General features: G+C 74.8%; 103 protein-coding genes (1 of these 103 running past the window's edge). 55 read left to right on the top strand and 48 right to left on the bottom strand.

Translation table 11 applies throughout. The annotated features are described in order from the left end of the window. Positions 1-91: 91 nt before the first annotated feature. Positions 92-4,087 carry an ATP-dependent RNA helicase HrpA gene (hrpA, locus tag ACZ6PY_RS25385; RefSeq protein WP_466075892.1) on the bottom strand — a complete coding sequence of 1,332 codons (3,996 nt, stop codon included), beginning with the start codon at positions 4,085-4,087 and terminating at the stop codon, positions 92-94. Between the two features lie 144 nt (positions 4,088-4,231). Here hrpA and ACZ6PY_RS25380 point away from each other — a divergent pair, with 144 nt between their 5' ends. Together ACZ6PY_RS25380 and ACZ6PY_RS25375 are read left to right on the top strand one after the other, a co-directional pair. After that, positions 4,232-4,702, top strand: coding sequence for a cytidine deaminase family protein (locus tag ACZ6PY_RS25380; RefSeq protein ID WP_244167727.1), 471 nt, complete (start codon positions 4,232-4,234; stop codon positions 4,700-4,702). 87 nt (positions 4,703-4,789) lie between these two features. After that, entirely contained in the window at positions 4,790-5,620 is an 831-nt protein-coding gene (locus ACZ6PY_RS25375; RefSeq protein ID WP_466075889.1) for a phytanoyl-CoA dioxygenase family protein, read from the top strand. Positions 5,621-5,638: 18 nt separating this feature from the next. Here ACZ6PY_RS25375 and ACZ6PY_RS25370 read toward each other — a convergent pair whose 3' ends face one another. Then, positions 5,639-5,998 (bottom strand): YciI family protein, encoded by a 360-nt coding sequence (locus ACZ6PY_RS25370; protein WP_262283686.1) that lies wholly within the window; start codon positions 5,996-5,998, stop codon positions 5,639-5,641. A 4-nt stretch (positions 5,999-6,002) separates the two neighbouring features. Next, complete coding sequence (locus tag ACZ6PY_RS25365) at positions 6,003-6,935, bottom strand: MerR family transcriptional regulator (RefSeq protein WP_466075886.1); 933 nt, start codon at positions 6,933-6,935, stop codon at positions 6,003-6,005. A gap of 123 nt (positions 6,936-7,058) precedes the next feature. On the opposite strand from ACZ6PY_RS25365, the gene ACZ6PY_RS25360 reads away from it, so the two are divergent. The 4 genes from ACZ6PY_RS25360 to ACZ6PY_RS25345 are packed head-to-tail and all read left to right on the top strand — an operon-like array spanning position 7,059 to position 11,024. Then, the gene (locus ACZ6PY_RS25360) at positions 7,059-8,105 is read left to right on the top strand and encodes a FecCD family ABC transporter permease (RefSeq protein WP_466075884.1); all 1,047 of its coding nucleotides are present in this window, start codon (positions 7,059-7,061) and stop codon (positions 8,103-8,105) included. Beyond that, complete coding sequence (locus ACZ6PY_RS25355) at positions 8,102-9,202, top strand: FecCD family ABC transporter permease (RefSeq protein WP_466075880.1); 1,101 nt, start codon at positions 8,102-8,104, stop codon at positions 9,200-9,202. Before ACZ6PY_RS25360 ends, ACZ6PY_RS25355 begins: the two co-directional genes overlap by 4 nt. After that, positions 9,199-10,041: an ABC transporter ATP-binding protein gene (locus ACZ6PY_RS25350; protein WP_466075877.1), complete on the top strand. Its 843-nt coding sequence runs from the start codon at positions 9,199-9,201 to the stop codon at positions 10,039-10,041. The genes ACZ6PY_RS25355 and ACZ6PY_RS25350 overlap by 4 nt, the downstream gene beginning before the upstream one ends. A 38-nt stretch (positions 10,042-10,079) precedes the next feature. Further along, positions 10,080-11,024, top strand: a complete 945-nt coding sequence (locus ACZ6PY_RS25345) for an ABC transporter substrate-binding protein (protein ID WP_466075874.1) — start codon at positions 10,080-10,082, stop codon at positions 11,022-11,024. 56 nt (positions 11,025-11,080) lie between these two features. On the opposite strand, the gene ACZ6PY_RS25340 is transcribed toward ACZ6PY_RS25345, so the two are convergent. Continuing rightward, positions 11,081-11,638, bottom strand: coding sequence for a GNAT family N-acetyltransferase (locus ACZ6PY_RS25340; RefSeq protein ID WP_466075871.1), 558 nt, complete (start codon positions 11,636-11,638; stop codon positions 11,081-11,083). Further along, on the bottom strand, positions 11,635-13,689 hold the full coding sequence (locus ACZ6PY_RS25335) for a penicillin acylase family protein (protein WP_466075865.1): 2,055 nt from the start codon (positions 13,687-13,689) through the stop codon (positions 11,635-11,637). The genes ACZ6PY_RS25340 and ACZ6PY_RS25335 overlap by 4 nt, the downstream gene beginning before the upstream one ends. 99 nt (positions 13,690-13,788) lie before the next feature. On the opposite strand from ACZ6PY_RS25335, the gene ACZ6PY_RS25330 reads away from it, so the two are divergent. From ACZ6PY_RS25330 to ACZ6PY_RS25300, 7 genes are all read left to right on the top strand, one after another. Then, positions 13,789-14,499 carry a siderophore-interacting protein gene (locus ACZ6PY_RS25330; RefSeq protein WP_466075860.1) on the top strand — a complete coding sequence of 237 codons (711 nt, stop codon included), beginning with the start codon at positions 13,789-13,791 and terminating at the stop codon, positions 14,497-14,499. Continuing rightward, the gene (locus ACZ6PY_RS25325; protein ID WP_466075853.1) at positions 14,496-15,755 is read left to right on the top strand and encodes an MFS transporter; all 1,260 of its coding nucleotides are present in this window, start codon (positions 14,496-14,498) and stop codon (positions 15,753-15,755) included. The genes ACZ6PY_RS25330 and ACZ6PY_RS25325 overlap by 4 nt, the downstream gene beginning before the upstream one ends. Before the next feature lie 102 nt (positions 15,756-15,857). Beyond that, complete coding sequence (locus ACZ6PY_RS25320; protein WP_466075850.1) at positions 15,858-17,393, top strand: pyridoxal phosphate-dependent decarboxylase family protein; 1,536 nt, start codon at positions 15,858-15,860, stop codon at positions 17,391-17,393. Positions 17,394-17,415: 22 nt separating this feature from the next. Next, positions 17,416-18,708, top strand: a complete 1,293-nt coding sequence (locus ACZ6PY_RS25315) for a lysine N(6)-hydroxylase/L-ornithine N(5)-oxygenase family protein (RefSeq protein ID WP_466075847.1) — start codon at positions 17,416-17,418, stop codon at positions 18,706-18,708. Between the two features lie 29 nt (positions 18,709-18,737). Next, positions 18,738-19,298 carry a GNAT family N-acetyltransferase gene (locus tag ACZ6PY_RS25310; protein ID WP_466075844.1) on the top strand — a complete coding sequence of 187 codons (561 nt, stop codon included), beginning with the start codon at positions 18,738-18,740 and terminating at the stop codon, positions 19,296-19,298. Between the two features lie 11 nt (positions 19,299-19,309). Continuing rightward, the gene (locus ACZ6PY_RS25305; protein WP_466075841.1) at positions 19,310-21,088 is read left to right on the top strand and encodes an IucA/IucC family protein; all 1,779 of its coding nucleotides are present in this window, start codon (positions 19,310-19,312) and stop codon (positions 21,086-21,088) included. Beyond that, positions 21,085-22,575 carry an MFS transporter gene (locus ACZ6PY_RS25300; protein ID WP_466075838.1) on the top strand — a complete coding sequence of 497 codons (1,491 nt, stop codon included), beginning with the start codon at positions 21,085-21,087 and terminating at the stop codon, positions 22,573-22,575. Before ACZ6PY_RS25305 ends, ACZ6PY_RS25300 begins: the two co-directional genes overlap by 4 nt. Positions 22,576-22,594: 19 nt before the next feature. Here ACZ6PY_RS25300 and ACZ6PY_RS25295 read toward each other — a convergent pair whose 3' ends face one another. The 6 genes from ACZ6PY_RS25295 to trmB all read right to left on the bottom strand — a co-directional run bounded on the left by ACZ6PY_RS25295 (position 22,595) and on the right by trmB (position 29,310). Further along, positions 22,595-23,854 carry an Nramp family divalent metal transporter gene (locus tag ACZ6PY_RS25295; RefSeq protein WP_466075835.1) on the bottom strand — a complete coding sequence of 420 codons (1,260 nt, stop codon included), beginning with the start codon at positions 23,852-23,854 and terminating at the stop codon, positions 22,595-22,597. Positions 23,855-23,880: 26 nt separating this feature from the next. Then, a complete protein-coding gene (locus ACZ6PY_RS25290; RefSeq protein ID WP_466075832.1) occupies positions 23,881-24,075 on the bottom strand; it encodes a hypothetical protein in 195 nt (64 codons plus the stop codon). 60 nt (positions 24,076-24,135) lie between these two features. Then, positions 24,136-25,005: a manganese catalase gene (locus ACZ6PY_RS25285; protein ID WP_466075829.1), complete on the bottom strand. Its 870-nt coding sequence runs from the start codon at positions 25,003-25,005 to the stop codon at positions 24,136-24,138. Between the two features lie 281 nt (positions 25,006-25,286). Beyond that, positions 25,287-25,934 (bottom strand): hypothetical protein, encoded by a 648-nt coding sequence (locus ACZ6PY_RS25280; protein ID WP_091263986.1) that lies wholly within the window; start codon positions 25,932-25,934, stop codon positions 25,287-25,289. Between the two features lie 119 nt (positions 25,935-26,053). Then, entirely contained in the window at positions 26,054-28,558 is a 2,505-nt protein-coding gene (locus ACZ6PY_RS25275) for a DEAD/DEAH box helicase (RefSeq protein WP_466075825.1), read from the bottom strand. Between the two features lie 47 nt (positions 28,559-28,605). Continuing rightward, on the bottom strand, positions 28,606-29,310 hold the full coding sequence (gene trmB / locus ACZ6PY_RS25270) for a tRNA (guanosine(46)-N7)-methyltransferase TrmB (protein WP_466075822.1): 705 nt from the start codon (positions 29,308-29,310) through the stop codon (positions 28,606-28,608). A gap of 123 nt (positions 29,311-29,433) precedes the next feature. Here trmB and ACZ6PY_RS25265 point away from each other — a divergent pair, with 123 nt between their 5' ends. Together ACZ6PY_RS25265 and ACZ6PY_RS25260 are read left to right on the top strand one after the other, a co-directional pair. Further along, positions 29,434-30,036 (top strand): hypothetical protein, encoded by a 603-nt coding sequence (locus ACZ6PY_RS25265; protein ID WP_466075819.1) that lies wholly within the window; start codon positions 29,434-29,436, stop codon positions 30,034-30,036. An 8-nt stretch (positions 30,037-30,044) separates the two neighbouring features. Beyond that, positions 30,045-30,710, top strand: coding sequence for a class F sortase (locus ACZ6PY_RS25260; RefSeq protein ID WP_466075816.1), 666 nt, complete (start codon positions 30,045-30,047; stop codon positions 30,708-30,710). A gap of 379 nt (positions 30,711-31,089) precedes the next feature. On the opposite strand, the gene ACZ6PY_RS25255 is transcribed toward ACZ6PY_RS25260, so the two are convergent. The 3 genes from ACZ6PY_RS25255 to ACZ6PY_RS25245 form a co-directional block, all read right to left on the bottom strand. Then, the gene (locus ACZ6PY_RS25255; RefSeq protein ID WP_466075813.1) at positions 31,090-31,410 is read right to left on the bottom strand and encodes an antibiotic biosynthesis monooxygenase family protein; all 321 of its coding nucleotides are present in this window, start codon (positions 31,408-31,410) and stop codon (positions 31,090-31,092) included. Between the two features lie 22 nt (positions 31,411-31,432). Beyond that, the gene (locus tag ACZ6PY_RS25250; protein ID WP_466075811.1) at positions 31,433-32,230 is read right to left on the bottom strand and encodes an exodeoxyribonuclease III; all 798 of its coding nucleotides are present in this window, start codon (positions 32,228-32,230) and stop codon (positions 31,433-31,435) included. A gap of 96 nt (positions 32,231-32,326) precedes the next feature. After that, entirely contained in the window at positions 32,327-33,247 is a 921-nt protein-coding gene (locus ACZ6PY_RS25245; protein WP_466075804.1) for a proteasome assembly chaperone family protein, read from the bottom strand. Between the two features lie 390 nt (positions 33,248-33,637). On the opposite strand from ACZ6PY_RS25245, the gene ACZ6PY_RS25240 reads away from it, so the two are divergent. The 3 genes from ACZ6PY_RS25240 (at position 33,638) to ACZ6PY_RS25230 (ending at position 35,528) form a co-directional block, all read left to right on the top strand. Then, complete coding sequence (locus ACZ6PY_RS25240) at positions 33,638-34,510, top strand: peptidase M23 (protein ID WP_466075797.1); 873 nt, start codon at positions 33,638-33,640, stop codon at positions 34,508-34,510. A gap of 93 nt (positions 34,511-34,603) precedes the next feature. After that, entirely contained in the window at positions 34,604-34,750 is a 147-nt protein-coding gene (locus ACZ6PY_RS25235; protein ID WP_262283711.1) for a hypothetical protein, read from the top strand. Positions 34,751-34,790: 40 nt separating this feature from the next. Further along, on the top strand, positions 34,791-35,528 hold the full coding sequence (locus ACZ6PY_RS25230) for a hypothetical protein (RefSeq protein ID WP_466075792.1): 738 nt from the start codon (positions 34,791-34,793) through the stop codon (positions 35,526-35,528). A 51-nt stretch (positions 35,529-35,579) separates the two neighbouring features. Here ACZ6PY_RS25230 and ACZ6PY_RS25225 read toward each other — a convergent pair whose 3' ends face one another. Then, the gene (locus tag ACZ6PY_RS25225) at positions 35,580-36,422 is read right to left on the bottom strand and encodes a GDSL-type esterase/lipase family protein (protein WP_466075786.1); all 843 of its coding nucleotides are present in this window, start codon (positions 36,420-36,422) and stop codon (positions 35,580-35,582) included. 164 nt (positions 36,423-36,586) lie between these two features. On the opposite strand from ACZ6PY_RS25225, the gene ACZ6PY_RS25220 reads away from it, so the two are divergent. Genes ACZ6PY_RS25220 through ACZ6PY_RS25200 form a run of 5 tightly spaced genes read left to right on the top strand, consistent with a single transcriptional unit; the run spans position 36,587 to position 41,154 of the window. Further along, a complete protein-coding gene (locus ACZ6PY_RS25220) occupies positions 36,587-36,850 on the top strand; it encodes a DUF6343 family protein (RefSeq protein ID WP_313721945.1) in 264 nt (87 codons plus the stop codon). Positions 36,851-36,862: 12 nt separating this feature from the next. Then, positions 36,863-38,275, top strand: coding sequence for an NADP-dependent succinic semialdehyde dehydrogenase (locus tag ACZ6PY_RS25215; protein WP_466075783.1), 1,413 nt, complete (start codon positions 36,863-36,865; stop codon positions 38,273-38,275). Positions 38,276-38,316: 41 nt separating this feature from the next. Then, a complete protein-coding gene (locus tag ACZ6PY_RS25210; protein WP_466075780.1) occupies positions 38,317-39,282 on the top strand; it encodes a TIGR03885 family FMN-dependent LLM class oxidoreductase in 966 nt (321 codons plus the stop codon). Positions 39,283-39,319: 37 nt separating this feature from the next. Beyond that, on the top strand, positions 39,320-40,900 hold the full coding sequence (locus ACZ6PY_RS25205) for a Na+/H+ antiporter (protein ID WP_466075777.1): 1,581 nt from the start codon (positions 39,320-39,322) through the stop codon (positions 40,898-40,900). Next, complete coding sequence (locus ACZ6PY_RS25200) at positions 40,897-41,154, top strand: UBP-type zinc finger domain-containing protein (protein WP_466075774.1); 258 nt, start codon at positions 40,897-40,899, stop codon at positions 41,152-41,154. Before ACZ6PY_RS25205 ends, ACZ6PY_RS25200 begins: the two co-directional genes overlap by 4 nt. Positions 41,155-41,158: 4 nt before the next feature. Here ACZ6PY_RS25200 and ACZ6PY_RS25195 read toward each other — a convergent pair whose 3' ends face one another. The 3 genes from ACZ6PY_RS25195 to ACZ6PY_RS25185 all read right to left on the bottom strand — a co-directional run bounded on the left by ACZ6PY_RS25195 (position 41,159) and on the right by ACZ6PY_RS25185 (position 44,753). Next, entirely contained in the window at positions 41,159-41,692 is a 534-nt protein-coding gene (locus ACZ6PY_RS25195) for a GNAT family N-acetyltransferase (RefSeq protein ID WP_466075771.1), read from the bottom strand. A gap of 67 nt (positions 41,693-41,759) precedes the next feature. Continuing rightward, entirely contained in the window at positions 41,760-42,080 is a 321-nt protein-coding gene (locus ACZ6PY_RS25190) for a DMT family transporter (RefSeq protein ID WP_466075768.1), read from the bottom strand. Between the two features lie 63 nt (positions 42,081-42,143). Then, positions 42,144-44,753: a glycoside hydrolase family 9 protein gene (locus tag ACZ6PY_RS25185; RefSeq protein ID WP_466075765.1), complete on the bottom strand. Its 2,610-nt coding sequence runs from the start codon at positions 44,751-44,753 to the stop codon at positions 42,144-42,146. A gap of 206 nt (positions 44,754-44,959) precedes the next feature. Between ACZ6PY_RS25185 and ACZ6PY_RS25180 the strand changes: the two genes are divergently transcribed. Beyond that, positions 44,960-45,685 carry a PP2C family protein-serine/threonine phosphatase gene (locus tag ACZ6PY_RS25180; RefSeq protein WP_466075762.1) on the top strand — a complete coding sequence of 242 codons (726 nt, stop codon included), beginning with the start codon at positions 44,960-44,962 and terminating at the stop codon, positions 45,683-45,685. A gap of 5 nt (positions 45,686-45,690) precedes the next feature. Here ACZ6PY_RS25180 and hrpB read toward each other — a convergent pair whose 3' ends face one another. After that, positions 45,691-48,285, bottom strand: a complete 2,595-nt coding sequence (hrpB, locus tag ACZ6PY_RS25175; RefSeq protein ID WP_466075759.1) for an ATP-dependent helicase HrpB — start codon at positions 48,283-48,285, stop codon at positions 45,691-45,693. Positions 48,286-48,375: 90 nt separating this feature from the next. Here hrpB and ACZ6PY_RS25170 point away from each other — a divergent pair, with 90 nt between their 5' ends. Then, a complete protein-coding gene (locus tag ACZ6PY_RS25170; protein WP_466075756.1) occupies positions 48,376-48,507 on the top strand; it encodes a hypothetical protein in 132 nt (43 codons plus the stop codon). Here ACZ6PY_RS25170 and ACZ6PY_RS25165 read toward each other — a convergent pair. Further along, positions 48,504-49,328 carry a SigB/SigF/SigG family RNA polymerase sigma factor gene (locus tag ACZ6PY_RS25165; RefSeq protein ID WP_262283728.1) on the bottom strand — a complete coding sequence of 275 codons (825 nt, stop codon included), beginning with the start codon at positions 49,326-49,328 and terminating at the stop codon, positions 48,504-48,506. The two genes, ACZ6PY_RS25170 and ACZ6PY_RS25165, sit on opposite strands and share 4 nt — an antisense overlap. A gap of 354 nt (positions 49,329-49,682) precedes the next feature. Here ACZ6PY_RS25165 and ACZ6PY_RS25160 point away from each other — a divergent pair, with 354 nt between their 5' ends. Then, complete coding sequence (locus tag ACZ6PY_RS25160) at positions 49,683-50,438, top strand: hypothetical protein (RefSeq protein ID WP_466075753.1); 756 nt, start codon at positions 49,683-49,685, stop codon at positions 50,436-50,438. Here the strand turns inward: ACZ6PY_RS25160 and ACZ6PY_RS25155 are convergent. Next, positions 50,387-51,976 (bottom strand): phospholipase D family protein, encoded by a 1,590-nt coding sequence (locus tag ACZ6PY_RS25155; RefSeq protein ID WP_466075926.1) that lies wholly within the window; start codon positions 51,974-51,976, stop codon positions 50,387-50,389. The genes ACZ6PY_RS25160 and ACZ6PY_RS25155 overlap by 52 nt on opposite strands. A 139-nt stretch (positions 51,977-52,115) precedes the next feature. On the opposite strand from ACZ6PY_RS25155, the gene ACZ6PY_RS25150 reads away from it, so the two are divergent. Next, positions 52,116-52,244, top strand: coding sequence for a hypothetical protein (locus tag ACZ6PY_RS25150; RefSeq protein WP_466075750.1), 129 nt, complete (start codon positions 52,116-52,118; stop codon positions 52,242-52,244). A gap of 51 nt (positions 52,245-52,295) precedes the next feature. Here the strand turns inward: ACZ6PY_RS25150 and ACZ6PY_RS25145 are convergent, their stop codons facing one another. Both ACZ6PY_RS25145 and ACZ6PY_RS25140 read right to left on the bottom strand, forming a co-directional pair. Continuing rightward, a complete protein-coding gene (locus ACZ6PY_RS25145) occupies positions 52,296-53,282 on the bottom strand; it encodes a pirin family protein (protein WP_262283730.1) in 987 nt (328 codons plus the stop codon). 11 nt (positions 53,283-53,293) lie between these two features. Then, positions 53,294-53,776: a MarR family winged helix-turn-helix transcriptional regulator gene (locus ACZ6PY_RS25140; RefSeq protein ID WP_466075746.1), complete on the bottom strand. Its 483-nt coding sequence runs from the start codon at positions 53,774-53,776 to the stop codon at positions 53,294-53,296. Positions 53,777-53,902: 126 nt separating this feature from the next. Between ACZ6PY_RS25140 and ACZ6PY_RS25135 the strand changes: the two genes are divergently transcribed. Beyond that, positions 53,903-54,487 carry a DUF1684 domain-containing protein gene (locus tag ACZ6PY_RS25135; protein WP_466075743.1) on the top strand — a complete coding sequence of 195 codons (585 nt, stop codon included), beginning with the start codon at positions 53,903-53,905 and terminating at the stop codon, positions 54,485-54,487. Positions 54,488-54,538: 51 nt separating this feature from the next. Here the strand turns inward: ACZ6PY_RS25135 and ACZ6PY_RS25130 are convergent, their stop codons facing one another. Next, positions 54,539-55,126 carry a general stress protein gene (locus ACZ6PY_RS25130; protein WP_262283733.1) on the bottom strand — a complete coding sequence of 196 codons (588 nt, stop codon included), beginning with the start codon at positions 55,124-55,126 and terminating at the stop codon, positions 54,539-54,541. 109 nt (positions 55,127-55,235) lie between these two features. On the opposite strand from ACZ6PY_RS25130, the gene ACZ6PY_RS25125 reads away from it, so the two are divergent. Both ACZ6PY_RS25125 and ACZ6PY_RS25120 read left to right on the top strand, forming a co-directional pair. Beyond that, the gene (locus ACZ6PY_RS25125) at positions 55,236-57,062 is read left to right on the top strand and encodes a glycoside hydrolase family 15 protein (RefSeq protein ID WP_466075740.1); all 1,827 of its coding nucleotides are present in this window, start codon (positions 55,236-55,238) and stop codon (positions 57,060-57,062) included. A gap of 67 nt (positions 57,063-57,129) precedes the next feature. Next, positions 57,130-57,630, top strand: coding sequence for a metallophosphoesterase family protein (locus ACZ6PY_RS25120; protein WP_466075737.1), 501 nt, complete (start codon positions 57,130-57,132; stop codon positions 57,628-57,630). Between the two features lies 1 nt (position 57,631). Here the strand turns inward: ACZ6PY_RS25120 and ACZ6PY_RS25115 are convergent, their stop codons facing one another. Further along, positions 57,632-57,856 (bottom strand): DUF3072 domain-containing protein, encoded by a 225-nt coding sequence (locus ACZ6PY_RS25115; protein ID WP_466075735.1) that lies wholly within the window; start codon positions 57,854-57,856, stop codon positions 57,632-57,634. A gap of 102 nt (positions 57,857-57,958) precedes the next feature. On the opposite strand from ACZ6PY_RS25115, the gene ACZ6PY_RS25110 reads away from it, so the two are divergent. Together ACZ6PY_RS25110 and ACZ6PY_RS25105 are read left to right on the top strand one after the other, a co-directional pair. Next, the gene (locus ACZ6PY_RS25110; protein WP_466075920.1) at positions 57,959-58,906 is read left to right on the top strand and encodes an NAD(P)/FAD-dependent oxidoreductase; all 948 of its coding nucleotides are present in this window, start codon (positions 57,959-57,961) and stop codon (positions 58,904-58,906) included. Positions 58,907-58,972: 66 nt separating this feature from the next. Then, the gene (locus tag ACZ6PY_RS25105; protein WP_466075733.1) at positions 58,973-60,028 is read left to right on the top strand and encodes an anti-sigma factor RsbA family regulatory protein; all 1,056 of its coding nucleotides are present in this window, start codon (positions 58,973-58,975) and stop codon (positions 60,026-60,028) included. Here ACZ6PY_RS25105 and ACZ6PY_RS25100 read toward each other — a convergent pair. The 3 genes from ACZ6PY_RS25100 to ACZ6PY_RS25090 form a co-directional block, all read right to left on the bottom strand. Continuing rightward, positions 59,978-61,273 (bottom strand): cation:proton antiporter, encoded by a 1,296-nt coding sequence (locus ACZ6PY_RS25100; RefSeq protein ID WP_466075730.1) that lies wholly within the window; start codon positions 61,271-61,273, stop codon positions 59,978-59,980. The genes ACZ6PY_RS25105 and ACZ6PY_RS25100 overlap by 51 nt on opposite strands. A gap of 64 nt (positions 61,274-61,337) precedes the next feature. Next, the gene (locus ACZ6PY_RS25095; RefSeq protein WP_466075727.1) at positions 61,338-62,099 is read right to left on the bottom strand and encodes an HAD family hydrolase; all 762 of its coding nucleotides are present in this window, start codon (positions 62,097-62,099) and stop codon (positions 61,338-61,340) included. Between the two features lie 41 nt (positions 62,100-62,140). Further along, on the bottom strand, positions 62,141-64,279 hold the full coding sequence (locus ACZ6PY_RS25090; protein WP_466075724.1) for an ATP-binding SpoIIE family protein phosphatase: 2,139 nt from the start codon (positions 64,277-64,279) through the stop codon (positions 62,141-62,143). Positions 64,280-64,479: 200 nt separating this feature from the next. On the opposite strand from ACZ6PY_RS25090, the gene ACZ6PY_RS25085 reads away from it, so the two are divergent. Beyond that, positions 64,480-65,316 (top strand): membrane protein, encoded by an 837-nt coding sequence (locus tag ACZ6PY_RS25085; protein ID WP_466075721.1) that lies wholly within the window; start codon positions 64,480-64,482, stop codon positions 65,314-65,316. A 57-nt stretch (positions 65,317-65,373) separates the two neighbouring features. Here the strand turns inward: ACZ6PY_RS25085 and ACZ6PY_RS25080 are convergent, their stop codons facing one another. Then, positions 65,374-65,736, bottom strand: a complete 363-nt coding sequence (locus ACZ6PY_RS25080) for a DUF6401 family natural product biosynthesis protein (RefSeq protein WP_466075718.1) — start codon at positions 65,734-65,736, stop codon at positions 65,374-65,376. A 164-nt stretch (positions 65,737-65,900) separates the two neighbouring features. Here ACZ6PY_RS25080 and ACZ6PY_RS25075 point away from each other — a divergent pair, with 164 nt between their 5' ends. Next, complete coding sequence (locus ACZ6PY_RS25075; RefSeq protein ID WP_466075715.1) at positions 65,901-66,347, top strand: hypothetical protein; 447 nt, start codon at positions 65,901-65,903, stop codon at positions 66,345-66,347. On the opposite strand, the gene ACZ6PY_RS25070 is transcribed toward ACZ6PY_RS25075, so the two are convergent. Further along, positions 66,348-66,557 carry a hypothetical protein gene (locus tag ACZ6PY_RS25070; protein WP_262283745.1) on the bottom strand — a complete coding sequence of 70 codons (210 nt, stop codon included), beginning with the start codon at positions 66,555-66,557 and terminating at the stop codon, positions 66,348-66,350. 177 nt (positions 66,558-66,734) lie between these two features. On the opposite strand from ACZ6PY_RS25070, the gene ACZ6PY_RS25065 reads away from it, so the two are divergent. After that, positions 66,735-67,979, top strand: a complete 1,245-nt coding sequence (locus tag ACZ6PY_RS25065; RefSeq protein ID WP_466075712.1) for an MFS transporter — start codon at positions 66,735-66,737, stop codon at positions 67,977-67,979. A gap of 37 nt (positions 67,980-68,016) precedes the next feature. Here the strand turns inward: ACZ6PY_RS25065 and ACZ6PY_RS25060 are convergent, their stop codons facing one another. The 4 genes from ACZ6PY_RS25060 to ACZ6PY_RS25045 all read right to left on the bottom strand — a co-directional run bounded on the left by ACZ6PY_RS25060 (position 68,017) and on the right by ACZ6PY_RS25045 (position 70,385). After that, positions 68,017-68,280, bottom strand: a complete 264-nt coding sequence (locus ACZ6PY_RS25060) for a hypothetical protein (protein WP_091263540.1) — start codon at positions 68,278-68,280, stop codon at positions 68,017-68,019. A gap of 107 nt (positions 68,281-68,387) precedes the next feature. Next, entirely contained in the window at positions 68,388-68,849 is a 462-nt protein-coding gene (locus tag ACZ6PY_RS25055; protein WP_466075708.1) for an SRPBCC family protein, read from the bottom strand. A 55-nt stretch (positions 68,850-68,904) separates the two neighbouring features. Beyond that, a complete protein-coding gene (locus tag ACZ6PY_RS25050; RefSeq protein ID WP_313721910.1) occupies positions 68,905-69,321 on the bottom strand; it encodes a DUF2795 domain-containing protein in 417 nt (138 codons plus the stop codon). Between the two features lie 86 nt (positions 69,322-69,407). Continuing rightward, positions 69,408-70,385, bottom strand: coding sequence for a YihY/virulence factor BrkB family protein (locus ACZ6PY_RS25045; RefSeq protein WP_466075705.1), 978 nt, complete (start codon positions 70,383-70,385; stop codon positions 69,408-69,410). Positions 70,386-70,529: 144 nt separating this feature from the next. On the opposite strand from ACZ6PY_RS25045, the gene ACZ6PY_RS25040 reads away from it, so the two are divergent. Next, positions 70,530-70,934, top strand: a complete 405-nt coding sequence (locus ACZ6PY_RS25040; protein ID WP_262283751.1) for a ChaB family protein — start codon at positions 70,530-70,532, stop codon at positions 70,932-70,934. A gap of 60 nt (positions 70,935-70,994) precedes the next feature. Here the strand turns inward: ACZ6PY_RS25040 and ACZ6PY_RS25035 are convergent, their stop codons facing one another. Continuing rightward, positions 70,995-72,428: an aldehyde dehydrogenase family protein gene (locus tag ACZ6PY_RS25035; protein WP_466075702.1), complete on the bottom strand. Its 1,434-nt coding sequence runs from the start codon at positions 72,426-72,428 to the stop codon at positions 70,995-70,997. A 72-nt stretch (positions 72,429-72,500) separates the two neighbouring features. Between ACZ6PY_RS25035 and ACZ6PY_RS25030 the strand changes: the two genes are divergently transcribed. Then, positions 72,501-74,093 (top strand): phytoene desaturase family protein, encoded by a 1,593-nt coding sequence (locus ACZ6PY_RS25030; protein WP_466075699.1) that lies wholly within the window; start codon positions 72,501-72,503, stop codon positions 74,091-74,093. A gap of 124 nt (positions 74,094-74,217) precedes the next feature. On the opposite strand, the gene ACZ6PY_RS25025 is transcribed toward ACZ6PY_RS25030, so the two are convergent. From ACZ6PY_RS25025 to ACZ6PY_RS25015, 3 genes are all read right to left on the bottom strand, one after another. Further along, positions 74,218-74,985: a polyprenol monophosphomannose synthase gene (locus ACZ6PY_RS25025; RefSeq protein WP_262283754.1), complete on the bottom strand. Its 768-nt coding sequence runs from the start codon at positions 74,983-74,985 to the stop codon at positions 74,218-74,220. A 114-nt stretch (positions 74,986-75,099) separates the two neighbouring features. Next, positions 75,100-76,101, bottom strand: coding sequence for an SDR family oxidoreductase (locus tag ACZ6PY_RS25020; protein ID WP_466075696.1), 1,002 nt, complete (start codon positions 76,099-76,101; stop codon positions 75,100-75,102). Then, complete coding sequence (locus tag ACZ6PY_RS25015) at positions 76,098-76,535, bottom strand: SRPBCC family protein (protein ID WP_466075693.1); 438 nt, start codon at positions 76,533-76,535, stop codon at positions 76,098-76,100. The genes ACZ6PY_RS25020 and ACZ6PY_RS25015 overlap by 4 nt, the downstream gene beginning before the upstream one ends. Positions 76,536-76,688: 153 nt before the next feature. Between ACZ6PY_RS25015 and ACZ6PY_RS25010 the strand changes: the two genes are divergently transcribed. The 8 genes from ACZ6PY_RS25010 to ACZ6PY_RS24975 are packed head-to-tail and all read left to right on the top strand — an operon-like array spanning position 76,689 to position 85,395. After that, entirely contained in the window at positions 76,689-78,401 is a 1,713-nt protein-coding gene (locus ACZ6PY_RS25010) for an HAD-IIIA family hydrolase (protein WP_466075691.1), read from the top strand. After that, positions 78,398-79,372: a glycosyltransferase gene (locus ACZ6PY_RS25005; RefSeq protein WP_466075688.1), complete on the top strand. Its 975-nt coding sequence runs from the start codon at positions 78,398-78,400 to the stop codon at positions 79,370-79,372. The genes ACZ6PY_RS25010 and ACZ6PY_RS25005 overlap by 4 nt, the downstream gene beginning before the upstream one ends. Beyond that, positions 79,357-80,574, top strand: coding sequence for a glycosyltransferase (locus ACZ6PY_RS25000; protein ID WP_466075685.1), 1,218 nt, complete (start codon positions 79,357-79,359; stop codon positions 80,572-80,574). The genes ACZ6PY_RS25005 and ACZ6PY_RS25000 overlap by 16 nt, the downstream gene beginning before the upstream one ends. Further along, the gene (locus tag ACZ6PY_RS24995; protein ID WP_466075682.1) at positions 80,574-81,266 is read left to right on the top strand and encodes a D-sedoheptulose-7-phosphate isomerase; all 693 of its coding nucleotides are present in this window, start codon (positions 80,574-80,576) and stop codon (positions 81,264-81,266) included. Before ACZ6PY_RS25000 ends, ACZ6PY_RS24995 begins: the two co-directional genes overlap by 1 nt. Before the next feature lie 11 nt (positions 81,267-81,277). Continuing rightward, a complete protein-coding gene (locus ACZ6PY_RS24990) occupies positions 81,278-82,756 on the top strand; it encodes a PfkB family carbohydrate kinase (RefSeq protein WP_466075679.1) in 1,479 nt (492 codons plus the stop codon). Further along, complete coding sequence (locus ACZ6PY_RS24985; RefSeq protein WP_466075676.1) at positions 82,753-83,454, top strand: SDR family oxidoreductase; 702 nt, start codon at positions 82,753-82,755, stop codon at positions 83,452-83,454. Before ACZ6PY_RS24990 ends, ACZ6PY_RS24985 begins: the two co-directional genes overlap by 4 nt. Further along, a complete protein-coding gene (locus tag ACZ6PY_RS24980; RefSeq protein ID WP_466075673.1) occupies positions 83,451-84,422 on the top strand; it encodes a glycosyltransferase family 9 protein in 972 nt (323 codons plus the stop codon). The genes ACZ6PY_RS24985 and ACZ6PY_RS24980 overlap by 4 nt, the downstream gene beginning before the upstream one ends. After that, complete coding sequence (locus ACZ6PY_RS24975; protein WP_466075668.1) at positions 84,406-85,395, top strand: DNA topoisomerase IB; 990 nt, start codon at positions 84,406-84,408, stop codon at positions 85,393-85,395. Before ACZ6PY_RS24980 ends, ACZ6PY_RS24975 begins: the two co-directional genes overlap by 17 nt. 187 nt (positions 85,396-85,582) lie before the next feature. Here ACZ6PY_RS24975 and ACZ6PY_RS24970 read toward each other — a convergent pair whose 3' ends face one another. From ACZ6PY_RS24970 to ACZ6PY_RS24950, 5 genes are all read right to left on the bottom strand, one after another. After that, entirely contained in the window at positions 85,583-86,623 is a 1,041-nt protein-coding gene (locus ACZ6PY_RS24970) for a helix-turn-helix domain-containing protein (RefSeq protein WP_466075663.1), read from the bottom strand. Between the two features lie 124 nt (positions 86,624-86,747). Then, positions 86,748-87,251, bottom strand: coding sequence for a hypothetical protein (locus tag ACZ6PY_RS24965; protein ID WP_313721894.1), 504 nt, complete (start codon positions 87,249-87,251; stop codon positions 86,748-86,750). A gap of 66 nt (positions 87,252-87,317) precedes the next feature. Next, positions 87,318-88,949 carry a RecQ family ATP-dependent DNA helicase gene (locus ACZ6PY_RS24960; protein ID WP_466075658.1) on the bottom strand — a complete coding sequence of 544 codons (1,632 nt, stop codon included), beginning with the start codon at positions 88,947-88,949 and terminating at the stop codon, positions 87,318-87,320. 126 nt (positions 88,950-89,075) lie between these two features. After that, complete coding sequence (locus ACZ6PY_RS24955; RefSeq protein ID WP_466075655.1) at positions 89,076-90,026, bottom strand: TIGR03557 family F420-dependent LLM class oxidoreductase; 951 nt, start codon at positions 90,024-90,026, stop codon at positions 89,076-89,078. 88 nt (positions 90,027-90,114) lie between these two features. Then, positions 90,115-90,237 carry a hypothetical protein gene (locus tag ACZ6PY_RS24950; RefSeq protein WP_466075652.1) on the bottom strand — a complete coding sequence of 41 codons (123 nt, stop codon included), beginning with the start codon at positions 90,235-90,237 and terminating at the stop codon, positions 90,115-90,117. 135 nt (positions 90,238-90,372) lie between these two features. On the opposite strand from ACZ6PY_RS24950, the gene ACZ6PY_RS24945 reads away from it, so the two are divergent. Continuing rightward, on the top strand, positions 90,373-91,872 hold the full coding sequence (locus ACZ6PY_RS24945) for a glycoside hydrolase family 3 protein (RefSeq protein ID WP_466075649.1): 1,500 nt from the start codon (positions 90,373-90,375) through the stop codon (positions 91,870-91,872). 24 nt (positions 91,873-91,896) lie between these two features. On the opposite strand, the gene ACZ6PY_RS24940 is transcribed toward ACZ6PY_RS24945, so the two are convergent. Continuing rightward, positions 91,897-92,184 (bottom strand): GNAT family N-acetyltransferase, encoded by a 288-nt coding sequence (locus ACZ6PY_RS24940; RefSeq protein WP_466075646.1) that lies wholly within the window; start codon positions 92,182-92,184, stop codon positions 91,897-91,899. Continuing rightward, positions 92,181-93,407 carry a cysteine desulfurase-like protein gene (locus ACZ6PY_RS24935; RefSeq protein WP_466075642.1) on the bottom strand — a complete coding sequence of 409 codons (1,227 nt, stop codon included), beginning with the start codon at positions 93,405-93,407 and terminating at the stop codon, positions 92,181-92,183. Before ACZ6PY_RS24935 ends, ACZ6PY_RS24940 begins: the two co-directional genes overlap by 4 nt. A gap of 74 nt (positions 93,408-93,481) precedes the next feature. On the opposite strand from ACZ6PY_RS24935, the gene ACZ6PY_RS24930 reads away from it, so the two are divergent. From ACZ6PY_RS24930 to ACZ6PY_RS24900, 7 genes are all read left to right on the top strand, one after another. Then, on the top strand, positions 93,482-93,847 hold the full coding sequence (locus ACZ6PY_RS24930; protein WP_466075639.1) for a hypothetical protein: 366 nt from the start codon (positions 93,482-93,484) through the stop codon (positions 93,845-93,847). A gap of 63 nt (positions 93,848-93,910) precedes the next feature. After that, positions 93,911-94,732 (top strand): DUF1206 domain-containing protein, encoded by an 822-nt coding sequence (locus tag ACZ6PY_RS24925; protein ID WP_466075635.1) that lies wholly within the window; start codon positions 93,911-93,913, stop codon positions 94,730-94,732. Positions 94,733-94,810: 78 nt separating this feature from the next. Beyond that, the gene (locus ACZ6PY_RS24920) at positions 94,811-96,007 is read left to right on the top strand and encodes a mechanosensitive ion channel family protein (RefSeq protein WP_466075632.1); all 1,197 of its coding nucleotides are present in this window, start codon (positions 94,811-94,813) and stop codon (positions 96,005-96,007) included. Between the two features lie 310 nt (positions 96,008-96,317). Further along, the gene (locus ACZ6PY_RS24915; protein WP_466075629.1) at positions 96,318-96,752 is read left to right on the top strand and encodes a phage holin family protein; all 435 of its coding nucleotides are present in this window, start codon (positions 96,318-96,320) and stop codon (positions 96,750-96,752) included. After that, entirely contained in the window at positions 96,749-97,090 is a 342-nt protein-coding gene (locus ACZ6PY_RS24910) for a DUF3618 domain-containing protein (RefSeq protein ID WP_466075625.1), read from the top strand. The genes ACZ6PY_RS24915 and ACZ6PY_RS24910 overlap by 4 nt, the downstream gene beginning before the upstream one ends. Continuing rightward, positions 97,087-97,359, top strand: a complete 273-nt coding sequence (locus tag ACZ6PY_RS24905) for a DUF4235 domain-containing protein (protein ID WP_466075622.1) — start codon at positions 97,087-97,089, stop codon at positions 97,357-97,359. Before ACZ6PY_RS24910 ends, ACZ6PY_RS24905 begins: the two co-directional genes overlap by 4 nt. Positions 97,360-97,647: 288 nt before the next feature. Next, on the top strand, positions 97,648-97,851 hold the full coding sequence (locus ACZ6PY_RS24900) for a cold-shock protein (protein WP_007075740.1): 204 nt from the start codon (positions 97,648-97,650) through the stop codon (positions 97,849-97,851). A 93-nt stretch (positions 97,852-97,944) separates the two neighbouring features. On the opposite strand, the gene ACZ6PY_RS24895 is transcribed toward ACZ6PY_RS24900, so the two are convergent. Both ACZ6PY_RS24895 and ACZ6PY_RS24890 read right to left on the bottom strand, forming a co-directional pair. Next, positions 97,945-98,142 carry a hypothetical protein gene (locus ACZ6PY_RS24895; protein ID WP_466075619.1) on the bottom strand — a complete coding sequence of 66 codons (198 nt, stop codon included), beginning with the start codon at positions 98,140-98,142 and terminating at the stop codon, positions 97,945-97,947. Between the two features lie 91 nt (positions 98,143-98,233). Further along, positions 98,234-99,217 (bottom strand): aldo/keto reductase, encoded by a 984-nt coding sequence (locus tag ACZ6PY_RS24890; protein ID WP_466075616.1) that lies wholly within the window; start codon positions 99,215-99,217, stop codon positions 98,234-98,236. An 84-nt stretch (positions 99,218-99,301) separates the two neighbouring features. On the opposite strand from ACZ6PY_RS24890, the gene ACZ6PY_RS24885 reads away from it, so the two are divergent. Then, a complete protein-coding gene (locus ACZ6PY_RS24885; RefSeq protein WP_466075613.1) occupies positions 99,302-100,093 on the top strand; it encodes a trans-aconitate 2-methyltransferase in 792 nt (263 codons plus the stop codon). Next, positions 100,090-101,115: an adenosine deaminase gene (locus ACZ6PY_RS24880; RefSeq protein ID WP_313721877.1), complete on the top strand. Its 1,026-nt coding sequence runs from the start codon at positions 100,090-100,092 to the stop codon at positions 101,113-101,115. The genes ACZ6PY_RS24885 and ACZ6PY_RS24880 overlap by 4 nt, the downstream gene beginning before the upstream one ends. Here ACZ6PY_RS24880 and ACZ6PY_RS24875 read toward each other — a convergent pair. Beyond that, positions 101,072-101,134, bottom strand: the 3' portion of a protein-coding gene (locus ACZ6PY_RS24875; RefSeq protein ID WP_466075610.1) for a hypothetical protein. It continues 213 nt past the right edge of the window; only the last 63 of its 276 coding nucleotides appear in the window; its start codon lies beyond the right edge, outside the window; the stop codon is at positions 101,072-101,074. The two genes, ACZ6PY_RS24880 and ACZ6PY_RS24875, sit on opposite strands and share 44 nt — an antisense overlap.

Below are 101,134 nucleotides of genomic sequence, written 5' to 3'. Positions count from 1 at the left end.
GCGGCACCGACGACGAGTTCATCTACGGCATCTGAGCACGAGCACACCCACGGCGGGGTCCGGACACCACCGGGCCCCGCCGTCGCAGCGGTCAGCGGCCCTCGGCGTCGTCCATGGCGCGGTAGATGCGCTGCTCGGAGACCGGGTACGGGGTGCCGAGCGCCTGGGCGAAGACGTTCACCCGCAGCTCCTCGATCATCCAGCGGATCTGCCGGACCGCGGCGGACTGCCGCTTCGACGGGGGCAGCGCGGCGAGCAGGTCCTGGAACTCCTTCTGCACCACGGCGATCCGGTCCTGCTGCTGTTTGTCCCGCTGCGGGTTGCCGGGCAGCCGGTCCAGCCGCCGCTCGATTGCCGTCAGGTAGCGCAGCAGGTCGGGCAGGCGGGCGTACCCGGCCTCGGTGATGAAGCCCTTGTGCACCAGGCCGCCGAGCTGGGCGCGGATGTCGGCCAGCGCGGCCACGACGGCCAGGTTCCGGGTGGCGCCCAGGCGCTGCTCCACCGCGTACGCGGCGGCCAGCACCTGCCGGACCCGGCCCATCACCTCCACCACCGTGTCGACCAGGTCGGCGCGGACCCGCTCCCGCAGGGCGGCGAAGCCTTCGGCGTCCCAGGCCGGGCCGCCCGCGTCCGCCATCAGCTTGTCGATGGCCGCGCCGGCCGCGTCCTCGATCAGCGCCGGCACCCCGCCGTGCGGGTTGCGGGACAGCGCCAGCTTGGCCTCGTTGCTGAGCCGCCCCTGGAGGAACTTCGCCGGGGAGGGCACGGTCAGCCGGAGCAGCCGCCGGGTGCCGGCCCAGTGCGCGGCCTCCTGCTCGGCGGGGGAGTCGAACACCTTCACCCCGACGGTCGTGCCCTCGTCGACCAGGGCCGGGTACGCGGTCACCGCGTAGCCCGCGCGGACCTGCTCGATGGTGCGCGGCAGGGTGCCGACGGACCACTCCGTCAGGCCGGTGCGGGCCACGTCCGGCGCGGCGGCGGCGACGACCTGGCGTACCTCCTGGCGCAGCTCGCGTTGCAGGGCCGGCAGGTCCTTGCCCTCGGCGACCGGCTTGTCGTCCTCGCCGAGCACCCGGAAGGTGACCCGCAGGTGCGGCGGCAGCCGGCCCGGGTCCCAGGCGTCCGCCGGGACGGTCACCCCGGTCATCCGGCGCAGCTGCCGGGTGAGCGCGGCGAGCAGCGGCTCCTCGCCGGGCGTGATCGCCGCGAGGGCCGCGCGGGCGTAGTCGGGCACCGGGACGAAGTTGCGCCGGATCGCCTTGGGCAGCGACCGGATCAGCGCGATCACCAGTTCCTCGCGCAGGCCGGGCACCTGCCAGTCGAAGCTCTCCGCCGGCACCTGGTTGAGCAGCGGCAGCGGGATGTCCACGGTGACGCCGTCGGTGGGGGTGCCCGGGTCGAAGGTGTAGGTCAGCGGCAGGGCGACGCCGTCGGCCCGCCACTCGTCCGGGTAGTCGGTCTCGTCCACCCCGCCCCGCCCGGAGTTGACCAGCAGCTCGCGGGTGAACGTGAGCAGGTCCGGCTGCTCCCGGCGGGCCTTCTTCCACCAGGCGTCGAAGTGCCGGCCGGACACCACGTCGGCGGGGATCCGCTGGTCGTAGAAGTGGTAGATGGTCTCGTCGTCGACCAGGATGTCCCGCCGGCGGGCCCGGTTCTCCAGCTCCTCCACCTCGGCCAGCAGCCGCTGGTTGTCCGCCCAGAACTGGTGGTGGGTCTGCCAGTCGCCCTCCACGAGGGCGTGCCGGAGGAACAGCTCCCGGCTCAGCACCGGGTCGATCCGGCCGAAATTGACCTTGCGGGAGGTGACCAGCGGGATGCCGTAGAGGGTGACCTTCTCGTAGGCCATCACGGCGGCCTGCTTCTTCTCCCAGTGCGGCTCGCTGTAGCTGCGCTTCACGAGGTGCTGGGCGAGCGGCTCGACCCACTCCGGCTCGACCCGGCCGGCCACCCGGCCCCAGAGCCGGGAGGTCTCGACCAGCTCGGCGGCCATCACCCAGCGCGGCGGCTTCCGGAACAGCGCCGAGCCGGGGAAGATCGCGAACTTCGCCCCGCGCGCCCCGAGGTACTCGTGCTTCTGCGCGTCCTTGAGCCCGAGGTGGGAGAGCAGGCCGGGCAGCAGGGACTGGTGCACCTTCGGGGTGTCGATCTCCTCGGGCAGGTCCGCGCCGGCCCCGCGCCGGCCGTCACCCTTGTCCGAGGTACGCAGCACCTGGCGCAGCTGGCTGACGATGTCCTGCCATTCGCGCACCCGCAGGTAGTTCAGGTATTCCGCCTTGCACATCCGCCGGAACGCGCTGGAGGACAGGGCCCGCTGCTGCTCGCGCAGGTAGCGCCACAGGTTCAGGTACGCGACGAAGTCCGACTCCTTGTCGGCGAACCGGGCGTGCGCCTGGTCGGCCTGGGCCTGCTTGTCGGCGGGCCGCTCGCGCGGGTCCTGGATGGACAGCGCCGCCGCGATCACGACGACCTCGGTGGCGCAGCCGTTGCGTTCGCCCTCGAGGACCATCCGGGCCAGCCGCGGGTCGACCGGGAGTTGGGCCAGCCGCCGGCCCAGCGGGGTGAGCCGCTTCGCCGGGTCCGTCTCGGCCGGGTCCAGCGCGCCCAGCTCGTGCAGCAGGTTCACGCCGTCGGTGACGTTGCGCCGGTCCGGCGGGTCGATGAACGGGAAGGCGGCGATGTCGCCCAGCCCGATCGAGGTCATCTGGAGGATGACCGAGGCCAGGTTGGTGCGCAGGATCTCCGGGTCGGTGAACTCGGGCCGGGAGGCGAAGTCCGACTCGTCGTAGAGGCGGATGCAGATGCCGTCCGAGGTGCGCCCGCAGCGCCCCTTGCGCTGGTTGGCCGAGGCCTGGGACACCGGCTCGATGGGCAGCCGCTGCACCTTGAGCCGGCTGGAGTAGCGGGAGATCCGGGCCGTACCGGGGTCCACCACGTACTTGATGCCGGGAACGGTCAGCGAGGTCTCCGCGACGTTGGTGGCGAGCACCACCCGGCGCCCGGCGTGCGGGGCGAAGACCCGGTGCTGCTCGGCCGTGGAGAGCCGGGCGTAGAGGGGGAGGATCTCGGTGCCGAGCAGCGAGCGCTTCTTCTGCACCAGCTTGCCGAGCGCGTCGGCGGTGTCCCGGATCTCCCGCTCGCCGCTGAGGAAGACCAGGATGTCGCCGGGCCCCTCGGCGGCCAGTTCCTCGACCGCGTCGCCGATGGCCTGGATCTGGTCCCGGACGTTCTCCTCGTCCCCGTCGTCCTCCTCCTCGCCCTCGACGACCTCGACCAGCGGGCGGTAGCGCACCTCCACCGGATAGGTCCGGCCGGACACCTCGACGACCGGCGCGGGGTTGCCCTCGGCGTCGGCGAAGTGCTTCGCGAACCGGTCGGTCTCGATGGTCGCCGAGGTGATGACCACCTTGAGGTCGGGGCGGCGGGGCAGCAGCTGCCGGAGGTAGCCGAGGATGAAGTCGATGTTGAGGCTGCGCTCGTGCGCCTCGTCGATGATCAACGTGTCGTACTGGCGCAGCATCCGGTCGGTCTGCAGCTCGGCCAGCAGGATGCCGTCGGTCATCAGCTTGACCAGGCTGTTGTCGCCGACCTGGTCGGTGAAGCGCACCTTGTAGCCGACCACGTCGCCCAGCTCGGTGCCGAGCTCCTCGGCGATCCGGTCCGCCACCGTCCGCGCGGCGAGCCGGCGGGGCTGGGTGTGGCCGATCAGCCCGGTGACGCCGCGGCCCAGCTCCAGGCAGATCTTGGGCAGCTGGGTGGTCTTGCCGGAGCCCGTCTCGCCGGCCACGATCACCACCTGGTGGTCGCGGATGGCGGCGGCGATGTCGTCCTTGCGCTCGCTGACCGGCAGCTGCGCCGGATAGGTGATCGTGGGCACGGCGGCCCGCCGGGCGGCCAGCTGGGCCTCGGCCCGGGCCACGTCGGCCGCGATCTCGGCCAGCGCCGACTCCCGCCGCTGCGGGTCCCGCAGCTTCCGTACCCCGTCGAGCCGCCGCTGGAGCCGGCGCTGGTCGCGGAACATCAGGGCGGGGAGGCGGCGGTGCAGGTCGCGGGCGGTCTCGGGTACGGCGGGTGCGGCTGGATTCTGCATGACGTCGCCAAGGATAGGCAGGCGTGCGGCGGAGCGCCCCCGGGTTACCGGCGACCGCGGCCGTCCGCGCGCCCTCCCAGGTGGGAGCGGGTGGCCGGGCTAGAGTTTCCGCCGAGGCGAGGTCGACGACGGGACGGGATGATCATGCGGGACACCGACCGGGCGCTGGTGCAGGCCGCGATGGCCGTCGCCAAGCTGCGCTGCCGCAGCGACAACCACACCGTCGCCGCCGCCGCGCGGACCACCGACGGCCGGGTCTTCAGCGGCGTCAACGTCTACCACTTCACCGGCGGCCCGTGCGCCGAGGTGGTGGCCATCGGGGCCGCCGCCACGCAGGGCGCGGGGGACCTGGAGACCATCGTCGCGGTAGGGGACCGGGGCCGGGGCGTCATCCCGCCGTGCGGCCGGTGCCGGCAGGTGCTTCTCGACTACTTCCCGTCGATCCGGGTGATCGTCGGCCCGCCGGACGCGCTGCGGGCGGTCCCGGTGACCGACCTGCTGCCCGAGACGTACGTCTGGTCGGACCACCAGGTGGAGGTGCCGGTCGGGCCGCCGCGCACCGGGGTGTGGCCGATGCCGGTGGTGCCGGGCAGCCGCCAGGCCGCCGAGGACTGAGCCCGCTCGCACGAGCGCCGTCGCCCGGTCTTGCGAGGGTTCTACAACGTTGTAATACTCGGGTCGTCCCCGTCACGAGGAGGCCCGATGACATCGCAGCTGATCGAGGACGAGACCCCTGTCGAGGCCCTCGGTGACCTCTACCGCGACGGCATCACCGCCTGCCGTGGCGCCTTCGGCGTCGACTGGGTCGCGCGGGTCGACGAGGACATCGACGCCGCGTTCCGGGAGGCCCGGGCCCGCCCCGACGGCGCGGTCGGCCGGGGCCCGGAGCGCTGGTACGTCGAGATCCACCCGGAGCAGCTGCGCGGCTTCGTCGACCTGGTCACCCACCCGTGGGTGGTGTCGGTGTGCCGCGCGGTGCTCGGCCCCGACTACGAGATCGTCGAGCTGGGGTTCGACATCCCGTTCCCCGGCGCGAAGACGCAGCCGTGGCACCGGGACTTCCCGATGCCCGAGGAGACCCGCCTGCGACGCCGGCTCACCTCGCTGGCCTTCAACCTGACCACCGTGGACACCGTGGAGGAGATGGGGCCGTTCGAGATCGCCCCGGGCACCCAGTGGGACGACGGCCGCGACTTCGACCACGAGATGTTCCCGCCGAAGGACCGGTACCCCCGCTACGAGGCCCGCGCGGTCCGCAAGTACCCGAGGCGCGGCGACATCTCGGCGCGCTCCGCGCTGACCATCCATCGGGGCACCCCGAACGTCAGCCGGCTGGCCCGGCCCGTGCTGGTGCTCGGCGTCGACGCGCCGGGCGCCGGCAACGCCGCGCACCACGACATGGCGGTCACCCGGGACTACTGGGCGGGCCTGCCGGAAGCGGTCCGGGCGCACCTGCGCTGCCCCGTGGTCGACACCCTCGTGCCGATCCGCCAGAAGCACACCATCGAGGGGCTGGTGATGGGCGCCGAGTGAGGGCGCGGCGGCGGGCGGTCAGTCGCCGGCCGCCGCCTCCAGCATCGAGCGGGGCACCGGCACCTGCTCGAAGCGGACGTTGCCCTCCGGCACCATCCAGCTCAGCACCTGCGCCTCCAGCCGCCCGGCGCGGACGGCCGGGTCGTTGGCGTAGAGGTCGCGGGCCATCTGCGGGTCGACCGAGAGCACGGCGATCCCGCGGATCCGCTCGTCGTCACCACCGAGGAAGGGGCCGGCCGCGAGCACGGCCCCCTGCTCCACGAGCCCGGCCTGGTGTGCCAGGTGCGCGTCCTGGAGCCGGTCGAGCGCGTCCTGGGGCAGGTCGGGCGCGTCGTCCGGCCGGACCAGGAGCACCACGGTGTGCTGGTCGAATCGCATGCCCTCAGGGTAGGGGCTGCCGGGCCCGCAGCGCCCGGATCGACCAGTCGAGCACCGGGGTCAGGCTCTCCACCGGCGGCCACCCGTTGACCAGCGAGAGCAGGCGCAGGTACCGCTCCCGGCGCGGGTCGGCGGCCGCCTCCAGCCGGTCCAGCAGCCGCCGCCGCAGGTCGGCGTCGTCCGGTCGGCCGCACAGCCGCGCGTACCGGCTCGCGGCCGCGGCGACGACCGGGTCGGCTCCGGGCGAGACCGGGTCGACGCCGGCGGCCAGCGCCGGGGTGACCTGCTCCCGGACCACGGCCACCGCGTCCCGGCGGACCCCCGGCGCGCCGGCCCGGTCGGCCGCGTGCTGCTCCGCCAGCCGCCGCAGGCCGGCCCGGAAGCCCGGGTCCAGGGCCAGCTCGGCCAGTTCCACCCACGCCTCGACCTGCTCGTCGGTGGGGTCGTCGGGCAGTTCGGGGGTGAGCGAGCGGCGGATCCCCGCGAACCCCGGTTCGTCCAGGCCGGCGAAGGCGGCGTCGAGGAACTCGTCGATCAGCCGCCGCCGTTCCGCCGCGGCCAGCCCGGCCAGCCGGTGCAGGAGTTCCGCCCGGGCGGCGGTGGACCCGCGCCGGGCGACCACGGTGAGCACCGCGCGGCGCAGCCGCAGCACCCGGATCTGGGTGGCCAGGGCGTCGGCGTGCGCCGCGGCGACCTCGGCCAGCCCGACCTCCCGCTCCACCACCCGGCGCACCGTCGGCAGGTCCACGCCCAGCTCACGCAGGGTCCGGACCAGTTCCAGGCGGGCCAGGGCGTCCCCGCCGTAGCGGCGGTGACCGGTCGGGCCACGGTCGGTCGGCGGCACGATCCCGCGGTCGGACCAGAAGCGGATGGTCTTCACCGGCAACCCGGTCCGCCGGGCCAGGTCGCCGATCGAATAGCGCGTCACACCGTCCATGCCGCCCACCCTGCCGCCTCCCCCCGGTGGAGGCGCAACCGCGCATCGACGACAGCGAGTTAGGCCTGCCTAACCAGCTCGGTTAAGGTAAGGCGTACCTAATCCGAGAGGCGAGCACCCCCTGTGACCACCGTCGCCGTCCGGTCCGCCCGGGCCGACGCCCCCACCCGCCGCGGCACGCCCCGCCGCCTCGCGGTCACCGTGGCGGCGGCCCTCCTGCTCGTCGCCGCGCTGCTGGCCAGCCTGGCGCTCGGCAGCCGCCACCTCCCCGTCGACCAGGTGTGGCACGCCCTGGTCGCCCCGGACGGCGGCGACGCCACCACCGTGGTCCGCGAGCTGCGGCTGCCGCGGACCGCCCTGGGGCTGGTCGTCGGGGTCGCCCTGGCCCTGGCCGGGGTGCTCTTCCAGGCCGTCACCCGCAACCCCCTGGCCGAGCCGCGCATCCTCGGCGTCAGCGCGGGTGCGTCGTTCGGGGTGGTGCTGGCCATCGCCGTGTTCGGTGTGAGCACGCTCACCGGGTACGTCTGGTTCGGCATCGCCGGCGCGCTGCTCGCCGGGCTGCTGGTCTTCGCCGTGGCCAACCGCACCCGTGAGGGCGCCAGCCCGGTCACCCTCGCGCTGGTCGGCGCGGCGCTCGACGCCGGTCTCGGCGCCGTCGTGTACGCGCTGCTCAGCATCGACGCCCGCACCTTCGAGGAGTACCGGTTCTGGGTGGTCGGCGGCCTCACCGGCCGGGACGTCGGCGTCGCCGGGCAGGTGCTCCCGTTCGTCCTGGCCGGCACGGTCCTCGCGGCGCTGGCCGCCCGCGGGCTGGACGCGCTGGCCCTCGGCGACGACGTCGCCCGCGGCCTCGGCCACCGGATCGCCCTGGTCCGCCTCGCCGCCGGTGGCGGCGGGGTGCTGCTCACCGGCGCCGCGGTGGCCGCCGCCGGGCCGATCGCCTTCGTCGGGCTGGCCGTGCCGCACCTGGCCCGGGCCCTGGTCGGCGCCGACCACCGGTGGACCCTGCTGGTCGCCGCGCTGCTCGGGCCGACCCTGGTGCTGGGGGCCGACGTGGTCGGCCGGCTGGTCGCCCCGCCCGGCGAGGTCCCGGCCGGGATCATCACGGCGCTGGTCGGCGCGCCGCTGCTCGCCTTCCTGGTCCGCCGCGCCAAGGTCGTGACGGCGTGAGCGCGCGGAGTGCGCCGGGTCTGCGCGCCCCGCAGTCGCCACCGACAGAAGCGCTGCGTACGTCCGGCGCCCTGGCGGGGCGGTCGCTGCTGCGGGTCGGTCCGGTGGCCGTCCCGGTGCGCCGCCGGCCGGTGCTGGTCGCCGGCACGCTCGTCCTGCTGCTCGCCGCCGCCGTGGTGCTCAGCCTCTCGCTCGGCACCCCGTACGTGGCCCCGGCCGACGTGCTGCGCGCGCTCTCCGGCGCCGGCACCCCGTACGACCTCGTGGTGCTCGACCTGCGGCTGCCCCGCGCGGTGCTCGCGGCGCTGGCCGGGGCCGCGTTCGGCGTGGCCGGCACCCTGATCCAGAGCGTGGCCCGCAACCCCCTGGCCAGCCCCGACGTCATCGGGGTGACCCAGGGTGCCGGCCTGGCCGCCACGGCGGCCCTGACCGGTGGCGCCGCGGCCGTCCTGGTGGCGCCGGCCGCGCTGGTCGGCGGCCTGGTGGCGGCCGTCCTGGTGTTCGCCCTCGGCGCGCGGCACGGTCTGGCCGCGCAGCGCTTCGTGCTGGCCGGCGTGGCGGTGGCGTTCGCGCTCCGCGCGCTGACCGAGGTGGTGATGCTCTCGGCCGACCCGATCGACGGGCTGCGCGCCCAGCTCTGGCTGATCGGCACGCTGGCCGGCAAGGGCTGGACCGAGGCGGCCTGGATCGCCGGCACGCTCGCCGCGCTGCTGCCCGTCCTGCTCTGGGCGGGGTGGGCCCTGCGCAGCACCGCGCTGGACGACGACACCGCCCGGGGGATCGGGCTGCGCCCGGTGGCCCGCCGGATCGGGCTGGCCGCCACCGGCGTGCTGGCCGCCGCCACCGTCACGGCCCAGGTGGGCGCGGTGGACTTCGTGGCGCTTGTCGCCCCGCAGGTGGCCCGGCGGCTGGTGCGGGCGGAGCGACCGCCGCTGCTCTGCTCCGCCCTGCTCGGCGCGCTGCTGCTGGTGCTGGCCGACCTGGCGGGCCGTCGGCTGTTCGCTCCGACCCAGCTTCCGGCCGGCGTGCTCACCGCGGCGATCGGCGGCCCGTACCTGATCTTCCTGCTGCTGCGGACCCGAGGGAGGCGGTCGTGACCGCGCTGCTGTCCACCCGCGACCTGGTCGTCGGCTACGAGTCCCGGACCGTGCTCGACGGGCTGGACCTCGACCTGCCCGCCGACGCCTTCACGGTGATCGTCGGGCCGAACGCCTGCGGCAAGTCCACCCTGCTGCGCACCATGGCCCGGCTGCTCACCCCGCGCCGCGGCGCGGTGCTGCTCGACGGCACGGCGATCCGCGACGTGCCCACCCGCGAGGTGGCCCGGCGGCTCGGCGTGCTGCCGCAGAGCCCGCTGGTGCCCGAGGGGATCACCGTCGCCGACCTGGTCGGCCGCGGCCGGCAGCCCTACCAGCGGTGGTGGCGGCAGTGGTCCGCGGAGGACGGCCGGGCCGTCGACGAGGCCATGGCCATGGCCGATGTCGCCGAGCTGGCCGACCGGCCGGTGGACACCCTCTCCGGGGGCCAGCGGCAGCGGGTCTGGATCGCCATGACCCTGGCCCAGGACACCGACGCGCTGCTGCTGGACGAACCGACCACCTTCCTCGACCTGGCCCACCAGGTGGAGGTGCTGGACCTGCTGCACCGGCTGCGCGCCGAGCGGGGCCGGACCGTGGTCGCCGTGCTGCACGACCTCAACCAGGCCGCCCGCTACGCCGACCACCTGGTCGCCATGCGGGCCGGCGCGGTCGTCGCCGCCGGGCCGCCGCGCGAGATCCTCACGGCCGACCTGGTCCGCGACGTCTTCGGGCTCGACTGCGTGGTCGTGCCCTGCCCGGTCACCGGCGCCCCGCTCGTGGTGCCGGCCCTGACGCACACCTCGGCCGCTCCGGCCGCCACGCCGGCCCCGGCCGGCGCCTCCGCCGGCGACGCGTGACCGCGCGCCGGCCCGTACCCGTCATGAAAGGACCTTTGATGCGTCGTCTCGCCGTCGCTCTCACCGCGGCCCTCGCCCTCGGCGTGGGCCTCACCGCCTGCGGGGAGAGCGATCCCGTCTCCGGCACCAGCGCCGGGGAGACCCGGGAGATCACCCACGCCATGGGCACCACCAAGGTGCCCGCCGAGCCGAAGCGCGTCGTGGTGCTCGACACCGACAAGATCGACACCGCGCTCTCGCTGGGCGTCACCCCGGTCGGCGCGGCCACCGCCGGCGAGGCGAAGAGCTGGCCCACCTACTTCGGCGCGGACAAGCTGGCCGGCATCAAGGAGGTCGGGGTGCTCACCGAGCCCGACCTGGAGGCGATCAACGCGCTCAAGCCGGACCTGATCCTCGGCAGCAAGTTCCGCCAGGAGAAGTTCTACGACGAGCTGTCCGCCATCGCCCCGACGGTGTTCACCGAGAAGGTGGGCATCACCTGGAAGGAGAACTTCCTCCTCGACGGCAAGGCCCTCGGCAGGGAGCAGCAGGCCAAGGACCAGCTCGCCGCGTACGAGAAGCGGGCCAGGGAGTTCGGCGCGAAGCTCGGCGACGCCCCGTCGCGGAAGGTCTCCATCGTGCGCTTCATCCCGGGCAACATCCGGGTCTACGGCCCGGACTCGTTCTCCGGCATCGTGGTCGGCGACACCGGCCTGGGCCGCCCCGCGCGGCAGCTGCTGGAGGGCAAGGAGGACAAGCGCTTCGACCTGGTCAGCCCCGAGCGGGTCAACGAGGTCGACGGCGACGTGGTCTTCGTGACCGCGTACGGCGAGAAGGCCGCCGCCGAGCAGACGAAGGTCACGGCCGGCAGCCTCTGGCAGGGCCTGTCCGCGGTGAAGGCGGGCAAGGCGCACGTGGTCTCCGACGAGGTCTGGATGACCGGCATCGGTGTCGGCGCCGCCAACAAGATCCTGGACGACCTGGAGAAGTACCTGGCCGCCTGAGCCACCGGCGACCGTCCGCGCCCGCCCGGCACCGTGCCGGGCGGGCGCTGTCGTCCTCAGGCCGGGAGCGGGTGGTCGGCCTCGAACCGGTCCCGGGTGAGGAAGGCGAGCTGGGCCCGCTTGTCCGGCATGTCGATCTCGGCGTCGAAGGTGAAGCCCTCCCGCTCCAGCCGGCGCAGCGCGCGCTCGTTGCGCACGTCCGGTTCGACGACGATGCGCTTCCGCGTCGGGTCGGTGAAGAGGAAGCGAGCCAGGGCCGGCCCGACCGCCGAGGTGAGGCCGGGGAGCTGCCGGCCGGGCACGAGCAGCAGGTGCATCCCGATGTCGCCGGCGCGGACCGGGTAGCGCTCACCGACCGGGTCGGCCTCGGGCTGGTAGGTCTGGAAGAGGCCGACCGGCGTCCCGTCCAGGGCGATCAGGTACGCGTGGTGCGTGGTCAGCCCGTCGAGGAACGTGTAGACCTCCCGCACCTCCCCCTCGGTGTGCTCGCCCATGCCCCAGAACCGGGCCCAGGGCTGGGTCACCCAGCCGTGCAGCAGCGCCGCGTCGGTCGCCGGCTCGACCGGGACGAGCCGCAGCTCGCCGAGGCCGGGCAGCTTCTCCTGGTACGTCATGACGGGTCTCCTTCTCGCGTGAGGTCCGCGTCGGGCACCGGGATCAGCTCGCCGGCCGCCCAGCGCGGCAGTTGGTCGTCGAAGTGCGGGTCGCCGGCGCGGCCGGAGGCGCCGAACGGCACCACCCAGCGGCTGCGCGAACGGTCGGTGAGGTCCCAGACGTAGCGGGCCACCGGGCCGCGCCAGCACGCGTCGGAGACCCCGGGGACGCTGGAGGTGGCGAGCACGCAGTCGGTGTCGCCGCCGAGGGTCACCCGCTCGCGCATCGCCGCCACGGCGGCGTCGACCTCGGGGGCCGCGCCGAGGTGCACGGGGTGCAGGCGGTGCCGCGCGCCCCACGCCGGGGCCGGGTTGGCGGCCGCCACCTCGGCCAGCGCCGCCGCGGCGATCCCGCCGACGTCCACCCCGAGCCGGTCCGCCCCGGCGACCAGGCCGTCGAGGGCGTGCCCGAGCCGGGCGAGGGGGTCGGTCCACGGCGCGAACAGCGCGTCGTACCGGGCCGGCGTGCGCAGCGGGCGCAGCCGCGGATGGTCGTGCAGCCGGCGGACCAGCGCGGTCCGCCAGGCCGCCCAGGCGCCGGCGTCGGTGCTGTCGGCGGCCATCCGGCCGTCCCAGGCGCGCAGCCGGTCCCGCAGCGTCCGCGCGGCCGGGTCGAGGGCCGCCGGGTCGAGCCGGTCGAGCGCCGCCCGCAGCGGGCCGGCGGCCAGCCGGGTGTCGACGTGCACGGCGTCGGAGGGCACGTCCGCGGCGAGCAGGTCCCGGATCCGCGCGGCGCGGTGCGGGGGCGCGAAGTCGACCCCGAGGTCGGCCACGTCGTCGCGCCGGTCGTTGGCGCAGACCGCCACGCCGGCCACCTCGACCGGCTTGGCCTCGGCGTACCGGCCGGACCACCGGTAGCGGGGTTCCCAGCCGGGCACCGGCACCCACCGGCAGCGGTCGTCGCGCAGCGGCACCAGCCCGGCGACGAGCTGCCGGACACCGCCGTGCCGGTCGGCCACCAGCACGCTGTTGACCGGCTCGACCCAGCCGCGCAGCGCCTCGGTCACGTCGTCCACGGTCCGCGCCCGCAGCAGCGGCAGCAGCGCGTCGAAGCCGAGGTCCGCCTCGACCCGGGCGGGGGTCCGCAGGCTGAGCGCCTCGCCGGTGTGCCGGTCGTGGTCGACCACCGGGCCGCGCGGGGTCTCGATCACCTCGACCCGCTCGGGGGCGCCGCCGCGGACGCGGATGCGCTCGACGTGGTGGCGGGCCGGCAGCCAGCCCTCGGCGTCCCGGACCAGCACCCGCCCGCCGTCGCGGCGCAACCGCTCGCGGTAGACGTCCTGGTAGTCGGCCATCGCGTTGGTGACCGCCCAGGCCACCTCGCCGGCGTGGCCGAAGTGCGGCAGCCCCGGCACGCCGGGGAAGGCGAACCCGAGCACGTCGAACTCGGGGCAGGCCAGCCGGACCTGCTGGTAGATCCCGGGCAGTTCCAGCACCCGGTGCGGGTCGCCGGCCAGCACCGGCCCCCGGCCGGCGGCCGGGTCGCCGGGCACCACCCAGGCGTTGCTGCCCGACCCGCCCGGTCCCTCGACCGCGAACAGGCCGGTCGCCGCCGGGCCGAGGGTGGCCTCCACGTGGGCCCGCCAGAGCTTGTTGGGGAAGGTGCCGAAGAGGATGTGCTGGACCAGGAAGACGCCGAGCGGGGACCACGGCCGCCACCGGCCGGGGGCGCAGCCGGTCGCCGCGAACTCGGGGGCGCCGGTCGCGCCCTCGGCGAGTCCGGCGTTCACCCCGTCGACGTACGCGGTGACCCAGCGGCGGGTTGCGGGGGAGAGCCGCCGGAAGCAGCGGGCGGCGGTGTCGGCGAGGCGGGCCCGCCGGGCGAACCGGTCCCAGCCCAGTTCGGCGGGGCCGAGGTGTTCGGCCAGCCGCCCCTCGGCACGCCACCGCTCGACCTCGATCTGCCAGGCCCGGTCGAGCGCGGCCGCGCGGCCCTGGAGCCGGGCCAGCTCCTCGACGGTGTCCCCCCACAGCTGCGGCACGCCCCAGGCGTCACGCCGGATGCCGGTCACCGGCCGGCCGTCGCGGACACGTCACCGGCCGGCCACATCATGAACATCAACTTAGGTTACCCTCCCCTAACTAAGCCAGACCTTACCTGGAGGGGTCCCGTGAAGCGGAACTGGGAAGCGCTCGTGCTGCGCGCCATGGGCGGGCGGAACTTCCGGCTCACCGTGCTCGACACCGAGCCGGTCGGCGACCGGTACCGGCGGCTGCTGATGGACGGCGGCGACCTGCTGGACGCCTGCGGCGTGCACCCCACCATGTGGATCCGCCTGTGGTTCGACAACGACGGCAAGCCGCACCAGCGGGCGTACACCCTGGTCGACCCCGACCCGGCCACCGGCCGGTTCCACCTGGAGTTCGCCCTCCACGACGGGTGCGCCGCCCGCTGGGCGGAGACCGCGGCCGCCGGTGACACCGTCGAGGCCACCGTCCAGGGCAGCGCCTTCGCCCTGCCCGAGCCGGCCCCGCGCCACCTCTACCTGGTCGGCGACGCCGCCTCGCTGCCGGCGGTGAACAGCCTGCTCGACGCCGCCGCCGACGTGCCGGCCACGGTCTGGCTGGAGTACGCCCACGACGGCGAGCGGGCGCTGGCCCCGCGCGCCCGCGAGCACCACGACGTCACCTGGATCCCGCGCGGCGCCGACGGCGAGGGCCTCGTGAAGACCGTCCGGGACGCGCTGCCGGCCGCCGGCGACGCGCACTACTGGGTGGCCGCCGAGGCGGCCAGCACCCGGGACATCACCCGGCATCTGCGCCGCACCCTCGGCGTCGGGAAGCACCAGGTGACCTCGCTCGGCTACTGGAGCGCCCGGTGACCGGCCGCCTGGGCACCCTGACCACGCTCTACGTCACCCAGTACCTCGGGGTGGGCTTCATCACCGTCGGGCTCACCGCGATCCTGCGCGACGGCGGCACCTCCCTGGAGACCCTCGCGCTGCTCCAGATCGTCGGTCTCGTGTGGCCGGTCAAGTTCCTCTGGGCCCCGATCCTCGACCGGTACGGCTCGCGCCACCGCGGGCACTACCGCTCCTGGCTGCTGGTGCTCCAGACCGGGCTGGTGCTGGCGCTGGCCGCGCTGCTGCCCTTCGACCGCCCCGCCGACCAGCTCGGCCCGGTCGTCGCGGTCTGCCTCGCGTACGTGCTGCTCTCCGCCACCCAGGACATCGCCGTGGACGCCGTGGCCGTGCGGCTGCTCCCGGCCGGCGCCCGCGGCACCGGCAACGGCATCCAGGTCGCCGCGAGCTACCTGGGCAACCTGCTCGGCGGCGGCGCCTGCGTGGTGGTCTACGACCGGTACGGCTGGCGACCGGCGATCCTGCTGCTGGCCGGCCTGACCGCGGTCGGCCTGCTGGTGGTGTGGCGGTTCCGCGAGCCGCCCAGGACCGACCGGGTGCCCTCCACGGCGCACGCCTACCGGGCGCTGCTGTCCGTGTTCGCCCAGCCGGGCTGCCGGTGGTGGACCTTCGGCGTGGTGCCCCTGCTCTACGTCGGGGCCGGCGCGGCCTACGCGCTGGTCAGCCCGGCGCTGGTCGACGCCGGCTGGTCGCTCGCGCGGATCGGCGTGGTCACCGGCGTGGTGACCAGCGTGCCGGCGATCGCGGCCGGCCTGCTGGCCGGGCTCGGCATCGGCCGGTACGGCCGCGCCCGCGTGCTGGTGGTGGCCGGCGCCGCCCTGGTGGGGTCCACGCTGCTGCTGCTGCCGCTGCTCACCGGGCGCGCGCCGCTGGCCGGGACGGTGGTCGCGCTCGGCCTGTTCCTGGCGGCGTACACGGTGGCCAACGTGGTGCTCTACACGGTCAACATGGACTACTCCCGGCCGGGGACCGGCGGCACCGACTTCACGGTGCTCTCCTCGTTCGGGCTGATCTGCTCGTTCGTGGCCGCCTCGGCCGGCCTGGCGGCGGCCGACCGGCTGGGGTACCCGGCGGTCGCCCTCGGCTGCGTCGTGCTGGTCGGCCTCGCCGTCGTGGCCGGCGTGGTCCACCAGCGACGCTTCCCGGCCGGGCCGGGGCCGGCCGACGCGACCCGCGCCGGCGTGTCGGCACCCGACCTCTTGACCCCCGCGAGTTAGGTTAGGGTAACCTAACTTCGCGATCATCCCGGACCGCGCGGGATCGCGAGGCGCCGTCGCGCCGTCGCCGTCGTGTCCGCTTCCGACCACTGAGGACTGCCCATGAGCCTGCCCGGAGCAACCGTTCCGGCCCCCTCGGCCGGCGCCGGCCCGGCCGCCGCCCGGGACCACCTGTTCACCGCCCGCTCGCTGGACCGCTACCGCGACGTGCTGGCCGAGGGGATCGAGCGGGTGGCCCGCCGGGTGGCGAGCGCCGACCGGCCGTTCACCGGGGTCGGCCCGGACGACCTGGCTCCCCGCGTCGCGGCCGTCGACCTCGACCGGCCGCTCGGCGACACCGGCGCGGCCCTCGACGAACTGCACGACGTCTACCTGCGCGACGCCGTGTTCTTCCACCACCCCCGGTACCTGGCGCACCTGAACTGCCCGGTGGTGATCCCGGCGCTGCTCGGCGAGGCGGTGCTCAGCGCGGTCAACTCCTCGCTGGACACCTGGGACCAGAGCGCCGGCGGCACCCTCATCGAGCGCCGCCTCGTCGACTGGACGGCCGAGCGGATCGGCCTCGGGCCCGCCGCCGACGGGGTGTTCACCAGCGGCGGCACCCACTCCAACCTCCAGGCGCTGCTGCTGGCCCGTGAGGAGACGCGGGCGCGGGCCGGGCTGCGGCCCGGACCGGAGGCGCTGTCCCGGCTGCGGGTGCTCACCTCCGCCGCCGGCCACTTCAGCGTGCAGAAGGCGGCCCGGCTGCTCGGCCTCGGCCCGGACGCGGTCCGCACCGTGGACACCGACGCGCAGCGGCGGATGCGCCCCGACGCGCTGGCCCGGGAGATCGCCCGCTGCCGGGCCGACGGGCTGCTGGTCATGGCCGTCGTGGCCACCGCCGGCACCACCGACTTCGGCAGCATCGACCCGCTGCCGCAGGTCGCCGACATCTGCGCGGCGGCCGGCGTGTGGCTGCACGTCGACGCCGCGTACGGCTGCGGGCTGCTGGTGTCGCCGACCCGCCGGCACCTGCTCGACGGCATCGAGCGGGCCGACTCGGTGACCGTCGACTACCACAAGTCCTTCTTCCAGCCGGTCAGCTCCAGCGCCGTGCTGGTGCGCGACCGCCGGACGCTGCGGCACGCCACCTGGCACGCCGACTACCTCAACCCGGCGCGCGCCGTCGAGCAGCGCATCCCCAACCAGGTCGACAAGAGCCTCCAGACCACCCGCCGCTTCGACGCGCTCAAGCTCTGGCTCACCCTGCGGATCATGGGCGCCGACGCGGTCGGCGCGCTCTTCGACGAGGTGGTGGACCGGGCCGACGAGGCGTGGCGCCTGCTCGACGCCGACCCGCGCTTCGAGGTGGTGACCCGGCCGACGCTGAGCACCCTGGTGTTCCGCTGGCGGCCCGCCGGACTGGCCGCCGACCTCGTCGACGACGCCAACCTGTACGCCCGCGAGGCGCTCGCCGCCTCCGGCGCCGCGCTCGTCGCGGGCACCCGCGTCGACGGCGCCCACCACCTCAAGTTCACAGTGCTCAACCCCGAGACCACCGGGGAGGACGTCGCCGCGGTGCTCGACCTGATCGCCGAACACGCCGGCTGGTACGCCCGCACCCGCACCGCCGACGAGCTGTCCTGCCCGGTCGGCTGACCGGCCCCGCCCTGGAGAACCCATGTCGACCCACGACTTCATCGCCGTCGGGCTGGGCCCGTACAACCTCGGCCTGGCCTGCCTGACCGCCCCGATCGCCGACCTCGACGGCCTCTTCCTGGAGGCCCGCGACGACGTCGATTGGCATCCCGGCATGCTGCTGGAGAGCGCCCACCTGCAGACCCCGTTCCTCGCCGACCTCGTCACGCTCGCCGACCCGACCTCGCCGTTCTCCTTCCTCAGCTATCTGAAGGAGACCGGCCGGCTCTACCCGTTCTACATCCGGGAGAACTTCTTCCCACTGCGCAGCGAGTTCGACGCGTACTGCCGGTGGGCCGCCGCGAAGCTGCCCGGCGTCCGGTTCGGCCACGAGGTCACCGCCATCGAGTACGACCCGACCGACGACCGGTACGTGGTGCACGCCCGGGTGGACGGCCGCGAGGTCAGTCACCGGGCGCGGCGGCTGGTGCTCGGCACCGGCACCCCGCCGCACGTGCCGCCCGCGTGCGCGCGGCTGGGCGGCGACGTGATCCACAACTCGCGGTACCGGGAGCACCGGACGGCGCTGCGCGGCAAGCGGAGCATCACCGTGGTCGGCAGCGGGCAGAGCGCCGCCGAGATCTACCACGACCTGCTCGCCGACATCGACACCCACGGCTACCAGCTGAACTGGGTCACCCGCTCACCGCGCTTCTTCCCGCTCGAATACACCAAGCTCACCCTGGAGATGACCTCTCCGGACTACGTGGACTACTTCCACGCCCTGCCCGAGCCGACCCGCTACCGGCTGGAGACCGAACAGAAGAGCCTGTTCAAGGGCATCGACGCCGAGCTCATCAACGCGATCTTCGACCTGCTCTACGTGAAGAGCGTCGGCGGCCCGGTGCCCACCCGGCTGCTCACCAACACCGAGCTGACCGACGCCGCCCACGACCCGCAGCGCGGGACGTACACGCTGGGACTGCACCACGTCGAGCAGGGGCGCGACTTCACCCTGGAGACCGAGGGGCTGGTCCTCGCCACCGGCTACCGCTACCGGGTGCCCGCCTTCCTCGACCCGATCCGGGACCGGATCCGCTGGGACGGCCACGGCCGCTTCGACGTGGCGCGCAACTACAGCATCGACCACACCGGACGGGGCATCTTCCTGCAGAACGCCGGCACCCACACGCACAGCGTCACCTCACCCGACCTGGGTATGGGCCCCTACCGCAACTCCTGGATCATCCGGGAGCTGACCGGCCGCGAGCACTACCCGATCGAGAAGAGCATCGCGTTCCAGGAGTTCGGCGCACCGGCCGGGGTGGCCCCGTGACCCCGCTGTCGCGACCGGACGATGGCCCCGTGACCGCGCCCGCCCACCGCCGGCACGATCCGCGCCTCGGCGAGTTCAGCCTCCGCCCGCTCGACCCGGACGCCGACGCCGTGCTGCTGCACGGCTGGGTCACCCACCCCAAGGCGGTGTTCTGGATGATGCAGGACGCCGACGTCGCCCGGGTGGCCGAGGAGTACCGGCGAATCGCCGCGCACCCGCACCACGACGCGTACCTCGGGTTCTGGCGGGGCCGGCCGGCGTTCCTCGCCGAGCGCTACGACCCCGCCGAGGTCGAGCTGGTCGGCCTCTACGACCCGGTCGAGGGCGACGTGGGGATGCACTTCCTCTGCGCGCCCGCCGAGGCGCCGGTGCACGGCTTCACCCTCGCCGTGCTCACCACGGTGCTGGACTGGCTCTTCGCCGACCCGGCCACCCGCCGGGTGGTGGTCGAACCCGACGTGCGCAACACCGCCGTGCACGCGTTGAACGCGGCCGTCGGCTTCACCGTCGTCGGCCCGATCGCCAAGCCCGAGAAGACCGCCCTGCTGAGCGTCTGCACCCGCGCCCAGTTCCTGGCCGCCACCCGTTGAGAGGTACCCGCGTGACCACCCCCTCCGCCGCCGTCGACCACCTCACCCCCGAACTGTGGGCCGCCGCCAACCGCCACCTGGTCCGCAAGGCCCTGGCCGAGTTCGCCCACGAACGGCTCGTCACCCCCGAGCCCCAGGGCGGCGGCCACTACCGGGTACGCAGCGACGACGGCAGCGCCGAGTACCGCTTCGCGGCCCGGCGGCTCGCCCTGAACCACTGGTGGATCGACCCCGCCGGCCTGACCCGGCACGTCGACGGGCGGGAGGCCCCGCTCGACGCGGTCGACCTCTGCCTGGAACTGCGCGGCGCGCTCGGCCTCACCGACGCCGTCCTGCCCGTCTACCTCGAGGAGATCACCTCCACCCTGGCCGGGCTCGCCTACAAGCTGGCCCGGCCCGAGCTGACGGCGGCCGAGCTGGTCGGAACGGACTTCCAGCGGATCGAGACCGCGATGACCGAGGGACACCCGTGCTTCGTGGCCAACAGCGGCCGGATCGGCTGGGGCGTGCACGACCACCACCGGTACGCCCCGGAGGCCGGCCGGCCGGTCCGCCTGCTCTGGCTCGCCGCCCACCGCGACCACACCACCTTCACCTGCGCCGCCGACCTGGACTACGACACCCACGTCCGGGCCGAACTCGGCGAGGAGACCCTCGCGGGCTTCGCCCGTACCCTCACCGGGCTCGGCCTCGACCCGGCCGACTACCTGCTGCTGCCGGTGCACCCGTGGCAGTGGTGGAACAAGCTGGCCGTCACCTTCGCCGGCGAGGTGGCCCGGCGCCACCTGGTGCCGCTGGGTGAGGGGCCGGACGAGCACCTGGCGCAGCAGTCGGTGCGCACCTTCTTCAACGTCACCGACCCGAACCGGCACTACGTGAAGACCGCGCTCTCGGTGCTCAACATGGGCTTCATGCGCGGGCTGTCCGCCGCCTACATGGAGCACACCCCGGCCATCAACGACTGGCTGGCCGGCCTGATCGCCGCCGACCCGGTGTTCGCGCGGACCGGGCTGTCGATCATCCGGGAGCGGGCCGCGATCGGCTACCGGCACCGGCAGTTCGAGGCGGCCACCGACCGGTACTCGCCGTACCGGAAGATGCTCGCCGCGCTCTGGCGGGAGAGCCCGGTGCCCGGGCTGGAGCCCGGCCGGCGCCTGGCCACCATGGCGTCGCTGCTGCACGTCGACCGGGCCGGCCGCTCGTTCGCCGGTGCGCTGATCGCCGGCTCCGGGCTGGCGCCCGCGGACTGGCTGCGCCGCTACCTGGACGCCTACCTCGTGCCGGTGCTGCACGCGCTGCACGCGTACGACCTGGCGTTCATGCCACACGGCGAGAACGTCATCCTGGTGCTCCACGACGACGTGGTCGAGCGGGTGGTCTTCAAGGACATCGCCGAGGAGATCGTGGTGATGGACCCGGCGGCCGACCTGCCCGAGGCGGTGAGCCGGATCCGGGCCGCGGTGCCCGAGGACGAGAAGGTGCTCTGCGTCTTCACCGACGTGTTCGACTCGTTCCTGCGCCACCTCAACGCCATCCTGGCCACCGAGGGGATCCTCGACGAGGAGGGCTTCTGGCGGACCGTGGCCGAGTGCGTCCGGGCGTACACGGAGTCCGTGCCGCACCTGGCCGACCGGCACGACCTGTTCGCCCCGGAGTTCGCGCTGTCCTGTCTGAACCGGCTGCAACTGCGCAACAACCAGCAGATGGTCGACCTGGCGGACCCCTCGGCGGCGCTCCAGTTCGTCGGGACGCTGGCCAACCCCCTCGCCCCGTACGCCCCGCGGCCGTGAGTGCCCTCGCGGCGCCGGCCGCCCCGGTCGGGCCGGCGGTGCTCCGGCACCGCTGGTGGATCCTGGCCGTGCTCTGCCTGGCCCAGGTGACGGTGGTGCTGGACAACACCGTGCTCACCGTGGCGGTGCCGGTGCTCACCACCGAGCTGGGCGCCAGCACCAGCGACATCCAGTGGATCATCAACGCGTACGCCCTGGTCCTGTCCGGCCTGCTGATCAGCGCGGGCAGCGCGGCCGACCGGTACGGCCGGCGGCGGATGCTGCTGGCCGGGCTGGTGCTGTTCGGGGCCGGGTCGCTGGCCGCCGGGCTGGCCACCACGACCGGCCAGCTCATCGCGGCCCGGGCCGGGATGGGCGTCGGCGGCGCGCTGCTGGTCACCGCGACCCTCGCGGTGGCCGTGCAAGTCTTCGAGGGACCCGCGCGGCAGCGGGCCATCGGGGTCTGGGCGGCGACCAGCGCGCTGGGCTTCGCCGTCGGGCCGCCGGTCGGCGGGACGATCCTCGCCCACCTGCCCTGGCAGGCCATCTTCCTGGTGAACGTGCCGGTGGTGCTGGTCTGCCTGGTGGCCGTCCGGCTGCTCGTGCCGGAGTCCCGCAAGGCCGTCGCCGGCCGCCTCGACGTGCTGGGCGTGCTGCTCTCCACGGCCGGGCTCACCGGCGTGGTCTGGGCCATCACCGCCGGGCCGGAGAAGGGCTGGGCCGCTCCGGCGGTGCTCGCCGCGGCCGTGGCCGGCCTGCTGCTGCTCGGCCTCTTCGTCGCCTGGGAACACCGGGTCGTCGACCCGATGCTGGACATGGGGCTGTTCCGCGATCCCCGCTTCACCGGCGCGGTCTCCGGGGTCGTGCTGATCACCTTCGGCGCGACCGGCGCGCTGTTCCTGCTCACCCAGCACCTGCAGTTCGTCCGCGGCTACCCGGCGTGGGAGGCCGGGCTGCGGATGGCGCCGTTCGCGCTCTCCATCGTGGTGCTCAACCTCACCGGGGTGGCCGCCGCGCTGATCCGCCGGATGGGGCGGCCGGCCGCGGTCGCCGTCGGGATGGCGCTGCTCGCCGTCGGTCTGCTGGCCGTCACGTACACCCCGGGCGACGGCTATCCGGTGCTGCTCGGCGGCCTGCTGCTGATGGGCGCCGGCTGCGCGCTGGCCAACCCGGCGATCGTCGAGGCGGTGGTGAGTGCGCTGCCACCGGAGCGGGCCGGCGCCGGGGCGGGTGTCGACGGCACCATGACCGAGGTGGGCGGCAGCCTGGGCGTGGCCGTGCTCGGCGCGGTGCTCAACGCGCGGTTCGCCGCCCTGCTGCCCGCCGCGCTGGCCGGGGCCGGCTCGTTCCCGGCCGCGCTGGCCGCGGCCGGCACCGACGGCGAGCGCGTCCTGGTCCGGGACGCGTTCCGGGTGGCGCTGGAGACCGGGCAGACGGCCGGCGCGGCGGCCGTGCTGGCCGGTGGCCTGGTCACCGCGTACCTGCTGCACCGCGCCCGGCACCGGTGACGGCGCCGGACCCGGCCGGTCAGGCGACCAACTGCCAGAGCAGGAACAGGTTGAGCGCCACCACGAGGGCGGTGATCACCGACGCGACGGCGGTGGTGGCCGGGCGGTTGACCAGGCTGCCCATGAGGTCCCGGCGGCGGGTGAAGGCCACCACCGGGATCAACGCGAACGGGATGCCGAAGCTCAGCACCACCTGCGACAGCACGAGGGCCCGGGTCGGGTCGACGCCGACGGCGAGCACCAGCAGTGCGGGCACCAGGGTCACCAGCCGGCGCACCGCGAGGGGTACGCGGCGGCGCAGGAAGCCCTGCATGATGACCTCGCCGGCGTAGGTGCCGACGCTTGTCGAGGCCAGCCCGGACAGCAGCAGTGCCACCGCGAAGCCGAGCGCCGCCACCGCGCCGAGGCTGCCGGCCAGACCGGCGTGGACGCCCTCCAGGGTGTCGGTGCCGGGGATCCCGCTGCCGTGGAAGGTGGACGCCGCGACGAGCAGCATGGCCAGGTTGACCGCGCCGGCGGCGCTCAGGGCGAGCAGCACGTCGGTGCGCAGGCCCTTCGCCACGATCCGCCGCTCGGTCTCGTCGGCGGCGGGGATGCGGTTCGGGGTCAGCGCGGAGTGCACGTAGATGACGTGCGGCATCACCGTCGCGCCGAGGATGCCGGCGGCCAGCATCATGCTGTCGGTGCCCTGCATCCGGGGCAGCAGACCGCCGGCCGCGGCGGGCACGTCGGGCCGCGCGGTGAGCAGGTTCACGGCGAAGGCCAGGACGATCACGCCGAGCAGCACGGCGATGGCGATCTCGAACGCCCGGAAACCTCGCGCCCGCAACGCGAGGACAGCGAACGCGGCCGCGCCGACGATCAGTCCGCCGGCCAGCAGCGGGATGCCGAAGAGCAGGTAGAGGGCGACGGCGCCGCCGATGACCTCGGCCAGGTCGGTGGCCATGGCCACCAGTTCGGCCTGGACCCACATGACCCGGTTGACCGGCCGGGGCAGGTGCTCACGGCACAGCTCGGGCAGGCTGCGGCCGGTCGCCAGGCCGAGCTTGGCGGTGAGCGTCTGCACTAGCATGGCGGCCAGGTTCGCCGCCACGACGACCCAGACCAGCAGGTAGCCGTAGCGCGCGCCGGCGGTGGAGTTCGTGGCGAAGTTGCCCGGGTCGACGTAGGCGACCGCGGCGACGAAGGCCGGCCCGAGCAGGATGAGGCGGCCGCGGACCCGGCCCCGGGCACGGGCGGTCTGCAGCGGTGACGCGATGGTGATGTCGTTCGTGACCACTGTGTGCTCCTCGGCGGGCGGACGGATCAGACGGGTTCGCGCTCGGGCGCCGGCTGGCGGGCCGGCCGCGCCGCGGGCTTCCGGTCGAGCGCGTCGGCGACCGGGATGAGGGCCGTGACGGCAGCGAGGGCGAGGACCGCCGGCGGGGCCGTGCCGGCGCTCGCCGCGCCGACCGTGAGCAGGGCGAAGACGGCCAGCTTGGTGCGGTTGGCGGTGGACATGTCACCTCCCGGATCAGGCGGTGCCGGGCCGGCCGCCCGACCGGCCCGGCGCCGGAGGCGTCAGGTGAGCTTGCTCTTGACCTTGGTGGCGACCTTGCCGGCCATGCCCGGGTTGGTGCCGTACAGGCGGGGGTCGCCCGGCGGCAGGACCGGCTCGGGGGCGTGCGCCCGCGGGCTGTGGTCGTAGCGGAACTCGCCCTTGCCGTCGGGGGAGGGGCCGGAGGCCCACCGGCCCTCGGCGGCGTCCTGTCCCGGTGAGAAGTCCAGGTACGTGTAGCTGAACTCCTTGGTGAACTCCTTCGAGTCTTCGAAGGCGTCCGGCACCGGCATCTCCTCCAGGCCGTCCTCCTTGAGCTGCTCGATGGCCGCCATCCACATGTTCTGGTGCATGGTGTCGCGGGCCAGCAGGAAGCGGAGCATCTGCTTGACGCCGGGGTCGTCGGTCATGTTGAACAGGCGGGAGACCTGGAGCCGGCCCTGGGCCTCGGCGGTGACGTTGAGCTGGAAGTCGGCCATCAGGTTGCCGCTGGCGGTGATGAAGTTGCCGTTCCAGGGCACGCCGTTGCTGTCGGTGGGCAGCGCGCCACCGCCGCCGTGGATGAAGTGCGCCGGGTTCGAGCCGCCGTAGATGGCGCCGACCATCGGGTTGTCCTCGGCGGCCTCCGAGAGCGACAGCGGCGCTTTCTCCAGCAGCCGGGTGATCATCGTGGCGATCATCTCGACGTGGCCCATCTCCTCGGTGCCGACGTCGAGCAGCAGGTCCTTGTACTTTCCGGGTAGCCGGCAGTTCCAGCCCTGGTACAGGTACTGGTTGGCCACGGTCATCTCGCCCCACTTGCCGCCCAGGATTTCCTGCAGCCGGCGGGCGAACGCGGCGTCCGGCCCGTCCGGCTTCGCCTCGAACTGCAGGTCCTTCATGTGCGTGAACATCAGATCTCCTCGGATTCACGGGTGCCGTTGCCGGCGGATTGCCGGCCCGGCGTCTCGCCGGACCGTCAGCGGGCCATGCCGGCACGCGGCGGGCGCACGCTGAGGAACTCTCATGAGTTCAGCTTCCCGACAACTGCTCACATATGCCCCTCATCTTCCCGAAAGAGGGAGAAACTGCTTGGAGACGGGATCATCCGGGCTGACCATTTTGGTCGACCACCCGCGGACACGAACGAGCGGCCGCCCGGGGAGGGGCGGCCGCTCGTCGGGGCGGGCCGGGGTCAGGCGGCGGTGGACCAGATGGCGCGGAAGGCCGCGGCCTCACCCGCCAGCCACTGCTCGACCTGCTCCGGCTTGACGTCGGCCGGCATCCGGTGGGACTCGCCGCGCCGGACGTCGACCAGCACCGGCTCGGCGTGCGGCAGGACCGCGTCCATGTGCCGGGCCATCAGGTGCAGGGTCGCCAGGGTGGTCTCCTCGCTCGGCGGGGCCTCGTCGAAGTGCAGCCGGATCGCCTCGGCGCGACCGTCGGCGTAGCGCACCCCGAACTGCGGGTTGATCTTCACGGGTAGGTCGCCCAGCATCGCGAGGGCGTCGCGGGTCTGGGCCAGGTCGACGCCGGCCGGCTCGCCGAGCGAGTGCAGCCAGGTGGTCGCCCCGGGCACCAGCGCCTCGTAGAGCGGGCGCCAGCGCGGCTTGACCAGGTCGGCCACCTGGGCCAGGTGGGTGCCACCGGTGTGGAAGGCGACGTCGGCCTTGAGCGCCTTGACGAACTGGCCGTGCGGGTTGAAGCCGTGCCGGCTCGCCCGCTGCTTGCGCAGGCCGCCCACGAAGGTGGCCTTGGTGGGCCCGGTGCGGTCCACGTAGCGGGTGAACCCGAGGAGGGTGGCGTAGGGGGTGACGGGGGCGGCGGAGGTGGGCGCGGTCACGAGCATCCTCCCAGGTCAAAAGCTCGATTAGTACATACATTCTAATCGACGACCCTGACATCGCCCAGGGTGCGAAAAGGGCCGCCCGGACATCCCGGGCGGCCCTTTTTCGCGTAGTCCTACAGCTGTCCGACGTCGGTGATCCGGACGACCGCGGCGCCCGCCTCGTCGGAGGCCGCGAGGTCGATCTCGGCGCTGATGCCCCAGTCGTGGTCGCCCTCCGGGTCGTCCAGGATCTGGCGGACGGTCCACCGCTCCCGGCCCTGCTCGATCATCAGCAGCGCCGGCCCGCGCGCGTCCGGCCCCACCCCGATCGAGTCGTACGCCTCGAAGTACGGCTCCAGCGCGTCCGCCCACGCGTCCGCGTGCCAGCCGTGCTCGGCGTCCAGCTCGCCCAGCAGGTCCCAGCGGCGCAACGCGGCCAGCTCGACCCGGCGGAACAGCGCGTTGCGCACCAGCACCCGGAACGCCCGGGCGTTGCGGGTGACCGCCGGCGGCCGGTCGTCCAGCGAGGCGGCCACCTCCGCCACGTCGGCCGGGTTGCGCAGCCGCTCCCACTCGTCGATGAGGCTGGAGTCGACCTGGCGGACCAGTTCGCCCAGCCACTCGATGAGGTCGACCAGCTCCTCGGTCTTGGCGTCCTCGGGGACGGTCTGCCGCAGGGTCTTGTACGCGTCCGCGAGGTAGCGCAGCACCAGGCCCTCGGAGCGGGACAGGCCGTAGAACTGGACGTACTCGGTGAAGGTCATGGCCCGCTCGTACATGTCCCGGACCACCGACTTGGGGGAGAGCTGGTGGTCGGCGACCCACGGGTGGCCCTGCCGGTACATCTCGTACGCCGACTCCAGCAGCTCGGCGAGGGGCTTCGGCCAGGTCACCTCGTCGAGGAGTTCCAGCCGGGCCTCGTACTCGATGCCCTCGGCCTTCATGGCGGCGACCGCCTCGCCGCGGGCCTTGAACTGCTGCGCGGAGAGCACCTGGCGCGGGTCGTCCAGGATCGACTCGATCACGCTGAGCACGTCCAGCGCGTACGACGGGGACTCCCGGTCGAGCAGCTCGACGGTGGCCAGGGCGAGCGGGGACAGCGGCTGGTTGAGCGCGAAGTCGAGCTGGAGGTCGACGGTCAGGCGCACCCGGCGGCCCTGCTCGTCCGGCTCGGGCAGCTCCTCGACCACGCCGCCGGCCCGCAGCGCCCGGTAGATGGCGATGGCCCGGCGGATGTGCCGGCGCTGGGCGGCCGGGTCCTCGTGGTTGTCGGTGAGCAGGTGCCGCATCGAGGTGAACGCGTCGCCGGGGCGGCCGATGACGTTGAGCAGCATCGAGTGGCTGACCTGGAAGCTGGAGGTCAGCGGCTCCGGCTCGGCCTCGACCAGGCGCTGGAAGGTCGGCTCGCCCCAGCCGATGGAGCCCTCCGGCGGCTTCTTCTTGACCACCTTGCGGCGCTTCTTCGGGTCGTCGCCCGCCTTGGCGAGGGCCTTCTCGTTCTCGATGACGTGCTCGGGGGCCTGCACCACGACCCGGCCCAGGGTGTCGAAGCCGGCCCGCCCGGCCCGGCCGGCGATCTGGTGGAACTCGCGGGCCTTCAGCAGCCGGGTCCGGGTGCCGTCGTACTTCGACAGGCCGGTGAAGAGCACGGTGCGGATCGGCACGTTGATGCCGACGCCGAGGGTGTCGGTGCCGCAGATGACCTTGAGCAGCCCGGCCTGGGCCAGGGTCTCCACGAGGCGGCGGTACTTGGGCAGCATGCCGGCGTGGTGCACGCCGATGCCGTGCCGGACCAGCCGGGACAGTGTCCTGCCGAAGCCCGAGGTGAACCGGAAGTTCCCGATCGCCTGGGCGATCATGTCCTTCTCGGCCCGGGTGCAGACGTTCACGCTCATCAGCGCCTGGGCGCGCTCCAGCGCGGCGGCCTGGGTGAAGTGCACGACGTAGACCGGGGCCTGCTTGGTGGCCAGCAGTTCCTCCAGGGTCTCGTGCAGCGGCGTCGTCGCGTACGAGAAGAGGAGCGGGACCGGCCGCTCGGCCGAGCGGACGACGGCGGTCGGCCGCCCGGTGCGCCGGGTGAGGTCGTCCACGAAGCGGGTGGTGTCGCCGAGCGTCGCGGACATCAGGACGAACTGGGCCTGCGGCAGCTCGATGATCGGCACCTGCCACGCCCAGCCCCGGTCCGGCTCGGCGTAGAAGTGGAACTCGTCCATGACCACCTGGCCGACGTCGGCCCGGGCGCCCTCGCGCAGCGCCAGGTTCGCCAGGATCTCCGCGGTGCAGCAGATGATCGGGGCGTCGGCGTTGACGCTGGCGTCGCCGGTGAGCATGCCGACGTTCTCCGCGCCGAAGACCTCGCAGAGGGCGAAGAACTTCTCCGAGACCAGCGCCTTGATCGGCGCGGTGTAGAAGGTGGTCCGGTCGTCGGCCAGCGCGGCGAAGTGCGCCGCGATCGCCACCAGGCTCTTGCCCGAGCCGGTCGGCGTATTCATGATCACGTTCGCGCCGGAGACGATCTCGATGACCGCCTCCTCCTGGTGGGGGTAGAGGTCGAGGCCGCGCTCGGACGCCCAGCCGGCGAACGCGTCGTAGAGGGTGTCGGGGTCGGCGCTCTTCGGCAGCGCGGCGGTGAGAGTCATGGCGGCTCCCATCGTGCCTGGATCATGGGCCGTCGCGCCAACCGGGTTCAGCGCCGCCGGTGGACCAGGTCGAAGATTTCCCGCCCGGCGGTCAGCGCCCGGCGCTCGAACTTGGTCACCGGCCGGTGTGCCGGGCGGGGCGCGAAGCCGCCGTGCACGTCGACCAGCTCCGGGTCGGCGGTCAGCGTCTCCCGCATCGACCCGGCGTACTCGGCCCAGTCTGTCGCGCAGTGCAGCGTCCCGCCGGGGGCCAGCCGGGAGCGCAGCAGCGCCACGTGCCCCGGCTGGATGATCCGCCGCTTGTGGTGCCGGGCCTTCGGCCACGGGTCGGGGAAGAAGACGTGCACCGCGTCCAGGCAGCCCTCCGGCATGGCCCGCACCAGGTCCAGCGCGTCGCCCTTGGCCACCCGCACGTTGTCCAGGCCGTGCCGTTCGACCAGGTCGAGCAGGTTGGCGATTCCGGGCGTGTGCACCTCAACCGCCAGATAGTGTCGTTCCGAATCGGCGGCCGCCATCGCCGCGGTGGCGTCGCCCATGCCGGAACCGATCTCCAGCACCAGCGGCGCCCGCCGTCCGAACAGCGCCGCCGGATCGCACGGCCCGTCCAGGTCGTCGATCTCCAGGCCGTACGCGGGCCAGAGCCGGGCCAGCGCGTCGCGCTGCCGGTCGCTCATCCGCCCGCGACGCGGGTGGAAGGTGCGGATGCGGGCGGCGTGGGCCGGCGGCGCGGCGCTGAAGTCGGTGGAGGTCACAGCGACCCGAGCGTACGCGACCGCCGGAGCGGATCGGATGTGATGGGCGGCCCGGGGTGAGAGGATTCATCCCGTACGGCAGGACGGGTGGCCCGCCGCCCGAGCCCGACGCCGGGAGGGGGCATGGTGTCAGTCACGGGACGTGCGGCGCTGCTGGTCGCGGCCGCCGCGTGCACCGCCCCGCTGGTCGGCGCGCTGCCCGCCCAGGCCGCCCCGCGGCCCGCCGCGGCGACGGTGCGAGCGGCCGCCCCCGCCGCCGAGCCCGTGCCCGGCCAGCCCGGCACGCAGCCACCCGCCGACCTCATCTTCGTCGAGGTCACGCCGAGCACCGTCGAGGCCGGCTTCCTGGTCGGCATCCGGGCGAGCTGCCGGGACAACTCGGTGCCGGCCACCGTGGTGTCCGACGCGTTCGGCCGGGTCCAGGTGCAGCCGCAGCGCGGCCTGCTCACCGCCTCGCCGATGGTTCGCGACCGCACCCGCCCCGGCAACTACCGGGTGAAGCTGGAGTGCCCCAGCGGGCAGACGGCGTCCACCATGCTCCAGGTCGTCAAGCGGGTGCAGCCCAGCCGCGGACCGGCGACCGGCTTCGGCGGCACGGCCGGCGGCGGGTTCGGCGGTGGGCTGCTGGTGCCGGTCGGGCTGGCGCTGACCGTGGCCGGCGCGGTGGTCGGCGTGGCCGCGTCCCGCCGGCAGCCCCGTACCCTCCGTGGCGCCGCCCGGCGCTGAGCCCCGCCATGGCCGCGAACCCCAGCCCCCAGCCCCGCCCCCGGGCCACCGGCCGGAGCCCCTGGTCGGTGCCGCTCGCCGTGCTGCTCGTGCTGGTCGGGGTCTTCGCCACCGGCGCCGGGCTGGGCCGGACCGCCGGGCCGTTCGACTGGGCCGACGCGGCGACCGGGTCGAGCCACCGCACCGCCGAGCCGACCCGGGCGCGGGAGCCGACCAGCCTCCCGGTCCGCCTCGCCGTGCCGGCCATCAAGATCAGCGCTCCGGTCACCCCGGTCGGTCAGGCCCGGGACGGCTCGATCGCGGTCCCGCCACTGACCCAGCACCACCAGACCGGCTGGTACGACCGCGGGGCGGTGCCCGGCGACCCGGGCCGGGCGATCATCGTCGGGCACGTGGACACCAAGAGCGGGCCGGCGGTCTTCTACCGGCTGCACGACCTGAAGCCGGGGGACCGGATCGAGGTGACCCGGGCGGACCGCAGCGTGGTCACCTTCAAGGTCGACACCGTCGAGTACTTCGACAAGGCGAACCTCCCCGCCGACCGGGTGTACGGCGACGCCGGGCCGGCCGAGCTGCGGCTGATCACCTGCGGCGGCGAGTGGGTGGGCGGCCACACCGGCTACCAGGACAACGTAATCGCCTTCGCCTCGCTCCTCGACACCCGCAACCCCTGACGCCGTGGGCCTCGCGCGCCGGCCGCCCGCGACCGGCGTCGCCTGGACGGGTCGGCGATGGTCCACGAGCCGCTACGAACTTGATGACGTCAGCGAGTCACTCTTGGCGGCACACACCGGCCCCGCGACCCGCGGCGCCTCGGGTCGGCGGTGGTCCAGGAGCCGCTACGAACGTGATGACGTAGACGAGTCACTCTTGGCGGCATCGGTGCCGCACTGAACCACGGTGCCGGGCTGATTCACGTGCCGGGCTGGTTCACGTGCCGGGCTGGTTCACGTGCCGGGCTGATTCACCTGCGACATCAAGTTCCTAGGCGCTGGCGAGGGAGCGGCGAGCGGCGCGGTGCATCCGCGGCCGCCTCTGGAGCAGTCAGAGGGTTCAGCTCTTGGCGGGGACCTGCTGGACGACCTCGAACTCCAGCAGCGTGGCGCCGGTGGACACCGGCTTGCGCGCCTCGCCGCCCTGGCCGCCGGCGTGCGCGGCCCGGGACGGCCCCTGCGCCCACGCCTGGTAGGCCTCCTCGGTCTCCCAGCGGGTGTAGACGAAGTAGCGACTCTCCCCGCCGACCGGGCGGAGCAGCTCGAAGCCGAGGAAGCCGGGGGAGTTCTGCACCGCACCGGCCCGGGCCGCGAACCGCTTCTCCAGCTCCTCGCCGGCGCCCGGCGGGACGTCGATCGCGTTGATCTTCACGACTGCCATGCCCTCCACCCTACGAGCCCGGTCAGAACGTCTCGACGGCCGGCACCAGGTCGGCGTCGACGACGATCGGGGCGTGGTCGGAGGGGCCCTTGCCCTTGCGGGCCTCCCGGTCCACGTACGCGGAGGTGACCGCGCGGGCGAACGGCGCCGTGGCGTAGACCAGGTCGATCCGCATGCCCTTGTTCTGGTGGAACATGCCGGCCCGGTAGTCCCAGTAGGTGTAGGGGTGCGGCCCCTTCATGGGCGTCGGCACCACGTCGCTGAGGCCGAGGTCGCGCAGCGCGGCCAGGGCGGCCCGCTCGGCCGGGGTGACGTGGGTCGAGGTGACGAAGAGCTTCGGGTCCCAGACGTCGGCGTCGGTCGGTGCGACGTTGAAGTCCCCGCAGACGGCGACGGGCAGCCCGCCGGCCACCTCCGGCTCCAGGGCGTCGCGCAGCGCGGCGAACCAGGCCAGTTTGTACGCGTAGTGCGGGTCGTCGGGGGAGCGGCCGTTCGGCACGTACACCGACCAGACCCGCAGGCCGGCGCAGGTGGCCGAGATGGCCCGGGCCTCCGGCAGGGGGAAGCCCGGCTCGCCGGGGAAGCCGACCGCCACGTCGGCCAGCCCCACGCGGGACAGGATGGCCACCCCGTTCCACCGGCCGTCGCTGTGGCTGGCCGCCTCGTAGCCCAGCTCGCCCACCTCGGCGACCGGGAAGGCCCCGTCGGGGCACTTGGTCTCCTGCAGGCAGACGACGTCGGGCTTCGTGGTGGCCAGCCAGTCGAGCAGGCGGGGGAGGCGGGCCTTCACCGAGTTGACGTTCCAGGTCGCCAGGCGCATGTCTCCAGCCTGCCGCATCGGCGGTCACCCCGCCGGGTCAGCCCGCGGGGTGTCGCGCCGTCGTCTCCCGGGGTGCCGCCCCGCCCCGGCCGCCGGTCAGCGTTCCGGGGTGTCCCCGGGCCGGGTCTGCTCGGCGAGGAAGCGCTCCAGCTCGGCGCCCAGCTCGTCGGCGGTGGGCAGCGGACCGGTCTCCGGGGCGAGCAGGCTCTTCTCGCCGCGCCCGCGGGCGAACGCGTCGTACTGCTCCTCCAGGGCCTGGACCAGGGTGGCCGCCTCCTCGGTCTGGGCCACCTGGCGGTCGATCTCCACCCGCACCACCTCGGCGGCGGCGCGCAGGCCGTCGCGGGGCAGCAGCAGCCCGGTGCTGCGGGACACCGCGGCGAGCAGCGCCTCGGCGGCGGCCGGGTACTCGGTCTGGGCGACGTAGTGCGGCACGTGCGCGGCGAAGCCGAGGGCGTCGCGACCCCGCTCGCCCAGGCGGTACTCCAGCAGGTGACCCACGCCGGCGGGCACCTGGACCTTCTGGAGCCAGGGCTCGTACCCGGAGATCAGCTCGCGCCGGGTGGCGTGCGCGGTGACGCCGGTGGGCCGGGTGTGCGGGACGGCCATGGGGATCGAGTTGAGCCCGACGGTGAGCCGGACCTCGAGCCGCGCGGACAGCGCGGCCACCGCGGCCACGAAACGTTCCCACTGGACGTCCGGCTCGGGGCCGGTGAGCAGCAGGAACGGGGTCTCGTCGTCGTCGTGCAGCAGGTGCAGCTCCAGCGCGGGGGCCTCGTAGTCGGCCCAGTGGTCCTCGACGAAGGTCATCACCGGCCGGCGGGAGCGGTAGTCGAAGAGCTGATCGACGTCGAAACGGGCGATGGGCCGCGCCTCCAGGGAGGTGAGCAGCTGCTCCCGGGCCAGCCGGGTGGCGCTGCCGGCGTCGACGAAACCGGTGAGGGCCTGGATCAGCACCGGTTGGCCGAGATCGGGCAGATCGTCGGTGAGTTCGTAGAGCTCGTGTGGGTCGAGCACCGGTTCGGACCTTCCTGTCGACGCGTACGGGGTGGGCCGCGCGTACGGGGCACCCCGTTCGGCCAACGTACCGGCCGCCGTGGTCCATTCCGTTACGGGCCGACCGATGATCACAATTCGGCGACGGCACGGGATCGCTCCTCCTCCCGGTCCGGGTGCGGGTCCACCGAAAGGACGAGTTAGTCGATCACTGGGCGGGCCCGGGGAGGCTGCGAGGTTCCTGCCCGGGGCGGTGCGACCCGCGCCACACCGGAGGTTTTCCCGGGTCGCGAGGTCCGTCACGGGCCGGCCCGGGGCGGCGGCGGCTGTCCGGTTTCGCGGGCGCAGAGTGTGGCGAGGGCCACCCGATGGGCCTGGGTGATCCCGGTTTGCCCTGTCTAGCCTCGTCGAATGCGTGACGACGGCACCCTCGACGACCAGTACGGCCTCGACGGCTCGGCTGACCGTTCGGACGATACCCCCTCGACCGATCAGTTGACCGCTTGCGCGGAGGCATCCACTGCCCGCGGTTCCCTGCGTACCCGCTTCACCGCCCTGATGAACCCCCTCGCCGCCCGGCCCGGCCGGACGAAGATGGCCATGGCCACCGGCGCGGTCTGCTGCCTCGGCCTGGTCGGCGGCTTCAGCCAGATCGGCGCCCGCCCGGCCGGTGACACCCCGAACCCCGCAGCCTCGGCCGAGGTCGCCCAGCGCGCGGCCGTCGACGCCGCCTCCCGCGGCCTGACCCGGGAGAGCACCGCCCCGGCCACCCCCGGCGCCGCCCCCTCGGCCAGCCCGTCGGCGACCACGAAGCCGAAGCCCAAGGCGAAGCCCAAGCCGCGCCGGATCGTCCCGGTCGCCGGCCTGGACCAGACCCAGATGAACAACGCCAAGAAGATCGTGCAGGCCGGCCGGGAGATGGGTGTGCCGCGCCGGGGCCTGGTCATCGCGGTGGCCACCGCCATGCAGGAGAGCACCCTGCTCAACTACGCCAGCGCCGTGCTGCCCGAGTCGCAGAACTACCCGCACCAGGCCATCGGCTGGGACCACGACTCGGTCGGGCTGTTCCAGCAGCGGCCGAGCAGCGGCTGGGGCACCGTCGAGGAGCTGATGGACCCGGAGTACGCCACCAAGGCGTTCCTCTCCGCCCTGGAGGAGATCCCCGGCTGGCAGGACCTGCCGCTCACCGTCGCGGCCCAGGCCGTCCAGGTCTCCGCGTTCCCCGACGCGTACGCCCAGCACGAGTGGCGCGCCAACACGGTGGTCAAGGAGATCCTGGGCTGACGCTCCGCCGGGGTTGCCGCAGGGCCGGCCCGGGTACCAGGGACTTGCCGGTCCCGGGTACAACATGAGGGGGGCCGCGGACAGGAGGATGTCATGGCGCTGGTGCAACGACTCACCGCCTTCCTGCGATCGCCCCGCGGTCAGCAGCTGGTCGACCGCGGCCGGCGCGAGCTGGCCAAGCCGGAGAACCAGGCGAAACTCAAGCAGCTCGCCACCCGGTTGTCGTCCCGCCGACGCTGACCGCTCCGCCCCCGCAGCAACGACCCCCGGGAGCCCCCTCGTGACCGACTCCGCCCCCGTCGACGGCGAACCCACCCTCCCCCCGAAGCCGGTCGCGCCGGTGGAGGCGCCCGAGGCGCCTCCGGCCCGGCTCTGGGACCGGATGCGGGACGACCCGCAGTACGCGCCGGAGCACCTGGCCCTGGAGGCGGTGCGCCGGCTCGGGCCGGAGGCGGCGCAGTGGGCCGAGCGGGAGCGGGCGCAGCATCCGGACGTCCCCGCCGACGAGCTGGCCGACCAGGCGGTGCGCAAGTTCGTCAACCACGCCCGGCTCTCCGGCGCGGTCTCCGGCGCGGCCGGGCTGCCCGGCGCGGTGATCGACGTGGGCGTGCTGGCGTGGACCCAGGCCCGGCTCGTGCTGCACGTGGCCGCCGCGTACGGGGTCGATCCGGTCCACCCCGACCGGGCCACCGACCTGCTCGTGCTCCAGCGGGTGCACAAGGTCGCCGAGAGCGCCCGCCTCGCCCTCGGGGTGGCCGCCGGCCGGGAACGGGCCGGCGCGCTGTTCGGCATGGGCGGGCAGCGCCCGCTCGGCCGGGTGATGCTCCAGCTCGGCGTCCGGCTGGCCCGGATGGCCGGGGTGCGCGCCGCCAAGCGGATGTTCGCCAAGGTGATCCCCGGCGCCGCAATCATCCTCGGCACCTGGGCCAACTCGTCCGCCACCCGGGACCTCGCCGACCGGGCCCGTGCCCTCTACCGGGGCGGCCCGCGCCAGCTCCCCGGCCCGCGCCGGCCCTGACCGCCGGGCGCCGGCACCGGCCCGCGGCGGTCGGCGCGGTCCGCCGGCCGGTCAGTCCGCCCAGCCGGCGGCGTCCCACGTGACGTCGGCGAGCCGGTCCTGGCCGGCGGCGTTCGGGTGGAACCAGTCCAGCGCGTTCACCTCGTCCAGGCCGAACCTGGTCCGGTGCACCGCGCCGCCGTCCCAGCGGCAGCGCGACCCGTAGGCGCGGCAGGCGGCGCGCAGCTGCGCGTCGTAGGCGTCGATCCGCTCCCGGAACCGGACCCGGCGGGCGGCCGCGGCCGGCGCGGTCGACGCGGCGTCGGCCAGCAGGGCCGGGCAGACGCCGCGTGACCAGGCCCGCACCGCGCGGGGCTCGGTGTGCCCGAGCTCCCACAGCCGGTGCAGGTCGGGCAGGCTCGCCACCAGCACCCGGGCCTTCGGCCGGCCCCGGCGCAGCACCGCCAGCGCCGCCTCGACCTGCCCCCGGAAGGTGGCCGGTGCGGTCATGTCGTCGATGTCGTTCCGGCAGGCGTCGTTCGCCCCGATCAGCACCGTGACCAGATCGGCCCGGTCGCGTACCGCCGCCCGGGCCTGGTCGGTGAGGCCGGACGCGCGGGCGCCCGGCACCGCCCGGTTGTGGGCCCGCAGCGCCGGGTTGTCCTCGTGCAGCCGCCGGTAGAGGCTGCGCACCCGCAGGCCGTCCCCGCTGGACCAGGAGTTGCGTTCGCAGCTCACCAGCACCAGGCAGGAGCCGAAGCCGCTGGTGATCGAGTCGCCGAGCGCGGTCAGCACCGTCGCCGTGCCCGCGGGCGCGGAGCCCGACGGGCGGGGCGACGCCGAGCCCGAGCCGTCGCAGGCCAGCGCGACCAGCGCCGCGAGGCAGGCCAGCGTCGCGATCCAACGTCGAGGCATACCCTCCCCCGTCCGGCGGCAGAAGCGGCGTGTCGACCCTATGCGCCTCGGCCGTCCGGACGGGGGCACTGTCGCCTTTCCGGCATCGACGATCGTCGTTCACATCGGCGTGTTACGACCGGGGGACCTGGTTAGGCCGGGCCGTGCCGGGGTAGCCCGGGGGAATGACGCGATCACAGCCCCGCCGTGCCCGCGGCACGGTCGGCCACGCGTACAGCGCGCTGAACCTGCGGCTCGCCCTCGCCCTCTTCGGCCTCGTCGTCATGACCGTCTTCGCGGTGCTCGCGTTCGCCGCCGGCGTGACCTGGCTGGGCGTCGTCTGCGCGATCCTCGCCGTGGTGGCCGTGGTCGACCTGGTCGTCATCCAGCGCCGCCGCGCCGCGCGCCGCCGCGAGGAGCCGGGCGTGCGGCACTCGCTGTTCGAGTGACAGGAGTACGACATGCCCATCGCCACCACCAATCCCGCCACCGGACAGGTGCTCAAGACGTACGACCCCATGTCGGACGAGCAGATCGACGCGGCGATCGAGCGCGCCGACCTGGCCTTCCACCAGCTGCACGGCACGACGATCGCCGAGCGCGGCCGGTGGATGATCGCCGCCGCCGACCTGCTGGAGGCCGAGCGGGACGAGACCGCCCGGCTGATGACCACCGAGATGGGCAAGACCTACGCCGCGGCGAAGGCCGAGGTGACCAAGTGCGCCACGGCCTGCCGCTTCTACGCCGACAACGCCCCGAAGATGCTCGCCGACGAGCCCGCCGACGCCGCCGCGGTCAAGGCCAGGCGGGCGTACGTCCGCTACCAGCCGCTCGGCCCGGTGCTGGCCGTCATGCCGTGGAACTTCCCGCTCTGGCAGGTGATGCGGTTCGCCGCGCCGGCCCTCATGGCCGGCAACACCGGGCTGCTCAAGCACGCCTCCAACGTCCCGCAGACCGCTCTCTACCTGGAGGAGCTGTTCCGCCGGGCCGGCTTCCCGGAGGGCGCCTTCACCACCCTGCTCGTCGGCTCCGAGAAGGTGGACCGGATCCTCAGCGACCCCCGGGTCCGGGCCGCCACGCTCACCGGCAGCGAGGGCGCCGGCCGCTCGATCGCCCAGATCGCCGGCCGGGAGCTCAAGAAGACCGTGCTGGAGCTGGGCGGCAGCGACCCGTTCGTGGTGATGCCCTCGGCCGACCTGGACAAGGCGGCGGAGGTGGCCACCACGGCCCGCTGCCAGAACAACGGCCAGTCCTGCATCGCCGCCAAGCGGTTCATCGTGCACACCGACGTCTTCGACGCCTTCGCCGAGAAGTTCGCCGCCCGGATGTCGGCGCTGCGGGTCGGCGACCCGATGGACGAGAACACCGACGTCGGCCCACTGGCCAGCGAGGGCGGCCGGGACGAGATCCACGCCCAGGTGCAGGACGCGGTCGACAACGGCGCCACCGTGCTGTGCGGCGGCGAGAAGCCGTCCGGCGACGGCTGGTACTACCCGCCGACCGTGGTCACCGACCTGCGGCCGGGGATGCGCATGTGGTCCGAGGAGGTGTTCGGGCCGGTCGCCGGCCTCTACCGGGCCGACTCCTACGAGGAGGCAATCGAGATCGCCAACGGCACCAACTTCGGCCTCGGCTCCAACGCGTGGACCGACGACCCGGCCGAGCAGGAGCGCTTCGCCGTGGACCTGGACGCCGGCAACGTCTTCATCAACGGCATGACCACGTCCTACCCGGAGCTGCCCTTCGGCGGGGTGCGGAACTCCGGGTACGGGCGCGAGCTGTCCGCCGTGGGCATGCGGGAGTTCTGCAACACCAAGACCGTCTGGGTCGGCGAGGGGGAGGCCGGCGCCGGGGCCGGGGCGCACTCGGAGTAGTCGCGATTGACCGGACGCCGTCATGGGTAGGAGGTGCGCCCATGACGGTGTTCGGCTTCCACGCGTCCCACGAGCAGATCCACCCGGCAGAGCTGCTGACGGCGGTGATCCACGCCGAGCGGGCCGGCTTCGACGCCGCCATGTCCTCGGACCACTTCTCGCCGTGGAGCGCCCGGCAGGGCCACTCCGGCTTCGCCTGGTCCTGGCTCGGCGCCGCGCTCCAGGCCACCCACCTGCCGTTCGGCGTGGTCAACGCGCCCGGCCAGCGCTACCACCCGGCCGTGATCGCGCAGGCCATCGGCACCCTGGCCGCCATGTACCCGGGCCGGTTCTGGGCCGCGCTCGGCACCGGCGAGGCGAGCAACGAGCACATCACCGGCACCGGCTGGCCGCGCAAGGACGTCCGCGCCGCCCGGCTGCGCGAGTGCGTGGACGTGATCCGGGCGCTCCTCGCCGGCGAGGAGGTCAGCCACGACGGCCTGGTCACCGTGGACCGGGCGAGGCTGTGGACCCGGCCCGAGCAGCCGCCCGCGCTCATCGGCGCGGCGGTCAGCGTCGAGACCGCCCGCTGGTGCGCCGAGTGGGCCGACGGGCTGATCACCGTCAACGCGCCGGTGGCGCACCTGCGGCGCATGATCGACGCCTACCGGGACGCCGGTGGGCGCGGGCCGCTGCACCTCCAGGTGCACGTGAGCTGGGCGCCCGAGCAGGCCGAGGCCGAGGCGATCGCGTACGACCAGTGGCGCAGCAACGTCTTCGCCCCGCCGGTCTGCTGGGACCTGGAACTGGCCGACCACTTCGACGCGGTCAGCGCGGACGTGCCGATGGAGCGGGTCACCTCGGTGGTCAACGTCTCCGCCGACCCGGGCCGGCACGTCGGCTGGCTGGAGGAGTACCTCGCCCTGGGCTTCGACCAGATCGCCCTGCACCACGTCGGGCAGGAGCAGCGCGCCTTCATCGACACGTTCGGGGCCGAGGTGCTGCCGAAGCTCCGTACTGCCTCGTGATCACGTCGGGGCCGCCGGCCGCCTAGGCTCGTACCCCATGGAAGCTCTGATCGAGGTCGTGGCGTTTCTGGCGATCGCGACCTTCGGCGCGGCGCTGGCCCGGCGACTCGGCCTGCTGGCGCCGATCCTGCTGGTCGTGCTCGGCCTCGTGCTGTCCTTCGTGCCGGGCTTCCCGCAGGTCCGCCTCGACCCGGAACTGGTGCTGGTGGGCATCCTGCCGCCGCTGCTCTACGTGGCGGCGCTGAAGACGTCGGTGCCGGCGTTCCGGCTCAACCTCCGGCCGATCCTGCTGCTCGCCGTCGGGCTGGTGCTCTTCACCGCGTTCGTGGTGGGCACCGTCGTCCATCTGATCCTGCCCGGCGTCCCGTACGCGATCTGCCTGGCGCTCGGCGCGGTCGTGGCGCCGCCCGACGCGGTCGCCGCCACGGCGGTGGCCCGGCGGGTGGGCCTGCCCCGGCGGATCGTGACGATCCTCGAGGGGGAGAGCCTGGTCAACGACGCCACGGCGCTGGTGCTGCTGCGGGTGGCGGTGGCCGCGGCCACCGCGGCCGGCGGTCACGTCGGGGTCGGCGCGGTGGCCTGGGAGGTGCTGGTCTCCGCCGGCGGCGGCGTCCTCGTCGGGCTGCTCGGCGTGGTGCTCTTCGGCTCCCTGCACAAGCGCATCACCGACCCGGTGCTGGACAACGCGCTGTCGCTGATCGTGCCGTTCGCGGTGGTCTTCGCCGCCGAGGAGATCCACGCCTCCGGGGTGGTCGCTGTGGTGGTCACCGGGCTGGGCATCGGGCACAAGCAGCCGCTGCTGATGTCCGCCGCCTCCCGGCTCCAGGTGGGGGCGTTCTGGCGGCTGATCCAGTTCCTGCTGGAAGGGCTGGTCTTCCTGCTGGTCGGCCTGCAACTGCCCGAGGTGCTCCGGGACCTGGACGAGCCGGTCGGCCGGCTGGTCGGGGTCACCGCCGCGGTGCTGGCCGCCGTCGTGCTGGCCCGCTTCGTCTGGCTGGTCCCGGCCACCTACCTGGCCCGGCTGGTGCCCCAGGCCCGCCGCCGGGACGCGCCGACCCCGGTGCAGGTGCCCTTCGTCATCGGCTGGGCCGGGATGCGCGGCGTGGTCACCCTCGCCGCCGCGCTCGCGCTGCCGCTCACCCTGGCCGACGACCGGGCGTACCCGCGGCAGCTGTTCATCTGGCTCGCGTTCGCGGTGATCGTGGTGACCCTGGTCGGGCAGGGCGCCACCCTGCCGGCCGTGGCGCGGGCGGCGAAACTGCCGCCGGACGACCCGGTGCAGGACGCCCTCTCCGCCGCCGCCGTGCAGCAGCAGGCCAGCCGGGCCGCCCGGGACCGGCTGGAGGAACTGGCCGGCGGGGCGCCGGACGCCGTGGTCGAGCGGCTGCGCGGGCTGGTGCAGAGCCGCACCAACCTGGCGTGGGAACGGCTCGGGGGCGACACGCGGGAGACCCCCTCGCGGGCGTACGGTCGACTGCGGCAGGAGATGATCGACGCGGAGCGGGAGGTGTTCCGGGCCGCCCGCGACTCCGGGAGGATCCCGGAGGAGGTGCTGGTCCGCGCCTACCGCGACCTGGACCTGGAGGAGTCGTTGCTGCGACAGGAGGCCGACGAGTGAGCTGCCAGCACCTGACCGAGGCGGGCGACGCCGAGCCGACGACCACGACCGAGTGCCCCGACTGCGTGGCCATCGGCAACGACGACTGGGTGCACCTGCGGGCCTGCCTGACCTGCGGGCACGTGGGCTGTTGCGACTCCTCGCCCTACCAGCACGCCACGAAGCACTTCGAGTCGAGCGGGCACCCGGTGATGCGCTCGATCCAGCCCGGTGAGACCTGGCGGTGGTGCTTCGTCGACGAGGAGATCGGCTGACCGCTCAGCCGAGGCGGCGTTCCAGCACCTGCCCGGGCCACGGCGGCCGGCCCGGGCGCTCGACGGTGAACCGGTCGGTGGCGGTGAAGCCGCAGCCCTCGTAGAACCGGACCAGCGCCCGGTCGTCCCCGCCGTAGCAGTCCACCCGGAGCAGCCCCAGGCCACGCTCCCGGGCCAGCTCCGCCGCGTACGCGAGCAGCCGCGCCCCGATCCCGTGGCCCGCGTACGCCCGGTCGGTGACCAGCAGGTTGACGAACAGCTCCGGTTCGGTGGCCGGCGGCACGTACGCGGTGGCCGACCCCACCACCAGCGCGCCCACCGCGACGTCGCCGAGCAGGGCCAGGTACAGCCCGCCGCCGCCCGTCCACGCGTCGGCCTGCGCGATCCGGCGCGGGTCGGTCGAGGCCGGCTCGGCGCCCCACTGGCCGGTCCGGCCGCGCGCCGCCAGCCAGGCGGTGGCACTGTCCAGCAGGCGCAGCACGGTGGCGGCGTCGGCCGGTCCGCCCGGGCGGATCGCGATGGTCTGCTGGTCCGTCATGCCGCCATGCTGCTACACGGGCGCGGCCGCGCCGGTCAAGGGGGCGTACGTTCCGCCGGATCCGGTGTCAGTGGGCGCCGCCGAGGTTGAGCACGACCACCCCGGCGATGACCAGGCCGGCGCCGACCACCTTGGCCAGGCTGAGCGGCTCGCCCAGGAAGGCCGCGCCGATCGCCATGATCGCCGCGGTGCCGAGCCCGGACCAGACCGCGTACGCGACACCGACCGGGATGTCCCGGACCGTCAGGGAGAGCAGCCCGAACGACGACAGGTACGCGACCGCGACGCCGAGCGTGGGCCAGAGCCGGGTGAAGCCGTCGGTCGCCTTGAGCAGGCTGGTGCCGATCACCTCGGCGGTGATCGCGCCGAGCAGGAAGAGGTAGGCCATGCCCCCATGATCACGCCTGCCCGGCGGTGGTGGCCCCCCGTCGCCGGGAGGCCACCGCGCCGGTCAGGAGACGGTGCAGGCGGCGCCGTTCAGGGTGATCAGGTTCGGGTTGGGGTTCGGGCCGCCGGACGTGGAGCCCTTCAACCCGAAGGTGACCGTGCCGCCGGGGGCGATCCTCGCGTTCCACGACTCGTTCCTCGCGGTGACCGTGGCGCCGGACTGGCTGACCTTCGCCGACCAGTAGCCGCTCACCTTCTGGTCGCCGGTGAAGGCCCACCGCACGCTCCACCCGTTCACCGCCGAGCCGCCGGTGTTCTTCACCGTGACCTGGGTGGTGAAGCCGTCCGGCCAGCTGCCGTGGGTGGTGTACGCGACCGCGCAGGCCGGCGCCGGCACGGCCGCCGCGTCGCCCTGGTCGGCGAGGAACGACGCCAGCCAGGCCAGCGCCGAGTTCCAGTTGATCGCCACCTCGTTCGTCGCGTACGAGTTGATGTCGTCGACGTAGCAGAACATCGGCGCGCAGCCGGCGAGCAGGTTTGCCGCGTACGGGTCCTGGAGGGCGGCGTTCGGGCCCCCGGCCAGCGAACCGGCCGGCGGGTTCGGCAGGTCCGGGTCGAGCTGGTGGGCGAAGATCCGGCTGTGCTGGTTGCGCGCGTGCTGCTCGCCCCAGCCGGTCACGTAGGACATGTTCAGCGCGTTGCGGCCGAGGAGATAGTCGGCGCTCTGCACGGCCCCGTCCCGGTACTTCGCGTCCCGGCTCAGGTCGAACGCGGTGGCCAGCACGACCGCGTTGTTGACGACGTTGCTGTTGCTGCCCCAGACGTACGCGTCGGCGGCGCCGGGCAGCGGCAGCCCGTACGCCTGGTCCCGCAGGGTGGCCAGGTAGCGGTCGGCCGCCGCGGTGACCGAGGCGCGGATCCGGGTCCGCTCGGCGGCCGGCAGGCCGTTGGGCACGGTGGCCAGGTCGAGCCGGCCCAGCGCGGCCACGCTCTGCCAGCCGAACGCCCCGCCGGCGGCGAAGACGTCGGCCGTGTGCAGCGGCGAGGCCGTGAGGTCGGTCAGGTACGCCGACGCGCCGGTGGTCAGCCACAGCTCGACGGCCGCCCAGTAGAACTCGTCGGTCACGTTCGTGTCGTCGTAGGCGCCGCCGCCGGTGCCGTCGGCGGCCGAGGCGTAGACCGCCGGGTGGGCCTTGGCCGCGGCGTACGCGGTCTTCGCGGCGGCGCCGCAGCGGGCCGCGAACGCGGCGTCGTACGGCGCGTAGAGGCGGGCGCACTGGGCGGCCACCGCGGCCAGGTTGAGCGTGGCGGCGGTGGACGGCGGGTGCAGCTCGCGGGGCTGCGGGTCGTCCTGCGGGGCGAGCGGCAGCCCGGTCCAGTTCCGGTCGTGGATCTTGTGGTGGACCATTCCGGCCAGCGGCTGGCCGGCCGGCACCTGCATGCGCAGCAGGAACTCCAGTTCCCAGCGGGCCTCGTCGAGGATGTCCGGGACGTGGTTGCCCCGCTCGGGCACCCGCAGGGTGGCGTCGCCCAGCGCGGTCCCGCCGCCGGCGCTCTCGGCGGTCCTGGTGCGTTCGAAGGCGTTGAGCAGCTGGTAGGTGGCGATGCCGCCGTTGACCACGTACTTGCCGTGGTCGCCGGCGTCGTACCAGCCGCCGCGCACGTCGAGGGAGTAGTCGCAGACGCCCGGCTGGCAGGGCACGTCGGTGTCGCCCTGGTTGGGCGCCACGCCGAGGTGGCCGGCCGGGCGGGCGTAGGCGGCGCCGATCAGGTCGCCGTCGATCGGGGCGCCGCTGCGCTGGGCGTAGAAGAACTGGAGCGAGTCGGCGCGCAGCCGGTCGTAGAGGGTGCCGGAGATGTCGAACGGGTGGCTGGTCTCGCCGTCGACGACCAGGGTGTAGCCGGTGCCCGGGGTGCGGTACGCCGAGAAGTCGACGGTCTGCACCCGCTGCCCCGACGCCGGGTCGACGCCGCGCGGGGTGGCGGTCCCGTCCGCCACCACGGTCCCGGCGGCTGAGCGGAGCTGCCAGGGCAGCGCCTCGGCGGCCTCGGTGACCACCGTCGCGTTCTTCGGCCCGCCGGGCAGGTAGCCCACCTGGTTGACCCGTACCCGCGGCCCGGTGTCCGGCTCGTACGGCGGTGCGGCCTCGCCGCCGCGCAGCGAGACGTCGTCCAGGCAGAACGTCTGCGCCTCGGCGCTCCCGCCGACCTGGAAGATCAGTTGGGCGCCGGCGTTGTCGGCCGGGGCGGTGAACGTCGTGGTGACGTGCCGGGCGGCGGCGGTCGCGGTGGCATCGACGCTCGCGTACGTGGTGTAGGGGGCGCTGCCGAGCTGGAGCACCGCCCGCAGGGCGGCCCCGGGGGTGGCGGAGACGTCGAAGGAGAGCTCGTACTCGGCGCCGGCGATCAGCGGCACGGCGTCCTGCCCGATGCCGGCGTCCCAGGGGTTCGCCAGGCCGCCGGCGACGGTGGTGCAGAGCCGGCCGTCGGTCACACCGAGGTCGCCGGTGCCGTAGGAGAACCAGGGGGACGTGCCGGCGCTGAAGTCGCCGTTGCGCAGCTGTTCGGGGGCGTCCGGCGGCACCTCGGCGCGGGCCGTGCCGGCGGTGCCGCCGGTGAGCGCCAGGGTGGTGGCCGCGGCGAGGGCGGCGAGCCGTCGTCGGGGTGGGGTCACGGAGGTTCCTTCCGTGCGCAGGGGGACGGGTCGGAGCTGGGAGCGCTCCCAATACCAGCCAGATGTTTCCAGCGCGTTCCCCCGCTGTCAATCGATCCGACCCGATGGCCGGCGCGCCGCCGCGGACAGTGAGATTCACCGCGCCACGTAGCATGGTCCTGATCTCCTAGAGACAACCGAGCCCTACAACTGGCAGGCTGCGTCCCATGACCCTGAAGCTTCGTTCCGTCGGGGCGAGCGACCGTGGGCTGATCCGCAGTGGCAACCAGGACGCCCAGCACGCCGGCAACTGGCTGGTCGCCGTGGCCGACGGCATGGGCGGCATGGCCGCCGGTGACCTGGCCAGCCGCATCGCGATGGACGCGTTCGCGCCGCTGGACGTGGAGACCCCGGAGGACGCTCTGGTCGCCGCCCTCCAGGGCGGCATCGAGCTGGCCACCGCGCGGATCCGGCAGGCGGTCGAGGAGGACCCGGAACGCCAGGGCATGGGCACGACCCTCACGGCGCTGCTGTTCGCCCGCACCGGCAGCTGCCTGGCGCTGGCCCACGTCGGCGACTCCCGGGCCTACCTGTTCCGGGAGGGCGTGCTGAAGCAGGTCACCCGGGACGACACCTTCGTGCAGATGCTCGTCGACCAGGGCGTGATCACCGCCGAGCAGGCGAGCAGCCACCCCCGCCGTGCCGTGGTCACCCAGGCGTTGCAGGGCGACGAGGTCTCCCCGACCTACGCGACGATGGTGCCCTGGGCCGGCGACCGCTGGTTGCTGTGCAGCGACGGGCTCTCCAACGTGGTCCGCCCCGACACCCTCGCCGAGGTGCTCGGCGGCTACCCGGAGCGGGAGGCGTGCGCGGCCAAGCTGATCGACCTGGCGCTGCGGGCTGGCGGCCCGGACAACGTCACCGTGGTGATCGCCGACGTGGTCGAGGAGTAGCCGGGTCAGCGCCGGCGCGGGCTGGCGCGGCGGGTCGGCTCGGCGCTGGTCGGGTCGTCCGGCCACGGGTGGCGGGGATAGCGCCCGCGCAGCTCCGCCCGCACCTGCGGATAGCCGGTCCGCCAGAACGAGGCCAGGTCCGCGGTGACCGCCACCGGCCGGCCGGCGGGGGAGAGCAGGTGCAGCAGCACCGGCACCCGGCCGTCGGCGATCCGGGGTGCGGCCGCCCAGCCGAACGTCTCCTGGAGCTTCACCGCCAGCACCGGGGCGGCCGGGTCGGCGTAGTCCAGCCGGATCCGCGATCCGCTCGGCACCGGGAGCCGCTCGGGCGCCACCTCGTCCAGCCGGGCCGCCTGCCGCCAGTCCAGCAGCCGGCGCAGCGCCGCCGCCACGTCGATCCGGGCCAGGTCGGCCCGGCGGCGCGCGCGGGACAGCTCCGGGCCCAGCCAGGCCGGTGCGGCGGCGAGCAGCGCGGTGTCGGAGACGTCCGGCCACTCCTCGCCGAGCGCCTGCCGGCAGAAGGCCAGCCGCCGGCGCAGGGCCGTGGCCTCGGGCGTCCAGGTGAGCAGGGTCAGGCCCTCCTGGCGCAGCCCGGCGAGCACCGCCTCGGTGAGCCGCGCCGGCTCGGGCGCGGCGAGGGGCCGGTCGACCAGCTCGATGGCGCCGAGCCGGACCACCTCCCGGGCCACCACGTCCCCGCCGGACCAGCCGACCTCGCGGTCGGCACGCAGCAGCGGCCCGCCGGCCTCCCGGGCGGTCGCCTCGTCGACCGGGGTGGCCAGCCGTACCCGGGCGGTCGGCGCGCCGGGGGAGCGGTCGGCCACGGCGATCGCCAGCCACGCCGACCCCGCCAGGCCCGAGCCGGCGGCCAGCTCCGCGGCGGTCCCGCCGGCCATCAGGTACGCGGACCCCCCGGCCCGCCGCGCCCGCGCCAACCGCTCCGGGTACGCCAGCCCCACCAGCAGCCCCGCCGCCAGGTCGTCGGGCAGGCGGTCCCGTCCGGAGCGCCCCGGCGGCCGGTCGGCGGGCAGGTCGGGTCCGGCGCGCCCGGGGGTCCGGTCACGGGGCAGGCGGTCCCGCCCGGAGGCCGCGCCGCCGGGCAGGGCGGTGCGCAGGCGGCGTACCTCGGCCCGCCAGCGGGCGGTGGCGGCCGGGTCGGCGCCGGTGCGCAGCCGGCGCCAGAGCGCCGTGAGGTCGTCCCCGGCGCCGCCGAGCGTCTCCTCGGCGAGCAGCGCGACCACCTCGGCCGCCCGGTCGGCGCCGACCCGCTCCGCGCCGTCGAGCAGCGCGCGGGCCAGCCGGGGATGCGCTCCGGCGGCCGCGATGGCCCGCCCGCGCGCGGTGATCCGGCCGTCGGCGTCGACCGCGCCGAGCGTGGTCAGCGTGTCCCGGGCGACGGCCAGGGCGGCGGGCGGCGGGGGATCGGGCAGGGCCAGGCCGGTGCCGTCCGGGGTGCCCCAGGCGGCCAGCTCCAGGGCGAACCCGGTCAGGTCGGCGGAGGCGATCTCCGGCTCGGGCTGCGGCGCGAGCCGGGCGTGGGTCGCCTCCGACCAGCACCGGTAGACCGCGCCCGGCGCCTCCCGCCCGGCCCGGCCGGCCCGCTGGGTGGCGGCCGCCCGGGACACCGGCACGGTGACCAGGGCGCCCAGCCCGCGGGCCAGGTCGGTGCGGGCCACCCGGCTCAGCCCGGCGTCCACCACGACGCGGACCCCGGGCACGGTCAGGCTGCTCTCCGCCACGGCGGTGGCCAGCACCACCCGGCGCCGGCCGGGCAGCGGCGCGAGCGCGGCGTCCTGCGCGGCGCCCGGGAGCCGGCCGTGCAGGGGCAGCACGGCGACCGCGTCCCGCAGGTCGGCCAGGCGGCCCGCGACGGCGGCGATCTCGCCGGCGCCGGGCAGGAACACCAGCACGTCCCCGGCCCGCTCGCGCAGCGCGCGGCGCACCGTCGCCGCGACGTGGTCCAGCAGCGCCGGGTCGACCCGCCCCGCGCCGGGGGCGGCGACCGGGCGCGACGGTGGCGTCCAGATCCGGTCCACCGGGTGCAGGGCGGCCTCGGCCCGGATCACCGGCGCGGGAGCGGCCCCGCCGAGCAGCGCGGCGAACCGGTCCGCCCGCGGAGTGGCCGACATGGCCAGCAGCCGCAGGTCCGGCCGGAGCGTGCCGCGGGCCTCCACGGTGAACGCCAGCGCCAGGTCGGCGTCGAGCTGCCGCTCGTGGCACTCGTCGAGCAGCACGGCGTCGACCCCGGGCAGCTCCGGGTCGTGGTGCAGCCGGCGGACCAGCAGGCCGGTGGTGACCACCTCGACCCGGGTCCGCGGACCGACCCGGCGCTCGCCGCGCACCGCGTACCCGATCCGGTCGCCGACCCGCTCGCCGAGCACGGCGGCCATCCGGTGCGCGGCGGCCCGGGCGGCCACCCGGCGGGGCTGGGCGATCACCACCCGGCCGGGAACCTCGTCGGCCACCGCGAGCGGCGCCAGGGTCGTCTTGCCGGTCCCGGGAGGCGCCACCAGGACCGCCGCGCCGGCCGCGTCCAGCGCCTCGACCAGCGCCGGCAGGACCGGCCGGACCGGCAGGTCCAGGGAGACGTCGGAGAGCACGGACCCACTCTCGCACCCCCGGCCGGGCGGCCGCCGCGGGGCCCTGTTCGACTTCTGCGCGCGGCGGCGCGGCGGACCCCGCGCGCCCCGGTGGTCGACGCGCTGGACCTGCTGGTGCTGCGCTGGACACGGAACGGCCCGGCCGGCGCACCGCCGGCCGGGCCCGAGTGGTCGTCAACGGTGACCGGGCCCGCCGACCCGGTCACCGCCGCCACCCCCTAGTAGGTTCCGTCGAGCTGCCCGCGCAGCTTCGTGAGCGCCCGGGCCAGCAGCCGGGACACGTGCATCTGCGAGACGCCGATCTGCTCGGCGATCTGCGACTGGGTCAGGTTGCCGTAGAAGCGCAGGGTGAGGATCTTCTGCTCGCGCTCGTCGAGCGTGGCCAGCGCCGGCCCGAGGGCGACCCGCAGCTCGGCCAGCTCGAACTCGCCGTCCTCGCCGCCGAGCATGTCGCCCAGCTCGGTGGCGCGGTCGCCGTCGCCGGTCGGGGTGGACAGCGACACCGCGTTGTAGGCGCGGGCGCCCTCCAGGCCCTCCAGGACCTCTTCCTCGGTGAGGTTGAGGTGGGTGGCGATGTCGGCGACCGTCGGGGAGCGGCCGAGGGTCTGGAGCAGCGTGCTGTTGGCGTCGGAGATGGCCAGCCGCAGCTCCTGGAGGCGGCGCGGCACCCGGATGTCCCAGGTCCGGTCGCGGAAGTGGCGCTTCAGTTCGCCGATGATGGTCGGGATGGCGTAGCCGGCGAAGTCGACGCCGCGGGACGGGTCGAACTTGTCGATCGCCTTGATGAGGCCGACCGCGGCGGTCTGGGCCAGGTCGTCGGTGGGCTCGCCCCGGCCGCTGTAGCGGTGGGCGAGGTGGTTGGCGAGAGGCAGCCAGGCCTCGATCGCCCGGTCGCGCAGCGCGGCGCGCGACGGGTGGTGGGCGGGGAGCGCCGCCATCGCGTTGAGCAGGTCCGCGGCGCTGTCGGTGAGCGCCCTCGGGTCGAGCTTCTCGGAGGTGGACGGCGTTCTCGTCGCCGGCTCGCTGATCGTGTGCGCGGTCATGGGTGGTCCTCCCTGCACCTCGTCCGCGAAACAAAAAGACGTGACGCTTCGGTTTAGCTTCAGTTAGGCCGTTCGGAAGTCACCTTAGCCTGATCGGCCGGAGGAAATCTAGCCGAAAGTACGATGTACTTATGCCGTGTCCCGGCATGAAGGGTCTGAACCGGGGCAGAAACCCTCGGATGGCCGGCGCTGCGGTGGTGCGAGGCGGCCGGATCCGACTGACCGGACGGCCGATGTCCGGTGCCGACCGGTCAACGTGAAACCCGACAGTTGGCTCACACTGTCGTCTTTCCGTCGTTGTCCCGCAGACGGGACCGCCCGTAGCGTCCAGGTGTACACGTCTACGGAGGCACCGTGCTGGATCCCGCCGCTCCGCAACTCGTCGTCAACGCCCGGACCCTGCTGTTCAGCTGGGTCCCGGCGGACCCCGACGCGGTCGCGGCGCTCGTCCCGGCCGGCCTCCGCCCGCGTCCCGACCGCCAGGTGTTCCTCTGCCAGTACGTGGTGGACGACGAGACCCAGACCTCCGGGTTCGGCGCGTACTCGTGCACCTTCCTCGGTGTCTCACTCGCGGACATGGCTCCGCCCGACGGCGAGACGCCCGGCGGCTGGTGGACCCACTACCTCGCCTCCAGCCCGCGGGTCCGGCAGTACGCCTCCGCCCGCGGCGCCCCGGCCACGTCCGGGGAGACCCTGGTCGACGTGCGGGGCGGGCGGCTCGCCGCCGAGACGTGGGCCGACGGGCGGCCGCTCATCCAGGTGACCGCCGGCGTCGGGCACACCGGCACCGAGGCGCACAGCGGCCACCACCGCTACCTGACGGCCCGCGACGGCGAGCTGATCGTCGCGGACTACCCGTACGTGGCCGAGCCGGTGTCGCCGTTCGAGGTCGAGTCGGTGGAGTTCCTGGCCCCGGAGCACCCGGTCTACGCGCTCCGGCCGGCCAACCCGCTACAGGTGTGCTGGGGCTTCTACTCGCCCCGGGTGTCGTTCGCGTACCCGGCCCGGCCGAACGCGCTCGACGGGCCGCTGCCCAGCGGCGACCCGGTCGCGGCGGCTCACCAGGTGCCGGCGCGCCGGGCCCGCAGCGGCCTGCCGTCCGGGTCGTAGACCAGCCGGTACGCCGGCAGCGCCCACAGCCGGGTGTGCCAGGGCAGCCGCTCCGGCCGGTGCGGCCGCAACCGTCCCGGCGGGCGGGGTCCGGTGCGCCCGGACTCGTGCCACCGCTCCAGCTCCGCCGCCGCCGAGATGATCGCCGCGACCGCGTCCGCCGGGTCGAGCAGGTCGTGGTCGTCCCCGCCGTCCGGGTCCCGGTCCAGGTGCTCGCGCCACAGCCGCAGGCGCAGGTCGCGGGCGAACACCCGCGCGCCGTCGCCCAGCCCCGCCGGGTCGGTCGGGGTCCGCTCGTCCCGGGTGTCGTCCAGCACGGCGCAGGACAGCTCGCTGTCGTGGGTCCACGAGCGGCGGTTGAAGTTGTCGCTGCCCACGCTGGCCCAGACGTCGTCGACCACGCAGACCTTCGCGTGCACGTAGACCGGGGTGCCCTCGTGGTTCTCCACGTCGAAGACGTGCACCCGGTCCGGGGCGGCCCGGTGGCAGAGTTCGAGGGCCTGCGCGCGGCCGACCATGTTCGGCGGCAGCGCCAACCGGCCGTCGACGTCCGGGTGCCGGGGCACCACGGCCACCAGGTGCAGCTCCGGCTGCTCGCGCAGCGCCCGGGCGAACAGGTCGGCCACCTCGGTCGACCAGAGGTACTGGTCCTCCAGGTAGATCAGCCGGCGGGCCCGGCGGACCGCCTTGGTGTAGCCCCGGGCCACGGTCCGCTCACCGTCCGGCGCGAACGAGTAGCGCGGGCGTACCGCCGGGTAGGTGCGCAGCACCTGGACGTGGTGCGGCCCGCGGGGCGGCGGGTCGGCGGGCTGGTCGGGCAGCGGGTCCGGGGTCAGGTCCGAGCCGCGCAGCCGGTCCCGCAGGTAGGCCAGCGGGTTCTCCGAGTCCAGCGGCATGGGGTCGGTCCACCGCTCCCGGAAGGTGGTGTCCAGCGCGCCCACCACCGGCCCGCGGAGCGCGAGCTGCACGTCGTGCCAGGGCGGGTGCGGGCCGTACCGCGGGGACATGGCGACCGGCTGCGGGTCGCCGCCGTGCGCCGCGTCGTCCCGCCGGCTGTGGCAGAGGTCGATCCCGCCGGCGAAGGCGATGTCCCGTTCCGGGTCGCCGGGGCGGCGCAGCACGACCAGCTTCTGGTGGTGCGAGCCGCCGCGGCGGACCCGCTGGTCGAGCAGGACCTCCCCGCCGGCGGCGCAGATCACCTCGCTGAGGTCGCGGTTCTCCTCCTCGCTGTAGGAGAGCGCGTCGAGGTGGGACCGCCAGATCAGCCCCTTGACGATCACCCCGCGCTGGGCGGCCCGGGCGAACAGCTGCACCACGGTCGGCCCGTCCGGCCGCATCCGCTCGTCCGGGTCGCCGCGCCAGTCGGTGAAGAAGAGGTGGTCACCGGCCCGGAGGTGTTCCACCTCACTGACCAGCCGGTCGAAGTACGCGCTGCCGTGAATCAACGGCTCGACGAGGTTTCCGCTCGTCCAGACGGGTAACTCTGACCGTGGGTTGGCGCGTTCCTGTGCGGAGAGGAACCAGTCCCGCATCGCCACGTTCCAGCCTCCCGAGGTCGACATCGTCCTCACGGTAGGACCCCCGGCACGGCCCCGCACGCCGACCGTCCCCGGTCGGCCGGGTGCTCGCGTGGGGGTGCGCCGGACCCCTGGATCGCGAAACCGAGGAGGCCACAGCATGCCCGCCGAGACGCCGAACACCGTGACCGAGCACCGCGAGCAGGCGGTGGAGGGTGAACGGGGTGCGCTGGTGGCGGTCTTGTTGATGGTGATCCTCGGGGTGGCCGGGATCTTCGCCGTCTCCTGAGACCGGCGACGGGCGCCCCGGTGGACCGGGACGCCCGTCGGACGGAGCGGGTCAGGGGCGGTCGCCCTCGCCGCCGCTGTGCGGCAGCCGCTCGGCCGGGATCACTCCGAGCCGGCCGGCCTGGTAGTCCTCGACCGCCTGGACCAGCTCGGCGCGGGTGTTCATGACGAACGGGCCGTAGTGCGCCACCGGCTCCCGGATCGGCTGGCCGCCCATGATGTAGAGCTCCAGCGCCGGGGTGTTGGCGTCCTGCCGCGCGTCGGCGGTGACCCGCAGCGCGTCGCCCGGCCCGTGCACGGCGAGCTGGCCCAGGTGGACCGGCCGCCGGTCCGTGCCCACGGTGCCCCGGCCGGCCAGCACGTAGACCAGCGCGTTGAAGTCCGGCCGCCAGGGCAGGTTCAGCTCGGCCCCGGGCTGGAGCGTCACGTGCGCGATGGTGATCGGGGTGTGGGTCGAGCCGGGGCCCTGGTGCCCGGCGATCTCGCCGGCGATCACCCGGATCAGCGCGCCGCCGTCGGGCGTGGTGAGCAGCGCCGACTCCTTGCCGCGGATGTCCTGGTAGCGCGGCGGGTTCATCTTCGCCACCCGGGGCAGGTTGACCCAGAGCTGGAGACCGTGGAAGAGGCCGCCGCTCATCACCAGGTGCTCCGGCGGCGCCTCGATGTGCAGCAGGCCGCGACCCGCCGTCATCCACTGGGTGTCGCCGTCGGTGATCGTGCCGCCGCCGCCCTGCGAGTCCTGGTGGTCCATGATCCCGTCGATCATGTAGGTCACCGTCTCGAACCCGCGGTGCGGGTGCCACGGGGTGCCCTTCGGCTCGCCCGGCGCGTAGTCGACCTCGCCCATCTGGTCGAGGTGGATGAACGGGTCCAGCTCGGTCATCGGGACCCCGGCGAAGGCCCGGCGGACCGGGAAGCCCTCGCCCTCGTAGCCGCTGGGCGCGGTGGTCAGCCGGCGGACCGGCCGGTAGGTGGTGGACTCGGCGAGCTCCGGCAGGCGGGGCAGGACGAGGACGTCGTCGACGGTGATCGCGGGCATCGCGGGTCTCCTTACTTGTCGGCCGGGGTGGACGACGCGTCGCGGTCGGCGCGGAGGCGCCGGCCGAGCCGCTCGAAGACCCGGGTGAGGCAGGCGACCTCGGCGTCGTCGAGGTCGTCGATCAGGTGGGTGCGCGCGGAGCGCCGGTGGTGCGGCGCGGCCTCGCGCAGGGTCAGCAGCCCGGCGGCGGTGAGCACCGCCTCGCTGCCGCGCCGGTCGTCCGGGCACGACTCCCGGGCCACCAGGCCGCGCTTCTGCATGGAGGAGATCTGGTACGTCAGCCGGCTGGGCGAGAAGACCAGGCGGCTGGCCAGCTCACCCATCCGCAGCCGCTGCCCGGGCGCCTCGGAGAGCAGCACCAGCACGTGGTAGTCGGCGAAGCTCAGCTCGCTGTCGGCGCGCAGGTCCTCCTCGAGCTGCGTGAACAGCCGCTGGCTCGCCTCGATGTAGGCGCGCCAGCAGGCCAGCCGCTCGGGGTCCAGGCTCTCCGTCATGGCCCTGACAGTAGCACTATTTAAAATTTAAACAAGCCCTCCGCTGCCGTAGTGACCCGCGCGACAGTGATCTCGTACGGCGGTGATTTTCGAATCTGAACCACAGCGCCGGGCTAGGGTCGGAGAGTGGATGATCTCGACGTGCAGGACTGGCGTGAACGGGTGGCGCGGCTCTACCTCTCCGACCTCGACCTGGCCGGCTTCCGGGCCGCCCGCGACGAACTGTTCCGCAGCCACCCCAGCAGCCCCCTGCCACCGGCCGACCGGCCCGGCTTCACCGGCCTGCGCTGGTTCCCGCCCGACCCGTCCGCCGTGGTCGAGGCGCCCCTGCGCCCCGCCTCGGGCACCGAGAGCATCGACACCGGCGGGTCCGACGGGGTGGTGCGGTACCGGCGGGTGGCGGTCGCCGAGACGCCCTGGGGACCGCTCACCCTCTGGTGGATCGAGGCGTACGGCGGCGGGCTGTTCCTCCCGGTGCGCGACGCCACCTGCGGCGCCGGGGCATACGGCGGCGGGCGCTACCTCACCGACACGGTGAAGGGGACCTTCGGGCGCGGCCTGACCGTGCTGCCCGGCAACCGGGTCCGGCTCGACGCCAACTACCTCTACAACCCGAGCTGCGCCTACGACGACCGGTGGGCCTGCCCCCTCGCGCCGCCGGAGAACCGGGTCGACGTCCCGATCCGGGCCGGCGAACGGTCGTACCACTGACGGCGCGACGCCCCGGCGCGACGGTGCGCCGGGGCGTCGGGAACCGACCGGTCAGCGGGCGGTGGCGCCGGTCGGGGTCAGGTGCATCCGGCCGAGCAGCTGCCGGGCCTGGTCGGCCAGCTCCGCGTCCACGGTGACCGCGTACTGGCTGGCCCGCAGCGAGCTGGCCGAGGTGAAGTCGCGCTGGCCCCCGGTCATGGCGTGGGCCACCGCGCCGAACACGGCGCCCCAGATCGCGCCGATCACCAGGCCCACCACGATCACCGCGAGCCAGTTCCCCGCGGTGAAGATGCCGAAGAGCAACCCGATGAACAGGCCGAACCAGGCGCCGGTGCCCGCGCCGACCAGGGCGGCGCGGCCCGTGGTCAACCGGCCCATCACGGTCTCGACCAGGGTGAGGTTCGTCCCCACGATCGCCGTGCGTTCCACCGGGAACCGGTTGTCGGCCAGGTAGTCCACCACCCGCTGGGCGGACGGATAGTCCGGGTACGACCCGATCGTGACGGTCGGCGGGCCGGCCTGCGGCCCGTGCCCATCCCCGCTGGGCGGCGACGGGCGGCCGCTCGGACCGGACGGGAGGTTGTCGCTGCCCGGCATACCGGGCCGCCAGGCCGCGGTCGGACTCGAGGAACTGGTCATGAGCATCCTCCTTCGTCAACCCGCCGCGTTCCCGTCCCCGTCGGGGGGTAACGCGGCCGTCCGGCCCGATGCCGGCGCATGGCGGCCGCCGCCCCGGGTAGCCAACCCCGTGCGGACCGGACGGATCAGCGAGCACGGTTTCCTCGCCGACGGGCACAGCGCCGCCCTGGTCGACCGGGCCGGCGCGGTCAACTGGTGGTGCCCGCGCCGCTTCGACGCCCCGTCGGTGTTCGGCCGGCTGCTCGGCGACGCGGCCGGCCACTGGAGCATCCGGCCCGTGGACGGGTTCACGAGCACCCGGTCCTACCTGGACGACACGCTGGTCCTGCGTACGGTCTTCACCACCGCGACCGGGACGGCGGCCGTCACCGACGCCCTGGCGCTGGAGCCCGGGGCGTGCGGGCACCGGATCGGGCTGCGGTCACCGCGGGTGCTCGCCCGGGTGGTCGAGGGGCTCACCGGCGAGGTCCCGATGCTCGTCGACTACGCGCCGCGCTTCGAGTACGGCCGGGTGACCGCCTACCTCACCGACACCGGCGGGGTGATCGCGGCGACCGGCGGCGCGGACCGGCTGGAGCTGCGCGCCAACGTGCCGTTGACCCTGGGCGAGGGTGCCGCGTCTGGGCGGTTCACCGCCCGCGCCGGCAGCACCCACCACTTCACCCTCGGGTACGCCCCGACCTACCAGGGTGGCGCGCCGGCGCTGCCCGACGCCGACCAGGTGCTGGCCGACACCGCCGCCGGCTGGCGGTCGTGGGCCGCCCTGCACGACTACCAGGGCGACTACCGCGACCTGGTCCGCCGCAGCGCCATGGTGGTGCAGGGGATGACCTACGGGCCCAGCGGGGCGGTGGTCGCGGCGGCCACCACCTCGATCCCGGAGGAGCTGGGCGGCGACCGCAACTACGACTACCGGTTCGTCTGGCTCCGCGACTGCAGCCTCACCCTCCAGGCGCTCTGGCTGGCCGCCTGCCCGGACGAGGCGGACCGGCAGTTCAGCTGGGTGGCCCGGGCCGTGGGCCGGAGCGGCGGCGAGCCGGTGCCGATCATGTACGGCGTCGAGGGCGAGCGGGACCTCACCGAGCACCGCCTCGACCACCTCGCCGGATACGCCGGCAGCCGGCCGGTCCTGGTCGGCAACGACGCCTGGCGGCAGCGGCAGTCCGACGTGCTGGGCGAGGTCCTCGACGCGGCGTGGCTGATGCGGTACTACCTCGACCCGATGTCCCCGGAGGTCCGGCAGCTGCTGCACGACCTGGCCGACCAGGCGGTGGGGGAGTGGCGCCGGCCCGACGCCGGGATGTGGGAGGCGCGCGACGCCGAGCGGCACTACCTGTCGTCCAAGGTGCAGTGCTGGACCGCGCTGGACCGGGCCGTCCGGTTCGGAGCCCGCATCGGTGAACCCGCCGACGTGGCGCGCTGGGCGGCCGCCCGCGACGAGGTACGCGCCGTGGTGCTCCACCGGGGCTGGAACGACCGGGTCGGGGCGTACACCGGCGCCTTCGACTCCGACGAGCTGGACGCCTCGGTGCTGATCATGCCGCTGGTCGGCTTCCTGCCCGCCCGGGATCCGCGGATGCGCGCCACGATCGACCTGCTGGAGCACCGGCTGTCCCGCAACGGCCTGCTGCGCCGCTGGGACGAAGACCCGGCGGGCTTTCTGATCTGCTCGTTCTGGCTGGCGGCCTGTCTGGCCGAGGCCGGCGAGCTGGACCGTGCGCGGCAGCTGTTCGTGCGGCTCGCCGCGCAGGTCAACGACCTCGGCCTCCTTGCCGAGCAGATCGACGAGACCACCGGTGAGCAGCTGGGCAACTTCCCGCAGGCGTTCTCGCACATCGGCCTGATCAACGCCGCGGGCCGGATCACCGCGGCCGCCGGGCGGCACGGCGGCCAGCCGGCCGCGCCGACCGCCCTCACGGAGGACCAGGGGGCCTGAGCCGGAGCGCCGGGTCCGGTGCGGGCGCCACCGCGACAGCGGGACCGGCGACGGGCAGGATCGGGGCATGGAGCTGGTCATCATGGCCGACACGCACGTGCCGAAGCGGGCGCGGGACCTGCCCGCGCCGCTCTGGGCGGCGGTCGAGGCCGCCGACGTGGTGCTGCACGCCGGCGACTGGGTGGACGTGTCGCTGCTGGACGCCCTGGAGGCCCGTTCCCGCCGGCTGGTCGGCGTGTACGGCAACAACGACGGGCCGCCCCTGCGCGCACGGCTGCCCGAGGTGGCCCGGGTCGAGCTGGACGGGCTGCGGGTCGCCGTGGTGCACGAGACCGGGCCGAAGACCCGCCGGGAGGAGCGCTGCGCCGCCGCCTTCGGTGACTGCGACCTGCTGGTGTTCGGGCACTCCCACATCCCGTGGGACAGCGTGGCCCCGGGTGGCCTGCGGCTGCTCAACCCCGGCTCACCCACCGACCGGCGGGCCCAGCCGCACGCCACCTACCTGACGGCGCGGGTGGCGGCGGGGCGGCTCGACGGGGTCGAGCTGCACCGCCTGCCCCCGCGCTGAGTCACCGGCCGCGGCCGGTCTCCGCCTGGAGCTCGTCGATCCGGCGGGACGCCTCGGCCTTGGTCAGCCCGTCCGGCACCTCCTCGCCCGCCTCCCGGGCCAGGGTGTGCAGGTACGACTCCTGCGCCGCGGTCGGCGGCTCGTCGCCGGTGACCCAGTCGTCCGGGTCCTTCACGGCGGCGTCCGGGTTGACGTTGTCCTTGTTGCCGTTGCTGCGGTCGGCCATGGTGATCACCTCTCCTCGAACAGGTGTTCCACTACCCTTGTCGCGCGGTCTTCATGCCGGCCGCCCCCTACGATCATGTGCGTGACTGCGGACCGGGCGGGTGTGGTGGTGGTCGGCGCGGGCATCGCCGGAGTGGCCTGCGCGGCCGAGTTGTCCCGCGCCGGCATCGCCGTGCGGGTGTGCGAACGGGCCCGGGTGACCGGCGGGCGGATGGCCAGCAAGCGCTTCGAGGGCCGCCCCGCCGATTTGGGCGCCGCCTACTTCACCGTCGACGACCCCGACTTCGCCGCCGTGGTCGGCCGGTGGCGGGCCGCCGGCCTGGCCCGGGAGTGGACCGACACGCTCGTCGCGTACGGGCCGCGGGGGCGCGAGGCGGTGACCGGCCCGGTGCGCTGGGCCGCTCCGCGGGGCCTCCGCTCGCTCGTGGAGCACCTGGCCGGGGATGTGCCGGTGGCGCACAACCGGCTGGTCATGACCGTCGAGCCGGGTCCCCGCGTGGACGGGCGGGCCGCCGAGGCGGTCGTGCTGGCCATGCCGGGCCCCCAGGCCGCCCTGCTGCTCGACCCCGCGCTGGCGGCGGCCACCCGGGCGGTGGCGGCCCAGCGCTGGTCGCCCGCGCTGGCCGGGGTGCTGCGCTTCCCGGCCCGCCGCTGGCCGGACTTCCGGGGCGCGTTCGTCAACGAGCACCCGGTGCTGAGTTCGGTCTGCGACGACGGGGACCGGCGCGGCGACGGCGCCCCGGTGCTGGTCGCGCACACCACCGCGGAGTTCGCCTCCGGGCACCTGCTCCAGCCCACCGCCGCCGGCCCGGCGATCGAGCAGGCCGTCCGCGACCTGTTCGGGCTGCCCGAGCCGGCCGAGCTGACCCACGTGCACCGCTGGACGTACGCGAAACCGGCCGCCCGCGTGGACGGCCCCTACCACCTGGACGACGACGGAATCGGTCTCGCCGGTGACGCCTTCGGGCGGCCGCGGGTGCAGGGCGCCTGGCGCTCCGGCCGGGACCTGGGTCGTGCCCTGGCCGCCCGGCTGCTCGCGGACCGTGGCTGACCGGTGCCACTGCGCGCAGGCGGCCCGTCACCCACGGGTATCCTTCGGCGGGGAGGTGCAGGGGCAGTGAGCGGTGCCGGCGGTCGGCCGCGGGACGGCAGGACCGGCGTCGACCGGTCGCCGTTCCCGGAGGGCGGGCTGCGCCACGACGCCCTGTTCTACACCGACGACCGGGACTACCGCACCGCGGTGAGCAGGTTCGTCGAGGCCGGACGGGCCGCAGGTGAGCCGGTGCTGGTCGCCGTGCCCACCGACCGGCTGCCCCTGGTCCGTCCGCTGCTCGACCCGCTCGACGGCGTCGACGTGGCCGACATGGCGGTGCTGGGGCGCAACCCGGCGGCCATCATCGCGGCTACCCTGAGCGACTTCGTCGACCGCTACCCCGGCCGCCGGGTCCGCGTGGTGGGCGAGTCCCTGTGGCCCGGCCGGCGGCCGGCCACCCACCGGCACTGCGTCGAGCACGAGGCGATGATCAACCTGGGCCTCGCCGACCGGCCGCTCACCGTGCGCTGCCTGTTCGACCGGTCCCGGCTGCCGGCGGCGACCCGCGCCGACATCGCCCGGACCCATCCCTGGCTGGTCAGCGGGGGAGTGGCCCGGCCCAGCGCCGGCTACCGGCCGCCCCGGGCGGTGCTGCGCCGGCTGGCCCGCCCGCTGCCCCCGCCACCCGACGGCGCCCACGTCGAGCCGGTCCGGCCGGAGGGCCTCGGGGCGCTGCGCGCGGCGGTGGCCGCCGTCGCCGAGGCCGCCGGGCTCGCCGCGGAACGGGTCGACGACCTGCGGATCGCCGTCACCGAGCTGGCCTCCAACGCGCTCACCCACGGCGCCGGGCCGGCCATCGCCCGGTGCTGGGCCGCCGCGGGCGACCTCGTCTGCGAGGTGAGCGGCCCGGGCGAGCTGGCCGACCCGCTGGCCGGCCGGATCCCGCCGCCGGTGACCGGCGTACGCGGTCGGGGGCTGCTGCTGGTGCACCGGCTCTGCGACCTGGTGGACGTGCACGTCGCCGACGGGGTGACCACCGTGCGGCTGCACCTGGAGCTGCCGGCCGCCCGGCTGGTGCCGGCGCCCCGGTCAGCCCCGGACGCCGCCCAGGGCGGGTTCGTCCGCCCGGCCCCGCTCTGAGCCCTCCCGGGTCCGCTCGCCGGCCCGGTCCAGCAGCTGCATGACCGGGGTGGCCGCGATCCCGTGCACCACCACCGAGATCACCACGACCAGGCCGACCGTCGCCCAGATCAGTTCGGCCTGCGGAAACTCCGTCTTGCTGGTGGCGTACGCCAGGTAGTAGAACGAGCCGACGCCGCGGATGCCGAACAGCGAGATCACCCAGTGCTCGGCCGGGCGGCCCGGCGCGCCGCGCAGCGACAGCCAGCCGGCCAGCGGACGGATCACGAAGACGAGGGCCAGCCCCACCAGGGCCGCCGGCCAGGTCAGCGGGGCGAGCAGCCCACCGATCACCGCGCCGCCGAAGAGCAGCAGCAACAGCACGGTGAGCAGCCGCTCGACCTGCTCGGCGAAGTCGTGCAGCACGGAGTGGAACTCGTGGGTGCGTTCCGCCGACCGGATCGCCCGGGCCGCCACGAAGACGGCCAGGAAGCCGTACCCGCCGACCACCTCGACCAGCCCGTACGCCAGGAAGGTCGCGGCGAGGGCGAGGAAGCCCTCGGCGTGCCGGGCCAGCCGCAGGTCGCTGGGGGCCCGGAAGAACAGCTTGCCGAGCAGCCAGCCGACGAGCAGGCCACCGCCCACCCCGACGGCGAGCTTGTAGAGCACGTCGACCGCGAGCCAGTGGGCCAGCCAGTCCGCCGGCGCGAGGCTGGTGGTGGCGATGGCGATGGCCGCGTAGACGAAGGGAAAGGCCAGGCCGTCGTTCAGCCCGGCCTCGGAGGTGAGCGCGAAGCGCACCTCGTCCTCCGAGTCCTCCACGTCGGTCGGCTCGCCGACCTGCACGTCGGAGGCGAGCACCGGGTCGGTCGGGGCGAGCGCGGCGCCCAGCAGCAGCGCCGCGGCCGGCACCAGGCCGGCCCACCACCAGCCCAGCACCGCCACCGCGGCGATGCACAGCGGCATGGCGACGGCCAGCAGCCGCCACGTCGACGACCAGCGGGCCCAGCTCCACGGCCGGTCGATCTTGAGGCCGGCGCCCATGAGCGCGACGATCACGCCGACCTCGGTGAGGTGGGTGGTCAGCTCCGGCCAGCGCAACGGGTCCGGTGTCGGCAGCCCGGTGGGCAGTACGAAGACCAGCATGCCGAGGCCGAGGAAGGCGATCGGCATCGACAGCGGCCGGCGTTCCAGCACCCGGGGCAGGATCCCGGCCAGCAGGGCGCCGACGCCCAGCAGGGCGAACGCGACATCGACCGGTTCCACGGCACCACCTTCCGCCGCCCGGCGGTGCGGGCAGGTGGTCACCAGTGCCCCGAAGCGGCGCCGACTATGCCTCCGCGTCCGTCTTCTCGCCCGTGGGACCGGTCACCGTGTCGCCGGCCCGGCGCGGGGCGCGAACCGACCTGGCCGGGTCGGTGAGGGCGGCGATCGCGCTGTCGGCGAGGCCGTCGAGAAGGGCGGCCGGGTCGTCGTAGACGGCCACCGCCCCCGAGCCCGCCAGCTCGCCGCGGCTGGTGCCGCCACAGGTCAGCCCGATGCAGGGCACGTCCAGCTTGCCGGCGGCGGCGACGTCCCAGACCGAGTCGCCGACGAACACCACCCGCTCGGCGGCCAGCCCCGACTGGGCCAGCGCGGCCGCCAGGATGTCCGGCGCCGGCTTGCTCTCCTCCGCGTCCGCCGAGGAGGTCACCGTGTCGATCACGTCGTCGGCGTCGAGGGCGGCCCGCAGGGCGGCCACCTCGTGCTCGGCCGCCGACGTGGCCAGCACCACCCGCAGCCCGCGGGCCGCGCAGGCGCGCAGCAGGTCCACCGCCCGGGGCAACGGCACCAGCCGCTCCCAGTACTCGGCGTACAGCGCGTCGTGGGTGTCGCGCAGCTTGCCGTCCGCGTCCCGGTCCCGCTCCGCGCCGAGCAGGTGGTCGAGGAGCTTGTCCGAGCCCATCCCGATGGCCCGGTGGATCCGCGCCATCGGCACCCGGTGGTCGCCCTGGCGGAGCGCCTCCCACCAGCTCACCGTGTGCAGGTACGTGGTGTCGACCAGGGTGCCGTCCACGTCGAAGAGGACGCCGCAGCGGTTGTCGTCAGGCATGGCACCACTCCTACCCGTCCGGGCCGGCCCCGACGCGCGACTCACCCGGGTGGGATGAGGATTTCGAACCAGACCGTCGAACCGCGCACCGTGGGGTCCGTGCCCCAGGCGTCGCTCAGCTCCTCGATCAGCCCCAGCCCGCGGCCCCGGCTGCTCAGCGTGTCGGTCTGCGCCCGGGTCACCTGCCCCCGGGTGCCGGAGTCGGCGACCGAGACCAGCAGGCGTTCCGGGCTCAGGTCGATCTCGACCCGGGCGGCGGTGCCGGCGTGCAGCAGGGCGTTCGTGGTCAGCTCGCTGGTGCAGAGCACCGCCGCGCCGACCACCGCCTCGGGCACCCGCCAGTCGGTGAGCTGGGCGGTCAGCCAGTGCCGGACCCGGCTCGGCGCGGTCGGCTCGGCCGGCACCTCCATGCGGGCCGACCGGCTCGGCTTGACCGCGTGCTCGACGGCCAGCACGGCCACGTCGTCCTCGGTGGCGCCCGGCACCGCGGCGGTCGCCACCGCGCAGAGCGCCCGCGGGTCCCCGCTGCTCGCGGCGGTCACCGCCGCGCTCAGCCCGGTCAGGCCGGCGGTGAGGTCCTGCCAGCGCCGCTCCACCACGCCGTCGCTGAACAGCAGCAGGGTGTCGCCGGGGCGGAACGGCACGGTGACCGTCCGCGGGCGGCCGCCCAGACCCAGCGGCGGCGCCGGCGGCACCTCGACGTACTCGGCGACCGGGTCGCCCTCGGCGGGGCACCGCCGGATCAGCGGCGCGGGGTGGCCCGCGCTGGCCAGCGTAACCCGCTCCCGGTCGGCCTCGATCACGCCGAACACCACGGTCACGAAGAGCTCGTGCGTGCCGCCCTCGGTGCCGAGGCTGGCGACCAGCCGGTCCAGGCCGCCGAGCACCGCGTCCGGCCGGGGATCGGAGAGGGCCAGCGCGCGCAGCGCGGCGCGTACCTGACCCATCCGGGCGGCGGCCTGCACGTCGTGCCCGGCGACGTCGCCGAGCACCACGCCGAGCGCCCCGGTGGGCAGCACGAACGCGTCGTAGAAGTCGCCACCGGCGGCGTTGCCGTCGACGCCGGGGTCGTAGCGGGCGGCGATCCGCAGCCGGGGCAGGTCGGGCAGTTGCTCCGGGAGCATGCTGCGCTGCAGCAGCTGGGCGGTGCCGTGCTGGGTCTCGAAGCGGCGGGCCCGCTCGGCGGCCTGGCCGACCAGCTCGGCCGAGGCGGCGAGCAACGCCCGTTCCGCCGGCGACCAGGGGTGCGCGGCCTGGTAGCCGACGGTCAGCGCGCCGCGGATGACTGTCGAGCGCAGCGGCAGCGAGGCGATCGCCCGGATCTTCTCGTCGTGCCGGTCCGCCGCGCTGTCCCGTAGCGGCTGGCCGTCGCCCACGAAGGACGACACCCCGCTGCGGGCGGTCACCGCGATCGGCACGGCCGAGTCGGCGGGCAGCCGGCGCCACAGCGGCGGGAGCCGCTCGTCGGCCTCGTCCAGCAGCTCACCCCGGACCCGGCGGACCATCCGCCAGGCCGCGCCCTCGTCGACGACGAACGAGACCCGGTCGGCGTCGAAGGAGTGCAGGCAGTAGCGCAGCGTGACCCGGGCGACGTCGTCCAGGGTGAGGGTGCCGGAGAGCGCCGCCGCGAAGTCGCTCAGGCTCTGCAGCTGCTGGGTGACCTGGGTGGTCTGCGCCGCCACGGCGAGCACGCCGATGATCTGCCCCGTCGAGTCGCGCACCGGGGAGTAGCCGCGGGTGAACACGGCGGGCTCGGCGGGGCCGGCCTGGTGCCGGTCGACCGGCAGCACCGCCTCCCGCTCCAGGTAGGGCTCGCCCCGCCGGTAGACCCGGGTGACCACCTGCCCGGCGGCGGGGTCGTGCCAGAGGTCGGCGAACACCTCCGCCGCCGGCTTGCCGAGCGCCGCCGGGTGCCGGTCGCCGATCAGCTCCGCGTAGCCGTCGTTGTAGAGCAGGACCAGGTCCTCGCCGTAGAGCAGGGCCATCGGCACCGGGGAGGCCAGCACCAGGTCGACCACGGCGCGGACCGCCGGATCCCAGCCGTCGGGCGGACCGAGCGGCGTGCCCGCCCACGGGTGGGCCAGGACGGTCGCCGCGCCGGACCCGGTCGCGCCCGCTCCGGCGCCCGCTCCCGGGTTGGGGGCTGATGGCGTGGGGACCCGCCCGACGGTGCCTGGCATGACCGCAGCCTAACCGGAGCCTGACGGTCTGGTTTCGAGCACGCGCGCGCGTCGGCCGCCAACCGGCCCGATCGCGGGCGTTAGTGCAGGTCAGGGATGGTTCGACCGGGCATGTCGGGAAATTGCCCCGGGTCGGCTCGGCGTGCTGCCGACGCGACCGGGTATGCGGGCGGCGCAGTTCACGCGACAGGAGGGACAACATGCCGAAAACCCTCGCGGTCGGGCAGGCCGACATCGGTGACGCCCTGACCGATTTCTGGAGGTCGGTGCTGCTCTTCATCCCGAGGGCCATCGCGTTCATCGCGATCCTCGTGGTGGGTTGGCTCATCGCCCGAGCCGTCCTCAAAATCGTGGACGCGGCACTGGAACGGGTGGGATTCGATCGGGCCGTCGAACGCGGCGGCATCAAACGCGCGCTCGAACGCACGAGATACGACGCCAGCGACATCCTGGCCAAACTGGCCTACTACGCGGTCCTGTTGTTCACCCTGCAGTTCGCCTTCGGGGTGTGGGGACCCAACGCGATCAGTGACCTGATCCGGGGGGTGGTCTCCTGGCTGCCGCGGGCCTTCGTGGCGATCGTCATCGTGGTCATCGCGGCCGCCATCGCCAACGCGGTGCGGGAACTGGTCTCGGGCGCCCTCGGTGGGCTCTCGTACGGCCGGGTGCTGGCCGACGTGGCGGCGATCTTCGTCCTGGCCCTCGGCGTCATCGCCGCGCTGAACCAGGTGGGCATCGCCACCACGGTCACCACGCCGGTGCTCATCGCGTTCCTCGGCACCATCGCCGGCATCCTGGTGGTCGGCGTGGGCGGTGGTCTGATCAAGCCGATGCAGAACCGCTGGGAGGGGTGGCTCAACCGGGCCGCCGAGGAGTCCCGGGCGTTCCAGCAGCAGCGCCAGGCCCAGGGCGCCGGTCGCAGCGACTACGAGCGGCAGATGGCCGACCGGGGCGGTCAGCCCAGCCCGGCCATGCCGCAGTCGTCAATGTCCGGCGCGGGCGACGAGACCCAGCAGTTCCGCCGGCCGAACGGCTGAGGAGAACAGGGCGAGGAGGGTGTCCGCGGGGCGATCGCGGGCACCCTCCGCCGTGTCTCAGGTCAGGTCGCGCGGGTCCAGCGCGCGGGTGAGCAGGCAGACCGCGAGCAGGCGGGTGAGCACCCAGTCCGCCTCGGACCAGTCGACCGGCTCGACCGGCGGCTCCCAGCCGTGCTCCCGTGCCGCGTCGCGCACGCCCTCGGCGTATCCGGCGAGCGCCGCCACGGTCAGCGGGCGGCGGTCGCCGTCCAGGCTGTCGCGTACGCCGGCGGCGTGCTGGTCGACCGCGGCGAGCAGGCCGGGGTTGGCGGCGGCCGCGGCGAGGCCGGCGGTGCCGACGGCGGCGGTGAGCGTGGTGAGGCTGGACCTCGCGGCCACCGCCGCGGAACGGGTCGCCACCCGGTTGTTCGGCACGCGCATGGTGACCGAGGCTAGCCCCGCCGGGAGCGGGGCGGCCTCGGCCGACCGGCCGATGCCCGGGTCCTCCGGGTGATGCGGTGCCCCGCCCGGCGGGATTGAGCCGCGCGCCGCGGGGCAGAAGGGATACCGCGCAGACCGCGCAGGCGACACCGCGGAGGAACGGAATGGGACAGCAGGTGGACGGGCCGGACCGGGCGCACCGCCGGCCGGCGGGCGTGAGTGACGCCACGGTCGAGGCCCTGGGGAAGCTCAGCGAGGCGCTGGAGTGCGTCGAGCGGGCCCGCGGGCACCTCTACTCGCTGCACCAGCTCATCGGGCACGCCGACCTGATGCTCGACGACGCCGTGGAGCTGTTCCGCTCCGCCGGGCACCCGGAACTGGCCGCGCGGGTCGAGGAGGACCTGCTCGGGCGCAACGTCATCGCGGGACGCTGGACCTTCCAGATCGTCGAGGACTTCGACGACGGGTACTACGCGCTCTTCCGGGAGTTGGACCGGCGGGCCCGTGACGAGCTGGTCGGCGGGCGGCGGCACCTCTATGAGGCGGAGATGAAGGAACGGCGCCGCAGCCCGGGACGGCCGGGGCACGAGGCGCGCCCCGCCGAGGCCTGATCAGTCGGAGGAGCGGGCCTGCGCCGTGCGGCGTACGCCGTCGTCGGCGATGATCACGGTCGCCACCATGAGCGCCACCACGAGGCTGAACAGCCAGGAGCTGTCGTCGACGAGCCGTGCGGCGACGGGGGCCTGGACCGCGGCGAGCAGGAAGCCGAGCCAGGCAAGGCGGCGCTGACGCTGGGAGAGGAAACCGGAGCCCTGTTGCATCCCGAAAGTCTTACGCGGGGCAGGGGCATCGCCGTCAGCCGTTCGGCCGATTCTGGATGGGCTGTCCGTTTTCCCGACCGTCCGTATCGCACTTTTTGTCGGTTCGGCTGAGCATAACCTCGCGGGCCCCGGCCCCGGTCGGTCCCGGCCGGTGGTGGCTGGGCAGGATGGGGCCTCGTGTCCCGCGTCCCCGCTCCGCCCCGCCCCGCCCTGCTGCTCCTGGCCTACCTGGCCTTCGTCAGCCTCGGGCTGCCCGACGGCCTGATCGGGGTCGGCTGGCCGTCCATCCGGCGGGACCTGGGCGTGCCCACCGAGGCGGTCGGGGTCGTGCTCACGGCGGGCACGGTGGCCTACCTGACCTCCAGCGTGCTCGCCGGGTTCACCCTCGCCCGGCTGGGCGTCGGCTGGCTGCTCGCCGGCAGCACCCTGCTCGCCGGCGCCGCCCTGACCGGGTACGCGTCGACCCCCGCGCTCGCCGTCATGGTCGGCTTCGCGCTGGTCCTCGGGCTCGGCTCCGGGGCGATCGACGCCGGTCTCAACGCGTACGCGGCCGCCGCCTTCGGTCCCCGGCACATGAACTGGATGCACGCGTTCTTCGGGCTCGGCGTCGCGATCGGCCCGCTGATCATGACCGCGGTCCTCGGCGCCGGACTGAGCTGGCGCTGGGGGTACGCGCTGGTGGCCGCCGCCCAGCTCGTCCTGGCCGCCGCGTTCGCGTTCACTGTGCGGCTCTGGCGCGGCGACCCGCCGGCCGCCGCGGCCCTGCCGCCGGACCCGGTCGCACCGCAGGTGGTGCCCGGCGAGCCGGCCGGCGCGGGGCCCGCGCGGCGGACCCCGATCGGCGCGACGCTGCGGCTGCCGGCCGTGTGGCTCGGCGGAGCCGCCTTCGCCGTCTACGTGGCCATCGAGGTGTCCACCGGCCTGTGGGCGTTCCTGCTGCTCATCGAGGGGCGGAAGCTCTCCGCCGCGGTGGCCGGGCTGTGCGTCTCCGGCTACTGGGGGAGCCTCTTCGTGGGGCGGGTGGTGCAGGGGGTGGTGGCGGAGCGGCTGGGCACCGCCCGGGTGCTGCGCGGCAGCCTGCTCGGCATGGCCGGGGGAGCGGTTCTCATCGCGCTGCCCGCGCCCGGCTGGGTGACCGTCGCCGGCCTGCTGGTGGTGGGCTTCGCGGCGGCGCCGGTGTTCCCGCTGCTCACCCTGACCACGGCGGAACGGGTGGGCCGCGACCACGCGGACCGGACCATCGGCCTGCAGATCGGCGCGGCCGGCCTGGGCGCCGCCCTGGTGCCGGCCGCGGTGGGGGTGCTGCTGGCCCGGGTCTCGGTGGCGGCGCTCGGCCCGACCCTGGTGGTGCTCGCGGTGGCGCTCGTCGCCCTGCACGCCGTCGGCGACCGCCAGGCCGCCCCGGGATCCCGAGCCGGCTGAACCCCGGGACGCGCACACCGGGCGCCCCGGGGACGGCTCACATGTTGTCCGGGCCGGTCCGTCCGGTGGTCGACGGCCGGTACGCCCGGTCCGCGTCGGTCATCTCCCGCCGTTCGGCCTCCGGGCCGGCACCCCGGTCCACCGCCTCCGGTCCGTGGCCGAACGCGGCCTCCTCGCCGGCGTCGTTGCCGGTGGCGTCGTCCGCCTGCCCGTCGAGGGTCGACCGGGCGATCGCGCGGTCCAGCTCGTGCAGGGGAGTGCGTTCCTCGTCGCGCCAGACGTGACTGTCGTTGTCGGTCATTCCCCTGCGGTACCCGGGCCGGATGATCGCAAACGGCCCCCGGACGCGGCGATGGCCGCCGGAGCACCGGCGGCCATCGGGGTTCGCGTCGTCCGGGGGTCGGCGACTCAGGGGGTCGGCCGGTCGACCTTGCCGCGCCAGGCGCCGGTCTCCTGACCGCGCCGCTCGATGTACTGCTTGAACCGCGCCAGGTCGCCCTTGGCCCGGCGGTCGACCACGCCCAGCTTGTCACCGGCCTTCTCGACCGCGCCGTGCGGCTCGAACTCCAGCTGCAGCGTGACCCGGGTGTGCCCCTCGTCCAGCCGGTGGAAGGTCACCACACCGGCCTGCTGCGTGCCTCCGGTGGAGCGCCAGGCCACCCGCTCGTCGGGCAGCTGCTCGGTGATCTCGGCGTCGAACTCGCGCTTCACGCCGGCGATCTCCACGGTCCAGTGGGTCATCGTGTCGGAGAGCTGCCGGACCTCCTGGACACCCTCCATGAAGTGCGGAAACTCCTCGAACTGCGTCCACTGGTCGTAGGCGGTGCGGATCGGGACGGACACGTCCACGTGTTCCATGACGCCGCTCATGTCGGTGTTCCTCCTGTTCCGCCGGTGACTGCTCGCGGACCGTGGGCCGGTCCGCTCACCAGCGCGTCGTCTCGTTCTTGTGCCCCAGGGCGGCCCACACCTCGGACACCGTCTGGTACCGGGTGCCCTCGGGCAGGCCCTGCAACGCCGCCACGATGTCGTCCGGCGCCTCGTTCTCCCGGGCGTTGGCCACCAGCGCCTCCCGGTCGCCCGGCAGGGCGGACATCGTGATGAACCGGCCGAGGCGGCTGCGGCCCTCCACGTCCTCCGAACTCATCCCCTTCGGGGCGCCGGTGCGCAGCTCGCCCGCCGGGGCCGTGGTGGCCTCGGGCTGGTCCTCCCCGGCCGGTTCCGGCACGCGGTGCTCCTCGACCCGGGAGCCGCCCGTGCCCGGCCCCTGGATCAGGCCGTTCACCTCGCTGCTCATCTGCTCGTCGAGCCTGGGTGAGTGCTTGCTGCTGCCACGTTCCATGCCGACAGACATGCCCGAGGGGGCCGCCGGTAAACCGGCGGCGGCCGGTGGAGCCGGTCACCGACCCCCGAACCAGGCGAAGCCGGTCAGGAGTCGGCCGGGGCCCGCGGCGGCAGGACGGGCTCGTTCGGGTCGTCGACGCCGGCCTGCATCACCCGGCCCCGCTGGAGCTCGGCGTTGACCTGGACGCCGAGCATGAGCGCGCAGTTGGACAGGTAGAGCCACACCAGGAAGGCGATGACCGCGCCCAGGCTGCCGTAGGTCACGTCGTACGAGCCGAAGTTGGCCACGTAGAGGCCGAAGCCGAAGGAGGCCAGCACCCACGCCAGCAGGGCCAGCGCGCCGCCCGGGGTGAGCCAGCGGAACCGGGGCTGCCGCACGTTCGGGGCGATCCAGAAGAGCAGGGACAGCAGGGTCATCGCCACCAGCGCCAGAACCGGCCACTTCGCCACCGTCCACACCTGGCGGGTGAGCCCGCCGGCGTGCAGCCGGTCACCCACGAAGTCGGTCACGGGGCCGCTGACGATCAGCGCCAGGGCCACCACGGCGAACAGCACCAGCGACACCGCGGCGAGGCCGATCTGGATCGGCCGCAGCCGGTAGAACGGCCGCCCCTCCTCGACCCCGTAGATGGCGTTGGAGGCGCGGGTGAACGCGCCGATGAAGCCGGAGGCCGACCAGAGCGCGCCGAGCAGACCGAAGCTGAGCAGCGCCTTCGCCGGGCCCTGCTGCTCCACCACGCCGCGCACCACCGTCACGAAGGCGTCGTTGCCGACCACCGAGCCGGCGCCGATCTCGCGGGCCAGGTCGATCACGGTGTCCACGGTCCGCGGCCCGTCCGAGACCAGACCGACCAGGGCGACCACCACGATGGTCGAGGGGAAGAGCGCCAGCACCCCGTAGTAGGTGAGCGCGGCGGCCCAGTCGGCGCAGTTGTCCTTGACGAAGCTGCGTCCGGCGCGGATCAGCACCCCGCGCCAGGTGGCCCAGCTCAGCTGGCGTACCCGGCGGGGGATCCGGGCCCGGGGCCGGCCACCGGCCGCCGCATCCGTCGTCGCCGTCATGACCGCCTCCTCCGCGCCGCCGGGCGCACCCCCGGCAGGTGGCCCGGGCGGTACCCGGTGGGGGAAGTCGACAAACCGGTGCCGGTTTGTCCCGGACGGCGGGGGGAATCGGTAGAGGATCCCACGGAGACGGAGGAGGACGAGATGCCCGGGCGCGAGGTACTGCCCAGCACGCTGAAGCGCTCCCCGGACAAGGCGCAGCGGACCTGGGAGAAGACACACGACTCGGCGGTCGAGACGTACGGCGAGGGGGAGCGGGCGCACCGCGCCGCCTTCGCCGCCGTGAAGCACGAGTTCGAGAAGGTCGGCGACCACTGGGAGCCGAAGGGGCGCAAGGGCCCCAGCGACCGGCAGGCGGCCGGCGGCGGGCCGGCCCGGCGGGCCCCCACGGCCGGCGGGGTGGACGCCAACGCCAAGAAGGAGCACCTCATGGAGGTGGCCAAGAAGCTCGACGTGCCGGGCCGGTCCCGGATGACCAAGCCGGAGCTGGTCAAGGCGATCGAGAAGGCGAACAACAACGCCACCCGCAAGGCCCGCGGCGGCCGCTGACCGGCCGACCACGACACGGGAGCCCGGGACCAGTCCGGTCCCGGGCTCCCGTCGTGCCGCTCACCAGTGGCCGCCGCCCGGCGCCTCGATGTGCACGGCCTTCACCGTGCTGAACTCGTCGAGCAGCTCCGGGCCGTACCCGAAGCCCTGGCCGCTGCCGCGGCGCGGCTGCGCGGCGCCGCCCGGCGCGCCGCCGAACACCGCGTTGACCTTGACGGTGCCCACCGGCAGCTCCCGCCAGGCCCGGTGGGCGTGGCTCATCGAGCCGGTCAGCACCGTGGCGGCCAGCCCGTACGGGGAGTCGGCCGCGCAGCGCAGCCCTTCGCTGAACGAGTCGACCACGACCACCGGGGCGACCGGCCCGAAGGTCTCCTCGCGGACCAGCGTCATCTCGTGCCGGCAGTCGCTGACCACCGTCGCCGGGTAGAAGGCGCCCGGCCCGTCCGGAACGGCGCCGCCGGTGCGCAGCCGCGCCCCCTCGGCCACCGCCGCGGTGACCTGCCCGTGCACGTGGTCCCGGTGCCGCCGGTCGACAAGCGGCCCGAGCTGGGTGCCCGGGTCCCGGCCCGGGCCCACGACGAGCGCCTCGGCCCGCTCCACCAGCGCGTCGACGAAGTCCTCCGCCACGTCCCGGTGCACGTAGATCCGCTCCACCGCGACACAGATCTGACCGGCGTTGGCGAAGCAGCCCAGCGCGGCCTGCTCGGCCGCCCAGACCGGGTCCACGTCCGCGTCCACCACGAGGGGGTCGCTGCCGCCGTTCTCCAGCAGCACCTTCGCGCCGGTGCGCGCGCCGGCGGCGGCGATCGCCCGGCCGGTCGCTGTGGAACCGACGTGGGCGACCACGTCCACCTCCTGCCCGGCCAGCGCCGCGCCCACCTCGGGGCCGCCGGTGAGCAGCGACAGCACCCCGGCCGGCAGCGCCGAGTCGAGGGCGCGGGCCAGCAGCCAGCCGGTCGCCGGGGTGCGCTCGCTCGGCTTGTGCAGCACCACGTTGCCGGTGACCAGGGCCGCCCCGAGCAGGCCGCAGGAGACCGCCACCGGGTCGTTCCACGGGGTGATGGCGGCGACCACGCCGCGCGGCTCGGGCGCCATGAAGTCCAGCGCGGAGGGGGCGCCGTGCAGGGTCCGGCCGCCCCGCACCGGGCCGAGTTCGGCGTACTGTCGCAGCGTGCCGATGCCCGCCGCCACACCACCCCGCGCGTCGTCCAGCGGCTTGCCCATCTCCGCCGTGGTGGCCTGCGCCAGCTCGTCGGCGACGGCCTTGACCGCGTCCGCCGCGCGGTGCAGCGCCGCCGCCCGTTCCGCCGGGGCGGTCGCCGCCCACTCCGCCGCCGCGCCCCGGGCCGCCTCGACGGCCTTGGCCACCTCGTCCGCCGTCGCCACCGGCACGGTGGTCACCGGGGAGCCGTCGGCCGGATCGTGTACGACCAGCTCGCCCCCGGAACCCCCGGCACCCCAGACTCCACCTATGAGCTGTGCAACCGTGTACATGCGGCAGTGGATGCCCCGACCCGGGCCGGGCAAACGCGTTTCGCCCGGTTACCGGCCGGGTAGGCGGGTCGGATGATTTCCACCGCGGACGCCGTCGTCATCGGTGCCGGACACAACGGGCTGGTGGCCGCGAACCTGCTGGCCGACGCGGGCTGGGACGTGCTGGTGCTGGAGGCGACCCAGGCCCCCGGCGGGGCGGTGCGTTCCGCCGAGGTGACCGCCCCCGGCTACCTCAGCGACCTCTACAGCTCGTTCTACCCCCTCGGCTTCGCCTCGCCGGTGCTGGCCGGCCTGGGCCTGGAACGCCACGGTCTGTCCTGGACCCACGCCCCGGACGTGCTGGCCCACCTGCTGCCCGACGGGCGCGCGGCAGTGGTCAACCGGGACCTGGACGCCACGGCCGCCTCGCTGGAGGCGTTCGCGCCGGGTGACGGCGACCGGTGGCGGCACGCGTACGCCGACTGGTGCCAGGTGGCCGAGCCGATGCTGGACACCATCACGAGCCCGTTCCCGCCGGTGCGCGGCGGGCTGACCCTGCTGCGCCGGCTGAAGGTCTCCGGCGCGCTGCGGCTCGCCCGCCGGCTGGTCGTGCCGGTGCGCAAGCTCGGCGACGAACTCTTCGCCGGCGAGGGCGGGCCCGTGCTGCTGGCCGGCTGCGCCCTGCACACCGACCTGTCGCCCGAGGAGGCCGGCTCCGGTGTGTACGGCTGGCTGCTCGCCATGCTCGGCCAGCAGGTCGGCTGGCCGGTGCCGGTCGGCGGCGCGCAGCGGATCACCGACGCGCTGGTCGCCCGGCTCGTCGAGCGGGGCGGCCGCATCGAGTACGGCGCCCGGGTGGAGCGGGTGCTCACCGCCCGGGGCCGGGCCATGGGCGTCCGCACCGCCGGCGGCGCCGACTGGCGGGCCCGGCGGGCGGTGCTCGCCGACGTGCCCGCCCCGGCGCTCTACCTGGACCTGGTCGGCCCGGCCGCGCTGCCGCCCCGGCTGGTCGAGGATCTGGCGCACTTCCGGTGGGACGGCTCCACGCTCAAGGTGGACTGGGCGCTCTCGGCGCCGGTGCCGTGGAAGAACCGGGCCGTGGCCGGCGCCGGCACCGTGCACCTGGGCGCCGACCTGAACGGGCTCACCACGTACGCGGGGGCGCTGGCCCGCGGCGAGGTGCCCCGGGATCCGTTCCTGCTGGTGGGGCAGATGTCGCTGGCCGACCCGAGCCACTCCCCGCCGGGCACCGAGTCGCTGTGGTCCTACACGCACCTGCCGTTCCGCCGGCACTGGCGGACCGAGGACGTCGTGGGGCACGTGGAGCGGATGGAGGAGGTGCTGGAGGAGGCCGCACCGGGCTTCCGCTCGCTGATCGTCGGGCGGCACGTGGCCGGTCCCGCCGACCTGGAGGCGGCCGAGCCGAGCCTGGTCGGCGGCGCGCTGGGTGGCGGCACCGCGGCCGCGTACCAGCAGCTCTTCCTGCGGCCGATCCCCGGCCTGGGCCGCGCGGACACCCCGGTGGACCGGCTCTACCTGGCCAGTGCCTCGGCGCACCCGGGCGGCGGGGTGCACGGCGCGCCCGGGGCGAACGCGGCCCGCGCCGCGCTGGCCCGCGACCGGGCGCTCACCGGCGGCGTGTACGCGGGCGTGATCGGTGCGGCGCACCGCGCCGTCTACCGCTGACCGGCCACCCCCGCACCTTCCGCTTCCCGGTCTCCACAGGTCGTGGGGCCCTGACGACAGAGCCTCACGCTGCATCGTCATGACGCAGCGTGAGGCCGGTGTCCGTGCGGACGGTGAGCGCGGGTCAGGTGTCGAGGTTGCGGTGCCGGGTGCGCAGCTTGAACGGCATCAGCGCGCTCTCGATCTTGGTGGCGGTGGTCATCTTCGAGGCGCCCTCACGGCGCTCCTCGAAGCGGATCGGCACCTCCAGGATGGTGTGCCCCAGCTTGGTGGCCAGGTAGTGCATCTCCACCTGGAAGCTGTAGCCGTTGGACTGCACGCGCTCCAGGCCGATGTCGCGCAGCGCGTCGGCCCGCCAGATCTTGAAGCCGGCGGTCAGGTCGCGGATCCGCACCCGCAGCAGCGTGTGCACGTAGAGGTTGGCCCAGCCGCTGAGCGCGCGCCGGTAGAGCGGCCAGTTCTCGTCCAGCTCGCCGCCGGGCACGTAGCGCGAGCCGATGACCACGCCGGACTGGGTCGAGAGCAGCGCACCGAGCATGCCGGGCAGCGCCTCCGGCGGGTGCGACAGGTCGGCGTCCATCTGCGCCACGTACTCCGCGCCGTCGTCGAGCGCCCGCCCGATGCCGTCCACGTACGCCCGGCCGAGGCCCTCCTTGCCCGGGCGGTGCACCACGAGCACCCGGTCCGGGTGCTCGATGGCCAACTTGTCGGCGACCTCCCCGGTGCCGTCCGGGGAGTTGTCGTCCGCGACGAGCACCTTCAAGCCGGGCAGCGGCAGCGCGAGGAGGCGCTCGACCAGCACCGGGAGGTTGCCCGCCTCGTTGTAGGTCGGAACGACGACGGTCAGGCGTGCGTCGCGCCACGGGGAGGGCAACTGCACGGGTTCGATCATCACGGACATCCTCGGTCGGCCGACAGGTTCACCTGAGAGGGTAGCCAGTACCCTCCGCGCGGTCCGCACAGACGCCCGCCCGGAGGATTCCGGACGGTTCGCCGGCGTGGGCGGTCAGCGTAACCGGCGGGCCAGCCCGCCGGCCGCCGTGAGCAGCGCGCCGACCGCCAGGGCGGACACCGCGGGTTTGTGCGTGCTCACCCAGAGTGCCGCCGAGTGCCGGCGGGCCGAGTCGGCGAAGACACCCTCGGCGCCCCGGTCCCGTTCGTCGTCGCCCGGCCGGTCCAGGTTGTCGCGCCAGGCCGCCGGGTCGATGGGCGTGTCGGTCTGCTGGCTGTCGTAGCCGTCCCGGGCCAGCTTCCGGTCCAGCAGCCCGGGGAAGAGGACGTTGCCCAGCCGGGCCTGCCAGGTCGGGCCGCCCACGTTCAGCTCGCGCGGCCCGTGGTCGGCGGCCCAGAGCACCGCCCGCGCGGCCACCTCCGGCGCGAAGATCGGTGGCACCGGCTGCGGATGCCGCGGCAGCCGGGTGCGTACCCAGGAGAACTGGGGGGTGTTGACGGCCGGGAGCTGCACCATCGACAGCTTCACTCCGGGGCAGTCGTGCAGCAGTTCGGCCCGGAGCGAGTCGTTGAAGCCCTGCACCGCGTGCTTGCTCGCGCAGTACGCCGACTGCAGGGGGATGCCCCGGTAGGCCAGCGCCGAGCCGACCTGCACGACCGCCCCGCGCCCGTGGGCGCGCATGTGCCGCAGCGCGGCCAGCGTGCCGTGCACCGTGCCCAGGTAGTTGACCTCGGTGACCCGGCGGAACTCGGCGGCGGTGATCTCCCAGGCCGGCGCGAAGACCGACACCATCGCGTCGTTGATCCAGACGTCGAGCCCGCCGTAGTGGTGCGCCACGTCGTCGGCGGCCGCCTGCACGGCGCCCGCGTCGGCGACGTCGACCCGGTAGGTGCGTACCTCCCCGGCGCCGAGCCGGCGGCAGTCCCGCTCGGCGGCGGCCAGCCCGGCCGCGCCCCGGGCCAGCAGGGCCAGCCGCGCGCCGCGCGCCGCGTACGCCCGGGCCACCGCGCGCCCCACGCCCGCGCTCGCTCCGGTGATCACCACCCGCTGGGTCACCGGGCCGCCTTCTGCCGGGTGGCGATGTCGGCGAGCCGGGTCAACGTCTCCTTGTTCCGCTGGTGCAGCACCAGGTCGTTGAGCTTGTTCCGGACCCACCGCAGCGGCCCGGCGGCGAAATCCTCGCCGATGGTGACGCGCGTCCGGCCGTCGGCCAGCGGTTCGAGCCGGAACACCACGATCGCCTCGCCGGCCGGCCACAGGCCGGCCCGGACCACGAACCGGTGCGGGGCGTCGCACTCCAGCACGGTGGAGGTGTCCTGGAGCGAGAACGGCCAGGGGCCGGCCTTGTGGTGCAGCCGGCTGCCCACCCGGGGCCAGCTGTCGTCCACGTCCCGGACGTGCACCGTGCCCACCACCCAGTCGCTGTACGTCCACCCGTCGGCCAGCACGTCGAAGACCCGCTGCGGGGGCGCGTCGATCACTTTCTCCACAATCGCCACCGCAATCCCATACCCCCGCCCGGACCTCCGCTAACGACCGGCCGGGTTAGCTTCTCGGGGGCGGCGGGTAACGCCGGACCGGGCCGGCGGCAGCGCGGTGCGGGCCGGCGTACGGCGCCGGCGGGGTCTGCTCCGCCGAAGTTGATGTTTACTCCTCGGGGGGTCGGGAACCCGCCGCCCGTGCGACGGGACCACGAGCGGGATCAGTGCAGGTCAGCCCGGGTTGACCCGGGTGCTGGCCGGTTCCCGTCCGGCCTGTACGACGCGGTGCTGCTGGACCGGGACGGCACGCTGATCGAGGACGTGCCCTACAACGGCGACCCGGAGAAGGTCCGGCCGGTGCCCGGCGCCCGGGAGGCGCTGGACCGGCTGCGCGCGGCCGGGCTGCGCCTGGCGGTGGTGACCAACCAGTCCGGCCTGGCCCGGGGCTGCTTCACCGCCGACGACCTGCGCCGGGTGAACGCCCGGGTGGAGCACCTGCTCGGCCCCTTCGACTGCTGGCAGATCTGCCCGCACGGCGAGCCGGACCGCTGCGCCTGCCGCAAACCGGCGCCCGGGCTGGTGCACGCCGCGGCCCGGGCGCTCGGCACCACACCAGCCCGGTGCGTCCTGGTCGGCGACATCGGCGCCGACATGGCCGCCGCCGCGGCGGCCGGAGCGGCCGGCATCATGGTGCCCACCCCGGCCACGCGGGCCGCCGAGGTGGCCGCCGCGCCGACCGTCGCCGCCGACCTGCCGGACGCCGTGGGCACCATCCTCGGCCGGATGCGACTGGTGGCCGCGCCGGAGCCGGCGCCCCGGCGGGGCACCGTGCTGGTGGCGCGCAGCGACGCGGCCGGCGATGTACTGGTCACCGGCCCCGGAATCCGCGCCGTCGCGGCCGGGGCGGAACGGGTGGTGCTGCTCTGCGGGCCACGCGGCCGGGCGGCGGCGGAGCTGCTGCCCGGCGTCGACGAGATCATCGAGTGGCCGCTGCCGTGGATCGACGCCCCGGCCCCGCCGCTCGAACCGGCCGGGATGCGGACCCTGGTCGACCGGCTCGCGGCGGTCGGGGCGGAGGAGGCGGTCGTCTTCACCTCCTTCCACCAGTCGGCGCTCCCCCTCGCCCTGCTGCTGCGGATGGCCGGGGTCCCGCGGATCAGCGCGATCAGCGACGACTACCCCGGGTCCCTGCTCGACGTGCGGCACCGCGTGCCCGTCGGGGTGCCCGAACCGGAGCGGGCCCTGTCGCTGGCCGCGGCGGCCGGCTTCGCGCTGCCCGCCGGCGACGAACCGGGACTGCGGCTGCGCGCCGACCGGCTGCCGCCCGCGCCGGCGGCCGGCGAGCCGGGCTACGTGGTGCTGCACCCGGGCTCCTCCGCGGAGACCCGGGCCTGTCCCTTCGAGCTGGCCACCCGCATCGTCCGGGTGCTCAGCGCGGCCGGCTACCGGGTGGTCGTCACCGGCGGGCCCGACGAGCGGGAGCTGACCGCGCAGGTCGCCGCCGCGGGCGGTCTCGACCTGGGCGGGCGCACCGGCCTCGACGAACTGGCCGCGGTGGTCGCCCGGGCCGGCGCGCTGGTGGTCGGCAACACCGGGCCGGCGCACCTCGCGGCGGCACTCGGCGTGCCGGTGGTCAGCCTCTTCGCCCCGACCGTCCCGTTCGGGCAGTGGGGGCCCTACCGGGTGCCCACCGTCCGGCTCGGCGACGCCGGGGCGGCCTGCCGGGACACCCGGGCCACGCGCTGCCCGATCCCGGGCCACCCCTGCCTCTCGGCCGTCGAACCGGGCCGGGTGCTGGAGGCGCTGCGGCTGCTCGGGGTGCCCGCCGACGCGCCGGAGCCGCTGGTCACCGCCCCGGGCGGGGTGGTCGCATGAACGTCCTGGTGTGGCACGTGCACGGGTCGTGGACCACGTCGTTCGTGCACGGGAAGCACCGCTACCTCGTGCCGGTCACCCCGGAGCGGGACCCGTACGGGCTGGGCCGGGCACGGACCTACCCGTGGCCGGACAGCGCCGTCGAGGTGACCCCGGCCGAGCTGCGCCGCGCCGACGTGGACGCCGTGCTGCTCCAGCGGCCCGAGGAGTTCGACCTGGCCTGCGAGTGGCTGGGCCGGCGCGTCGGCCGGGACGTGCCGGCGATCTACGTCGAGCACAACACCCCGAAGGGCGACGTGCCGAACACCCGCCACCCGATGGCCGACCGGGACGACCTGCTGCTCACCCACGTGACCCACTTCAACGAGCTGTTCTGGGACAACGGGGGCACCCGCACCGCCGTCGTCGAGCACGGGGTGGTGGCGCCGGCCGTCGAGTGGACCGGCGAGCTGGACCGCCTCGCCGTGGTCATCAACGAGCCGGTCCGCCGCTGGCGGGTCACCGGCACCGACCTGCTGGCCCGCTTCGCCGACCTCGCACCGCTGGACGTCTACGGCATGAAGGTGGCCGGGCTCGCCGAGCACCTGGGCCTGCCCCCGGACCGGCTGACCAGCCACGACGACGTGCCCCAGCACGCCATGCACGCCGAGCTGGCGAAGCGGCGGGCGTACCTGCACCTGTGCCGGTGGACCTCGCTCGGGTTGAGCCTCGTCGAGGCCATGACCATGGGCATGCCGGTGGTCGCGCTGGCCACCACCGAGGCCGTGGAGGCGGTCCCGCCGGCCGCCGGCGCCCTCTCCACCCGGGTCGACACGCTTGTCGACGCGGCCCGGGGCCTGCTGGACGACCCGGCGGCGGCCCGCCGGGCGGGCGCCGCCGCCCGGACCGCCGCCCGCGACCGCTACGGCCTGGAGCGTTTCCTCGCCGACTGGGACCGGCTGCTGGAGGAGGAAGTATGCGCATCGCGATGATCTCGGAGCACGCCAGCCCGCTCGCCGTCCTCGGCGGGGAGGACGCCGGCGGCCAGAACACGCATGTCGCGGAGCTCTCCGCCGCGCTCGCGGCCGCCGGCCACGACGTCCGGGTGTACACCCGGCTCGACGCGGTGGACCTGCCCGTGTCGGTCCGCGCCCCGGACGGGTACGAGGTGGTGCACGTGCCCGCCGGGCCGGCCGAGCCGGTGGCGAAGGACGACCTGCTGCCGTACATGCCGGCGTTCGGGGAGTGGCTGGCCGAGCGGTGGCGCACCGGCGACTGGCAGCCCGAGGTGGTGCACGCGCACTTCTGGATGAGCGGGCTGGCCGGGCTGGCCGCCGCGCGGCGCACCGGGGTGCCGGTGGTGCAGACGTTCCACGCGCTCGGCACGGTCAAGCGCCGGCACCAGGGCGCGCAGGACACCAGCCCGCCGGGCCGGGTCGCGCACGAGCGCCGGCTGGGCCGCTCCGTCGACCGGGTGGTCGCCCAGTGCCAGGACGAGGTCGCCGAGCTGGTCCGGATGGGGGTGCCCCGGTCCCGGATGACCGTCGTGCCGTCCGGGGTGAACCTGTCCACCTTCGCGCCGCTCGGTCCGGTCGCCGACCGGGACGGGACCCGGCCCCGGATCCTCACCGTGGGGCGGCTGGTCGAGCGCAAGGGCTTCCAGGACGTCGTCCGGGCCACCGCGCTGGTGCCGGACGCCGAGTGCGTGGTGGTCGGCGGCCCGCCGGCCGGTCTGCTGGAGACCGACCCGTACGCGCTGCGGCTGCGGGCGCTCGCCGCGTCCCTCGGGATCGCCGACCGGGTGAAGCTGATCGGGGCGGTGCCCCGGGAGGAGATGGGGCGCTGGTACCGGTCGGCGGACGTGCTGGTGGCCGCCCCCTGGTACGAGCCGTTCGGGCTCACCCCGCTGGAGGCGATGGCGTGCGGCGTACCCGTGATCGGCACCGCCGTCGGCGGGCTGATCGACACGGTGGTGCCCGGCCGGACCGGCGACCTGGTGCCCGCCCGCGACCCGGCGGCCCTCGGCGCGGCGATCCGCGGGCTGCTCGGCGACCGGATCCGCCGGTTCGCCTACGCCACCGCGGCCCTGGAGCGGGCCCGCACCCGCTACTCCTGGTCGACCACGGCCGAGCGGCTCGCCGAGCTGTACGCCGAGGTGGCCACCGTGCGCCGGCCCACCCGGGTGGTCGCCTGATGGCGCCGGCCACGCCGGCCGCCGGCGGAACGGTCCTGGAGGACCACCTGACCCGGCTGGCCGCCGCGCTGCTGCCGCTGCGCGACGCCGAGCTGCTGCTGGCCCGCTGGGGCGGGGAGCTGGCGCACCGGCTGGCCTCCGGCGGCCGGCTGCTGGTGGCCGGCAACGGCGGCAGCGCCGCCGAGGCCCAACACCTCACCGCCGAACTCGTCGGCAAACTCCGCGACGACCGCGAACCCCTCTCCGCCATCGCCCTGCACGCCGAAACCTCCGCCCTCACCGCCATCGGCAACGACTACGGCTACGACGAGGTCTTCGCCCGCCAGGTCCGCGCCCACGGCCGACCCGACGACATCCTCCTGCTCATGTCCACCAGCGGCACCAGCACCAACCTCCTCACCGCCGCCCACGCCGCACACGACACCGGCCTACGCTGCTGGGCCTTCACCGGCCCCGCCCCCAACCCACTCGCCGAGCAGTGCCACGAGACCCTCGCCATCGACTCGCCGGACAGCCAGGTGGTCCAGGAACTGCACCTGGTCGCCACCCACGTGCTCTGCGAGTACGTCGACCGGGCGCTGCCGGCGGCGCTCGCCGCCCGCGCGGCGGGCACGACGCCGGCCGACACGGTGCGCACCGGCGTCGAGGTGGTGCTCGGCGACGGCCCGGACGGGAAGGTGCAGGCCCGATGAGGAGGTCGAGCATGACGGGACCCGTGGTGGTGCTCGGTGACACCCTGCTGGACCGGGACGTGGAGGGGGTGGTGAACCGGCTCTGCCCGGACTCCCCGGTGCCGGTGCTGGAGGAGACCACGCACGTCGACCGCCCCGGCGGCGCCGGCCTCGCCGCCGTCTTCGCCGCCGCGCAGGGCGCCGAGGTCGCACTGGTCACCGCGGTCGCCGACGACGCGGGCGGGGCGCGGCTGGGTACCCTGCTCGCCGCCGCCGGCGTGCAGCTGTACGCGCTGCCGCTGGCCGGGGCCACGCCGGAGAAGATCCGGCTGCGGGCCCGCGGCCGGGTGCTGCTGCGCCACGACCGGGGCGGGCCGGCCGGCGAGCCGGGCGAGCCGAGCGAGGCCGTGCTGCGCCTGCTCGCCTCCGCCTCCGCCGTGCTGGTCAGCGACTACGGGCGGGGGGTCGCCCGGCATCCCGCCCTGCGTGCCGCGCTCGCCGCGACCCGGGCGCCGGTGGTCTGGGACCCGCACCCGCGCGGCCCGGCCGCGGTTCCCGGGGTGAGCCTGGCCACCCCCAACGAGTCCGAGGCACGGGAGCTGGCCAAGGCGCCACCGGGCGCGTCCCGGCTGGTCACCGCGTCCCGGGGCGCCCAGGCGCTGCGCCGGCGCTGGCAGGCCGGCGCCGTGGCGGTGACCCTGGGCGGGGACGGTGCGCTGCTCTGCCACGCCGGCTCCACCCCGCTGGTGGTGCCCGCCCCGGCCGCCGAGGGGGACACCTGCGGCGCGGGCGACCGGTTCGCCGCGGCAGCCACCCTGGCCCTGGCCGGGGGCGCGCTGGTCTCCGAGGCGGTGCAGGAGGCGGTGGCCGAGGCATCCGCGTACGTGGCCGACGGGGGAGTGGCCACCGCGCTGCCCGCCCCGGTGCGGACCGCCGCCCCGGCGCTGGTGGTCGGCGGCGGGGACCGGATCGGCGCCGCCGCGGCCGGCGAGGTGGTGTCCCGGGTACGCGCGGCCGGCGGCACGGTGGTGGCCACCGGCGGCTGCTTCGACCTGCTGCACGCCGGGCACGTGGCGACCCTCCAGGCGGCCCGGCAGCTCGGCGACTGCCTCGTGGTCTGCCTGAACTCCGACGCCAGCGTGGCCGGGCTGAAGGGGCCGGAGCGGCCGGTCGTGCCGCAGGGTGACCGGGGCCGGCTGCTCGCCGCGCTGGGCTGCGTCGACGCCGTGCTCATCTTCGACGAGCCCACCCCGCGTGCGGCGCTGTCCTGGCTGCGCCCGGACATCTGGGTCAAGGGCGGCGACTACGCCAGCGGCGGCGGCGCGGAGACCCTTCCCGAGGCGGAGATCCTCGCCCGCTGGGGCGGGCACACGGTGGTCGTGCCGTACCTGGACGGGCGGTCCACCACCGACATGATCGCGGCGGCCCGGGCCGGGCGCGGCCGGCCCGCGGCGGCCTCCGGGCCCGCCCGGGAGACGGTCGTCCGGTCCACGGCGGAGGGAGCACGATGAGCGGCAGTCCACCCGGGGCCGGTACCACCGTCCTGGTCACCGGCGGGTCGAGCGGGCTCGGCGCGGCGGTGGTCGCCGCCGTGGCCCGGGCCGGCGGCCGGCCCCTGGTGCTGGACCGGCAGCGGCCCGCCGACGGGGTGCCCTGGGTGGAGTGCGACCTGGCCGACACCCGGGCCGCCGAGGCCGCCACCCGGGACCTCGCGGAACGCTCCGGCGGGCTGGACGCCGTGGTCACGGCGGCCGGCATGGACGTGCCGGGCAAGCTCGTCGACGTGCCGGCGGAGACCTGGGAGCGGATCGTCACGGTGGACCTGCTCGCCACCGTCGCGGTGATCCGGGCCGCACTGCCCTACCTGGAGGCGTCCCGGGGCAATGTCGTCACGGTCGCCTCCACGCTCGGGGTGAAGGCGGTCAGCGACGCGACCGCGTACTGCGCGGCGAAGTTCGGGGTGGTCGGCTTCACCCGGGCGCTCGCCGCCGAGCTGGCCGGCACGGTCGGGGTCACGCTGCTCATCCCCGGCGGCATGCGCACCGCCTTCTTCGACGAGCGGGACGCCCAGTACCGCCCCGGGCCGGACGCGGTGCTCAACGAGCCCGCCGACACCGCCGCCGCGGTGATGTTCGCCCTCTCCCAGCCGGCCGGCTGCGCCGTACGCGAGATGGTGGTCTGCGCGCAGCAGGAGTCGTCGTACCCGTGATCCTGGTGCTGCGGGCGCTCGGGGTCGGCGATCTGGCCACCGCGGTCCCGGCGCTGCGCGGTCTGCGCGCCGGCCTCCCGGGCCGGGAGCTGGTGCTGGCCGCGCCGGCCTGGCTGGCGCCGCTGGCCGCGCTGACCGGGGCGGTCGACCGGGTGCTGCCCACCACCGGGCTGGCCGACCGGCCGGCGTGGCCCGGCCCGCCGCCGGAGGTGGCGGTGAACCTGCACGGGCGGGGGCCGGGTTCGCACCGGATGCTCGCCGCCGCCCGGCCGGGCCGGCTGCTCGCCCACCGCAACGCCGAGGCCGGGCACCTCACCGGCCCGGCCTGGGACGACGACGAGCACGAGGTGCGCCGCTGGTGCCGGCTGCTGCACTGGTACGGCCTCCCGGCCGACCCCGGCGACCTGGCGCTGCGCCGCCCGCCCTCCGCCGCCGACCCGGCCGGGGCCACCGTGCTGCACCCCGGCAGCAAGATCCCCGCGAAGCGCTGGCCGGCGGGCCGCTTCGCCGCGCTGGCCCGGATCCTCACCGCCGGGGGACACCGCGTGGTGCTCACCGGGTCGACCGACGAGCGGGACCTGGCCGCCCGGGTGGCCCGGGACGCGGGGCTGCCCCCGGACGCGGTGCTCGCCGGCCGGACCGGCCTGGCCGAGCTGGCCGCGCTGGTGGCCGGAGCCCGGCTGGTGGTCAGCGGGGACACCGGCATCGCGCACCTGGCCACCGGCTACGGCACCGCCTCGGTGGTCCTCTTCGGGCCGGTGCCGCCGGCGCACTGGGGCCCGCCGCCCGACCGGCCCCGGCACCGGGTGCTCGGGTTCACGCCCCACCATGGGATGGACCGGGATTGGGCCGGTTCCGGTGGGGTAGGAACCCACCCGACGTTGGCGGCCATCGAGGTCGACGAGGTGGTGGCCGCCGTGGACGAGGCGGAACGGGCGGTGCGGGTCTCCGGTGCGACTGCGGCGTAGTGATCCGGGCGGGCCGGGGTACGGACGCCGGCGGCGCGGCAAGGGCTGGCTCTTCGTCGACGCGAAGGGCGAGCCGGTGCGCGACCCCGGCGAGCTGGCCCGGCTGCGCGAGCTGGTCATCCCGCCGGCCTGGCAGGACGTGTGGATCTCGCCGCACCCGAACGGGCACATCCAGGCCACCGGGATCGACGCGGCCGGGCGCAAGCAGTACCTCTACCACCCGAAGTGGCGGGAGAAGCGGGACGAGGCCAAGTTCGACCACGTGCTGGAGGTGGCCCACCGGCTGCCCGTGCTGCGCGACCGGGTCGAGCACGACCTGGCGCTGCGCGGCCTGCGGCGGGAACGGATCCTGGCCACCGTCGCCCGCCTGCTCGACATGGGCATGTTCCGGGTCGGCAGCGACCAGTACGCCACCGGTGAGGACGCGACCTTCGGCGTCTCCACCCTGCGACCCGAGCACGCCCGCTCGCGCGGCGGCTGCGTGGTCTTCGAGTTCCCGGCGAAGGGCGGCATCGAGCAGGTCCGCCGGATCGAGGACCCGGAGCTGTGCCGGGTGCTGACCAACCTGCGCCGCCGGCGGCGGGCCGAAGAGCGCCTGTTCGGCTACTGGGACGGCCGGACCTGGCGGGACGTGCGCAGCGACGAGGTCAACGACTACCTGCGCGAGGCCAGCGGCGGGGAGATGACCGCCAAGGACTTCCGCACCTGGCACGCCACCGTGCTGGCCGCCACCGAGCTGTCCACGGCCGGCCCGCAGCGCTCCACGACGGCCCGCCGGCGGGCGGTGGCGGCGGTGATGCGCTCGGTCGCCGAGCTGCTCGGCAACACCCCCACCGTGGCCCGCACGTCCTACGTGGACCCTCGGATCGTCGACCTTTATCACGACGGGGTGCTGGCCCCGGTGCAGCCGGACATGCCGCGCGAGGCCGTGGAGAAGGCCGTCCTGGTGCTGCTCGAGGAGGAGGCGGGTTGACCGGCCCCGCCGTCGGTCCTGGGGGGAAGAACGACGGGGCCGGAAACCGGTGTGGCCGCCGACGGCCGGTGCTCGCCCCCGGGGTGCCGCCACCGGGCGGCCGCCCGCGACGGAACCGTCGCGGGCGCCTCGCCACGGCCCCCCGATACCAGTGGGCCGTGCCGGTCGCCCGGCCGCCGGCCCGCACTCAGTATGTCCGGCCGGAGTTGACTACGGACGCCGCCGTGTTGACGATCCGTGCCCGATCCAGGTGGCGCGCCCGGTAGGCCTGCGGGGTCTCCCCGTACGCGGCCCGGAACGCCCGGCTGAAGTGGGCCTTGTCGCGGAAGCCCCAGCGGCCGGCGACGAGCTGGATCGGCCGGTCGGCGAGCGCCGGCTCGGCGAGGTCCCGGCGGCACCGCTCCAGCCGCTCGTCCCGGATGTACGCCGCCACCGTGGTCTCCTCGACCTCGAACAGCCGGTGCAGCGACCGGACCGACACGTGGTGCGCGTCGGCGATCGACTGCGGGCTCAGCGCGGTGTCGCCGAGGTGCTGGCGGACGTGCGAGCGCACCTGGGCCAGCAGGGCCCGGCGGCGTACCTCGGTGGGCACCGCGTCCTCGGAGACCAGGTGCCGGCCCAGCATGGTGGAGATCAGGTCGAGCCCGACGGCGCCCAGCCGCTCCGCGTCCGCCGCGTGGTACTGCTCGGGATGGCCGGTGAGCCGGATGAGGTAGTCGGCCAGCAGGGAGCCGATCCCCTCGGCGCCGGACATCCGCCCGGCGAACAGGGGGGCGAGCTGGTGGTTCGCCAGCGGCAGCGCCTCGTACGGGATGAAGGCCACGATCGAGCTGACGGCCTGGTCCCCGTCGTCGCCGTGGTGGCTCAACTCCTGTGGCCGGGCACAGTCGTAGAAGGTGAAGTCGCCGGCGGGGCAGACGCCGCGCTGCCCGTCCTGGTCCGCGACACCGGTGCCGGCGAGGGTCAGCGCGAGCACGTAGTAGTCCGCGTCGGAGCGTTGGATGAGCTTCCGGGTCCGGATCCCGTCCAGCGGTGGGTAGCGGTGGCGGACGAGCTGGATCCGGCCCAGGTCGAGGAACTCCGACCGGGCGACGAAGTTGTCGGCGTGCTCGGTGCGCACCCGCATGAGCCCGGGCGTGCTGGCGAGCATGTCCAGCCACAGCCCGAAGCGGTCGGCGGTGGGCACCTGTTCCGTGTCGAAGACCTGCCGCCTCAGTTCCGTGTCCATGCCCGACCCCCGTGGTTCGTCCAGCCCTCATAAGCAGGACGCCCCACGGGGCCGGTAGTTGGCACCCGTGGGGGCGTGACGTATCCGTCATTGACGGACGTCAAATGTTCTGCTAGAAGGACGGTCAGTCGTTGAGCACGGTGGCGAGCCGGTCCCGGAAACGCCGCTCCGAGTCGCTCACCACGTCGCCGCCGAGGCCCAGGATGCCGCCGGTGGACGCGGCGCCGACGACCTGCTCGGCGATCTCCACGAGCCAGTGCCGGTAGGCGCCCGCCTGCCCCTCGTCGATCCTGGCCGACAGCAGCACCGACGCCTGCCCGGCCCGGCCGAGCACGTCCTCGATCATCGCCTGGGGGTCGTCGGGGGTGATGACCGGCAGTTCCTCACCGGCCTCCGGGTCGCCCACCCGGGAGACGATCTCACCGGCGACGGCGGCCACCAGCGGGCTGGCCGACTCGCGGCCCGCCGCGATCGTCTCCAGCCCGGCGGCGTTCTCGGCCATGGTGCGCCGGGTGCCGTCGGACTCGGCCGCGGCGGCCGCCGCGAGGACCGACTGCGGCAGACCGACCAGCAGCCCCCACTCCTCGTCGGAGAAACCGAACCCGGTGTACGCCGGCTGCTCGATCACGATCAAGCCCCTTTCGCCGTGGTCGTCGTTGTCGACGGGCGCCGCCACCGCGGCGCCCGGGTCAGGCTAGTCCAGCTCCAGCAGGCCCTGTTCGGACACCACGCGGACGGACAGCGTCTTGTAGCCCACCTCGTCGAAGAGCACCGTCATCCGGTCCTCCTCGTAGCTGAGCACCAGGCCGGCGCCCCACTCGGGGTGTCGTACCTGACTGTGCACGGGAAACGGCCCCACCGCGCCGTCGGACGCGACGCTCGTGCCGGCGTGGCAGTTGTCGCAGTGCCCGCAGACCTGGCTCATCTGCTCGCCGAAGTACGCCAGCAGCGCCTGCCCCCGGCAGCCCGTGGTCTCCGCGAAGGCGCGCATCATGTCGGTCCGCGACCGGGTCACGGTCTGCTGCCGCTCCGCCTCGGCCAGCGCGGCGCGGCCGGACTCGGCGGCCGCCGGGGCGTACCGGGGGGCGGCGATCCGCTGCCGGGCCCGGGGCTCCGCGGCGCCCACCTGCTCCAGCAGGGACAGGTACTGGCCGAGCTTGCGCGGGCCGAGACCGGTCAGCTCGCGCAACTCCTTCTTGGTGCGGGGCTGCTTGCGCAGCAGTGCGGCGAGTTCGGCCAGCTCGTTCTCGTCGGGCAGGCCGCCGCTGAAGTAGCGCTGGAGACCGACGTCCTCGGCGCGCCAGAGCAGCAGCACCCGGGCGGGCGCGCCGTCCCGGCCCGCCCGGCCGATCTCCTGGAAGTAGCTGTCCGGCGAGTCGGGCAGCGCCATGTGCACCACCCAGGCGATGTTCGGCTTGTCGATGCCCATGCCGAACGCCGAGGTGGCCACCATGATCGGCACCTGGTCGGCGAGGAACGCCTCGTGCAGCTCGTTGCGCGCGCCGGTCGGCATCCCGCCGTGGTAGTACTGCGCCGGGAAGCCGGCGTCGGTGAGCCGCTGGGCCAGCTCCTCGGCCGCCCGCCGGGTCGGCACGTAGATGATGCCGGGCCGCTCGTCGTCGCGGAGCAGGGCGAGCAGCCGCCGCCACCGGTAGTCGTCGGTGGGGCAGTGCGCCACCTCCAGGAAGAGGTTGGGCCGGTCCAGCCCGGACACCACCACCTCGGGGTCGCGCAGCCGCAGCCGGGCCACGATGTCGTCGCGCACCGGCGGGGAGGCGGTGGCGGTCAGCGCCACCACCGGCGGCCGGCCGATGCCCTCGATGAGGTGGCCGAGCGCCAGGTAGTCCGGGCGGAAGTCGTGCCCCCAGGCGGAGATGCAGTGCGCCTCGTCGATCGCCACGAGCGCCGGCTTGAGCGCGCGGACCTCGGCCAGCCGCTCCGGGTTGCTCAGCGCCTCCGGAGTGATGAACAGGAACTCGGCGCGACCCGCCCGGATCTCCTCGATCGCCTCGGCCTGCTGGGCCGCGCTCTCGTCGGAGCTGATCCGGACCGCCCGCAGCTCGGGCCGTTGCCGCTCGTTCAGCGCGGCGATCTGGTCCTGCTGGAGGGCGAGCAGCGGGGAGATGACCACCGTGGGGCCGGGGATCAGGCTGGCCGGGATCTGGTAGATCGCCGACTTGCCGGCGCCGGTGGGCAGCACCACCAGGGCGTCGCGGCGCTTCATGACCGCCCGCATGGCGGCCAGCTGGTTGGGCCGGAGGGCGGTCCAGCCGAAGAGGCTCTTGGCCGCGCGGCGCAGGGTCGTGGAGTGCGTGGTCAGTCTCATCAGTGGCCGCAGGTACCCCTGGCGATCACCGCCGAAACCGCGCCGGGCCGACCGCCACATCCGTACCCCTCGGGCGGTGAGCGGAGCCCGGACGGAGCCCCGGCTCACCGCCGCCGGAGGCGCGCCTCAGCGCAGCCGGGGGAGGACCTCGCGCTGGTAGAGGTCGAACAGGCCCTGCCAGTGCGGGCCGGTGTTGGCCACGTAGATCTCGTCGAAGCCGGCCTTGGCGTACTTGTCGATCATCTCCAGGTGAGCGTCGGCGTCCCGGCCGCAGACGAACGACTCCTTCATCATCTCGGGCTTGACCAGCTGCGCGGCCTGCTCGAAGTGGCGCGGCGACGGAAGCACCTGGGACAGCTCGCCCGGCACGCCGGCGTTGGGCCACCGCTCGTACGCGATCCGCACGCCCTCGTCCTCGCTGTCGGCGTACGCGGCCTTGAACCCGGCCTGGCACGGCTTGTCGCCGCCGCCGGAGTCGCGGAACCGGCGCACCATCTCGGCGTCGGGCATGGTGCTCACGTAGCCGTCGCCGATCCGGGCGGCCAGCTCGATCGACTTGCCGCCGAAGCCGGAGACGTAGATGGGCGGGGGAGTGTCGGGGCGGGTGTAGATCCGGGCGTGCTCCACGGTGTAGTGCTTGCCGTGGTGGTTGACGAAGTCGCCGGTCCACAGCTCCCGGATCACCTCGATGGCCTCCTCCAGCATCTCCAGCCGGACGTCGGCCTGCGGCCACGGGTCGCCGAAGATGTGCTCGTTCAGCGCCTCGCCGCTGCCCACCCCGAGCACGAACCGCCCCTCGTGCAGCACCGCGCTGGTGGCCGCGGCCTGGGCGATCACCGCGGGGTGGATGCGGACCGTCGGGCAGGTGACCGCGGTGGTCACCGGCAGCCGGCAGACCTGGCTGAGGGCGCCGATGGTCGACCAGACGAAGGGGCTCTGGCCCTGCGCGTCGACCCAGGGGTGGTAGTGGTCGGAGATCCACAGTGCCTCGAAGCCGGCCCGCTCGGCGCCGCGCGCCTGTTCCAGCAGCTCCGCCGGGGTGTACTCCTCACTGGACAGAAAATAACCGATCTTCATGGTTCCCCCTCGCCGGATTCGCGTGCCGGGCGCACGCGACGGACAACGACAGCCCTACCCCGGGGAGACGGGATCCGAACGCGGCGGGTCAGCGGCGGAACATCGCCCGGATGGCGATCAGCAGGAACAGGCCGCCGACCACCATGCCGAGCAGGCGTACGCCGGGGATGTCCGCGGCGCTGGTGGCGTCGGCGAGCAGCGCGGGAGGCATGTCCGCACTCTCCCACGAGCCGGTCGGCGGTGCCAGCCGCTAACAGTAAGGATTGTTGACTATTTAGGGACGCGGTGTGACCATGTCAGCACCGCCGGGCGGCGGGCCGTGGGGAAGACGGGGGTACGACAGCGCATGAGTGAGCGGACCGTGGGAGCGACCGGAGACCTGGCGGCCCTGGCGGCCGCCGTCCTGCAACCGGGGTTCGTCGGCACCACACCGCCGCCGTGGGTCTGCCGCTGGCTCGCCGAGGGACTCGGGTCGGTGGTCCTCTTCGCCCGCAACGTCGTCGACCACGAGCAGGTCGCCGCGCTGACCGCGACCCTGCGCGCCGAACGGCCCGACGTGATCGTGGCCATCGACGAGGAGGCCGGCGACGTCACCCGGATCGAGTCGGTCCGCGGCAGTTCCCGGCCGGGCAACCTGGCACTCGGCGCGGTCGACGACCCGGCCCTCACCGAGGCGGTCGCCCGCGACCTGGGCGCCGAGCTGGCCGGCGTCGGCGTCACGCTCAACTACGCCCCGGACGCCGACGTCAACTCCAACCCGGAGAACCCGGTGATCGGGGTCCGGTCGTTCGGCGCCGACCCGGCCCTCGTGGCCCGGCACACCGCCGCCTGGGTCCGCGGCCTGCAGGCCGGCGGCGTCGCGGCCTGCGCCAAGCACTTCCCCGGGCACGGCGACACCCGGGTCGACTCCCACCACGACCTGCCCCGCATCGGTGGCGACCGGGCCCGGCTGGACGCCGTCGAGCTGGCCCCGTTCCGGGCCGCCGTGACGGCCGGGGCGCAGGCGGTGATGACCGGGCACCTGCTGGTGCCGGCCCTGGACCCGGAGCTGCCGGCCACCCTCAGCCCGCGCATCCTGGGCCGGCTGCTGCGCGAGGAGCTGGGCTTCGGCGGCGTGGTGGTCACCGACGCGGTGGAGATGCGGGCCGTGTCCGACCGGTACGGCTTCGCGGGGGCGGCGGTCCGCGCGCTCGCCGCCGGGGCCGACGCGATCTGCGTGGGCGGGGAACGGGCCACCGAGGCCGACGCCCGCGAGCTGCGGGACGCCATCGTGGCCGCGGTCATGGCGGGCGAGCTGCCCGAGGAGCGGCTGGCCGAGGCGGCGAAGCGGGTCGGGCAGCTCGCGGCCTGGACGGTCGCCGCCCGGTCCGGCCGCCCCGGCGCCCGGCCCGGCGACGCCGGCTCGGCGATCGGCCTGGCCGCCGCCCGCCGGGCCCTGCGGGTGGTCGCCGCCGCGGGCGGGCTGCCGCTGGCCGGCCCGGCGCACGTGGTGGAGTTCGCCCCGCCGCGCAACATCGCCATCGGCGAGGAGACCCCCTGGGGGATCGCGGCGCCCCTGACCGACCTGGCCCCCGGCACCACGACCGCCCGGTACGCCCGGGACGAGGTCCCCGCCGACCCGGCCGCCGCCGCGGCCGGCCGCCCGCTGGTGCTGGTGGTGCGGGACCTGCACCGGCACGACTGGATGCGGGACGCCGTGTCCCGCACCCTGGCCGCCCGCCCGGACGCGGTGGTGGTCGAGCTGGGCGTGCCGGAGCTGGTCACCGGCGCGGTGCACGTGGCGACCCACGGCGCGACCCGGGCCTCCGCCCTCGCCGCCGCCGAACTGCTCGCCGGCGCCCGCTGAGCCGACCGGGGCCGGCCGGCCCGGTCAGGGCTCGGCGACCACCAGGTCGGCGTACTCGGGGTGGCGCTGGATGAACCGGGTCATGAACTCGCACTGCGTCACGATGCGGCCGCCGCGCTCGCGGATCTGGTCGAGCGTGCCCCCGATCAGCGCCGAGCCCACGCCCATGTTCTGGTAGCGCTCGTCCACCTGGGTGTGCGTGAAGACCAGCACCTCGCCGCGCGGCACGTATTCCGTGAACCCGGCCAGCGCGTCGTCGACCAGGATCTCGAAGCGGCGCTGCGCGGGGTTCTCCTCGACCAGGAAGCTCACCCGGCCATTCTCTCCCCGGCGGTGCCCAGCCGGTCGAGTTCGGCCAGCAAGCGGTCCACCTCCTCGACCGTGTTGTAGTGGTAGACGCTCGCGCGGACCGCGCCGCCGCTGTCCCGCAGGCCCATCGTCCGGAAGTACTCGTAGGCGTAGTAGTCGCCGGAGGAGAGGCAGACACCGGCCGCGCCGAGCGCCGCCGCGGTGTCCGCCGGAGCCGACCCGGCCACCCGGAAGGACACCGTCGGGCAGCGCCGGGCCGGCGAACCGTAGACGGTGACGAAGGGACGGGCGGCCAGCCCGCCGAGCAGCCGTTCGAAGACGGCCTCCTCGTGGGCCTGGGCCGCGGTCAGCCCGGCCCGGAGCCGGTCCCGGCGGTCGCCGGACGCGGCCGGGTCGAGGGTGGCCAGGTGGTCCACCGCCGCGACCACGCCGGCCAGCAGCGGGAAGCTCGGGGTGCCGTACTCGAACCGGTCCGGGACCGCGTCGGAGGAGGGCAGCAGCTTGGCCGGGCGCAGCGACGCCCAGCGGGCCGGGTCGGCGGCCATCGCGGCCAGGTGCGGCCCGGACCACTTGTAGGCGCTGGTCACCAGGAAGTCCGCGCCGAGCGAGGCCAGGTCGGTGGGGCCGTGCGGCACGGCGTGGACCCCGTCCACGCAGACCAGCGCGCCCGCCGCGTGCGCGGTCTTGGCGATCGCCGCCACGTCCGGCACGGTGCCGATCGCGTTGCTCCCGGCGGTCACCGCCACCAGCCGGGTGCGCTCGGTGACCAGGTCGGCGTACTGGCCGGCGGGCAGCTCGCCCGTCGCCGGGTCGAACTCGGCCCAGCGCACCGTGGCACCGGCGGCCTCGGCCGCCTGCACCCACGGCCGGACGTTGGCGTCGTGGTCCAGCCGGGAGACCACCACCTCGTCGCCCGGGCGCCAGCCCGCGCCGAGCGTCCGGGCCAGGGTGTAGGTCAGCGCCGTGGCGCTCGGGCCCAGCACCACGCCACCGGGCTCCGCGCCGAGCAGGTCGGCCACCGCGGCACGGGCCGCGGCCACCAGGTCCAGCGACCGCCGGCCCGGTACGAACGCGGTGCTCCGGTTGCCGGTGGCGGCGGTCATGGCGGCGGTGACCGCCTCGATCACCGGCCGGGCGGTCTGGGTGCCGCCGGCGCCGTCGAAGTGGGCGAAGCCCTCGGTCAGGGCGGGGTAGGCGGCCCGGGTGCGGGTGATGTCGAAGGGCATGCCGGGACCCTAACCCCCGCCGGAACGATCACCGGTGGGTGGCGGTGTGGCCGTCGTCTCGTACCCTTGGCGGGGTGACGAACCGACGCGTTTCCCCCACCCTGACCCCCACCCGCCGGGCCGCCGGCCTGATCGCCGGCCTCGCGCTCGGCGCCGCGCTGCTGGCCGGGTGCAGTTCGGAGAACGCCTCCACCGACTGCGGCCTGGACGCCTGCACCGTCACCTTCCAGCGTGGCGTCGACGCCAGCGCCACCATCCTGGGCGTCGAGGCGAAGCTGGTCGGCGCCGAGGGCGACCAGGTCACCGTCGAGGTGGCCGGGGAGCAGCTCTCGCTCACCGTCGGGCAGCAGGCCGCCCAGGCCGGCGGCTTCTCGGTGACCCTCGACAGCGTCACCGACCAGCAGGTCGTCGTGCGGGTGGCCCGCGACCCGAACGCCTGATCGCCGCGCCCGGGCGGCGGCGGCCGACGTTTGGAAAACCTCGCACCGGGAGATTGAGGCGCCATGTCTCTCACCCGGAACGCCGGAGCCACCGCCGCCCAGGCCGCGAACAGCAGGTGGCTCGAACTGTTGACCCGGGCCGGTTTCATCGGCTACGGGATCGTGCACCTCCTCTTCGCCTGGCTGGCCGTGCAGATCGCCTTCGGCAGGTCGGGGGAGGAGGGCAACCAGAACGGCGCGCTGCGCACCCTCGGCGCCCAGCCGCTGGGCAAGTTCCTCCTCGTCGCCATCGCCGTCGGGCTCTTCGCCATGGCGATCTGGCAGGCGTTCGAGGCGGTCATCGGCCACCGTTTCCTGCGCGGCAAGGAGAAGCTGTTCGAGCGGATCGCCTCCGTCGTCCGCGTGATCGTCTTCGTCTGGCTGGGCTGGACCGCCATCAAGGTCTTCCAGGACGCCAGCAGCAACGCCGCCGACCAGCAGCAGCAGTTCACCGAGAAGCTGATGGCCTCCGAGGGCGGCCGGTGGCTCGTCGGGCTGGCCGGCCTGGTGCTCGCCGCGGTCGGCATCGGGATGGTGATCTACGGGCTCAAGAAGAAGTTCGAGCGCAACCTGAAGACCGGCGAGATGAGCCCGAAGACGCACACCCTGACCCGCCGCCTCGGCATGGCCGGCTACGCGGCCCGGGGCACCGTCTTCGCCATCGCCGGCGTGCTCATCGTGACCGCCGCCGTGACGTACGACCCGGAGAAGGCCCGCGGCCTGGACGCCGCCCTGCGCACCCTCCGCGACCAGTCGTACGGGCCGGTGCTGCTCGCGCTCATGGCGCTCGGCATCGCCGCCTTCGGCGTCTACTGCTTCCTCCAGTCGCGGTACCGCCGGGTGTGATCCTGGTCGATACGCCATAGTCCGGGCACCATTGGGCCTTTGCCCGATTCGCGCCCGGCCGGAGGGAGACAACGAAACGTGCAGACCTACCTCGTGACCGCCGTCGCCGCGCTCGCCGCGGCGGCGGTCGCGCTGTTGCTGGTCGAGGTGGTGCACCGGGCCACCCGGCGGCTGGGCCGGCGCTCGCTGCTGATGACCGAGCTGACCGATCACTCGCACCGCTCGTTCCAGGTGGCCGCGACCGTGCTCGCCGTCCAGCTCGCCGTGCGCTTCACCACCCTGTACGCCGTGGGCAGCCCGTGGCGGCAGCTCGTCCTGCACGCTCTGGTGCTCGCCCTGATCGCCGCCACCGCCTGGCTGGTGGCCTCGCTCCTGGTGGTGGCGGAGGACACCGCGCTGGCCCGGTTCCGGGTGGACGTGCCGAACAACCGGCACGCCCGCCGGGTGCGTACCCAGGTGGTGCTGCTGCGCCGGCTCACCATCGCGGTGATCGTGGTGCTCGCCCTCGGCGTGATGCTGATGACCTTCCCCGCCGTCCGCGGCATCGGCGCCGGCGTGCTGACCAGCGCCGGTGTCGTCGGTGTGGTGGCCGCGCTGGCCGCGCAGAGCCTGCTGGGCAACGTCTTCGCCGGCCTCCAGCTCGCCTTCAGCGACGCCGTCCGCCTCGACGACGTGGTGGTGGTCGAGGGGGAGTGGGGCCGGATCGAGGAGCTGACCCTCAGCTACGTGGTGGTGCAGATCTGGGACGACCGGCGGCTGATCCTCCCCACCTCCTACTTCACGAGCACCCCGTTCCAGAACTGGACCCGCACCGAGGCGGCGGTGCTCGGCACCGCCGAGTTCGACCTGGACTGGGCCATCCCGGTGCAGGCCATGCGGGAGGAGCTGCGGCGGCTCTGCGAGGGCACCGAGCTCTGGGACGGGCGGGTCTGCGTGCTCCAGGTCACCGACGCCACGGGCGGCCTGGTCAAGGTCCGGGCCCTGGTCAGCGCGGCCGACGCCGGCAGCCTGTGGGACCTGCGCTGCCTGGTGCGCGAGCACCTCGTGGCCTGGGTGCGCGACCAGCGCCCGACCGCGCTGCCCCGGCTGCGCGCCGAGGTGGGCGACACCGGCGGCCCGCTGCCCTGGCAGGCGGTGCAGCCGCGCCGGCCGGCCCGCCGGCGGCTCGACACCGAGGTCCCCGACGACGCGCGGGTCTTCGGCGGCAGCGACGACGGCGAGGCCCGCAGCGAGGCGTTCGTCGGCCGCGAGGACCACGCCGACGCCCGCCGCTGACCCGTACCCCCTCCGGAACCCCCGGCGGCCCGCGCGGCGCCGGGGGTTCCGCGCGCCCGGCCCCCGCTCGTGACCTCGGCCCCGGCCCGCCCGTTGCACATCTGCCGGATGCCGGTGGACCGCGGCAGGTGGGCGCGACCGCGTTTGATCGGCCCGTTCCGGGGGACCTGCTGCGCACGCCCCGGATCCGGCCGCCGCCCGGCGGCCGGGCGAGGACATGGTGTGCGGCCGGGTCGACCGGCCGCTCCGCGCAGGATTGACGGGCGGCGACTCCGGGCATACAGCGCGGTGATGATGAAAGGAGGACAGCATGGCTGACGTCGCGAGTCGCAGCGCGTCCCGGACCGGGCAGGAGCCGTCCACCGCGGAACTGGTGCAGCGGGCCACCGAACAGGTGACCCGCCTGGTGCGGGACGAGCTGGCCCTGGCCCGGGCGGAACTGACCCAGAAGGGCAAGCACGCCGGGATCGGGATCGGTCTGTTCGGCGGCGGCGGGGTGATGGCTTTCTACGGCGCCGGCGCGCTGGTCGCCACCGCGATCCTGCTGCTGGATCTGGTCATGCCGGCGTGGCTCGCCGCGCTGATCGTCGCGGTGGCGCTCTTCCTGCTCGCCGGCGTCCTGGCGCTGGTCGGCAAGAAGCAGGTCAGCCGTGCCGTCCCGCCGGTGCCGGAGGCGGCGGTCCGCAGCGTCCGGGCGGACGTGGACACCGTCACCGCCGCGGTGAAGGACGGGAGGCGGGGATGACCGGCAACGGAACCGGGGACGTGGCGGCACTTCGGGAGGAGATCCGCCGGACCCGGGTGGAGCTGGGTGAGACGATGGAGCTGCTCGCCGCCCGGGCCGACGTCAAGGCCCTGGTGCGGCACTCCGCCGAGCAGGCGAAGGTGCGGATGCGCGAGCAGGCGGCGGTGACCGTGGCCCGGGTGCGCGGGCAGGCGGCGGAGAAGGCCCGGCTGGTCCGGGCGCAGGCGTACGAGAAGGGTGGGGCGGTCGGGCGCAACCCGGTGCCGTGGGCGGCCGTCGCGGCCGGCGCGGTGGCCACCGCGGTGGTGCTGCTGATCGTCCGTGGGAGGCGCAGGTGAGCAAGGGCATCGGCAGGGTTGTCTACAAGCCGGTCGGGGTGCTGATGGGTCTGGCCGCCGGCACCGTCGCCGGTGTCATCTTCCGGCAGGTCTGGAAGATGACGGCCGGCGACGGCGAGGCGCCCAACGCGACGGACGAGGACCGCCGCTGGGGCGAGATCCTCGCCGCCGCGGCCTTGCAGGGGGCCATCTTCGCGGTCGTCCGGGCCGCCGTGGACCGGGGCGGGGCGGTCGGCGTACGGCGGCTCACCGGCAGCTGGCCCGACTGATTCCATACGCACGAAAGGCCCCTTTCCACCTCGGTGGACAGGGGCCTTTCGCACGGCCCGGCCGGCCCGGCCAGTGGATCTACCGCATCCGTCAGGTCACATGTCGGAGAATTTCGTCGGGTAGGCTGTGCGAAGTTTTTGCGTACGTGGTTTGCTGTCTCACGCTGTTGAGAGACGCGTGGGTTGAGAGAAGTCTCCTTCACCGGGGGCCGCCTCAGGCGCCGCTGCTCGAAAACGGCCAATCGGCCGCACGGCGTGCTCGGCCGCCAGTTTTAGAAGGAGATACACATGGCGCAGGGAACCGTGAAGTGGTTCAACGCTGACAAGGGCTTCGGCTTCATCACCGTCGACGGCGGGGGTGCTGACGTGTTCGTCCACTTCTCGGCCATCCAGACCAGCGGCTACCGCACGCTGGAGGAGAACCAGCGGGTGGAGTTCGAGATCGCCCAGGGTCAGAAGGGTCCGCAGGCCGAGCAGGTCCGCCCCATCTGAGCTGTCGGAGCACCGGCCGCGCCGGCCGGTGCGCAGAAGCCCCGCGTCCCTTCCGGGAGGCGGGGCTTTTCCGCACCGTGGACCCGCCGGGGTTCAGCCGCGCCGGCGCCGGGCCCGCATCCCGGACCACAGCGCGACGAGTCCGATGAGGACCAGCACCGGGCCGGCGACCGCCCAGATCCGGTGACCGGTCAGGACGCTGCCCTCGACGCGGCCCAGGCCCGTCACGGTCCACAGGGCACCGAGCACCACGGCCAGCAGCCCCACGGTGAGCCGGAACCAGCCCCTCATCGTTCCCCCTCCGCCGACGTACGCCCGGCTTCAGCATGCCCGCGGCCGCCGGCCCGGGGCGACGCCGCGCCGACGGGCCGCCGGCCGGGGCTCACCAGCGGTCGTGCACCTGCGGCCGGATCAGCTCGTCGTAGGTGGCGCGGACGGCGGCCAGCTCCGCCTCGGTCAGCGGCGGCAGGTCGGCCGCGGCGGCGTTGCGCCGGGCCTGCTCGGCGGTGCGGGCGCCCGGGATGACCACGGTGACGCCGGGCTGGTCGAGGATCCAGCGGAGCGCGAACTGGGCCATCGTCCGGCCCTCGCCGACCAGCGGCGCGAGCCGGCGCACGGCCGACAGGCCGAGGTCGTAGTCGACGCCGGAGAAGGTCTCGCCGACGTCGAAGGACTCGCCGTGCCGGTTGAAGCTGCGGTGGTCGTCCGGCGCGAAGGTGGTGTGCTCGTCGTACCGGCCGGAGAGCAGGCCGCTGGCGAGGGGCACCCGGGCGATGATGCCGACGCCGGCCTTCGCGGCCTCGGGCAGCACGCGCTCCAGGGGCTTGTGCCGCACCGCGTTCAGGATGATCTGCACGCTGGCCACGCCCGGCCGGGCGATCGCGGTGAGCGCCTGGTCGGTGGTCTCGACGCTGACCCCGTACCCGGCGATCCGCTCCTCGGCCACCAGGGTGTCCAGGGCGTCGAAGACCCGGTCGTCGGCGAAGACCGCGGTGGGCGGGCAGTGCAGCTGCACCAGGTCGAGGGTGTCCACGCCGAGGTTGGCGCGGGACCGGTCGGTCCAGGTCCGGAAGTTGTCCAGCGTGTACGCCTCCGGCGTCTGTGGCACCCGCCGGCCCATCTTGGTGGCCACGGTCAGCCCGTGCCCGGGGCGCGCGCGCAGGAACCGGCCGATCAGCTGCTCGCTGCGGCCGTCGCCGTACACGTCGGCGGTGTCCAGGAAGGTGACCCCGGCGTCGACGGCGGCGCCCAGGACGTCGAGGGCGGTGCTCTCGCTGACCTCGCCCCAGTCCGCGCCGAGCTGCCAGGCGCCGAGTCCGATGATGCCGACGTGCCGGCCGAGCCGGTCGAAGCTGCGCTGTTCCACCCGGTCGAGCCTAGTGAGCCGCTTGCCGGGACGCCCGCCGGGCCGTACCGTCCAGCAAGACGTACGTACGGTTTGGAGGATGTCATGTGGGACCCGAGCACCTACCTGCGCTACGGCGACGAGCGCTCCCGCCCCTTCCACGACCTGCTCGCCCGGGTCCCCGCCGCGCGCCCGCGGGCCGTGGTCGACCTCGGCTGCGGGCCCGGCACGCTCACGGCCACGCTCGCCGAGCGCTGGCCGGACAGCCGGATCGCCGGCCTCGACTCCTCCCCGGAGATGGTCGCGCGGGCGGCCGCCCTGGACACCCCTGTCGACTTCGCCGTCGGCGACGTCCGCGCCTGGCGTCCGGAGCCGGACGTCGACGTGCTGGTCAGCAACGCGGTGCTCCAGTGGGTGCCCGGCCACCGGGACCTGCTCACCCGTTGGGCCGCCGCGCTGCCGGCCGGCGCCTGGCTGGCGTTCCAGGTGCCGGGGAACTTCGCCGCCCCGTCGCACCGGGCGCTGCGCGAGGTGGCCGGGCGGGACCGGTGGCGCGACACCCTCGCCCCGCTGCTGCGCGAGGCGCCCGTCGAGGACCCCGTCGACTACGCCGCGCTGCTGGTCGGTGCGGGCTGCGCCGTGGACGCCTGGGAGACTACCTACGTGCACCTGCTCCCGGCCGCCGGCGGCGACCACCCGGTGCTGGCCTGGATGGAGGGGACGGCGCTGCGCCCGGTCCGCGCCGCGCTCGACGCCGCCGGCTGGGCCGACTTCCGCGCCGAGCTGGGGGTACGCCTCGCCGGGGCGTACCCGGTGCGGCAGGGTCAGGTGTACTTCCCGTTCCGCCGGATCTTCGTGGTGGCCCGCACCGGCGCCCGCGCAGAGGAGAACCTGTGACCGACCTGCCCACCTTCATCGCCGGACTGCCCAAGGTGGAGCTGCACGTGCACCACGTCGGCTCCGCCTCGCCCCGGATCGTGGCCGAGCTGGCCGCCCGGCACGAGGGGCGCACCCCCGTCCCGGCCGACCCGGAGGCGCTCGCCGACTACTTCGCGTTCCGCGACTTCGCCCACTTCATCGAGGTCTACCTGAGCGTGGTGGACCTGATCCGGGACGCCGACGACGTCTGGCTGCTCACCCACGAGGTGGCCCGGGAACTGGCCCGCCAGCAGGTCCGGTACGCCGAGCTGACCGTCACGCCGTACTCCCACGTGCACCGGGGGATCCCGGCGCCGGCCTTCTGCGAGGCGATCGAGGACGCCCGCAAGCGGGCCGAGGCCGACTTCGGCATCGCACTGCGCTGGTGCTTCGACATCCCCGGCGAGGCCGGGCTGCCGGCCGCCGAGCAGACGCTGCGGATCGCCCTCGACGAGCGGCCCGACGGGCTGATCAGCTTCGGCCTGGGCGGCCCGGAGATCGGGGTGCCGCGGCCGCAGTTCAAGCCGTACTTCGACCAGGCCCGGGCGGCCGGCCTGCGGTCGGTGCCGCACGCCGGCGAGACCACCGGCCCGGAGACCGTCTGGGACGCCCTGCGCGAGCTGGGCGCCGAGCGCATCGGGCACGGCATCTCCGCCGCCCTCGACCCGGCGCTGCTCGCCCACCTGGCCGAGCGGCGGATCCCGCTGGAGGTGTGCCCCACCTCCAACGTGCGGACCCGGGCCGTGGCGACCATCGAGGAGCACCCGCTGCCGCAGCTCGTCGAGGCCGGCGTGCTGGTCACCGTCAACTCCGACGACCCGCCGATGTTCGGCACCACGCTCAACGACGAGTACGCGGTGGCCGCCCGGCTGCTGCGCCTCGATCCGGCCGGGGTGGCCGCGCTGGCCCGCGACGCGGTGACGGCCGCGTTCCTGGAGCCGGGGGAGCAGGCCCGGATCAGCGGCGAGATCGACGCATACCTGGCGGCCGCGACGCGCTGAGCGGACGGGACGGCACCGG

This window comes from Micromonospora sp. NPDC048907 (genome assembly GCF_055586885.1).
The sequence above is the reverse complement of the archived record's forward strand: the minus strand, read 5'-3'. Positions and strand labels throughout refer to the sequence as shown.

Excerpts from the sequence above, each read along its gene's own strand:
- ACZ6PY_RS25035 (WP_466075702.1), bottom strand. The coding sequence starts at position 72,428 with ATGTACACGGTTGCACAGCTCATAGGTGGAGTCTGGGGTGCCGGGGGT.
- ACZ6PY_RS25275 (WP_466075825.1), bottom strand. The coding sequence starts at position 28,558 with ATGACTCTCACCGCCGCGCTGCCGAAGAGCGCCGACCCCGACACCCTC.
- ACZ6PY_RS25070 (WP_262283745.1), bottom strand. The coding sequence starts at position 66,557 with ATGCAACAGGGCTCCGGTTTCCTCTCCCAGCGTCAGCGCCGCCTTGCC.
- ACZ6PY_RS25260 (WP_466075816.1), top strand. The coding sequence starts at position 30,045 with ATGGCCGCGAACCCCAGCCCCCAGCCCCGCCCCCGGGCCACCGGCCGG.
- ACZ6PY_RS25225 (WP_466075786.1), bottom strand. The coding sequence starts at position 36,422 with ATGCCTCGACGTTGGATCGCGACGCTGGCCTGCCTCGCGGCGCTGGTC.
- ACZ6PY_RS25025 (WP_262283754.1), bottom strand. The coding sequence starts at position 74,985 with ATGATCGAACCCGTGCAGTTGCCCTCCCCGTGGCGCGACGCACGCCTG.
- ACZ6PY_RS25345 (WP_466075874.1), top strand. The coding sequence starts at position 10,080 with ATGCGTCGTCTCGCCGTCGCTCTCACCGCGGCCCTCGCCCTCGGCGTG.
- ACZ6PY_RS25290 (WP_466075832.1), bottom strand. The coding sequence starts at position 24,075 with ATGTCCACCGCCAACCGCACCAAGCTGGCCGTCTTCGCCCTGCTCACG.
- ACZ6PY_RS24910 (WP_466075625.1), top strand. The coding sequence starts at position 96,749 with ATGACCGGCAACGGAACCGGGGACGTGGCGGCACTTCGGGAGGAGATC.
- ACZ6PY_RS24945 (WP_466075649.1), top strand. The coding sequence starts at position 90,373 with ATGAGTGAGCGGACCGTGGGAGCGACCGGAGACCTGGCGGCCCTGGCG.
- ACZ6PY_RS25165 (WP_262283728.1), bottom strand. The coding sequence starts at position 49,328 with ATGACCGCGCACACGATCAGCGAGCCGGCGACGAGAACGCCGTCCACC.
- ACZ6PY_RS25040 (WP_262283751.1), top strand. The coding sequence starts at position 70,530 with ATGCCCGGGCGCGAGGTACTGCCCAGCACGCTGAAGCGCTCCCCGGAC.
- ACZ6PY_RS25365 (WP_466075886.1), bottom strand. The coding sequence starts at position 6,935 with ATGGACGGTGTGACGCGCTATTCGATCGGCGACCTGGCCCGGCGGACC.
- ACZ6PY_RS25220 (WP_313721945.1), top strand. The coding sequence starts at position 36,587 with ATGACGCGATCACAGCCCCGCCGTGCCCGCGGCACGGTCGGCCACGCG.
- ACZ6PY_RS24990 (WP_466075679.1), top strand. The coding sequence starts at position 81,278 with ATGACGGGACCCGTGGTGGTGCTCGGTGACACCCTGCTGGACCGGGAC.
- ACZ6PY_RS25180 (WP_466075762.1), top strand. The coding sequence starts at position 44,960 with ATGACCCTGAAGCTTCGTTCCGTCGGGGCGAGCGACCGTGGGCTGATC.
- ACZ6PY_RS25055 (WP_466075708.1), bottom strand. The coding sequence starts at position 68,849 with ATGAGCGGCGTCATGGAACACGTGGACGTGTCCGTCCCGATCCGCACC.
- ACZ6PY_RS25090 (WP_466075724.1), bottom strand. The coding sequence starts at position 64,279 with ATGCCAGGCACCGTCGGGCGGGTCCCCACGCCATCAGCCCCCAACCCG.
- ACZ6PY_RS25190 (WP_466075768.1), bottom strand. The coding sequence starts at position 42,080 with ATGGCCTACCTCTTCCTGCTCGGCGCGATCACCGCCGAGGTGATCGGC.
- ACZ6PY_RS25060 (WP_091263540.1), bottom strand. The coding sequence starts at position 68,280 with ATGACCGACAACGACAGTCACGTCTGGCGCGACGAGGAACGCACTCCC.
- ACZ6PY_RS25285 (WP_466075829.1), bottom strand. The coding sequence starts at position 25,005 with ATGTTCACGCACATGAAGGACCTGCAGTTCGAGGCGAAGCCGGACGGG.
- ACZ6PY_RS25075 (WP_466075715.1), top strand. The coding sequence starts at position 65,901 with ATGGGACAGCAGGTGGACGGGCCGGACCGGGCGCACCGCCGGCCGGCG.
- ACZ6PY_RS25030 (WP_466075699.1), top strand. The coding sequence starts at position 72,501 with ATGATTTCCACCGCGGACGCCGTCGTCATCGGTGCCGGACACAACGGG.
- ACZ6PY_RS25205 (WP_466075777.1), top strand. The coding sequence starts at position 39,320 with ATGGAAGCTCTGATCGAGGTCGTGGCGTTTCTGGCGATCGCGACCTTC.
- ACZ6PY_RS25050 (WP_313721910.1), bottom strand. The coding sequence starts at position 69,321 with ATGGAACGTGGCAGCAGCAAGCACTCACCCAGGCTCGACGAGCAGATG.
- ACZ6PY_RS25115 (WP_466075735.1), bottom strand. The coding sequence starts at position 57,856 with ATGGCCGACCGCAGCAACGGCAACAAGGACAACGTCAACCCGGACGCC.
- ACZ6PY_RS25315 (WP_466075847.1), top strand. The coding sequence starts at position 17,416 with ATGTCGACCCACGACTTCATCGCCGTCGGGCTGGGCCCGTACAACCTC.
- ACZ6PY_RS25150 (WP_466075750.1), top strand. The coding sequence starts at position 52,116 with ATGCCCGCCGAGACGCCGAACACCGTGACCGAGCACCGCGAGCAGGCG.
- ACZ6PY_RS24925 (WP_466075635.1), top strand. The coding sequence starts at position 93,911 with ATGTCTCTCACCCGGAACGCCGGAGCCACCGCCGCCCAGGCCGCGAAC.
- ACZ6PY_RS24995 (WP_466075682.1), top strand. The coding sequence starts at position 80,574 with ATGGCGCCGGCCACGCCGGCCGCCGGCGGAACGGTCCTGGAGGACCAC.
- ACZ6PY_RS25235 (WP_262283711.1), top strand. The coding sequence starts at position 34,604 with ATGGCGCTGGTGCAACGACTCACCGCCTTCCTGCGATCGCCCCGCGGT.
- ACZ6PY_RS25210 (WP_466075780.1), top strand. The coding sequence starts at position 38,317 with ATGACGGTGTTCGGCTTCCACGCGTCCCACGAGCAGATCCACCCGGCA.
- ACZ6PY_RS25045 (WP_466075705.1), bottom strand. The coding sequence starts at position 70,385 with ATGACGGCGACGACGGATGCGGCGGCCGGTGGCCGGCCCCGGGCCCGG.
- ACZ6PY_RS24885 (WP_466075613.1), top strand. The coding sequence starts at position 99,302 with ATGTGGGACCCGAGCACCTACCTGCGCTACGGCGACGAGCGCTCCCGC.
- ACZ6PY_RS24915 (WP_466075629.1), top strand. The coding sequence starts at position 96,318 with ATGGCTGACGTCGCGAGTCGCAGCGCGTCCCGGACCGGGCAGGAGCCG.
- ACZ6PY_RS25095 (WP_466075727.1), bottom strand. The coding sequence starts at position 62,099 with ATGCCTGACGACAACCGCTGCGGCGTCCTCTTCGACGTGGACGGCACC.
- ACZ6PY_RS24955 (WP_466075655.1), bottom strand. The coding sequence starts at position 90,026 with ATGAAGATCGGTTATTTTCTGTCCAGTGAGGAGTACACCCCGGCGGAG.
- ACZ6PY_RS24950 (WP_466075652.1), bottom strand. The coding sequence starts at position 90,237 with ATGCCTCCCGCGCTGCTCGCCGACGCCACCAGCGCCGCGGACATCCCC.
- ACZ6PY_RS24895 (WP_466075619.1), bottom strand. The coding sequence starts at position 98,142 with ATGAGGGGCTGGTTCCGGCTCACCGTGGGGCTGCTGGCCGTGGTGCTC.
- ACZ6PY_RS24935 (WP_466075642.1), bottom strand. The coding sequence starts at position 93,407 with ATGCCCTTCGACATCACCCGCACCCGGGCCGCCTACCCCGCCCTGACC.
- ACZ6PY_RS24960 (WP_466075658.1), bottom strand. The coding sequence starts at position 88,949 with ATGAGACTGACCACGCACTCCACGACCCTGCGCCGCGCGGCCAAGAGC.
- ACZ6PY_RS25240 (WP_466075797.1), top strand. The coding sequence starts at position 33,638 with ATGCGTGACGACGGCACCCTCGACGACCAGTACGGCCTCGACGGCTCG.
- ACZ6PY_RS25080 (WP_466075718.1), bottom strand. The coding sequence starts at position 65,736 with ATGCGCGTGCCGAACAACCGGGTGGCGACCCGTTCCGCGGCGGTGGCC.
- ACZ6PY_RS25370 (WP_262283686.1), bottom strand. The coding sequence starts at position 5,998 with ATGCGATTCGACCAGCACACCGTGGTGCTCCTGGTCCGGCCGGACGAC.
- ACZ6PY_RS25255 (WP_466075813.1), bottom strand. The coding sequence starts at position 31,410 with ATGGCAGTCGTGAAGATCAACGCGATCGACGTCCCGCCGGGCGCCGGC.
- ACZ6PY_RS25375 (WP_466075889.1), top strand. The coding sequence starts at position 4,790 with ATGACATCGCAGCTGATCGAGGACGAGACCCCTGTCGAGGCCCTCGGT.
- ACZ6PY_RS24900 (WP_007075740.1), top strand. The coding sequence starts at position 97,648 with ATGGCGCAGGGAACCGTGAAGTGGTTCAACGCTGACAAGGGCTTCGGC.
- ACZ6PY_RS25085 (WP_466075721.1), top strand. The coding sequence starts at position 64,480 with ATGCCGAAAACCCTCGCGGTCGGGCAGGCCGACATCGGTGACGCCCTG.
- ACZ6PY_RS25145 (WP_262283730.1), bottom strand. The coding sequence starts at position 53,282 with ATGCCCGCGATCACCGTCGACGACGTCCTCGTCCTGCCCCGCCTGCCG.
- ACZ6PY_RS25250 (WP_466075811.1), bottom strand. The coding sequence starts at position 32,230 with ATGCGCCTGGCGACCTGGAACGTCAACTCGGTGAAGGCCCGCCTCCCC.
- ACZ6PY_RS25140 (WP_466075746.1), bottom strand. The coding sequence starts at position 53,776 with ATGACGGAGAGCCTGGACCCCGAGCGGCTGGCCTGCTGGCGCGCCTAC.
- ACZ6PY_RS25130 (WP_262283733.1), bottom strand. The coding sequence starts at position 55,126 with ATGACCAGTTCCTCGAGTCCGACCGCGGCCTGGCGGCCCGGTATGCCG.
- hrpA (WP_466075892.1), bottom strand. The coding sequence starts at position 4,087 with ATGCAGAATCCAGCCGCACCCGCCGTACCCGAGACCGCCCGCGACCTG.
- ACZ6PY_RS24970 (WP_466075663.1), bottom strand. The coding sequence starts at position 86,623 with ATGGACACGGAACTGAGGCGGCAGGTCTTCGACACGGAACAGGTGCCC.
- ACZ6PY_RS24985 (WP_466075676.1), top strand. The coding sequence starts at position 82,753 with ATGAGCGGCAGTCCACCCGGGGCCGGTACCACCGTCCTGGTCACCGGC.
- ACZ6PY_RS25010 (WP_466075691.1), top strand. The coding sequence starts at position 76,689 with ATGTTTACTCCTCGGGGGGTCGGGAACCCGCCGCCCGTGCGACGGGAC.
- ACZ6PY_RS25215 (WP_466075783.1), top strand. The coding sequence starts at position 36,863 with ATGCCCATCGCCACCACCAATCCCGCCACCGGACAGGTGCTCAAGACG.
- ACZ6PY_RS25320 (WP_466075850.1), top strand. The coding sequence starts at position 15,858 with ATGAGCCTGCCCGGAGCAACCGTTCCGGCCCCCTCGGCCGGCGCCGGC.
- ACZ6PY_RS25195 (WP_466075771.1), bottom strand. The coding sequence starts at position 41,692 with ATGACGGACCAGCAGACCATCGCGATCCGCCCGGGCGGACCGGCCGAC.
- ACZ6PY_RS25340 (WP_466075871.1), bottom strand. The coding sequence starts at position 11,638 with ATGACGTACCAGGAGAAGCTGCCCGGCCTCGGCGAGCTGCGGCTCGTC.
- ACZ6PY_RS25120 (WP_466075737.1), top strand. The coding sequence starts at position 57,130 with ATGGAGCTGGTCATCATGGCCGACACGCACGTGCCGAAGCGGGCGCGG.
- ACZ6PY_RS25380 (WP_244167727.1), top strand. The coding sequence starts at position 4,232 with ATGCGGGACACCGACCGGGCGCTGGTGCAGGCCGCGATGGCCGTCGCC.
- ACZ6PY_RS25265 (WP_466075819.1), top strand. The coding sequence starts at position 29,434 with ATGGTGTCAGTCACGGGACGTGCGGCGCTGCTGGTCGCGGCCGCCGCG.
- ACZ6PY_RS25000 (WP_466075685.1), top strand. The coding sequence starts at position 79,357 with ATGCGCATCGCGATGATCTCGGAGCACGCCAGCCCGCTCGCCGTCCTC.
- ACZ6PY_RS25005 (WP_466075688.1), top strand. The coding sequence starts at position 78,398 with ATGAACGTCCTGGTGTGGCACGTGCACGGGTCGTGGACCACGTCGTTC.